Consider the following 112,972-nt stretch of genomic DNA (forward strand, 5'->3'; position numbering starts at 1 on the left):
AACTTTAACGATTGAAAAAAGTTTGTCATAGAGCCCATCGATCACCCAGTCATTAATAGTGATTGGACGCCCTCCAAAGTTGCACTTAGCCTGCGGTTCGAGTCGCAAAACAACGGACCTGTAACGGGCTCCTACAGTTCCGTCACCGCAATCCATTCCGGATAACGGCGGAATTTCCATTACAAAGTGCGCGGGTCATTACCACCGAAACCGCCAAGCGAGGCTGTCATGTCAGAGCGAGTCTTGATCGATGGGTTCTCCCGGCGCGTGGACTATCTGCGGATGTCTGTCACCGATCGTTGCGACTTCCGTTGCGTGTATTGCATGGCCGAAGACATGCAGTTCCTGCCACGCCAACGGATCCTGACCCTGGAAGAAATCTACCAGGTCGCCGAAAGCTTCGTGGCCCTGGGCACCCGCAAAATCCGCCTGACCGGCGGCGAGCCGTTGATTCGTCCGGGTGTGGTGCAACTGTGCGAACGAATCGCTGCCCTGCCCGGCTTGCGCGAGTTGTGCATGACCACCAATGGTTCGCAGTTGAGCAAACTGGCCAAGCCGTTGTTCGACGCCGGGGTCAAACGACTCAACATCAGCCTCGACTGCCTGGACCCGCAACGCTTTCGCGAACTGACGCGCACCGGCGATCTGGCGCAAGTCATAAAAGGCATCGACGCTGCCAACGCCGCCGGGTTTCGCAACACCAAGCTCAATTGTGTGGTGATGAAGGGCCGCAACGATCACGAGATCAACGATCTGGTGAGCTTCGCCATCGACCGCCAGCTCGACATTTCATTCATCGAAGAAATGCCCTTGGGCACCATTCATGAGCACAGCCGCGCGGAATCGTTTTATTCCAGCGCCCAGGTACGTGAACGAATAGCCGAGCGCTACACTTTGATTGACTCCGCCGAGTCGACCCAGGGCCCTTCCCGCTACTGGCGTCTGGCCGAAGCGCCACAGATTCGCCTGGGGTTCATTTCCCCCCACAGCCACAACTTTTGCGGCACCTGCAACCGGGTGCGGCTGACCGTGGAAGGCCGGCTGCTGCTGTGCCTGGGCAACGAACATTCGGTCGACCTCAAGGCCGTATTGCGCGCCCATCCCGGTCAGCCCGAACGCTTGGAAAAAGCCATTATCGAGGCGATGAAGCTCAAGCCTTATCGGCACAATTTCGAAGTGAACGATGATGTTCAGGTGGTTCGCTTCATGAACATGACGGGCGGCTGAAAACCATGATCGTGAGACCCAAACCCAATCTGATCGGCGTCCTGACTTCACTCAAGGGTTCGATCGCCAAACGTATTGCCTGGCGCAGCCTGATGGTGACCGTGCTCGCCTCGGCCATCGTGCTGATCGAGACCCTGCACCCCAGTTATTTCTCCAAGGTCAGTGCAACGCCGTTCACCCTGCTGGGCTTGTCGTTGTCGATCTTCATGAGCTTTCGCAACAACGCCTGCTATGACCGCTGGTATGAAGCACGCAAGGCGTGGGGTGATGTGATCGTGGACATTCGGTCGATGATTCGCGAAACCCAGATCATCAAGGACGCCGGCGAACGCTCAAAAATCCTCAGTAACCTCTGCGGCTTCGCCCATGCGCTGAACGCGAAACTGCGCTCGGAAAACGAACTGGCGGCCAGTGGCGACTGGCTCGACCCGATGCCGAGGAACAATACTCCCGACCTGAGTGGGCAAATTCTGCTGCAGGTCGGCCAACAGTGTTCGACGCTCAGCGAATCGGGCGCGATCAATGAATGGCGCTATACGCTCATGGCCAATCATCTGACCCGCCTGACCCAGGCCCAGGCCGTTTGCGAACGTATCAAACACACGCCGCTGCCGTTTCCCTACACCCTGTTGCTGCACAGGACCATTTACCTGTTCTGCATCTTGCTGCCCTTCGCCATGGCCGAACCGTTGGGCTGGCTGACACCGATTTTCACCGCCATTGTCAGCTACACGTTTTTCGGGCTGGACGCGATTGGCGATGAACTGGAAGACCCGTTCGGTCGCGACGAAAATGACCTGCCCACCGATGCCCTGGTGCGCATTATCGAACGTGAAGTGCTGTCGGCGCTGGGGGCGACGCAGCTTCCTCCGGTGCTGGAGCCCGTTGATTACGTACTTGAGTGATCGAGACGTTCATCCCTCAGCCAACGGTGAGGGATGGTTGACGTGCTCTAGAACAATTCGCTGAAAGGGATAAACCGCACCGGGTCACCGACCTTTAGCGTGCAACCTTCTGCAATCTCCGCCAGTCCGTCCGCCCAGGAAGCACCGAGCAACACGCCGGAACTCTGGTTCGGATAAAGCACAGCCCGGCCTGCTTGCAGTTTGACCCGCAGGTATTCCCGGCGGCTTCCGGCCTTGGGCCAATCGAAACCGGCGCTGACCGGAAAGTTCAAGGGCGTGACCTCTTCGACACCTTGAATCCGCAGCAGATAAGCCCGGGCCAACAGCCCGAACGTCACCAGCGCCGAGGTCGGATTGCCTGGCAGACCGATCACCGGCACCGTACCAAAATGGCCGACGGTCAGTGGCTTGCCCGGCTTGATCGACAGCTTCCACAACAACGGTCTGCCGCATTCGCGCAGCACTTGCCCAAGGCAGTCGGCATCACCCGCAGACACGCCACCGGTGGTCAGAATCAAGTCGGCCGCGTGTTGCAACTGTTCAAGCTTGAGCCGTGTCTGCCGTGGCTGGTCAGGCAAAATCCCGCCATCGATGACCTCGCAGCCCAATGCGCTCAACCAATGGCTCAACAGCGTCCGGTTGCTGTTGTAAATGCCGCCGGGCTTCAGTGGCGTGCCCGGCTCGACCAGTTCGTCGCCGGTAGAAAGCAACGCGACCCGTGGCCGGCGCACCACATCGACCTGCGTCAATCCCTGAGCCGCAGCCACCGCCAATTCGAACGGTCCCAGCCGTGTGCCCGCAACCAACAAAACCTCGCCCGCGCGATTTTCCTGGCCTTGCGGGCGGATGTTCTGGCCCGCCGTCAGTGGCTGCTTGAAGCGTATCTGCCCGTCCGCCAGGACGTCGACGTTCTCTTGCATCTCGACGCAATTGGCGCCCTGCGGCACAGGTGCCCCGGTGAAGATCCGCGCGCAGGTTCCCGGCCGCAAGGCGTCGGGGGCGCGGCCGGCAAAAACTTGTTGCGACACGGCCAGCGGTTGCCCGTTCCAGTCATGAACACTCAGCGCATAACCGTCCATGGCACTGTTGGGCCACGGCGGAAGGTCCAGGGTCGCCACCAGGTCATTGGCCAGCACGCGTTGCCGGGCCGCATTCAACGGGACCGGCTCGCTGTCATGCAGGTGTTGCGCCTCGGCCATCGCCAGCAGTTTGGCGATGGCTTCCTCTACCGGCATCAATGCTGAAGAACTCATCCCCGTGGCCCGCACGCCTGCACCGCTTTGAGATGCGGCACAAAGTTGCACGGTCTGTGACGGGCATCCAACTGCTCGGCGAGGATGCCTTCCCACGCGGTTCGACAGGCGCCGGTCGAACCTGGCAGGCAGCACACCAGCGTACCGTTGGCTAACCCGGCCAATGCCCGGCTCTGTACCGTAGACGTGCCGATGTCGAGAATGGAGATCGCCCGGAACAGCTCACCAAAACCGTCAATCTGTTTGTCCAGCAAACACGCCACGGCCTCGGGCGTATTGTCGCGGCCGGTGAAGCCGGTGCCGCCGGTAATCAGCACCACTTGAATGTCTTCGTCAGCGATCCAGTTCGCCACCTGGGCGCGGATTTTGTACAGGTCGTCCTTCAACAAGTTGCGTTCACTGAGGGTGTGGCCGGCTTCCAGCAATCGACTGACCAGCAATTGCCCGGAGGTGTCGTTGGCATATTCACGGGTATCGCTAACGGTCAGCACGGCAATATTCAACGGTACAAATAACGCATCCGATTTCACGCTCATATCTTTCTCCGGCAGGTATTAATTAAATAACCTTCAGAGACTAAAGCCCTTGAATAATCACTGTCTAATCACTCTAACCAACCAACTTATCGACCCCCTCTATCACCCATTTTTACTATTAAATCTTGCAGTGATAGAGCCCGCCGATGACTCATTAAATATTACTGATTGGACTGAAAAGAGAGGCAGTGAGATCGTCTGTTCATAACGTTAAATGCCAAGCCTGTGCCCTTCGCACCTACGCTAATACTGACAGCCCATTCCCTCTCGGCAGGTGCCATCGTGGACATCAAACAACTCAAGTTTCTGATCGCACTGGAGCAGACCCGTCACTTCGGTCAAGCCGCCGCGCGTTGCCACATCACCCAGCCCACCCTGTCCATGCGCCTGCGTAATCTGGAGGATGAACTGGATCTGGTGCTGGTCACCCGAGGCCAGCGCTTCGAAGGCTTCACCCAGGCTGGCGAGCGCGTACTGGCGTGGGCCAGAACCCTGCTGGCGGCCCATGACGGGTTGTTCGCCGAAGCGGCCGCCTGCCGTGGCCAACTGGTCGGCAACCTGCGCATGGGCCTGGTCCCGCTCAGCAGTTTCAATCCGGTCAGCTACATCAAGGGCCTTTCCCACAGCTTTCCCGAGCTCAAGTTCAGCCTGAACTCGATGAGCTCGGACCAGATCATCGAAGGCCTGGGCAACAACCAACTGGACCTGGGTGTCTGCTACCTGGATCACGTGAATCCCAATTACTTCGAGTTTTTCGAAATCGGCGAGACCCGTGTCGGTCTGCTCTACGACACCCGTCACTTCCATTTCGAAGGCACTGAAATGAGCTGGGAAGACGCCGCCGAACTGCCGCTGGGGATGATCAGCAATGGCATGCACTACCGAAAATCCATCGACCTGAGTTTCCGCAGTCGCGGGCTCAACCCGCAGCCGATCCTGGAAAGTGATTCGACGTATCAGTTGCTCCAGGCGATTCACGAAGGCTTCTGCTGCTCGATCATGCCGCTGGACAGCGGACTGGAGGAGCCGATCGAACACCTGGCGTTCATCAATCTGCCGGATGCCAGCGTTCTCGCGCCGCTGGGCTTGGTCATGCGTAAAACCGAACCGCGCTCGGCCATCGCCGAGAAATGTTTTGCCGAGGCCCGATTGTTATTCAACGCAACAAACTGATATTTATCAGCCGTCCGACAAACAACGTGTGGACATGATGATCGATAGCGCCAATCACGGAATCGGAACAAGCGATTGGACGCAATAATTGAACATCCGTAGCCTGAACTTAATCCAGTGCTGCGGGGTTTAATCATGTTGTGCCAAGTTGAACAATCCAATGAACTAACGGATGTGAATGCACCGGCGCCACAACCGCTGCACGTGACGTTCAGAGAATACGATAAGGCCGCTGCCCGTTCAGAAGCGGCGCTGGCGTCCGAGATTGCCTTGGCCATTACTTACAACGGGCTGAGCCAGGCGGTGATGATGGTCTCGCCCGGCAACCTCGAGGATTTCATCCGCGGTTTCAGCGTCAGCAACGACATTGTTGAAGACCTGAGCGAAATCTACGACGTGCGTCTCACGCATTTCGATCAGGCCTGCCAGGCCGATGTGCAGATATCCAGTCGCGCGTTCTGGGCACTGAAAAATCATCGCCGGCAAATGACCGGCACCAGTGGTTGCGGCTTGTGTGGTGTCGAGGCACTGGAACAGGCGCTGCCGCAACTGGACATTCTGCAGCCCGTTCCGCTCCCCGCCGCAGCGCACTTCAACGGCATACGCGAGCGCATCGAACAGGCTCAGCAAATGGCGCGCAGCAGTGGCGCGCTGCATGCGGCGTTGTATTTCGACGCTTACGGCAATGCGGTTGTGTGCAGGGAAGACATCGGCCGCCACAACGCCCTGGATAAATTGATCGGCGCGCTGCAACAGGCACGGATCGATACGCGCGTCGGCTTCACCGTCGTGACCAGCCGCTGCAGCCTGGAGCTGATTCACAAAGCCGTACGGGCGAAGCTCGGCACGCTGGTCAGCCTGTCGGCACCCACTGCATTGACGGTGCAGTGGGCCATCCGGCACCGCCTCAATCTGATTCACGTCCCCCATCGCAACGCGCCACGCATCTACAGCCCGGTTTAACGGGGCATTTCAATCTGGAGGACACGCAATGATTCTCATCAGTTACTTCGCCCGCTATCGCGAGCAGTTGAACCTTGGCGGTGAAAAGCTGCTGCTGGATGCCTCGCTCAACACTGTCGAAGACATCCGCCAACGGCTGGTAGCGCGTGGCGGTGTCTGGGCAGATATTTTCAGTGAGAGCAACCTGATGTGCGCGGTGAACCAGGACCTGTGTCGACTGGATCAGACCGTCGAAGACTTTGACGAGATCGCGTTTTTTCCACCCGTCACTGGCGGCTAAGCATTGTGCGTGGTGTTCAGGCCTACGCCTGAACCACCTCGATCCCCAGTTTCCGATAATCCCCGACATCGCCCGACGCCACATGGCGCTCGGTGATCAACGTATGGATACGGTTGCACGGCGCGACCACAAACGGCTCGACCGCGCCCAGTTTGTCCGCCGTGGTGACGGCGATCACCTGCGAAGCACTGTCGAGCAGCGCCTGTTTCACCGGCACCTCATCGAAGTGCAACGAGCTGATGCCAACTTGCGGATGAATCGCGCAAACCCCGGTGAACAGCACATCCGCCTTGATACCCTGCAACAAGCGCAGGGTCTCGTGTCCGCTGACTGACATCGTCGCGAGGTTGAGTTGCCCGCCTGCCAGAATCACCTTGATGCCTTTGTATTCGGCCAGGGTGATGGCGGTCATCGGCGAGGTCGTGATGGCGGTGATGGAAATGTCCGAAGGCAACGAACGCGCGATCTGCAGCGTGGTGGTGCCGGAATCGAACATCACGATCTGGCCATTCTCCACGCGACTGGCGGCGAGTTGCGCGAGGTGGGTTTTCACCTCATCGGTTTCGCTGACCCGCGTGAAGTAATCCTTGCCCGTGTCCTTGGGCCGAGGCAGCGCGCCGCCGTGCACGCGTTGCACCAGACCAGCCGTGGCCAACTCCGACAGGTCGCGGCGGATGGTGTCTTCCGAAACGGCGAAATGCTGACTCAACTCGGAGGCCATGACCTTGCCGTCACGTTCGAGGATCAGCAGGATTTTCTGCCGGCGCAGATGCGGGAGTTCGGCGGCCGAGTGATGATCGTGCATGTTTATGCCTGAGTTTGCGGGTTTGTGCGAGATTAGCCAAACCTTCGTGCAAACACAATCGATGCAAGGCTCAGGGGGCCCCATCGCCGGCAAGCCGGCTCCTACAGGATTGCGGTGAAGCGTCAGTTGATCGCGATTTGGGCCACATGGCCTGAGGTCACCAGCGCCTTCAGCGAGGTGTCGAACTGTTTCAGTGCATTCACTTGCAATGCGGTTTGCTGGTCGATCTGCGCGGCGATCTCCGGCGCGGCTTTGCCATGCACCCAGACCGAAGGCATTTGTTGTGCGCGCGAGCCCTCGGCCTTGCCGATGTATTGCAGGTTCGAGTCGTAGAATTTGGCCATGAACCGCGCTTCAACCTGGTTATTGCGCTTGGACACCAGGCGGCTGTAGGTGTCGAGCATCACCACCACGTCCGGGTGCGCCTGCACCAGCGCATCGAGGTTGTCGTAGACCGTCACCGAGGCAAACTCTTTCTGCAACGACCCCATCAGCCAGTTGATCGCCCGTTTCGGATCGGAGCTGTCGACGAAGGCGCTGCTGATGCGTGAATCCAGTTCAGGGTTCTTCGCGCCGTTCAGCGCGACCGAGTGGTACTGCTCAAGGTATTCGAGGGTGCTGACAGTGTTTTCGCTGTAGAGCACGCCCACTGATTGCGCGTGTTGCAACGTCGCGGCGCTGTCGGCGACCGGCGGGAAGTGGCAGGACTGTTCGGCGGCGTAAGCCGGCACGGTGGCGGCAATGCTGCCGGTCAGGACAGCGACAAGGGCCAGCAGGGTAGAGATTCTCATCGCGCAGGTTCCTTCGGTGGCGAATTCGGTATGTGGCTATCCTCCTCCCTTGGCGAAAAAACAGAACTTGCGATTCTTGATGATGGTTATTGATCAAACGAATGGTTGCGGCAAAAGGGATCGTTACCCCCTAGCCTCATGCCCCCGGCCGATCAGCAACCGGCGCATGCTGCGCCATCAACTCGACCACCCAATCAATAAACACGCGCAGCTTCAGGCTGATGTGCCGGTTCGGCGGGAAGGCCACATACAAGGGCATCGTCTCGAGACTCCAGTCCTCGAACAGCGGTACCAATTCACCGCGAGCCTCGTAGTCCCGGGACATGTATTTGGGCAGCCAAAGCACACCGAGCCCGGCGAGGCCCGCCGCAAGAAATGCGTTGCCATCATCGACGGCCAGCACATATCGTCCTTTGACCTGCACACGCTCACGTTCGTTGTACATCGCGTAGGGCACCGGTTTGCCGGTGCGCGCCCACAAAAAGCCGACGACTCGATGATCCGAATCCTCCAGCTCTTGCGGATGCAAAGGCACGCCGACGCGAGCCAGATAGCTCGGTGCTGCAAACACCCCAAGCGGCAGGTCAGCGACTCGCCGGGCCATCAGCGACTGGTCCATCAGCTCGCCGCCGCGCACCACGCAATCGACGTTTTCATCGATGATGTCGACGATGCGATCGCTGACGCCCATGTCGATCTGGATGTCCGGGTATCGCGCATAAAACGCAGGCAATGCCGGCACCAGAATCATCCTCGCCAGCGGGCTCGGCACATCCACGCGCAGCCGGCCTCTGGGCAACGTCGACGCACCGGACAGGCTGGTTTCGGCATCGTCCATGTCGGCCAGCAGCCGCAACACCCGCTCGTAATAGACGGCGCCATCAGCCGTGACGTTGACCTTGCGCGTGGTGCGGTTGAGCAACTTGACGCGCAACCGGGCCTCCAGTTGCTGCACCAGTTGGGTCACGGTGGTCTTGCTCATGTGCAGGGTTTCGGCCGCCTTGGTGAAACTGCCCGCCTCCACCACCCGCGCGAATGCCTGCATTGCATCAAAACGGTCCATTGCAGCCCCAGGTATCGATAGGATTGTTTGGATATCACAAACAGTGCTGGCCAAGGTTGCTCGTTTATCGCCCCGATGCAAGTCCTTACAGTCCCTTCATCGTTCACACAGAGCCCTTGATGGAGGCCTTTCATGACGCAGCGCGATGTTGTTTTCCCAGCCAAACGCCAGGCGCTATATGAGCGCAATCGCTACTCGCCGGCTATTCGCTCCAACGGCTTTTTATTCGTCTCGGGGCAAGTCGGCAGCGCTGAGGATGGATCGCCCGAACCGGATCTGGAGAAACAGGTGCGGCTCGCATTCACCAATTTGAACGCGATCCTCGTGGCGGCCGGTTGCACCTTCGACGATGTGATTGATGTCACCGTGTTCATCGTCGACCCCGAATCGACCTTCGAAACCATCTGGAAGATCGTGCCGGAGTTCTGGGGTAATGCACCGCACCCGACGTTGACCGGAGTCGGCGTAACGTGGCTGTATGGCTTTCAATTCGAGATCAAGGTGATTGCCAGGCTTCCAGACACCGCCGAGGAATGAACTGACGCCTGCACAGGGGATGAACGCGTTTTCCGTTCGGCGTTAGAATCGGAAAATGTTCAGCCCACACTTTTGAGGATGACCCAGGCATGTCCACACCCGACATTTCCCTGCAAGACACCGCGGCGCCGGAAGGCGTTTGTTATGGCTGTGGCAGCCGCAACCCGCATGGGCTGCACGTCAAGAGCTACTGGCATGAAGACGGCGAGCATGTCATCGCCGAGCACCTGCCCGACGCCAGGTATTGCGGCTGGCCGGATCTGGTCTACGGCGGTTTGATCGCGATGTTGGTGGATTGCCATTCCAACTGGACCGCCATGGCCTATCACTACCGGGCGGAAAACCGCGACGCCGCCAGCCTTCCGCGCATCAATTGCGTCACGGGCAACCTCGGCATCAAGTTCATCAAGCCGACGCCGATGGGTGTCCCGCTGACCCTGCGGGCGAAAGTCGAAGGTGATGTCGGGCGCAAGACTCGGGTCATCTGCGAGATCTACGCCGGGGACGTGCTCACGGCGGTGGGCGACTCCACTTTTGTTCGCGTGGACACCGCTCAATTGGCCGACGTCGCGCATAACCGATAAGTCGCCGCGTGATAACGTGCGCGCATCCTCTTTTGGAAGCGCACGCCCATGTCCATCGCCGACAATCTTCTCGCGTTTACCTTCGCGGCCACGTTGCTGACACTAACGCCTGGCCTCGATACCGCATTGATCCTGAGAACCGCAACGGTGGAAGGTCGACAACAGGCCTTCCGCGCGGCATTGGGCATCAATGCTGGCTGCTTTCTGTGGGGCGCTGCGGTCGCTTTTGGTCTGGGCGCGTTGATTGCGGTCTCGGAACTGGCCTTCAACGTCCTGAAATACTGCGGCGCCGCTTACCTGGCGTGGCTGGGCCTGAACATGCTGTTGCGCCCGCGCCGCTCGCTGTCGCCCCTGGAAACGGACGCAAAACCAACGGCCAACTGGTTTCTGAAAGGCATGATGGGGAATGTGCTCAATCCGAAAATCGGCATTTTTTACGTCTCTTTTCTCCCACAGTTCATTCCCCAGGGCCACTCGCTGATTGCCTGGACTTTTGGCCTGGTCAGCATTCACGTGGTGCTCGGTTTGATCTGGTCGTTGACGTTGATTCGCGCTACACAACCACTCGCCCTGGTGCTGCGGCGTGAAAAAGTCATCAAGTGGATGGACCGCACGACGGGCATGATCTTTGTTCTGTTTGCAGCGCGGTTGGCGTTCAGCAAGCGGTGAGCAGCGCTCCTACAGTTTTGTGTTTCCCGGGATTGTGTGAAGAACCCAAAAAAATGCCCGCCTCTTGCGAAGCGGGCATTTCATTCACGGGTTATGCGTCGTCTTCAGTGCGGCCTGCGTTAGAAACTCGCTTTGACCGACACCATAAAGTTGCGTGGATCACCGTAGTAGTTACCGAAGGTCTCGGTACCGATGGTGGCGTAGTAGCGCTTGTCGAACAGGTTGTTACCGTTGAGCGCAACCGACCAGGTGTCGTCGATGCGGTAACCGATGCGGCCGTTCCAGACCGCATAACCTGACTGGCTGATTTTTTCGCCACTGGAAGGTGAAACCCGGAAGTTATCGCTTTGCGCGTTGACGCCGGCACCGATCGTGAATCGCTCAAGCGACCCGCTCAGGGCGTAATCGCCCCACATGCGCAGCACATGCCGAGGCACATAACTGTTGAACGCTGCGCCGTTCAGGCTGGTGTCGATATCGTCGAGGGTTTTGGTCTGGGTATAGGTGTAACCCGCCAGCACTTGCAGGCGCTCAATGACTTCACCGCTGATCTCGGCCTCGAATCCCTGGGCGCGAACCTTGCCGGCATTGACGTAGCAATAACCATCGGATGAAGGGCAGGATGAGTTGTAGTCCGTCTGCGCCTGATCTTTCTGGATAGTGCGGAACAGGTTGAAGGAACTGTTCAGGCGACCGTCGAACCAGGCGCCCTTGATCCCCAGCTCATAGCTCTGGCCCACGAGCGGCTTGAGCGCCGAACCATCTTCCGAGCGGAAATTGCCTTGCGGGGTAAAGATATCCGAGTAGCTGGCATAGGCCGTCAGGTTCTCGTTCAGGTCCAGCAGCACACCGGCAAACGGCGTCACCTGCCCGGTCTCGGTAGCGCTGGAATGTTCCGAGGTGCCTGTGTTGATGAAGTCGGAGTCGGTTTCAGAGTAGTACCAGCTCACCCGACTGCCGACGACGAATGTCAGCGGATCAGCCAGTTTCAACCGCAGTGTCGAGTAAATGCCCTTTTGTTTGGTCACCGAATTGACTGGCCCGCCGCGAGACGAGTTGTCGATAAAGTAACTGTCATCCGGCTCCGGAATATGTTTGTCGGGGTTGAACACATTCTGGCGTTGCTTCAGAAACGCCACCGAGTAGAAGTCGTCCTTTTTCGAACGGCTGGCGTTGGCGCCCACGATCAATTCATGTTGCTGGCCGAACGCGTTGAACTTGCCATCCACGTACGCATCAAGGCCGTAATCGACTTGATCGTAATCGTACATGCTGCCCAGCATGCCGGTGGTATTGGTGCCAGGCGTCACGGCGCCGGAAGCGAATGCGTACTTGATGTCCTGGGTGTTTTTTGTATAAACACTGGCGACCTTCAAGCTCCAGTCATCATTGATCCGGTGATTCAAATCACTGAAAACGGTGGTGCGCTGGCTGCGCCACGTGTTCCACGAAGGATCGAGGCAGGTCGAGCGGCTGAGTTTCAAATCGCTGCGGTCCCGGTAACGCGGCAGGCCACCCCAGCAAGGGTTGGCGTCCACATCTTCATAGGCAACGCCCAGGCCGAGTGTCGTGTCGGGGCTCACATCAGCGTCGAGCGCGCCGTAATACACCTGATCCTTGCGACTGGCGTCATCTACCGAATAATGCCGACTCTGCTCGGCGACAACGGCCCGTCCGCGCAGGGTGCCGGATTCGTTGAGCGGGCCACCGGTGTCAACCTGTCCGCGATAGTTGTCCCAGCTGCCACCGGAGAGCGTGATGTCGGTGTGCGGGGCCGTCTGGCCGCGTTTGCGCACGAAGTTCACCCCGCCGGCGGTGCCACCTGAACCTTTCATCATCCCGGCTGCGCCGCGAAGGATTTCGACACGGTCGTAGTACGCCATGTCACCGCTGAAACTGTCGGCCTGAACATAGAGGCTGCCCATGTCCAGAGGGACGCCGTCGTACTGATACTGGCCCGACATGCGGAACCCGCGCGAGTAGAAATACTTGCCGCCCATGGTCGAGTCGTAGACGGTGATGCCCGGGGTCTTTTCCATGACCTGGTCGATGGTGTTCAGGTTCTGGTCATCGAGCATCTTGCGCGTCATCACCGTGACCGACTGCGGCGTTTCCCTGAGTGAGTGCTCACCCTTGCCGATAGTCACCGCCCCCGTGGTGTACGAGCCGCTGTTTTCGGTGGTCGCGCCGAGCATTTGCCCATTGATGTTGGTCGCACCCAGTTCCAGGGCCGAGCCGGCAGCCGGGGCTGGTCGCAGGACATATGTACCGTTGGCCTGGGGTTCGGCTTGCAGACCACTTCCACCCAGAATCCGCGCAAACCCTTCGCTAATCCCGAACGCACCGTTGAGGCCCGGGGATTTCAACCCTTCGAGTTGTCGCGCATCAAAGGAAATGGCGGCACCCGCCGCACTGGCGAATTGGCTGAGCACTTCGGTCAGGCCGCCGCCGGGAATGTTGAACGTTTTCACCGGGTTCTGCTGTTGCACCGGCACCTGTGCCGCAAGCGTTGCCGTGGACCAGACGCCCGCCGTCGTTGCCGCCAATAGCCCGACCGTCACTGCGGTCGCCAGACGATCAGACTTGTACACCCGAGACATGCTTACCCTCCCCCAAAAACAATCAATAAAAACTCACTGAGGGATGAGCCGAACGATGTGTATGAAAAGTGCAAAGGCCGGAAAATTATTTTCAGTTCTATCGCGAGCAAGCCCACATTCAGAGCAAATCACCACGCGACACGTCGACCCAATAGCGGCTGAACCGGGTGATCCGCAGCGAGAAACCACTCTCCAGCGCAGCCAGCGCCAGGTCGGTGTTATCAATGGGAAAAGCGCCGGACACTTTCAATTGGGCAATACGCGGATCACAGCGCAGCACACCTGTGCGATAGCGCGAAAGGTCAGCCAGCAACTCGGCCAAGGGACGATTGATGGCAATGATGCTGCCCGTTTGCCAGGCGCCGACGGCTGCGTCGTTGCGCCGTACCGCCCCCAACGAGTGACCATCAAAGTCCAGGGACTGGCCGGCCTCCAGACGCACCGTCGAGCCACCGCCAGCCGAACGAACCTCTACGGCCTTCTCGATCACCGCCACCCCGCCGCCCTGCTCAAGGGACCGGACGATAAAACGCGTCCCGAGCGCCAGCACCTCGGCATGACGGGTGAGCACCTTGAAGGGTCGCTGCAAGGGATCGACAGCGGTCGTCACAAGGATCTCGCCACGCAACAGTTCGAGCACACGTTGACGACCGTCAAAACGAAGGTTGACCGAGGTGTCGGTATTGAGCAGCAACGAACTGCCATCTGCCAACCGGAACTCACGACGCTCACCCACGGCGGTGCGAAAATCGGCGAACAGGTTCTGCGAGGTTTCACTGCGCCAGCCCAGCCAGCCCAGCGAACTGGCGGAGGCAAGCACCAGCACACTGCGCAACACCTGACGCCGGGATCGATCAGCACCACGCAACGCTGGCGATGCCAGGGCACCCGGCACACTGGCCATCTGCTCGCCGACGTCCGCCATGCGTTGCCAGGCTTGTCGATGAGCAGGGTCGGCGACCAGCCAGTCGTTCCAGGCAGCCAGGTCCGAATCGGTGGCGACACCCGACCGAAGTCGCGCGTACCACTGGGCGGCAACGCTGATTGCCTTCAACTCAGCGGGCGAAAGGCTCATGCCAGTTGCAACTGAATCTGCATCAGGCAGCAATGCTCCATGGCTTTGGCCATGTAGTTGTTAACCGTGCGAGAGCTGATATTCAAGCGCTCGGCAATCTGCGGGTAGGTCAAACCGTCGAACTGAGACAGGATGAACGTCTGTTTGACCTTCGTCCCCAATCCTTGCAGCAAGCGGTCGATCTCCATCAGGGCTTGCAACAGGATCGCCTGTTCCTCCAACGAAGGCTGCTGCCATTCGGGCATGGCTGCCAAGGCTTCCAGATAGGACTGTTCCAATGACCGCCTGCGGAACAGATCGATCAGCAACCCCTTGGCGATCATCGACAGGTAAGGTCGCGGCTCGCGAATATCGAGTGCGTTACGCGCCTTGATGACCCGGACGAAGGTGTCCTGCGTCAGGTCTGCCGCATCGAACGCATTGCCCAGGCGCTTGCGCAGCCAGCCATTGAGCCAACCGTGATGGTCGCAATACAGATCATTGACGGCGCTACGCAGGGATAAATCGTTGGCGGACATGACGATGGAATAATTCGCGAGTGATAATGACTCGCATTGTCATGTGTGCAATGGGTGATTTGCAATAGCCACATTGGCTGACAGGCGCGACGCCAGGCAGATGCATCAAGCCCATCAATAAATACATGCAGGCGGCTATCAGGATATTTCTGAAGTCGCATGATCAATGTCGCTGACGCTTACCCCTGCATCACACGGATGAAAATCGCTTGCGATAATCGCTCGGCCCCACTCCGAGGCGTCGCATAAATGCCCTTCTGAACCCGTCCGTATTGGCATAGCCGACGGTATCGGCCAAGCGCTTGAGTGATACGTCCGAGCCTTCGATTAGCCGCCTGGCCGCATCAATGCGCGCCAGCTCGACAAATTCGGCCGGGGTCGAATTCGCTTCGGATTTAAAGGTACGGGCGAAGTTGCGCTCGCTCATCCCGGCGCGGGCAGCCAGGGTGGGTACGCTCAAGTCAGCCTTCAGGTGCTCCAAAACATAATCCTGCACGTCTCTGATTACGCTGCGCTCTGCGGTTTGCGCTGCCAGTTGCGCGCTGAACTGCGACTGTCCGCCAGGCCGCTTGAAGAACATCACCATTTCACGGGCAACGCTCAGCGCCAGTTCTCTGCCGTGATCCTCTTCGACCAGCGCCAGGGCCAGGTCCATGCCGGCCGTGACACCCGCCGAGGTGTAGATGTTGCCGTCCTTGATGAAGATGCTGTCGGGTTCGACCTGCGTTTGCGGGTGCTCCTTGGCGAGTTTTGCACTGGAATTCCAGTGAGTGGTAACTCGGCGTCCGTCCAGCAGGCCAGCGGCGGCGAGCAAGAAAGCACCGCTGCAGACCGAGCCGATACGGCGTACGGATTTCGCCTGTCGGCGCAGCCATTCTTGCAGTGCGGGGTCGAGCGCAATTTCATCGATGTGTGGGCTTCCGGCCACGAGCAACGTATCGATCTTGCCTTTATAGGTATCGAAGGTCTCGTCGATGCCCAGCTTCAATCCGCTTGAACCTTTGATCATCCCCTTGTCGGTACCGATGACTTCCACCCGATAGGCGCGCGGATTGCCGAGCTGCTTTGCCGCTTCAGCAAAGACGTCGGCCGGGCCGATGACGTCCAGAAGCTGCACGCGGGGGAACGCCAGGAGGGTTATGCGCATGATGTCTGTCCTCGTCGAATCATTGGCTGAATACGTCGTTATGTGACTATTTCAGCCATGGCCTTTTTGGCTGAAAATAGCTCCAACAGCAAATTCAGTCAAACGGGAGACCGCCATGAACACTGCATACACTTCCTCCGTCGCAGCTGCACAATCGGTATCAAGCAGTAAGACGTCGATCAAAAACCTGCCCATCAACCTGTTCGGTTCCGTCATGGGTCTGGCTGGCCTGGGACTGGCCTGGCGTTTGAGTGGCCAATATTTCGGCGTCGGCGGCGCATTGGGTGAAGCGATTGGCGCACTGGCCGGCCTGGTATTCGTGCTGCTGACCCTGGGTTACCTGAGCAAATGGGTGAAACACCCTGAAGCAGTAAAGGCCGAGTTCAACCATCCGATTGCCAGCAACTTTTTTGGCACCGTCACCATTGCCCTGTTGCTGCTTTCGGCAGTCGCTGCGCCCCACAGCCAGTGGCTCGCAGAGGCTCTGTGGATACTGGGCAGCGCGCTGACGGTGTTGCTCGCAGGCCTGGTGGTTTCGCGTCTGCTGTCGGGCAATCAGGATTCGGGGAATGCCGTGCCTGCCTGGCTGATCCCTGGTGTTGCCACCCTCGACATCGCGGTAACCGGTGCGCACATGCCCATGGTTTGGGCTGCGGAGTTCAACCTGTTTGCCCTCGCCGTGGGTGCGGTGCTGGCATTGGTTTTCTTCACCCGGATCTTTTCGCGACTGGTGCATGAGGCCGCTTTGGCCAAAGGCATGGTGCCTTCGTTGATGGTCCTGATTGCACCCTTTGAGGTAGGTTTCCTGGCGTACACCAACGTGTTCGGCGAAATCGACCGGTTTGCCAGTGTGTTGTTCTACTTCGGCCTGTTCCTGTTCGTGGTGCTGAGCTTCAAAGTGTTCCGTCGCGATGTGCCCTTTGCCCCTTCGTGGTGGGCTATCAGCTTTCCCATCGCGGCCCTGAGTAATGCGGCGCTGAAATATGCACATGCCCAGGACAACGCTCTGCTGATGGTCATCGCTGCGGCGATCCTGCTGTTTCTCACTATGGCACTGGCCGTGCTGTTGGTGAAAACCCTGATCAGCCTGTTCAGCGGCAAACTGTTGGCCAACTGACGTTTTACCTCCCTTTGGCGAGCCTTCACCGGCTCGCTTCTTTTTTTGCCCCTACAGGTTTCATCGAATGACACACAGCACTTCGTGGTTAATGCTGATCGTTGCCGGACTTCTGGAAATCGCCTTTGCGGTCGGTTTGAAATCTGCAAACGGCTTTGAACGGCCCGCCGTGTTGGCCGGTACCGTCATCGTGTTGGCCGGCAGTTTGTGCCTGTTGACGATGGCGTTGCGCGTTCTGCCAGTCGGTACCGCCTATGCAGTCTGGACCGGCATCGGCGCCGCCGGCACAGCCATTGTCGGCATGTACTGGTTGGGTGATGGGGTTTCACTCTGGCGATTGGTCTGGATCGGATTGATCCTGCTGAGTGTCGCGGGGCTACGCTGGGCAGCTTGAACGAGCAAGGACTTCAGAATGTCTTTTGGGCTCAAGCAAGAGAGGAGTTCGGGGATTTCAGGGGCAGACCACATCTAGAAAATGTGGTCTGCCCCTAATGACCCTACACAGATCAGCCGTTGGTGCGATCGGTCGCCTTGGCTTTGCTTTCGGCAACAGCGGCTTCAGCCTTCTGTTTCTGTGCAACCTGGAAGGCTTCCATCGAGACTTTCCGGGCCGACTCCATGCGTGTGAAGGTCCGATCACCGCCACCTGTGGCCATAGCCAGAGTGGAAGCGGTCAGAGCGGCGGCGACGAAAAGAACTTTCATGGATTTCATTTGGGTATCCTCAAGTAAGAGTTTATTAATAGATAACAGTGGTAGTTGTTTGCTAAAGCATTACTTGCTTATTCAACCTGGCTTTAGCATTAAGCCAGGGCGGCATTTTGTTGCGTCCAGGTGCCTTGCTCCATACGCCCGTCGGTATCTCTGCTTTTTGCCCAGGCGGTGAGCATTACCATCATTGCGAATCCACCGACGATGAGAACCGGATAGGCTGCCAGCAACTCGATCAGCGAGTATTTCCAGGCCAGCGGACGACCAACACCCAACATGGCGGCATAGAACCACGACACACCAGAGAGCGCACCCGAGAACAGCGCCAGCATGCGAAGGCTGAAGGAAAGTTCAAGTAACGAACCGGCTTTTTTCAGCGCCGGCAATACAGCGCTATGCAACAGGAAGCCGTTAAAGGTCAGCAGTACAACGATCCCGATTTTTGCTTGCAACTTTGGATTCTGAAAATACTCCATCCCCTTGCCGGCATAATCGATCCCGATAATGCCAATGCCCGTAATCCAAAGGGCTACAAGTGCAAGTACGACGGTTTTTTGAAGGCTTTCCATATGTGCGTCATCATGGTGACCCGACACGTCCCCCTTCAGGAGTTGCTTGACCATTGCAACGTCACTGGTCAAGACAAGACCGATTGCAACACAGCAGGCGATAAGATGGAAATATACAACGCCCAAACGAAAATATTCCACGGCGGACGAAGAAATCATACTAAGTTCCATGGTTACCTCTTGACTTCAATAGTGAATCAACATAGTTCTCGGCACAGACTGATTGGAGTTTGCCGTTGCTGATTGTAATTAGGATCCAACAATTATTATTAAATAATCTCACAGCGTTACGCTGCCAGGATAATAGTGATTTTCGCGAATGAACTTTTAATCATCCGTACTTAGTGCATATGAGGTTTAACTTCCGCTTCTGGGGTCGGCGAGATCCAGAACCCTATCGGCGAGCGGATCAGGCAATGCTGGTGGGATTTGCCGGGCTTGCGCCCCATTCGAGGAAACGGATCTTGTGAACCTCACCCAGGCTGTCTTCATAGACCAGGGTTACCGGTACCACGCCTGTCTTGTTGGATGTATCAGTGCGCTGCAATACCCGCTTCACATCGATTTCCATACCGTAGTGGTAATCGACGGCTGAGACATGCGCGCCGGGTTCTTGCAGGCCGTTCTGGTCGAAGACAGTTGGCGCGAGACTGGAAATCACGGCACTGACAATTGTGGCCATGTTCATAAGGCTATACCTCCACTGAAGTTCTCTTAACGAGGACTTAATGTGACACGTGATCAAAGTGAAGTTCACTTCACCGCGACGAACGCGCCGATCTGAGTCGCCTGTAGTGGCTTCAGGCCCCTAGCAATTCCCCGCGCTTGACGCCTTACGACCATTCGTCCATTAAACGCCGTATTTGTTGGGCCAAACGGCATTTTTGAGTGAGGTCATAACATGTTATGACGGATTTTCGAGCAAGATTTCACGTGCTGGCTGTGACGGCACATGGACCGAAAACGTCTGCGAGCCAGGGTGAGAAATATCGGGTATTGGCCGATTTCTGCCGTCCATGACTGGCCGAAATCGGCCAGTTTCCGCCGTTCGAGCGTCCAGGTTCAGTACTTGATATCCCGGGCTTTTTGACGTCCTTCCTGCTTCGTTTGTCGCTTGTCTTGTCGGCAACCGGGATTGCTCTGGGCATCGGCTGCTCGACAATCCTGTTTCGTCTCACGCGCACCCTGGCGCGTCTCCTGCCTGACATCGCGCGCGGAACGACGCGTCTCGGCTCGTTCGGTGGCCGCCCAAGCTGCCCCGTTCGCCACCAGAAGAAAAATCATCGCTACCCAACCAAACGTCCTGTGCTTTCTCATAATCTGATCTCCAGGAACTCGATGTCGGAATTTAAGTACAGCTGATTTCCAGACGTCCCGCAGGCTGAGGAACTGCCATTCATCCAAGCGATATCCATTGCTCGAGTCCAAGGGGGCAGCTGGTGAGCATCATTAATGATGATGGTTTGTATGATTTTCACTGAGCCATTGATGACGGTATCTGGCCGAATGCAGTCGCTCGTGAACGGCAACAATCGGCCAGAAGCGGGCGCTGGCTACCAACACTAGCAACGACCCAGCAGCGTTTCGATGGTTCACTCAGCGCAGAAGGGATCTGCTTAAAGTTTTCCGCAGGTAGCTTGCTGACGAAGGGCACAAATGCTTGAACTGAGCTGTCTGGGTAATTGCGACAGGCGCCTTACCCCTATCAAGCAGTTCGTACCCATTTGCCGTGAAAAAATTAACAGCACTTTGGGTCAGCAAATGCAGTCGAGCTGCGCCTCGGGAGACCGCGTATTGTTCCAATTCCGACAACACCGCCGTACCCAGTCCCGCACCGCGATGTTTCTCGCAAACGACCATAGAGCGCAGTAGGAGATCGGGGCCCGAGCCCTCCAACCCACCATAAGCAACCAATTCCCCATCCACGTCGAATCGGTAGAACTGCCGCCCGGGATCGCTCACATCATCGTAGGGTAATCCAGCTTGACTCAAAGACGCACGGAGCTGATTCAAACCGCTCGCTCCTACTTTAATCATCTGCATCGTCAGTGCTCTTACTAGGCTCTCTGATCTCAATGCTAGCACGCTCAATCTTTATCCCCGATCAATCGAGAACGGCACTGGAATTCGTCTGCTTCGGGTCGTTTTCTGCCTTTCGCCACCAGCAGCTATGGGTCGAATGTTGTCTGTTGCGAAGGACGCAACCGACCCAAAGCAGCCTCTGACTACCGACCGCTGTCGGTCGATTGAAAGTCATTGTTTAACCGGTTCCGTTTTGCACATTACCGCAAACTCGTAGCCGTTGGTAAACACGCACTATAGTGTGCTGTTTTCGAAATAACTTACCCACGCACCTTCGCCTCCATCACATCGTGTGCTCACCGGATCTTGCTCAAGATTTCCTCTCCCTCTGCGTTCCAAACGTACCGGGGCGGTCGCGCTTCGGGTGATCAAGCGCCAGTTCGGTTATCTGAAGGTACGCTATCGTGGAGTGATGAAGAACACCGCTCAGTTGGCCACTCTGTTCGCCGTGTCCAACCTGTGGATGGCTGATGGGTATGGGTGAGTTGCGCGTGTAGCGCATAGAAATGGGCTGAAAAGCCCGAGAATAGGATGCTTTCGCGATAACTTGGCGCTGAACGTCATGGAACTTTCAACTCGTGGCAGGTACCTTGCAAGTTGATCTGAGCTTCCGTAAAGAAAGGTTGAGGAGTGTCGCTAATGGCTGATTTTGCGTGGTTCTTGTTGGGTTTTATACCGGCACTAGCATTCGCGACCCACTCATTTGTCGATCACAGAAAGGCCACAGGAAAGCCTATAGGTGAAGCATTCATATTTTTTAATAAGGCGCTGGCCGTTCTGGTTGTACTAGAGCTTATTTTCTTCGTCTGGATGTTTATCGCTAGATCCTAATATTAAGGTACTCATAATACATGTCGCATGCTGATTTCCAGTATTAGTGCAGTATTCGATACTCCGATATCCCTATCATGCTGTTTCAAAATAACTTACCCACGTACCTGAGCGTCCATTACATCGTGTGTTCGCCGGTGCGTAATTTTCAGGGCGCTCACCAAGAATTCTCCAAGGTAGGAATGGCACCTGAAGTCTAGTGCACGTATGGAGAGAATTATTTCGCGAACATCACACTAGCGCGAAGCCGTGGACCCTTTGTTCATCCGTGATTTAACGGTATGTTGGAGCCCTCAACACAAGGACGACCCATGGCCATCCACGCTCCCACTCCCACCCAAAAACATTTGGCAGTGTTGATCGACGCCGACAATGCCCCCGCAGCAATTGTTGAAGGTTTGTTCGAAGAGATCGCCAAGTATGGCGTCGCCAACGTCAAGCGGATCTATGGCGACTGGACTGGTCCTCAGTTGGGTGGATGGAAAAAGGTGCTACTCGACCATTCGATTCAGCCCATCCAACAGTTCGCGTATACCAAAGGTAAGAACGCAACAGACAGCGCCTTGATCATCGACGCAATGGACCTGCTGTACACCCGACGCTTCAACGGCTTCTGCCTGGTTTCGAGCGACAGTGACTTCACACGCCTCGCTTCGCGGCTACGTGAAGAAGGTTTGACCGTCTACGGGTTTGGTGAAGAAAAAACCCCAAGACCGTTTGTGTCAGCCTGCGACAAGTTCATCTATACCGAATTGCTGCGCAGTGAAGTGCTTGTTGCTTCGAGCAATGGGCATGATCGACCCGATCCCGAGTCATCCGCCGCAATCCAGGCCGTCAAAGTCGCCAGTACCCTAGAGGTAAAGAAGCTACCCAAGGCACCCGTAAGTTTCATTGCAAAGATCTTGGATGACATTGCCGACGAGGACGGCTGGGCTCACTTGGGTGCGCTGGGCGCCAACATCAGCAAATTGAGACCTGAATTCGATCCCCGCACCCATGGTTATAAAAAACTCAGTGAGTTGATCAAGGGGTATCCGGATATTTTTGAACTGCAAATGAGAGGAACGTCGGGAGTGAGCGGTTCAATACTCTATGCCCGGCACCGACAGCCAAGCTCGTAGCACCTGCCACCAACGTCCGCTTTTGGCCGAAAGCGGAGAAAAATTATGCCGCATAATGAAGATGTCAGATCTTTTTTATAGTTGAAAAAAACGGGCGCCTTCAGCGCCCGTTTTCATTCACTCCTTCGTCTGCGCCCGCAATCGCCGACCAATAACATCCATTAAATCACAGCCATCGCGCAACGGAATGGCCAGCAGTTTGGAGAAGTCCGACAACACCACCGTGTCGCAACCAATCTCGGCGCGAAAGGCAATGTTCTCCAGCACCTGAGTAACCGCGCGAATTCGGTAGTCAGCGGCGGCTTGTAGTACGTCGAGTGGGGCTTCGGTGTCGATGAGCAGCGAGGCCGGAACCAGGTCGATTCCGGTGAGGGGCATGTATCTTTCCATAGGTGAGATCTCGTTCAGTTAGAGGAGACCGCCAACAGATCGTCGCCAAACGAATAGGGTGGCAGTTGCGCGCAGGTTGGCGAACCGGGAACGAGTAACCGGCAGACCCGAAGGTCTCCCGCGCGCAACCGCCATAGTACAACGGTTTTGCGGATGCGATGACGCCTGCAAATGAGCAGGCAGCCCTCGCACTCGTATATCAGGTCGCCAAACCTGATCGCCATTTTGGGCAACGGGTAGGACTATAGGCTTCATCAGAACGGCGGGAAAGGTGACGCATTCCCAGGTTTGTGTAGGAATTTTTATAGCGTCCTAGGACCTTTACGCCCCTTCCGTGGGCGACTGCTATCGACTGAAGCGCTCATTCCAGGTCCTCTCGATTTCCCCCACGCAAATGACGCCTTTTTCCTGCCAGGGGTTATAGATGCCCTCTCCGCCCCTGACATTGCATAGGTATAGGGGGTATGCCTATCATGCGCAATACATAGGTAGGGGGGTATCCCATGGGCCATATTGCAGCAAACAAAGGCGATCTTCTCAAACGCGTAAAACGTATCGCCGGGCAAATCCAAGCCGTTGAACGGGCATTGGAATCGGATCTCGATTGTGCCAAAACACTGCATCTTGTTGCCGCTACCCGCGGAGCCATCAACGGTTTGATGGAGGAAATCATCGAGGACCACGCGCGGGAGCATGTCGCGAACCCTGCTCTCAGCGAAGAGGAGCGTAACAAGGGCGTCGAAGAACTTCTTGAGGCCATTCGCCGTTACTCCAAGTGAACGCAGGTACACACTCATGAGCAGCTCCAACATCAACTACACACACGACCACATGTTCCTTGGCTCAGCGCACGACGAAAATGCCAAGCGTACGCTTTGGGTTGTGATACTGACCGTTGTGATGATGGTCGGCGAGATCACCGCCGGGTATATGACGGGCTCGATGGCGTTGCTGGCCGATGGCTTTCACATGGCAACCCATGCCGGCGCATTGGGCATCGCGGCGGCCGCTTATGGATACGCAAAACGCCACGCTTTCAGCCAGCGCTACAGTTTCGGCACCGGAAAGGTTGGAGACTTGGGCGGGTTCGCCTCGGCGCTGATTCTCGGTATGGTCTCCCTGGGAATTGGCGTCGAGTCCGTCATACGTCTCTTGCAGCCAACGGAAGTTCAGTTCGGCACCGCTACGCTCATCGCGATTGCCGGCTTGATCGTCAACATTGTCAGTGCTCTGCTGCTGGGTCACGGGCATAGTCATGTGCACGATCATGACCATGCCCATCATGGGAACGACAACAACCTGAAATCGGCCTACGTCCACGTCATCGCGGACGCGCTGACTTCGGTTCTGGCCATTGCTGCACTGCTCGCCGGCCGGTATCTCGGTTGGGTGTGGCTGGACCCGGTCATGGGCATTGTCGGCGCTATCGTTATCGCGCGCTGGGCATGGATCTTGATGGGGGTCACCGCAGGTGTACTGCTGGATCAGACAGACGCACACGTTGCCGAGGAAATCCGTGAACTGGTTGAGAAACCTGGGGATGCCACCATCACTGACTTGCACGTCTGGCGAGTTGGACCACAAGCTCATGCGGCCATCGTCAGCGTCCTTGGTGAAGCCACTGCGAACGCCGACAGCATTCGTGAACGTCTGAAGCCGGTTCATGAAGTCAGCCATCTGACGGTCGAGTTTCGACCGGCCTGATTCAGCGCCTCCCCTCCACTGCCTCCAAAGGAAACCGTAATGCCCCCAGGGAAACGTGAACTGGCGCGGATCGAACGCCGATTGATTGCCACGCTCACTGATGCGTGCGAAACAGCAAAAGGTGAAATCAAGGGTTTTACCTGGCTCACCCACATCACTGACCTGAACGCATTGGCTGAAACCCTGAAGGTGATCTGGGTGTTCGAAACCCTCGCTGACAAAAAGCTCGCCCAGGTTAATGCGAAGACACGCATCTTTGAGCTGACGGCCATCGCCTTGAATGAGGCCAACATCGATCTGAGCCCATCAGACCTCAATGTCCGCTTTGACTCCGAGGAAGAATGCCAGCGCACTCACGGTGGCAATTGGCAGAAGCGCCTGGCCAAGGGTTATTGACGATGGCTAAAGAAATCGAAAACCCCTGCATCTCGGTTTGCCAACTGAGTGGCGACCTGTGTGTGAGTTGTGGACGGAGCAAGGAAGACATCAGAAAGTGGAAACGCATGAAGCGGCCTGAAAAAATGGCCGCTGTGCAAAGGGCGAATGTGCGCTTGAAAGGGTTGAAGAAAGCGCAGGGATAGTCGCTTGAGCTGGATGCCCGCAATTGGGATTTAAGGGACTGACCACATTTAGAAAATGTGGTCTGTCCCCTAATAACCCCATATCGTGGTCTGTTCCCAATTGTTCCTTACACACTACTAGACTGATAGGCCGCCAGAAATTGAATCCCGCTCTCACCATCAACCCGAAAGATGGCTCTATCCAAATAGCAATTGCTGGATGCAACTTTGTCATCGACAGTACATTTACCTCCGATACCACAGCGGCACCACTCGCGCAGCTCTACCGATCCGAACAGGTTCACAAAAACGGGTACGTGTGGCGTACGTATCAGGGAATCAGCATTGAAGGCGTATCGGGTGGTTTGGCGCTTTCCTTCCATTCTGGTCGACTGACTGAAGTCCATATTGGCGCGCCTGTGCCAACCACAGGAACCGAAACCGGCTGGCCTACGAGAGAATCAATTGAACTAGAAGTCAACTTTCTAAAAAACTCATTCAGGCGACAGCTTTCACGCTCATTCCAGACCGACCTGGAAAGGTTTTCATGGGGAAGCGCTTGGGCCAAATTTGATGAGAAAGGATTCTTGGCTAGCGCTGGAATAAGCTATACACCGATATCACATACCTCAGCACTACCGTCCACATAGGCATCGGCTCTCGGATTTTTATGTTGATTTTAGGCTGATGTCGACTCCTATCAGTTGAATCCACAGCCATATACGGACGCTCGCGGCTTAGCTCAGATCTTACGTATACAGTAATATCCCTCTGCACCGCCCAAGCTATGGAGTCGGGCTTGTAGCCATGAAGGGATCAAGTGAATCTACAACTTGAAATTGAGAGGATTTTTGGGGGCGAAGCATTTGCCAGGCCACTTTTCTATTCCTATCCAGGAGGTTTGCGTTTTGAGCTCTCTGAAACTGGTGGAGTGATTGAGCAATTTCTAACAGCACTACGAAAATCAACAAAGATCTGCAGCGATATCTTCCTTAATGACGCGACGCTTGTTGCTTGTCTGCGCATTCATTCTGGCAGCAACCGATTTGCTCATCGGCCCGTGATTCACGCTCTTCGATCTGCCGGTATTAACATACCCACGGAATGCTCAGTCTGGAGTGAGGAGATAGATCTGGAGGAATGGTTTTGCGAAAGTGAACCGGAGTATTGGATCAACATCGCATTTCAAGCGCCTGTGACTCTGCTTCAAGCATTTCTTTGGTGTGCTTTGGCTAAGGATTTTGCCGCAATTCAGCCTAAACCCGACTGCGCTTTATACCTCTTCAATTTGAAGAAGCACGTCATGGTTTTCCCCTACGACGACAGAGGTATGGATGTGGTTGGCCCCAACAAAGACCTGCTTTCACAGCTTTATCGTCAGCATCATACATACCTGCTGGATTACGACCGACACAAGATGGACACCACATTCGCAGGGCCTGCGCGCTAGCCTCATTGCTTACATTGGTGCTGAAACCGTGCCCACAGCCCAGGATTTCAGGGGCAGACCACATTTAGAAAATGTGGTCTGCCCCCTAATAACCCATGGCTTCATGGCGCCGAACACAATCGGCCCGCTACCTTTCACAAACTAGCCATCGAAACCGAAGTGAGAGCCTATGGGTTTTCGTACTCTGGACTAACGTTGGTCATAGCGACCTCCGGTCAGGTCGTGATTTACAGGCGTCGCCGCTGAATGAGAAGCGCGATGACTCGATCACTGCTTTCGGTCAGTGCATCAACCGGAGGCTTTTAACGCTGATTGGAGTGTGAGCAGGTAAAAAGCGCCGCTGGTCGATGGCGATTTGGACAAGAACGACTGGAGCTAACCTCTCAATGTCTGGATAATGGCCATATGCCTCCACCCGCATGGCCCATAGATAAGGACATCCATTCAGTGAAGCTGCCGTCCCCCATTTTGCTCCTCGCTTGCGCTCTGCTCCTGCCCACCGTCGCCCAAGCCAACGATGCAGCGTTGACCGAAACGCTCAAGGCACTCACCCACTGCGACGCCAACTTCTTCGCCAGCCTGAACACACACCGCGATGCCTGGGGCGCGATTGCGCCTATTGAACAGCGAAAAGATGCGGCGTGGATAGCCGTCAAAAACCGTGGCAGCAACCCGGAAAATTCGGTGCCTCTGCGCGGTACGCCGATTGTTGCCGGTATGAAACTGCTGTCCTATGTCGACGAAAGCAGCGACCTCGGCCAACTGGGTCACTACTATTACTGGGGCTTCATTGTTGAAGGCGGCGTAGACGAAGTGGCCAGGCGCCTCGCGCCGCTGATGGAACAACCGGGGCAACTGCAGAATATTGGCTCGTCTTATGTGCGCAGTGAACTCAAGGTCGGTGATCAATGGCGACTCATCCAGCCGCAGCCAGGCACGGCGCCGGGTAGCAAGCGTGTGGAACGCATCTTGATCGTCGAGGCGGAAGGCAAACAGGGCACTCAGTCGCGGGTCAATTGTTCCCTGCAAGGCGCCGTTGACGGTGCGATGCTCGCCCAACTGCGCCCGGACATCACGCCGGCTGATTATCCTCAGCCACAACCGGATACGAGCATTGCCGGCGTCGCCGTACCGGAGGGCGTGCTCAAGAGCCTCGACTCGCCGCTGCTCAAACCGAAATTCAAAACGTTGAGCTACACCTATGCCACCCGAACCGGCGATGCGATCAAGGATCGTCCGGTGACGGTTGAGTACACCGCAGACGGCGCTTTGCTGAAGAAGAATGAGATCTACAACGAAGCCTTCCACGTCGAGCGTCTCACCCAGGCGGGCCTGATTCAGTTGAAGTCGAAAATGAACGGCATAGGCGATGGACGTGTGTTGCTCACCCGCGAACTTGAGGTCAAGGCCCCGACGAGCTGGAGCCCCGGCGAGACGTTGAGCACTCGTCTGGTCATGGAAGAAGTGCCTGCTCGGCCAACCGACAAACCCATGAAGCAGTCGACGACTTGCACCGTGGGTCAGCGCTTTCCTGCCCGGCAAGTATTCACCTCGCTGACAGGTGACGCCATCGCGCTGGAGTGCGACCAGGGCACCAGTAAAACTTCCGCCGCCTTTATCGAGGATTTGGGGGTTTCCCTGACACTGGAGTCGACGTCGAAAAATACGAAGAGCGTTTACACGTTCACAGCAGTGAATGTTGTGCGTTGAGCAGTCATCGAGACTGAACTGTCTGCCAGACCCGGACAGGACAAATAGCATTGTTTTTTTGCGCAACAATAGGATCTATTGATGAGAAAGTTCGTCCTTCCATTTGTTATCGCACTGCTGTGCCTGCACGGTTGTGCGGAAATGCCCGCGTACTCCAACGTCGATCCCGCCACGGCGGATGACGAGTCGCGTTATACCGTGGTCGAGACAGATACTTATGCGGACAGGGCCCAGCGTCACTTCGCCGATCTCCAGCCGGACCTGAACATCATAAGGATCAACGACAACAAAGTCGGCAACATCCCGTTCTCTACGTACTACTACAAGAACGACTCCCCGCAGCGCGCGGTGTTGAAGCCTGGCACCTACACCATCCAATTGGAATACCAGTTGCCCCGCTACTTCCTGTTTGCGGACCTGAAGTTCGAGGGCAAACCTGGCCAGAAAATAATGGCGCGCTCAAGGTATGTGGGTCTCAATCGGCTTGAAGTGTGGCTGGAGGATGCAGTCACTGGCGAGGTAGTGAGCACCCGCGTGCACTGACGGCCCACGTCCGTAGCACCAGCGTCGCTGCCCAGAAAATCGTTCAGCGGGTGTTTCGTTGTCTAGTGTTTTTCGAGGGCGGCTGTTTTCTCCTGCTCTCGCGATTGCTTGACTCGTAGAGTGTTGAAAGAAGAGATTTGCAAAAAATATTCGTCATTTACATGTACCTTCCAGCAGCAAAGGACGCTTGATGAGAACCCCGCTACTCGCCCTTACCCTCGCAGCTCTATTGAGCGCATGCGCCATCCCTTACGAAACCCCGGAAGCCCGCGCCAATATTGAACGCGATCTGAAGCTCAGAGCAGACGAAATCGTCACTATCACCGAAACCAACTGGTGTTTATCTGCCTATGGTGATTTGCAAGTGTGCAGACCCAAGCAAGGCCTGGGTGTGCTGACCAAGAGCAAGCTAGTACTGGCCTTCTATAAGGGCGGCATCTACCAGCAAGCTGAAGTCATCAACGCCAGCGATGTGCAGTGTGCCCACCTGCAAAGTGGCAGAGCCGCAGCCGATACCTTCTACCTATTCAGTGAACGTTGGGCCGCCATGCTGGCGCCAATTACCGTGGGAGGTGCCTTGGCCCTCGACAAGAAAGCCCAGTTCCTGAGCGTGCTAGTGCCGCCAAACACTGAGAGCTTCACGGCTGGGCAAGGAAATTTTATTCAGGTCACCGATCGCAAGAATTACTCGGCGGTGGCGGTTCCAGGTACCAAAACCTATGTAGGATCCAGCGAGAGTATTTACCAGATTTTTAATCCGTGTACGCAGGGAATGAATCGCTCAGCCGGATCCTAAGTCCTGACCTGACCTGACCTTTCGAGCGAAACAGTCCCAGCAGCAATTGCAGCGCAAGAATCCAATGCAGGCCCGATGCGCCGGGCCTGTCGAGAGCCGACAGTTACAGACGCAATGAAAAAGAAGGACTGCATTGGGTCGATATCTGCCTTTCACAACAGGCAACAAACGGCCAGACCATCAGCCGCGACTTGTGCAACAAAGCCTTACCCACTGAAAAATCACCGCAGATTAAAAATCAATTTGCCTGCCGCCGATTTGAGTTTCCGTATCACTCTGACCGGCAACCTTAGCCGAAGCGCTAATTGCATTTTGATTCGCCCAATCACGAAGTTTTGTAAACTCGTCTTTACGCATTTTGCTCATTGGTACTAAACGCGAAATAGTAGTTTCAAAATCAACCATAGTCAGGTCGCTTACATCACCGGAGCCATTCATCCGCCGTGAGAACGCTTCAATCAGCGAGTCCCCAACCCAAGCTTCGATTTCAGCACCAGAAAGCACAATGTCTTTACCAAAATTCGACTCGCCTCCTAGAGCAGCCAATCGATCCAAATCAAATTTTTCTGGGTCACGTTTCAATTTCTTCAGATGTATTTCAAGAATCTTCTTTCTTTCTAATGTCGACGGGAAGTCAACGAAAAATATTTCGTCGAATCGCCCCTTTCTCAACAACTCCGGAGGTAAGCTGTTGATGTTGTTAGCGGTGGCAAACACAAAAACAGGCGCCGTTTTTTCTTGCATCCAAGTCAACAGTGTGCCGAATACGCGTGTAGCCGTGCCACCATCAGATGCTCCTCCGGAAGAGCCGGAAAGTCCTTTTTCAATTTCATCGATCCATAGGATGCAGGGCGAAATAGCTTCGGCAGTACGTAGTGCGGAACGAATATTGGATTCTGAAGAGCCAACCACCCCTTGGAAGATTTTCCCCATGTCCAAGCGCAACAAGGGCATGTTCCAAGACGACGATACGCATTTCGCCGTTAGAGACTTACCGCAACCAGGAACTCCAGTTAAGAGCAAACCCTTCGGGGTTCCGACACCGAACTCCTGAGCAATCTGCCCAAAACACTGGCTACGCAAATGGAGCCACTTCTTAAGAGTTGCCAGCCCTCCAACATCCTCGAGATTTACCTTTGAGTCGATGTATTCCAAGATACCTGTTTTCCGTATAATTTGTCTTTTTTCGGAAAGCAGATCTTTTACGGTATTTTCATTTACACTAAGACTGGATACCAATGAACGAGACAAGCTATTGTCAATTTCTAATCCCGTGAGGCCCAAAGCGGCATCAATGAGTTTATCTTTGGTTTCGCTAGAAAGATCAATCTTAACGCTGCTGTTGCCTTGCCAGGAATTAACAAAGTTATTTATCTGAGCCTTAACTTCATCTCTTGATGGCAAAGGAAAATCAATCAACGTGATTTCCTTTTGAAGATCATTGGCAATTTCAAAGCTGGGCGCCACGATAATGCAATTGCTTCGATATCCACGTGAGCGGATATTTATGGCTAAATCTCGAAGTCGACGACGATAGACAGGATTTGAGCTTGAGGAAAGGTAGTTATGAGCATCACAAAAAACAAAAATATTTTTGCTGCCCTCCTCCTTCGCCTTTTCTTCGCAAAAGTCCAAGGCCATTTTCAAATCAAAGGTTTTATCCCCAGCCACGACGCCATTTATCTGGACTCCTAGCGTCGAGTTCCAAACGAACAAACGATGGCCAAGCGCCTTGGCGATTTCAGAAACTTCATTGAGTGCACGCTCTTCCTCGAAAGTTTCAATGACCAAAATCGCATAACGCGCTTTGAGGTAATCTGTTATCTGCTTGGTACGGCTCATGCCTATTATCCCTGCGCTTGAACTGAGTTATACATGCATCGGAAGACCGGTTTTGGTAACGCCAGATTTTGAAACAACAAACTCGACAACTCTTCTAGCACGGAAAAAGTCAATGTCGACTCTGTCGCTGGTTTTGATAATCTGCTTGTGCTGATAGGGATGTTTCGCGTTATGCCGATACCGACCAGCCAGCGTCAAGTCTACGGCTTTAACAACACGAATCATGGCTTCATTCTGGAATATCTCTTTTGGCGTATAGCCTGTATAAAGTATCCAGTTTTTCTCGCCATTGACGGCATGTATTAATTGCTCCAAGGCTGGTGCCTGGTCGAGCGGCTCCCCCCCAGAGAGGGTAACCCCAGCGATGTCCAGCGCATTTATCTTCTGTGCCAATTCATAAACAGGCATCAGCGTACTCGCTTCGCGAGCGTGGGTCTTCTGATTGAAGCACCCCTTACAATTCAGCGCACAACCCTGCACCCATAATGTCAAGCGCAACCCGGGGCCGTTAACGCTGCTCAACTCCATATGGTGTACATTGATTTCCATTTAGAAATTCGCACTGAGAATTTGAAGGGTTTGCTCTTCATGGACTACGGTATATTCCGGCTTCCACTCAGTCATAAGTTCCGCAGTAGGGCTAGAAAGTAGAGATTCAAGTTCTTCAGTAAGTTTTGTGCAAATATCGCCTTTCACGCCATGCACTTCCTCCGTAATTTCATCGCCCGTAAAGGTGACATGAATGCTGTATTCGTAGTTAGGTCCGAATTCGACCTCGAACCCTTGAAGAGTTTCTTTCACTCTTGCTGGAACACCTGATGCGTCTATGCGCTTGATGGTTTCATCGATGGCTACGCTGATGTACGCTTTCTGAAAGCTTAAAGCCAAATCAGCCATTATCGCTTCGTCGTCGGACGAAATAGTTCCCCGTTCGATGAGGAGTTTGTAGGAGCCCTCCTCAATTTGGCAAACAAATAGATTGAATTTATCAGCCGTTTGGCCACAAACAGCCCTAAATTGCTGCTTGCCCATATAGCCTATTTTGCTCAATACCTTTTTACTGAAGTCGCTGGCAAATACGGAAACCAGACCAGTCGTTGGGCTTAGGCCCATCTTGCCGAACGCTTTGGCAATGGCTTCTTCATTAACATAAGAAAATTCAAACTTTGTACAATGAGACATTGTTAAAGCTCCAGCCTGCGACCGGAAACAACTTCTTCGGCGTTCTGGATAGCAATTATTACGTCAGGGGCTACCTCAATGTTGCGCATAGGCGCCGTGGATGCAAGCGCAGCCTCAGGCGCAACAATTTCTGAAACCGATGTTGGAGTTCCAGAGTTGACAACTACCCGACGTCTTTGTGCTGTCTGTGATGCACCACTACCACAAAGAAGACTTGCATCAATCGCTTCCAGCAGCCTTCTTATTACCAGAATGGGATTTGATGTGAGCTTTTCATATAGCCCAATGCGCAACAAAGCATCGGCTCCATCATTGAATTGCAATTTAACGAAGTAATTTTGATTTTCATCGCCAGCGATCCCAATGCGCGAGACCTGATTCAGATCCCGCGACAGCTTTCTCCAAAGATACCCATCAAACGACGCTACAATGAATTTTGTCGCTGTTGCGGCAAAAGCATTGCTACCAACTTCAACCTCGTCAGCATCAAAATTCTGGTAGCTGACCAGAATTTTCTCCCCCACAGGAAATCCCAGAGCGGTTGCCAAATATTCATTTGTCGAAAAATCGATATCTGCGTGAAATTTTAAGCTTTTTGACAGAACATAAAGGCTAAAGATGCCTACTAATCCATAGCCTATTGCTCTCAGCGCGTCTTCCGGTGCAAGAGCCACAAAAACTGCGAAAATAAAAACAATGATTCCGTAACCGTAATTTATGGCCGTCTTTGTACTGAGCTTTTTATTTCTATAAGCCTGAAATGTTTTGCCGGGAATATACTTTTTTGAAGGTGCAAATAGCAGGAGGCACACACCAAAAAAAATCAGACCAATAAGCCCCATTGCAGCCTGGCGCTTTTGCCCATTTTGCAACCCTTCAAGAAACATCCACGCACCGGTAACGATGAAAACAGGTAAGCATGCCAGTATTGCAAGTCCCGTTTTCTTACCTTTGGTGGCCATCATCATTTTCCACATCGGGATAGTCTTTATCATTCACAAACCTTCTAGAGTTGGTGCAGAAGCGCGTAGTGAGGGGCTGACTGTAGAACTACTCATTGATCTATGCTACATGACAATCTTTGCTTTATCACGCGCTAGGGATGGTCTGAAGTAGCCATACGTTTCGGGCTAACTTCGACCACTGCCGATTTTGAAAGTGGCGAGTCGATCCAAAACGCTCAGATCACTCACTCATTTCTGGTTTTTCAGCCGCAGCGAGCACCTCGCAGCGGCCATTCCCCGTATTACAGGCGCACCTCTCCTGCGTTGCTCTATAAATGTCGGCGGGCCATCCACAGATTTCCGATTTTGTAGTGGCCTGGGTTGTTGCAGTTACACATGCAGCAAGCACGAACGATTAAACACAATATTTCAAGGTAATTACCTTACGCTCAATACCTAACGCTTTGGCATCATCAATAGAGAGCATCACGGGTAGTTGGCTCCGCTACAGATCGTAACTGCTGTGTACATTACACTCGAGCGGTAGCTCCGGCAAGGCGCCAAGCACTCGTTTGCGAATGCCAAGATCGGACTTCAAAAAACGCCTCCAGTTATTGAAACTGAACGGGGAACACTATCGGCATAGTTGTTGCGACACAAATCAGCTAACCCTGAAAAAGGCTATCAGTGCTAAAGCGCCCTGCGGAAACGATGATTCGGCAAGAACCCCTGTTTCGATTATCGTTTCCAGGTCTTACTTCAACCCGAAGTTACACTTCAGTTCGACGATGCGGGCCCACGATGCTGGTGGGCCTCCGGAGTGGTTGGCCGGCCACAGCCGTTAGCTGCCCTCTGCGAAGGGAAGCTTCGGGTCGTTTTCTGCCCTTCGTGACAGGCAGCAATCGGCCAGAAGCGTTCGGTGGACGGAGCGATAGAAAATGAGTAGCTATGCTTGGTCTACTGCCGGAACTGATTGAGCAGATTGGGCTTTCCGTCCATGGTGTATAAGCCCCTTCAGCGGTTACCCGACTATCACAATGCCCGGCCTGGTCAGGGATAGACGACAGAGCAAGGAATGTTATCCATCAAGCCTGTGAAGGCGTTATCACCCCAACTTGGGGTCTTAGGCCCAAAGAGTAGTCCGCCATGACCGTAGTCGATCGCCTCAGGTATTTGCGTGTCGTTCTAGTTTTGGCTGGCCTCGCGTGCCTTGCTCTCTACCCACTTATGTTGTTCTGGCCGTCCGGCTGGGCCTGGCACGTCGGTCACTCGGACTACCCGATGATGATCGTTGGCATCTACGCCACACTTGGCGTGTTCTTGATCCTGGCCGCACGTGATCCATTAGCCAATCTGAGCCTGATCTGGTTCACCGTGTGGTCTAGCGCCATACACGGAGGAATCATGGCCGTCCAGGCGGTCACCCAGCCGGGGCAAATGGGGCACTTGGCAGGTGACGTGCCAGCGCTCTTCATCGTGGCGGTTGCCTTGGCCATCTTGACGCCCCGTTCGTAATTGGCCGCCGAATGGGTACGCCCTCACGTTTTGGGAATTGTCGGGTTGTCGATTTTCGCCTGGCTGTTATCGAATATGCAGTCGATTCACCGATATTCCTTGGTCAAGCTACCTGCGGAGGATCTTGCGCGCTATATGCGATTGAAAAACTGCCTGCAGAGAATCACATTGCGCAGCAAGGGCCAGCTAACCCAACTCGCCAGCAGACCACCGATGACTCCCACCAATGGCGCTCCGAGATAATTCAACCGGCTTTTACTTTCCACGCTTACCCTCATCACTACACGCTAAAACAGAAATATCTGATTTCAAGGTAATCTTCGATGCCGCACTTGGAGCCTTCACTTTTCAAACACTGAACAACGATGTCCGAAAACTGGAGCAAAAATGCTGTCTGGATTAGTACGCTTTTGGCAGTGCCACTCGCGCATCATGTTGCCCACTTTCGGCTAGCGCATTTGCCACGAAGCCATCTTTTACGCGACGACTTATAAAATCCTGAATGTACGCAGCTGCGATGCTCCGAGCCTTCGGAACAGCCATCGCCTGGCGAATTTGGGTGAAGTTGTCTGCCAGCACCCTTACTCCCTGAGCTGACGTTGCAAACCGCTCCAATGGCTGTCGCACTCCCGCTGCGGCCTCCAATCCCTGCTCATAAAACAGATCAATAGCGCTCGCTGAGGTCTCCCCTCTGACGAGCTCAGCTCTCTGAAGAGTGCGTGTGAGATACAAGTCATACGCGGCACCACGACCTACAGAAATCCTGTGACCTTGCGCATCCAGGTCAGATGCACTTTGGTAAGGGCTTTGCTCACGAACGAGGTAGGTGCCGTCGATACTCACATAAGGTTCTGAAAAGGCGATCTTCTCCGCGCGTACTGGTTCAATAGCTAGGAACGCCAAGTCCCACTGCCCGTCCTCCAAGGCAGCAAACACCTTCCCAGCGGCATCGTATGCAGCCAGCTTGACCGCGACACCCAACTCCTGTGCCAATGCATTTGCCAACGCAACAGATACACCTCCTAAAGTGCCGGTGGCTTCATCGCGCTGGGCCAGGACTGGATTACCTAGATTGATGGCTACCCGCAGTTCGCCATAAGGGGCCAAATCGCGACGCACAGCTGCAATATCAGAACTCATAACTGCTCACCTCTTTCAATCTCTGGAGACGGCTCGCCATCAGTTTGCTGACGACGCTTCACGAGCATGCCCACAATCAAGACCAACATCGCACCGACCACACCAGCTGCGTAGTGCGACCGTGACGGGAGGCTTGGCAAGCTGATGTCACCGACAGCCATGCTTCCGGCGATCCAGCCAAGCAATGCCGCCCCGAGTGTGATGATCAATGGAAACCGATCCATAAAATGGAGCACCAGCTTGCTGCCCCAGATGATGATTGGAATGCTGATGACGATGCCAAAGATCACCAGCTCCAGGCTTCCTTTAGATGCTCCCGCGACCGCAACAACGTTATCCAGGCTCATGACAGCATCAGCGACAATGATTGTCTTGATCGCCCCCCACAGCCGAGGACTGGCTGCAAGGTTGTCATGCGCATCCTCCTTCTCTGGAACGAGCATTTTGATACCAATCCAGAGAAGCAGTGCTGCCCCGATGAACTTTAGGTACGGCAATTCCAACAATTGCAGTGCAAAGAAAATCATCACAATGCGGAGCACTATGGCTCCCAGCGCGCCACCAAGAATGGCGCGATTACGCTGAGCTTCCGGGAGCTTGCGGCATGCCAATGCAATGACAACTGCGTTGTCGCCCCCGAGCAAGATGTCGATGGCGATGATTTGCGCCACTGCCAGCCAGAACGTTGGCGAGTTGAGTAGTTCGATCAAAGTAAGCATTCCAGGTCTCTGCGAATCAGGCGGTCAGGTCGTTTTGAAAGTCATACAAACAGGGCTGCCGGTTTTAATCACATGGCCATTTTCAGTGAGTCCACCTGAATGTCTGTCAACGTCAAATGCGACATTGAATCAGGTGTGCTCATGCCGAGCGTCGCTCGGCATGACACTGGCAAATCAAACCACTTCGGGGATGCGTACCCAGCCTTCCATCAGTCGACGAGCACTGCGGCTCATGACTGCTTTTTCGACTGTCCAGGCCCCCTCTACAAAGGCGGTTTTCGCACCAACAGCGACGCTGCCAGCGGTGTGTCCCATGCGTACCTGACGATCTCTGACGTCGCCGACGATGCGATTGACCAACGTGCCATCAAGTGCTGCTGCAACTGCGACAGCAACAGCGCCGGTGCCAGTGATTGCATGGTGAAGCTTGCCCATCGAGAGAATCCGGGCAATCACGTCGATGTCACCTGGCTCTACCTGTTTGCCACCCGCTGCCTTGTAGGCTTGAGGTTTAGCAACCATGCATAGCTTCGGAGTATGAGGACGCAATCGCGTTGCTTCTTCCGCACTCTCGGCCAAGCCCATGGCCACCGTGCAATGGGCGCGAATGATTTCAAGCCGTGCAAGCAACTGCGCATCACCGTTAACCTGGTCTTGAGTTTCGGTGCCTTTCAGGCCCACCTTATCCGCGTCTACGAATATGGTCGGGTTGCCAGCATTCAGCAGTGTCACTGCAAGATTACCGACGCCCGGAATGTCCAATTCGTCGATGGCATTTCCGGTTGGCAGAATGCTGCCATCTGAACCACCGGGATTGAGGAATTCCAAGACAACTTCGGCAGCAGGAAAAGCTACGCCATCGAGTACGAAATCACCCTCTTCCTGAACCTCACCATCACGCATTGGCACGTGGGCGATGATTCGCTTCTGGATGTTGGCTTGCCAGATGCGGACAACTGCCATGCCATCGCGAGGTGCATCCACCAAGCCTTCGGAAATCGCGTAAGGGCCAACCGCCGAGCTCAGATTTCCGCAGTTACCTGACCAATCGATTACAGGGGTCTCAATCGCCGGCGCACCAAACAGGTAATCCACATCACAGTCATCACGGGTGGATTTACCGATGATCACAACCTTGCTGGTACTGGAGGTGGCGCCGCCCATCCCATCGATCTGCTTGCCATACACATCCGGACTGCCAATCACACGAAGCAGGATCGCATCACGCTCCGCACCTGCTGGTGGCAGATTCTCGCCAAGAAAGAACACGCCTTTGCTGGAACCGCCACGCATGTAAACGGCAGGAATACGTCTTTGGGTCATTTTTTTACTCCAACGAATCAGCGGTGCATCAGTTAACGGATGCGTTCTTCATGCTTTCGATCAGAAGCTGTGGCAGCAAACCACCGCTGCGGAAGTAGCGGACGTCTTCGAAGGTATCCAGACGACTCACGACCGTGACGCGCTCTTTCTCACCACTCTCACGCTCGATCACCAGCGTGATTTTTGCGCCCGGCTGGAAGTCTGCGGTGATGCCTTCAACGCTGAATGTTTCACGTCCATTCAGGCCCAGACTCTGACGAGAAACACCGTCCTCAAACTGCAACGGAAGAATGCCGAGGCCAGCCAGGTTGGTGCGGTGAATACGCTCGAAGCTTTCGGCCACGACCACACGAACACCCAACAGACGGGGGCCTTTTGCAGCCCAGTCGCGCGAGGATCCACTTCCGTACTCCTTACCGGCGACAACGATCAGCGACTGCTTACGTTGTGCGTAGATCTCGGCGGCCTGGAAAATCGTGGTGACCTCTTTCTCGGGCAGAAGCAACGTCCACGGGCCCTCACGGCCATCTTCAAGCAGTTCGTTTTTCAAACGAGGGCTTGCGAAGGTCGCACGCTGCGCCGCTTCATGGTTGCCACGACGCGTACCGTAGGAGTTGAAGTCTGGTACTGCGATGCCGTGCGATTGCAGGTACTGGCCCGCATCGCTTTCTGGAAGAATCGCGCCAGATGGTGAGATGTGGTCGGTGGTGATGTTGTCCGAGAGCATGGCCAACACACGCATGTTGCTGAGGTCTTTGGCTGTGTCTGTCGCAGTCACCGCGTCGCTCCAATATGGAGGTTTGCGGATGTAGGTGCTGCTTTCTTGCCAGGCATATTGGTCTCTGACGCCCGCGCGCAGATCGCTGGCGATCAAGCCTGCTTCACGCGGAACATCCTCGTAGGCCTTGTCGAACAGATCGGCAGTCAAATTATCAGCTTCGATTTGCGTCAGCTCCTCATCGCTCGGCCACAACTCGTGTAGGTAGACCGGTACGCCCTTGTCGTCGAGACCCAATGCGTCCTTTTCCGGGTCAATCAAGTAGGTGCCGGCAATCGCATAAGCGACGATCAACGGTGGCGACATGATGAAAACTTCGCGCGCCAGTGGGTGGACTCGGCCTTCAAAGTTACGGTTGCCTGAAGTCGCAGCCACAGTCTCCAACTTGCGAGCACGAATTTCGTCTTCGATTTCGGTGCTGAGCAACGGGCCGGACATACCGTTGCAGGTGGTGCAGCCATAGCCAACCAGGTTGAAACCTAAAGCGTCCAGATCTTCATTCAGGCCAGACCGCTCAAGATAGTCCGATACCACCATGGAGCCAGGAGCGAACGAAGTTTTCACCCAGGGGGCTCTCTTCAGTCCACGCTTTCGTGCGTTACGCGCAACCAGCCCCGCAGCGATTACTCCCCTTGGGTTGGAGGTGTTGGTGCAACTGGTAATGGCAGCGAGAACTATCGAGCCATTGTCCAGACCGGCAGGAAGATTGGTGGCAGGCGCCTTTTGTCCCAATACGATGCGTTGGTGTGGCTGCTTAGGCCCGGCTATCGAGCGTGCAACAGTGCTGAGATTGAGTGTTACCACACGGTTGTATTCAGCCTCGGCAAGACTGTCATGCCAGAGACCTTGTGCCCGCGCATACGCTTCCGTCAGTCCCGAAATCTGACCGCCACGCCCCGTCATACGCAAGTAATGCAGCGTCCGGTCATCAATTGCGAACATTGCTGCTGTTGCACCGAATTCCGGCGCCATGTTCGACAAGGTTCCACGGTCTGCCAGTGATAGCTGGGGCACGCCCGGGCCAAAGAACTCGAGGAAGGAACCGATCACACCTGCATTACGAAGTTGTTCAGTCAACGCCAGTGCAATATCGGTCGCGAGGTAGCCTTGAGGCAATGTGCCTTCCAGACGCACGCCAACGATTTCCGGCAGGCGCAGCATCAGTGATTTGCCCAGCATCGCGGCTTCGGCCTCAATGCCGCCAACACCCCAGCCCAACACACCAATGGCGTTGATCATAGTGGTGTGGCTATCAGTACCTACCAACGTATCCGGGAAAGCCCACAGCTCGTCATCACGGCGCTGAGTACCCACAACGGTGGTCAGACGCTCGAGGTTGATCTGGTGAAGGATGCCTTTGCCCGAGGGAATGATGGAGAGATTGCTGAAAGCCTTGTTACACCAGTCCAGAAACTGGAAACGCTCCGCATTGCGTTCACGTTCGATAGCCTCGTTATCAGCAAGAGCACTGGCATCGCCCCAACGTTCGACGTTGAGCGAGTGATCCACAACGAGATGGGTTGGGGTCACCGGGTTCACCAAGCGCGGATTACCACCTTTCTCCGCGACGGCATCTCTCAAACCAGCGAGGTCTACGAGTGCTGGCGTACCCAGCAGATCCTGCAGCACAACCCGGGCCGGGCGGAACGGGATGTCGAATTCTTTGGAACGGGCACATATCACTTTAAGTGCGGCTTCAGGATCGCCCTCACCACGCAAAACGTTCTCGGCAAGAACTCGCAGGCTATAGGGCAGCTTGGCGTAGTCACCGCCCAGGTCAGTCACAACCCCCCGAATATCACTTACACGGTACTCGATGCCGTTGGCGGAAACGGTTCGACCCTTTGACTTAGGCATTGGCTAATCCTCACAGGCTGTACGGGCAATGTTTTTGTGAGAGCCATATTGCACTTTGTCACGATATAGATCAATGTTGATTTGTCCGAGTCATCTCAAACCCGAGATCGGACGTACCCCAACCAACGATTTCTACTGTGCACAGTCGCTCCTTTGACGCAGCGCCCGGTTGGGTACGGTAGAAAAAATAAACATAAGAAAGTCGAGGCTCACCATGATCAAGCTCACATGCCCCAGCTCCATCCTCACTCCCCTTTTTTTCGAGCCAGCCTCGACTTGATAACCATGGATCTGGAACAGCCACGCGGCTGACGAGAGCCACATACGTCTAATAAAAGTGGGAGTACGACCGTGTTAACAATCCTTGGTTTTTCAATGGTCATTTGTTTCATGTACCTGATCATGACAAAGCGCCTATCGGCGCTTATTGCGCTGATCCTGATACCTATCGTTTTCGCTTTGATCGGGGGCCATTACGCGGGCCTCGGCGGCATGATGCTCGACGGTGTCAAAACCCTCGCACCAACGGGCGTGATGTTGACGTTTTCGATTCTTTACTTCGGCATCATGATCGACGCGGGGCTCTTTGACGGGCTCGTGCGCTTCATCTTGAAGCTGGTGAAAGGAGACCCGCTGAAGGTTCTGGTGGGCACTGCCGTGCTGACGATGCTGGTATCCCTGGACGGCGACAGTTCAACCACTTACATGATCGCCTGTGCAGCGTTTCTGCCGCTTTACCAGCGATTGGGTATGAACGTGCTGGGTATGGTCTGCGTAGTGAATATCGCCAGCGGCATCATGAACATTTCACCCTGGGGTGGGCCAACAGCGCGCGCCGCTGCCGCCCTGCATGTCGATGCGCTTGAGATATTCCTACCGATGATTCCTGCCATGCTGATGGGGGCGGCCTGCCTCATATTTACGGCCATTGTGCTGGGTCGCAAAGAGCGTGCCGCGCTCGGAGTGCTTCATCTCGAAGACTTTCACCATGGATCGATGGCTTTGGGGAATGGATCGGCAGAAGAGTGTGACGTGCATCGCCGTCCGAAAATGTTCTGGCCAAATCTGATTCTCACACTCGCCTTGATCGCTTGCCTTGTCGCGGGGGCCATGCCAATCCAGGTGCTTTTCATGGTCGGTTTCGCACTGGCAATCATGATCAACTACCCAAGTATCGAACACCAAAAGGAACGTATCGCCTCCCATGCGTCGAATGTGCTGGCCGTCACCGCGCTGATCTTTGCCGCCGGGATATTCACAGGCATCCTGTCTGGAACCGGCATGGTGGATGCGATGGCCAAAAGTTTGCTCACTGTCATTCCACACAGCTTCGGCCCGTTCCTGGCCGTATTCACAGCATTGGTCAGCATGCCGTTCACATTCTTCATGTCCAATGATGCGTTTTACTTCGGCATTCTGCCCGTGATCGCACAGACAGCCGTTCAGTATGGAATCACGCCTCTTGAAATTGCCCGCGCCTCAGTGGTCGGCCAACCTGTCCATCTGCTGAGCCCGCTGGTACCGTCCCTGTACCTGTTGGTCGCATTGGCAAAAGTCGATCTGGGTGACCACCAGCGCTTCGCTCTCAAGTGGGCAATTTTTGCCAGCTTCGGCCTGCTCGCTGGTGGCCTGTTGTTCGGGGCGTTCCCCTTCTACCAGGTTCGATAAAACAGGCGCTCGGAGCAACACAAACCTCGGCAGAGGCAAAAAAATGGTCTCTGCCGTTAAGCTTACCGACACGCTAGAATGGCGATTCCATGGTCAGCTCTATTTGGTTCTCGATCCAATGCCTCTAAGTCCTCTGCAAGCACGCATTGCGCGTGACATTGTTTCTCACGTGCGTCGTGAACGCTTCGATATAGGGCATCACCTGGTCGAGTCACAGCTGGCGGCAACGCTTAACGTTTCACGTACTCCAATCAAGTTTGCCATGGGCCATTTGGTCGAAAAGGGCATGCTCACATACGACCGAAATCGAGGCTTTTTTCTAGCCCGCTCCAGCGACGATCTAGTAGACCTCGCCTCGGAAGTCATGGAGAGCAGTGACGATCCGCTCTACCTGAAGTTTGCCGAATTACGTCTCAGCCGACAGCTTCCCGAGCTGTTTACCGAGATTGAGTTCATGCGTCGGTTTGATGTGTCTCGGGCAGCACTGAGAGCGGTTCTCTCACGCATCCAGCAGGAAGGATGGATTGAACAACGCGCGGGTCAAGGATGGCGGCTTCTGCCCATGATCGATTCAGTGGAGGCGTATGAAGAAAGCTATTCATTCCGCGCAACCATCGAGCCCTCTGGCCTGCTCTCACCCACATTTCAAATAGATCGTGAAACGCTTGCTACCTGTCGCAAACAACAGGAGTTCATTGCCAACGGTGGTTACCTGACTATGACTCCTCAGGAGCTGTTTGAGGCGAACTCACTGTTTCACGAGACACTGGCGGCGTGCTCCGGCAATCGCTTCCTGCATCAAACCGTCCGCCGTCTCGACCAATTGCGTCGACTGGTAGAATACCGTCAAGCCAGCACACGAGCCCCACGCAAAGGCCAGGCGGAAGAGCATCTCGCGATCCTCGACTGCCTGGAACGAGGGGATCGGCTGGCAGCAGCAGACCAGATGCGCAGACACCTGGAGCAGGCCCGACGTAAAAAAGTAGATCCTTCTCTGTTCGAATAACCCCCCGCTCTCCTCACTTCATGCCAAGTGCGACCTCACAGGTCGCGCTCACTTACCCCTTCCTGACTTTTGCCAAACGATAGCCTCTAGCTAATCGTTGGCTTCATGCACACATCCCAAAAACACAGATTGTCCTATATCATTACAAAGATCATTTCTAATTTAACCAGAGCGGGTACTGGCTAACGTGTCCGCTTGAACACAACCTCACTATCCGGTGCATCGACCAAGGACAGCCAGACGGCTTTTATCAGGGGGCTTGGGAGCCAATAACAAGAGACATGAAAAGCGAACGGTATACACTGCTCCGCTTGGTTCCTCATCGAAAAACGAGTCGGTCGGGAGCAGTCAAGGTGTAGTAAATTTTAATGTTCGGGAGCAAGCATGAGCGGATTCAACGATTATCGTCTCCCTTCTCTCGATGCCCTATTGGCATTCGAGGCCGCAGCACAGATGGAGTCTTTTGATCGAGCCGCTGAGTCATTATCGGTTACCAGCAGCGCGCTCAGAAAGCGCATATCGGGCTTAGAGCAGCTTCTCGGTGTACTACTGTTTAATCGCCTCGGTGGTACCGTGACACTCACCGCTCAGGGCCAAGCCTATCTTGAACAGATCACGCCGATACTAGAACAGTTGGTCGCAATCCCAATGCATAGCCGCCTGACCCAGCGAAAGCAGCGGCTCACCATCTGCTGTCCACCGACCTTCGCTCGCCAGATTCTAATTCCTCGTCTTCCAGAGCACAGCGCGGCGCACCCAAACATAGATCTGCAAATTCAACTCTCGGCGCCTCTGGTACGCAGCATCGGCGGTACATGGGATATCAATATCAGTGGCGATAGCGCCAAGGTAGAACCAGAGCACCGACTGCTGGACGAGCAACTGCAGCCCCTGGCAGCACCAGACTTGCTTACCAGATTCGGCTCGCTGCATTTGCTTGACGATATTTCCCGGCTCCCCCTGCTACGCTCACCGCTGGAGCCTTGGCGTCCTTGGTTTAATGAGGCCCAGCTGGATCTGCCAGAACCTCATGTGGGCCCGGTGTTGCTCGACCTGGGCATGATGTTGGAAACAGCAGCGAACGGCCAAGGGGTGGTACTTGCTCGGCCATCGCTGGCTCGGTCGTGGTTGGCTGATGGCAGGTTGGTACCCTTAGGCAAGATTCGTAGCAAACCATCTTTTCACTATGAAGTGAGCGTACTTCAACCTTCGGTAGCGGCCGATGCGTTCGTAGCCTGGCTCAAGCAAATTTGTTGCGAGGCGGTATCCAGCGCCCAGATGCAATTGGAGCACTCGCTCTAACGGAAAAAAACGCCTTGATGACGCGCATTTTTTTCCCCGCTCACTCGCTCCATAACCGCTAGCATCCCCATCAATGTTTTTGGGGAGTGGCCGTATGACCATCATTACTTGCGTAGAAGATCTTCGCCTGTTAGCTCAGCGGCGTGTGCCGAGAATGTTCTATGACTATGTCGACACGGGCTCCTGGACTGAGAGCACTTATCAAGAAAACGAAAGTGACTTTGCGCGGATCAAGTTCCGTCAGCGGGTAGCGCGCAACATCGAAAACCGCTCACTGGAAGCCAAGATGCTTGGAATCGACATGGCAATGCCAGTCGCTATCGCCCCGACCGGGCTCGCTGGCATGATGCACGCCGACGGTGAAATTCTTGCGGCTCGGGCTGCAGCATCGGCGGGCATTCGCTACACCTTATCGACCGTCAGCATTTGCTCGCTGGAGGATATTGCTGATGAGGTGGGATCCCCTTTCTGGTTCCAGTTGTACATCATGCGTGACCGTGACTTTATCGGCCGCTTGATTGATAGAGCAAAAGCCGCAGGTTGTGATGCACTGGTGCTTACTCTTGATCTGCAACTCAGCGGCCAGAGGCACAAAGACCTGAAAAACGGTCTGAGCACCCCTCCTCGGCCAACCCCTGCAAATATCCTGAACATGCTGAGCAAACCCCGCTGGATCAAAGGAATGCTCGGCACCCGCCGACACCACTTCGGCAACATCATGGGGCACGTCAAAGGCGTCGATGACCTGAGCCAGCTTGCTGAGTGGACGTATGATCAATTCGACCCGAGCCTATGCTGGGACGATATTGCCTGGGTCAAGCAGCGCTGGGGTGGAAAACTAGTATTGAAAGGCATTCTGGATGTAGAGGATGCGCGAATGGCAGTCAAGGTCGGTGCCGATGCACTCATCGTGAGTAATCATGGCGGACGTCAACTCGATGGTGCACCTTCGAGCATCAAGATGCTGCCGGCCATTGTTGACGCAGTAGGCAACCAGGTCGAAGTCTGGCTCGATAGCGGTATCCGCAGCGGACAGGACGTGATCAAGGCACTGGCTCTTGGCGCCAAAGGCACTCTAATCGGTAGAGCCCACCTATACGGCCTTGGTGCATCTGGGGAAAAGGGTGTTCGGCAAACACTGGAGATCATTGCCAAAGAGATGGATCTTACAATGGCACTTTGTGGCTATACCGACATCAGCCAAATCAATCACAACATTCTGTTGCCTGGTAGCTACCCGACGCCATAACGAACCCATCAAAATTGCTTTTTTGTATAGTTATGGTGAAAACTTTTTCACCCATTTTTACAGCACTGGTTAATTCTCCGAATTTTCAACTGAAGCGACTTTAGATTAATCCTCAGTATTTCTCTAAAGAGCATCAAAATTATTTCAACTATGAAACTCAGCGCAACCACCTAATCAATTTCAAGAATATAAGCCCATAGTTAATTTTAAGAAGTGATTTAGACATACGAAAAACAGACTCCCAGGGAAGTAATCTTAACAGCAAACGGAATATTAGTTTCTGGAGTACCGCGCACATCAAATGGGTTGGTACTCAGAAAAACAAAAATAATAAACACTCGAGGACAATGCCCTTCCTTTTTATAGGCAAGCATTGCTACGTCCTATTCCTGCCCGCGAAAACCCCACTCTACAAAGGAGTCACGTAATGAGAAAAACTTCACTTATTGGTGCCATGGCACTGTCTCTGATATCACCATTGATTGCCATGGCCGATGGCACGCCCCCTTTGCGCATAGGTATCGAGGCAGCTTACCCGCCCTTCGCCTACAAGACTTCGGAAGGCAAGATAACCGGCTTCGACTACGACATAGGGAACGCCCTATGCGAAGAAATGAAGGTCAAGTGCCAATGGATAGAGCAAGAGTTCGACGGTCTTATTCCTGCCCTTAAAGTCCGTAAGTTCGATGCCGTGCTGTCATCGATAAGCATCACTGAAGAACGTCTCAAGTCGGTGGACTTCACTGATAAATATTACAATACCCCGGCTCGCCTAGCGATGAAAGAAGGTGCCGTGATCAACGATCCATTGACTGATCTGAAAGGTAAGAAAGTCGGTGTGCAACGTGCGTCAACCTTTGATCGCTACGCAAGCCAGGTCCTGGTTCCTGCCGGTGTGGAAGTGGTGCGTTACAGCTCGCAGAACGAGGTCTTTTTAGACTTGGCCGCAGGACGTTTAGACGCCACTCTGGCGGATGCGGTGAACATCGATAATGGCTTTCTGAAGACCGACGCCGGCAAAGGCTTCGCTTTGGCAGGTCCGGCCTTCACTGACAAGAATTACTTCGGTGAGGGTAAAGGTATTGCTGTGCGCAAGGGAGATAAGGTCTTGGCTGAAAAGATCTCCACAGCCATTGCAGCCATCCGGACTAATGGCAAGTATAAAGTAGTCCAGGATAGATACTTCCAGTTCGACGTCTTTGGCGACTAATTACTTCCCCTTGGTAATGGCGCAACTCTCAACTTAGTGATTGCGCCACTTTTTCGTTGAATTGGCAGCGCCCGATATCTCAGAGCGCGTTTTAAGGACTTGAATCATGCTTAATGGCTACGGTTCGACCATACTCGATGGTGCCTGGCTTACGCTGTTATTGGCCCTATCTTCCATATTGCTGGCGATCACTCTTGGCCTGATTGGCGCAGCGCTTCGGTTGTCGCGAATCAAGTGGATGGCGCTTTTGGGTGAAGGCTACGCCACCATCGTGCGAGGCATCCCTGACCTGGTGCTGATTCTATTGGTTTTTTACGGTGGCCAGCAGGTCGTGAACCTCGCAGCGTCGATGGTCGGCCACGAGAACTACATTGATCTCGACCCGTTCTGGTCTGGCGTGTTCACCCTGGGATTAATCTTCGGCGCCTACTTGTCCGAAACCTTCCGCGGTGCCTTTATGGCCATTGCAAAAGGACAGAGCGAGGCAGGAGTTGCCTATGGTATGAGCGACTCTCAGGTTTTTTTCCGTGTATTAGTACCGCAGATGATTCGCTTGGCCATTCCTGGTTTTACCAACAACTGGCTGGTGCTGACCAAGGCTACGGCGCTTATCTCCGTGGTCGGCCTGCAGGACATGATGTTCAAGGCAAAGAGCGCCGCAGATTCGACACACGAACCCTTCACTTTCTATCTGGCAGCGGCAGCGCTTTACCTGGTGCTGACCAGCGTTTCATTGCTGGCACTGCGTGTTTTGGAAAAACGCTACTCCGCGGGTATCAAGGCGGTTGAACTATGATCTTCGACTACAGCGTTATTCTGGAGAACCTACCGCTTTATCTTGCAGGCATGCTGGTAACCCTCAAACTACTCGTGATCTCCCTGACCTTGGGTCTGGTGTCGGCAGTACCGCTGGCACTGATGCGGGTGTCCAGAAACCCGTTGGTAAACCTGCCGGCGTGGCTCTATACCTACGTAATCCGTGGCACACCGATGCTGGTACAACTATTCCTGATCTACTACGGCCTGGCGCAGTTCGAGGCATTACGCGCAAGCGCGCTTTGGCCTTACCTCTCCAACGCCACCTTTTGCGCCTGTATAGCCTTTGCCATAAACACCAGTGCCTACACCGCTGAGATCCTTGCTGGCAGTTTGAAAGCTACACCTCACGGCGAGATAGAGGCGGCAAAAGCTGTCGGCATGTCGCGTGCCAAGCTGTATCGCCGGATCTTGTTACCTTCGGCCCTGCGCCGGGCGCTGCCGCAATACAGCAACGAAGTGATCATGATGCTGCACACCACTTGCCTGGCGTCGATTGTCACACTGATCGACATTACCGGTGCCGCACGCACGGTGAGTTCGCAGTATTACCTGCCGTTTGAGGCCTTCATCACAGCAGGCTTGCTCTACCTTGGCCTGACCCTAATCTTGGTGCGCCTGTTCAAGCACGCCGAGCGCCATTGGCTAGCGTACCTCGCCCCGCGCAAGCACTAGGGAGTGGTGCCAAGCACGCTCAATTCATTACGCGCCTAACCCCCCGCTTCTTCGCGCTGCCTGAACGATGGCTGGCCAAGGTCAGTCGTGAAGCCACCCATCAGGAGCGCGTTCCGAGCGACATGGCCACAGGAGATCGAAACCATGTACAAACTAGAAGTCCAAGACCTGCACAAACGCTACGGTACTCACGAAGTGCTCAAGGGCGTGTCCCTGACCGCCAAGGCTGGTGATGTTATTAGCATCATCGGTTCAAGCGGTTCCGGCAAAAGCACCTTTTTGCGCTGCATCAATATGCTGGAGCAACCTTACGGCGGAAAGATCCTGCTCAACGGCGAAGAGCTGAAGCTAACGCCAAGCAAAGACGGAGCGCTTAGAGCCGCTGACCCCAAACAATTGCAGCGTATGCGCTCGCGCCTGGCAATGGTGTTCCAGCACTTCAACCTCTGGTCACACATGAGTGCCATGGAAAACGTCATGGAAGCTCCCGTACACGTGCTCGGTTTTTCCAAAAGTGAGGCTCGCGACAGGGCCGAACACTACCTGAACAAGGTCGGAGTGGCACACAGGAAAGATGCTTATCCAGGACATATGTCTGGTGGCGAACAGCAACGCGTGGCCATTGCCCGCGCTCTTGCTATGGAGCCGGAAGTGATGCTGTTTGACGAGCCCACGTCGGCGCTAGACCCAGAGCTCGTTGGTGAAGTACTTAAGGTAATGCAAGACCTTGCGCAGGAGGGACGCACTATGGTGGTGGTGACCCACGAAATGGGCTTTGCTCGTGAGGTTTCTAACCATCTGACCTTTTTGCATAAGGGACTGGTAGAAGAGAGCGGTTGCCCTAAGGAAGTGTTGGCAAATCCAGAATCCGAACGGCTCCAGCAATTCCTTTTTGGAAGCTTGAAGTAGTCGGCCGCTTGCATCTCCGTCGTAGAGCGCCTTGGATTGCCTTCCCTACACACTAGCTTTCTAGCTGACAGGCCCAATAACGCCGAGCGAACCACCACGTAATCATTTCCAAAGCACTTTCATGACTTAGACCGTTGCTGTAGTGGTCATTTAGAAACAAAGTAGATCTATCGAAGGCTGAATGCACATGCATTCGGCCAACGTCAAATTATTAGAAACCGTATGTAATCCTCGATGATCAATGACGCCAGAAATGCACGGATTATCGCCTGATTGCATCGGTAATTTGACTGACTGCAAAGGGTCGATTGCTGCCTGTCGCGGAGGGCAGCAATCGGCCATGAGCGGCCACTCGAACACATCACCTGATCGGCTGTTTTGCAGGACGAAGCAGTCACCGATGTTCCGCTGCCAACATTGACCTGAATTGAGAAGTGATCTCTGAAGATAGCCCGGCAGCTTCGAACACTGCGCAGGTGAAGCTAACGGGTGCAGGGCCTGGAGCAGTTATAATGCGGTCTGCAACCACAGCCACTGCACTGCATCGATAAAGCGTGCGCCCCTCATAACCTACGGCATTCTGCTGTAAGAAGTCAGCGCTGTTCGATGTATGAGGAACCGTGTCGAGAAGCCCGGCCCTCGCAAGTGCCAGCGTTCCCCCACAGATACCGGCAATTGTCGCTCCACTTGAACGACTAGCATGAAGAAACTCTCGAATATCCGGTGCTTCTGCACGCTCCCAGACCATTCCTCCAATGACGACAACAACGTCCGGTTTCCAGTCCAGACATTGTTGCAAGCTGCTATCGACAGTTACAGCCAATCCACCCTGCGAGAGGAACTGCCCCGTAGCAGAAGCGAAAAACCTGACGTCGATCCCGTAAAACGGAGACGCAGTTCCAGCAATGAAAGCATATTCCCAGTCCGCAAAACCGGGTGTCAGTATCAATCCCACGCGTGCCATCAGTCAGAATCCTCCATGAATGCCAATAACATATGGCGACAACACACATACATCAAGGGCTGCTATGGGTCGTTTGCTGCCCCTCGCGATAGGTCGTTATCAACCATTTGATGTGCCTACACCTTTGAGGGATATCCGCCCGGCTAACGTCCGTACAAACCCGGAAACCGTACTCAAGCCAGCAACTCACTAATCCACCGCGCCTGCCGGGCGACATCCTGCACCTTCTCCTCAGGCACAGCCTGCCGCGCGCGGGCGAACTGGGTGAGGGTCTGTTGCTTGTGACGCAGGATGCGCTGCCATTTGACCAGGAACGCCGGGGTGCGTGCCTGCATCTGCAGCGGGCCGAAGTACAGTTCTTCGGCGGTGTACGTCACTGGTCCGGCGCGCTCGGCGACGATGATTTCGTAGTCGAAACGGTTTTCGCGCAGCACTTCCTCGCAGAGGATGCGGTAGCCATTTTCCATCAGCCATTGGCGCAGTGGCTGCTCGCCGCCATTGGGCTGCAGGATCAGGCGTTCCTGGCCGCTCAGGTGCGCCTTGCCGCTGTCGAGGATGTCGCGGATCGTCTCGCCGCCCATGCCGCAGAGGCTGATCGCGGTGATCCCGTCGCCCGGTTCGATTGCCGCCAGGCCATCGGCCAGGCGCACGGTGATGTGCTGGTCCAGACCGTTTTCGCGCACGGTGCGTTCGGCCGAGTGGAACGGTGTCAATGCCACCTCGCCCGCCACCGCCGATGCGATGGCGCCACGGCGCATCAACGCCACCGGCAAGTAGGCATGATCCGAGCCGATATCGGCCAGGCGCGCACCGGCTGGCATATGCGCAGCCACGCGCTCCAGGCGCATGGACAATGTCTGTTCGTTCAACTGCAGGTCCTTTTCACCACGGATGTCCGGCACCGTTGGCATAAGTGCGGGCCGCACATGATGCTTGGTGAGGGTGGCAGGGTAAAGCGCCGGCGCGGGTTGTGTGATGAACTGCCTGTCGTCTTGCCTTCGGGTAGACAGGCTTGAACGGTTGAGTCGCCCTACTCCCGATCTTTCGTCGTACGGATGAGGTTGCCCCGTAACTTCACGATTGCCTGCTGCAATTGCACGAAGTCGTCGGCATCCAGACCGGTTTGCGGGAAGCCGTCTTCGGAGAGACCTTCACGCAATTTTCGCCCCTCTTTTGTGAGGCTGATCCGCACCTGGCGTTCGTCTTCCGGGTCGCGCTGGCGTAGCACATACCCCATGGCTTCCAACTTCTTCAGGATCGGAGTGAGGGTGTTGGATTCCAGGAACAGTTTTTCGCCGAGGCTGCCAACGGTCTGGTTGTCTTCCTCCCACAGCGCCACGAGGGTGATGTATTGCGTGTAGGTGAGTCCGAGCCGTTCGAGCATTGGCTTGTAAGCCTTGCCGAAGGCGAGGTTGGAGGAATAGACCGCAAAACACAGGAAGTCGGAAAGTTTCAGGTCGAGGGCGGATGTCTTTTCAGTGGGTTTCATGAGCATTCTCCGGGCCAAAGACAAATGGATCGCAAGGCCCGACTATACATCGCATGCGATGGTGTCGGAAGTGCTCGTTCCTCTGATGTTCGTTATCCAAGTGCAGCAGGCCGGTGACGGTCGACGCACGGCTCACCAGGGAGTCGTGCGTCGACGGACACTGCCGCCGTCAGCATCAAGTCTTCATGCTTTGGGCTTTTCACTTACCTCAGCGACTTGAACCCGGCTTTTTATATCGACTCACGACGTCTGAACATTCAAATACACATCAATGTTGCCGCGCGTGGCCTTCGAGTACGGGCAAATTTGATCCGCCGCATGTGCAACAGCGCAAGCGACCTCATAAGGCAGGCCTGGCAGGTTGACGTTGAACCCGGCCTGCAGGAAGTAAGCATTCCCGGTTTGCCCCAGATCAATCTCGATGTCGACGGACACGTCGGCCGGAATAGCCACCTTCAACTCTTTGGCCGCAAGGCCAAGCGCTGCGATGTAGCAAGCCGACCATGCGCCGGCAAACAACTGCTCGGCCGTCGGGTGCGGCTGGGTGGCGGCAAATACGTGGGCCGGTTTGGCGCTCCCCGGCGTTGAGAGTTCGATGTCGAGGTTGCCGTTGTGCCCGCGCGAATTGTTGCCGGAGCTGCTCAGGGTGGTGTGAGTCTTGCCGGTAGCCAAGACTTTTTCGATTTTGCTCATCAGTGATTCCTTGAGTTTTTTATTAAAGTCAAATAGCACAAAAGATACGTAACTATATGACTTGGCTCATTTTATAGACGAGATCAGAGCGCCGGGAATGACGGAAAAACCGATCACCTTCGGCTTTTCCGACCACCTTGCTGCCCTTCGCCAGTTGAGATGAAGCCCATCACCGCTCGTCGCCAAGTCGCGACAGGATCTTTGACATCAAGGGGTTTTTGCTTGAATATTAATACATCGCATACGATCTAATCGATAGCGATAACAAGCCACTACATCCCTTGCCGTTTGGAGAATCCGCCATGAACACCGCAAGCAGCCGCACAATCTCTATCTCTCACGCTGCCCATGGCCACAACGGCAACAACTGGATCACTGCTGCATGAAACTGATCCAGCTTCGGGCGTTCTGCTCAGTGGTCGACATGGGCAGTTTTCGTTCGGCGGCGCGAACGCTGGAAGCGGCTCAAAGCACCTTGACCGAGTCGATTCAAAGTCTGGAAAGAGAACTGGGGGCCATCTTGTTGGTGCGCTCCAATCAAGGCATCAGCCTGACCCTGGCCGGCAAGGTTTTCCTGACCAGGGCACGCTCGATCATTCTGGATTGTGATCGCGCAGTACAGGACGTCCGACAATGCAACGGTGCGCCCGAAGGTCAGATCGCATTGGGTGTCACGACGGAGCCCTTGGCTGCGTGCCTGATGCCGGTCTTCAACAGTTTTACCCGCCGATTTCCAAACGTGCAGTTGCACGTCGCCGGTGGCCAGACGAAGAAGTTGATCGAAATGATTCGCGCGGGCCGGCTCGACTTTGTGATGTGTCCACTGAGTGCCGACGTTTGCGATATCGACTTGCAGATTGAGCGGCTTTACCGCTCGAAAGCCAGCGTCATTGCGCGCAAGGGGCATCCCCTGGCGGAGGCTCGCTCAGTGCGCGACCTCGCCGACTGCCAGTGGATCAGCGTCCGCCCGGCGGGGATTGCCGGTAGCGCGGAGAAGCAACTGATCGAGCTGTTCAAAGCCCAAGGCTTGCCGCCCCCGAAGATCGCGATCACGACCGAGTCGCTGCTGGAAATGCTGCACATCATCTCCGAGACAGACTACCTGACCATTGAGCCCGGCATGCTTGCCGGCATGAAGCTGTTTTCCTCGTCGCTGACCAGCATTTCGATTCGCGAGCCGCTGGAGTCGTGCGAGGTGTGCCTGATCAGCCGTCGAGTGTCACCCTTCACCCAAGTGACACAAGAACTGACCAGCATGCTGATTTCGTACTCACGCTTGCGTCACCGAGCCAAGGGGTGAGGCTCGAGTCGTCATTCACGCGCGTCCATTACCGTCACCAGAATCCTGATCGCTCACGCCTGAAAGTGGTCCCCATGCGAAGTTCTCAGTATCCTGCGCAACACTGAAAACGCGTGACACAAGGAAGTCCCCATGTTTATCCATCGCAGTTGCATCACCTTGCTGGCGAGTCTGATGCCGTCGCTGTGCATGGCGAGTTCGTTTTCCATAGATTCTCGCTCCGAGAGTCTCTACCAACAGGCTGTCCCGTATCTGCAGCAAGCCAATAGCAAGCTTGAAGCGGTGCCTTCCAATTTTCCCACGGCGAGTGCCGAGGAGAAGCAGCGCTCAATGGCGCTGGTCGACGAAGCGGGAGTGTTGCTCAGGCCTGCGATCACATTGCTGGAGCAAGCCGCAGCGCTTGAGCATCCGGTAGCGCAGTATCGTCTGGCGTTGATCTACGTGATGCTCCATCCGAGCGACGTGATAAAGGAGAAGGCTTGCCCCTTGTTCGAACAAAGTCTGGTACATGGCTTTGCTCCAGCGGCACTCGAGATTTCGTCCTGGTGTGTGGCGTTCACGGACACCGTCCAATACCAGACAGCGCTGCAGGCGATCGAGGCCAGCATGCCCCTCTATGAGAAATACTTTCCGCAGCCGGTTGTAAAGCTTGAGTGTCGACGCGAAGAGCCCGTGGGCATGGCAATGCAATGGGGCAGCAGCCGTGATTATCAAGCGGAGATTTACCGGCTGCAGGGTGACAGTAACCGCGCGCAGCGCTGGGAGTTTTACCAGAAAGCGCTCGATATCAATGACTGCTACAGGGTGAAACGGCGCATGGCGAGTCGTACCTGACCTGCGCCCCCTGAACTGAAGGGCGGTGAATGGTGAAACGAAACCGGTGACGGCTATAACCGCCGTCTACCGGTTCAACCTCTCAAGCCAGCCGATTACAGATCGGTGATTTCCTTGTGGCGCGGTACCAGCAGTTTCATCACGCTCCACGCCACCAGGTAGGCCACCGCACAGATGGCGAACATGATCATGTAGCCGGTATGAATATCGTTGATCGATTTGTAGTAGTCGAACACCCAACCACCAAGCTTCGTCATCGCAACACCGCCCATGCCGCCGGCCAAACCGCCAATGCCGACCACTGACGCGATGGATTTTTGCGGGAACATGTCAGACACGGTGGTGAAGATGTTGCACGACCACGCCTGATGCGCCGACGCCCCGATGCCGATCAATATCACCGGTACCCAAAAGCTGATGTAACCCAGTGGCTGAGCCAGCAACACCAGCAGCGGGAAGAAGGCGATGACCAGCATGGCTTTCATCCGGCCGTCATACGGCGCATCGCCACGTGCCATGAAATAGCTCGGGAACCAGCCGCCGCCGATGCTGCCGACCATGGTCATGCTGTACAGCACGGCCAAAGGCAACACGATGGCCGCGCCCTTCATGCCGTACTGCGCCGACAGGTAGGTTGGCAGCCAGAACAGGAAGAACCACCACACACCGTCGGTCATGAATTTACCGAAGGCGAACGCCCAGGTCTGACGGCAGGTCAGCAACTTGAACCACGAGACTTTTTTCTCCGCAACGCCCGGTGCCGGGGTGGCAATCACCTGCGCATCGCTGCGAATGAAGGCCAGTTCCTCAGCCGAGAGGCGTTTTTGATTTTCAGGTTTTTCGTACAGCGCAATCCACACGGCCACCCAGACAAAGCCCAGCATGCCGATCACGATGAACGCCGCTTCCCAACCCCACAGAGCGGCAATCAGCGGCACGCAGATCGGCGCCAGGATCGCGCCCACGTTGGCGCCGGAGTTGAAGATACCGGTGGCGAAGGAGCGTTCCTTCTTCGGGAAGTATTCGGCCGTGGCCTTGATCGCGATCGGGAAGTTACCCGCCTCGCCTATCGCCAGCACGGCGCGGGACAGCATGAAACCGGCGATCGAGACCGGGATCACCGCAAGGCCGAACGCACTGCTCACCGCCGCGATGCCCTCGCCCATCGGCACTGAAAAGGCATGCATCATGGCGCCGGTCGACCAGACAGCGATCGCGATGATGTAGGCCTTCTTGGTGCCGATCTTGTCGACGAAACGGCCGGCAAACAGCATGGATATCGCGTACACAAACTGGAAAACGGAAGCGATGTTGGCGTAGTCGCTGTTGCTCCAGCCAAATTGCGTCGACAGATCCGGCGCCAACAGGCTGAGCACCTGGCGGTCGAGGTAGTTGACGGTGGTGGCGAAGAACAACAGTGCACAGATCGTCCAGCGATATTTGCCGACGGACTGGCCGACACGTTGCGCATTGATGGGCTCGTTCAGATTCATGGCATCACTTTATTATTGGATTGTGGTGATGATCTCTCGGTTTCAAGCGAGATCAATTCTTACGCGCAGCGAACTGCTCTGTGGCTATCGTCAGACGAGTAGCACGTGCAATCGGGAGGTTGCTACAGATAACGGGGATGACTGAGCGCCTGGGCAGGCAATCAGGACCGGACCACAAGAAGCGGTATGCGGGAAGGCTGGAAAGCGGATTGAGTTCATGATGGGACCCGGTTTTTGTTTTTAGGGGTGTAACATCGTATGTCGTCGTACAACTGCGCCTTTTATAACGATTCCCCTACCCGGCTGTCAATCCGGAAAATGGCCGTTCGTCTCGACAGACAACCCGCCGAACGGCAAAGGCTGTGCCGCCCTTGAAGAGATTAGTGGTCCGGGTGTGACCGTGGGTATTTGAAAATCATATAGTCGTACGACAACGCATATCGTGACGAACACTTGAATGGTAGGAGCGAGCCTGCTCGCGATGGTCGTGAACGAAAACGCGTGTTATCTGGATAAACGCGGTGTTCTGAAGTCCATCGTCGGAACGCCGCCCGGAGCCGGCTCGCTCCTACAAGTATTGAGGGTGCTTATTTGACCAGCCGTTTTTCCTTCGACGGCCTGTACCCGAAATACGAGCTGTAGCACTTGCTGAAATGACTCGGTGACACAAAACCACAGGCCACCAGCACATCCACCTGGGACAGTTCCGTGTGTTGCAGCAGGCGCCGCGCTTCGGTAATCCGCAATTCCATGTAATAGCGTTGAGGCGTGGTGCCGAGTTGCTCCTTGAACAAACGCTCAAGCTGGCGGCGAGAACGGCCGGCGTAGACAGCCAACTGCTCCAGCTCCAGAGGCTCTTCGAGGTTGGCGTCCATCAGCTTCACCACCTCGCGCAAGGGTGCGCTCACGCAGACATTTTCCGTCGGTTTGATCCGCCGGTAACGCGACTCTTCGAACGCGAGGATGTCCTCGATCCCTTCGACAAGAGCCTTGTCGTGCAAGCTCTTGATCCAGTCCAGCGCCATGTGGAACGCGCCCGAAGGACTGGACGCCGTGAGCCGGTCCCGATCAATGACAAAAGGCTCGCTGGTGACATGCGCCGCTTTCGCCACTTCCGCGAGCGCGGGGCGATGTTCGGGATGAATCGCGCAGCGATAGCCGTCGAGCAAGCCGGCACTCCCGAGGAACCAGGCGCCATTCCACAATCCGGCCAGGCTCACGCCATGGTCGGCGGCCGCTCTCAACAGACTGGTCAACTCGTCAGAGGCCTTCAGCTCGGTCCTGTAGCCACCACAAATGACCAACAGATCGAGGTCGTGCACGACGGAGCAATCAATGCGCGCATCCGGCCGGATGACCAGCCCCAGATCGCTGATGACCTCCCCGTCGTGCAAGCCGAACGTGCGCGACGAGAACAGTTTTGGCCGTAGCAGATTCGCCGTGATGATCGTATCCAGTGCCTGCGTAAATGCCGGCAGCGAAAAATGTTCGAGCAGCAAAAAGCCTGTCCGTGTCAGTTGAACAGGCTCGTCGGGGTTGTCGTTCAGATAGCGAAGATTTTTCCCCTTCATGCCTCCGCTAAATTGGCGTCGTTCGATCAAAGTTTTAGGCACTCGGTTACGGCGTAGATAAAACCTAATGCTACCTGCTGACGCTCAAAACACCCTAGCGCCATTTACACCTCTTCACGCCAACTGAAAGCCATGACGAAGCGGGTCCTTGTCATCGACAAAAATGGTGTTGTGCCCGGTAATCTGCGCCCAGCCACCGATGCTGGGGCGAATGCCGTCGAATGGGCCGACTCTCTCCGCAGACTCGACTTTGCCTTCGAAAATCGTGCCGATCAGGCTCTCATTACGGAACGTCTCGCCCACGCGCAACCGGCCCTTCCCCACCAGTTGCGCCATCCGCGCCGACGTCCCGGTGCCGCCGGGAGAGCGGTCAATCGCTTTGTCGCCGTAGAACACCGCACTGCGGCCATCGGCGGCGGTGCCGTGTTCGTCGTCGCACCAGATGACATGGTGAACGCCACTGATCCGGCTGTTTTCGGGATGCACGGGATCACACACGCCTGCTAATGCCGAGCGAAGTTTCTGACTCAGGCTGACGATGTCTGCGGTCGTCATCCCCGTCAGGCCGGCCCAACTTTCTTGCGGTTCAACCACTGCATAGAAATTGCCGCCATAGGCAATGTCGACGGTGAAGGTTCCAACGCCCGGCACCTCGACCACCACGTCGGCGCTGTGCAGGTAGCTGGCCACGTTGAACAGTCGGATCGAGTCCACGTATTCGCCGCTCATGACGTAATCGACATCGACGCGCCCGGCCGGTGTTTCGATGGCCAGCCGGCCCGGTTCGCGCGGCGTGACCAACCCCTCTTCAATCACCACGGTGGACAAGCCGATCGTACCCGCCCCGCACATTGGCAGGCAGCCGCTGACTTCGATGAACAACGCGCCAAAATCACAATCGTCGCGGTTCGACGGGTAGATGATCACGCCGGACATGATGTCGTGCCCACGGGGTTCGAACATCAGCGCGGTGCGAACCCAGTCATGGTCGCGCACGAAAATCTCACGGCGTTCGGCCATCGAAACGGACGGCAGCAGAGGCCCGCCGCCGGTCACGACCCGCACCGGGTTCCCGCACGCATGGGAGTCGACACAAAAAAAACTACGTCTCATTCTGAAGGTCTCTCAAAGAAGTGCGCGTGGGGAGTGACGCTGCAACGCGCCGCGTGTCAGCCGGTCCAGCAACAGAGCCACCGCGACGATCGCCAGACCGGCACGCAGCCCCAGGCCCATCTCCATTCTGGAGAGACCTCGCGTCACTTCGGCACCGAGTCCACCGGCACCAACCAGGCCCGCCAACACCACCATCGCCAGGGACATGAGAATGCATTGGTTGAGCCCGACCAACAGCGTCGGCGCGGCGGTCGGCAGTTCGATCTTGAACAGAATGTCCCGGGGTGAAGCGCCGGACGCCTGGCCCAGTTCCAGCAGGTCTTTCGGCAACTGTTTGAACGCCAGGGTGGTCAGCCTGAGCATCGGCGGAATGCCGTAGACGATGGTCGCGATAATCGCCGGCACTCGCCCGAGGCTGAACAGCATCACGGCGGGAATCAGGTAAACCCACGGTGGCACGGTTTGCATGATGTTGAGGATCGGCAGGAAGGCTTCATCCACGCGTTTTACCCGTGCCGCCAATACACCGAGCGGAAAGGCGATGGCCACCGAGATCAACACCGCCACCGAGACCAGCGCGATGGTTTGCATGGAGGCCGCCCAAAGGCCGGCGAACAGGCAAAACGCCAACATCAAGGCGGCAAACACCGCGACGCGTTTGTTGGCGAAAAAGAACGCGCCGACCACGACGATGGCGATGAACAGATAAGGATGCGGCGCCAGCAACGCGGACTCCACCGCGCCCAGCACCGCCTCGATGACTTGGCTGATGCCTTTGAACACACCGTGCAGATTGGCGTTCAGCCAATCGACTGCGGGCGCCAGGAATTCGCCTGGGGAAAATTGCAGTTCTGAGGCACTCATTGGCTTTCTCCCATCCGCGAGCGGGCAGCGTGCTGCGCCAACCGGTCCAGAATCATGGTCAGAATGACGATGGCGATGGCCGCGTTGATCGACTTGGCGATATCCAGTGTGCGAACGGCGCCGTAGATCGATTCACCCAACCCGCCGGAGCCGACGATGCCGGCGATAACCACCATGCCGAACGCCATCATCAAGCTCTGGTTCACCCCGGCCATGATGCTGGGCTTGGCGAACGGCAGGCGAATCTTGAAAAACATTTGCCAGCCGGTGACACCACTGGCATCGCCCAGCTCGATGAACTCTCGCGGGGTCATCCGAATCCCCAGGGATGTCAGGCGTATCGCCGGCGGCACGGCCACGATAAAAGTCGCCAGCAGTGCGGTGGCCGGGCCGTAGCCCAGCAGCGCGATGGCCGGCAACAGGTAGATGTAGGGCGGCATGGTCTGGATCAGGTCCAGCACCGGATCGACCACGCGATCAACCGACGGTGCGAGACCGGCCAGCACGCCCAATGGAATCGCGACCACCAGCGCCAGTACGGTGGCCGTCAGCACCAGCGCAAGCGTGCTGACCGTCTCTGGCCACAAGCCGATCACGTCGCAGAACACCAGCGCGAGGCCCGCGAGAATCGCGAACCGGGCGCCCACCACCCGCCATCCGATCAGGGCGATGGCCAGCGCGACGAGGTAATACGGCGGATAGGCAATGCACCAAAGCACACTTTTATAAACGCCCGTCAGCAGTGCATTGACGCCGTCGAACAAAAACTCGCCATGGTCCGAGAGCCATTCCAGGCTCGAGTCGATGGTCGCGTCGAATTGATCGGAAAAGTCCGGAATGCTCATGTCGATGCCTCCAGAACGGTGTCGGTTGTTGAGGCCGAGAATTCATTCGGAATGCCCTGAACGCCGCGAAGCAGATCGCGCGGCGTAATGATGCCCACCACCACGCCGTTGTCGATGACTGCCAGCGCGTCGCGCTCGGACTTCATCGTCAATCCGATCAGTTCGTTGATGTCTGCGCCCAGCGAAGTCTTGCTCAGCCTGGAAATGTCGCATCCCGGGTTTGCGACCTTGAAAGGCTCGACCGGCGTCATGACCGAGTGAGCCTTGACCAGGTGGAGCCGGGAAATACCTGCCACAAACTCCGCGACATAATCGTCCGCCGGGTTAAGCACGATTTCCTCGGCGGTGCCGACCTGGATGATCACGCCATCCTTCATGATTGCGATGCGATCACCGATGCGGATGGCCTCGTCCAGGTCGTGAGTGATGAAAACCGCGGACTTGCCAAGCTCCTTGGTCAGCTGTCGAAACTCGTCCTGCAACTGCCGGCGAATCAATGGATCAAGCGCACTGAACGGTTCATCCATCAAAATCACTTCAGGGTCGGCGGTAATCGCACGGGCCAGGCCGACACGTTGCTGCATGCCGCCAGACAACTCCGTGGGGTAACGCGATGACCATTCGCTCAGCCCCACTTTGGCCAGTGCCTGCTCGGCCACTTTGTACCGCTCAGCCTTGCCGACGCCCTGCACTTCCAGACCGAATGCCGTGTTCTCCAGCACCGTTCGATTGGGCAACAACGCCACACTCTGGAAGACCATGCCGATGTGACGCGCCCTCACCTCTCGAAGCTGCGCCGGTGTCAGGGAAGACAGGTCCTTGCCTTTGACCAGCACTTTGCCTGAGCTCGGTGTGATCAGTTTGTTGAGGAGCCTGATCAAGGTGGATTTGCCACTGCCGGACAAGCCCATGATGCAGAAGATTTCGCCTCTTCGAACCTGGAGGCTGACGTCGGAGACCCCGACCACACAGCCGTAGTTTTGCAGGATCTGAGTCTTGGTCAGCCCTTGCTGAGTGACAGCGTTCATCGCTGCCGGTGCGGCTTTCCCGAAGATTTTCCAGACTGACTGGCAATCTATCAGCACTTCGTTAGTGTCTATTTTGGCCGTTGTCATTTTCGTAACCCGTGAACCAGTTTTCTGGTTTCTCTAATGAATCAAAGGGCGGCAGTGGCGTAAGGCATCAGCAATCAGTTCTTGATATTTTCCCAGCGCTTTAGCAGCTCGCTGTGGCTATCGGTCCAGCCCTTGATGGCCTGTTCCATGGTCTTGCCATCTTTGACTTCGGCGTTCATCGCGGTGATGTCGGCGATTGGCACGTACACGCTCGCCATCAGTTCACGCGCACGCGGATTGCTTTCAGCGAAGCCTTTGTGGCCGATCCAGTAGTAGCCTTGCAGCGGCGGGAAGATGCCTTTTGGATCTTTCAGGAATTTGAGATCGAATTTCTTGGTCATCCAGGACGGATCCCAAACGGTGACGACCACCGGCTCTTTACGGTCGACTGCCGATTTCAACGCCGCCGTCATTGCCGTGGTACTGCCTTCCACCAGTTTCAGCTTGAGGTCATAGGCCTTAACCACATTGGTCGCATCGTTCATCAGGCCGGAACCCGGTTCGATACCGATGATCTTGCCGCCCAGTTTTTCCGAATTGGCGTTCAACTGGTCGATGGAATCGATGTCGACATAACTCGGTACCGCAAGCCCTTGGTAGAGGCCAAACGAAACCGGCGAGAGTTTCTCGATTTTGTTCTTGTTTTTGTTCCAGTAATCGTTTGCCGCGTAGTCCGTTTGCGACGCCAGCACTTGAACATCACCTTTGCTTAATGCCGCATAAGCGATGCCCCACTCGGAAAACTCCACAACTTTTACGGTATAACCAGAGTCTTCAAGCACTTTCTTGGTAATACCCGTAATTGGCGTCAAGTCCTCCCACGTCATAGTACCCATGGTGATATTTTTTTCTTCGGCGTGAACTGGCAAACACATAACGCCGGCCACAGCGACAGCGCAGACTGCCTTCCAAATCTTTTTCATGGCGTGCTCCGATCTACGGTTAAAACTAGAGATTAGGCCTTTATGAAATAAAAGCCGGTGGTTTGAAACTATTCAGCCTTCTCGCCCTGCTCTGAGCGCCTGCCAGCGAATAACCGAGTTGACACCCAACATCGTCAATATCTTTGGTGGAAGCCGGCTAGGCCCTGGCAGTTGACTGAAACTTTGCAAAACCTGTGAATGGTGACCGCTGGCCAACTCGGCAGCCATCACGCCTGCCAATGTGCTTTTAACCGTGCCCAGTCCGTTTTCGCAGCAAGCGGAATAGAGGTTTTCCTCGATTTCGCCAAAGGCGGGAGCGCTGTTGCGACTCAGGCAAAGCCGCCCTGCCCAGCTGAATTCCAGCGGCGTTGATTTCAACTCCGGGAAACGTGCATCCAGAGAGTGCCGTTGTTCTTCGGCCACCGCTGCAACACGCATGGGGGTGACTTGAATACTCGGGTCGTAGGTAAACTTGGTGCGGATAACAATCCGCGAAAGTCCGTTCGAAGTTATCTTGCGAACTGTCGCGCCCATCGGGTCCGCTGGCAATAAGGCCCAACGATCTTTACCGGTAACCGGCCTTGAAAACTCATCATGACTATAAGCAGCCGTCATTGAGGCGTAAGTAAAGACATGCAGCAACCGGCCTTGAAAGTGACCGAAGTCTTCAATATGGCCATTGACCGCAAGAATGACTTTAGGCGCACTAACGGAACCACGATGAGACTTCGCCTTCCAGCCAATTCCCGCCCGGGACAATTCCACAATCGGTGAACGCTCATACAGTTCAATTTGCCGATCAAGTCCGTTTGCAAGATCCCGAATATATTGCGCTGGCTGAATCATCACCGCACCAGGCGTATACAGCCCGTTGTGGTAATAAGTGGAACCGGTGATGTCCCGCATCTGCGCGGCGTCCAGCACTTCAAACCGCTCGCCAATGCCTTTTAACGATTTGGCATAGTTGTCATTGAGTTTCATCCCCCGCTCGGTGGCGGCGGCGTTGATCTTGCCGGAAGGGTCGAACGTCTGCGCAGACATGCCATATTCACGAGCAGCGTCGGCGGCAAACGCAATGGCAAAACGGTTCTGGGCAATTTCCAATGCCGTTGCCGACTCACCGCCCACCGAATACTCCCCGGATGAAAGGCTGTGCGGCACATCGATCATGAACCCCGAGTTCCTGCCCGCCGGCCCCTTGGCGATTTCATGGGCATCCACCACCGCGATGCGGCAGCCCGGATGCAGTTGAGCCAGCCTGCGAGCCGCAGACAACCCGGCAAAACCCGCACCGATGATCAGCCAGTCCGCCGTCACGTTGCCATCAAGCAGGCGAACAGGCGCAGTGCGTACGGAAATTGCCTCCCAACCTGAAACCCCGGTGTCTACCGGAAGGCGCTTGATGGTATGGGTGCTCATTTTTCGTTCTCTTCATCCGACCGATCAGACACATCGATCCAGATGGTTTTGATTTCGGTGTATTGATCGTGGGCAAAAATCGATTTGTCCCGACCGCCGAACCCGGACTCCTTGTAGCCGCCGAACGGCGTGGAAGCATCGCCCTCGCCGAAGCAGTTCACGGTGACGATCCCGGCGCGAATCTCCCTCGCCAACTTGATGGCACGACGCAGGCTGCCGGTGTAAACCGAGGCGGCCAGGCCGTATACCGTGTCATTGGCGAGGGCAATGGCTTCAGAAATCGAGCTGAACGTGGTGACCGACAGAATCGGACCGAAGATCTCTTCCTGGAACAACCGACTCTCTGGCGCAACACCGTCAATCACGGTCGGCTCGACGAACGCACCGTCTTCGGTACCACCGCCGTACACAACATCAAGTTTGCCGACGCTGGCATGCTCAAGGTACGACTTCACTTTCGCGAAATGTTCGGGGCTGACCAGTGCGCCGACGCGGTTTTGCGGGTCGAGTGGATCGCCCATTTTCCATTCGCGAATGTAGGCGCCCATGCGTTCCAGCAGTTCATCCTTCACAGACGCGTGGACGATCAGCCGCGAGGTTGCGGAGCAGTTTTCGCCCATGTTCCAGAACGCGCCGTTGACGACGTGCTGAGCGACGAGGTCGAGGTTTTGCGCATCGTCCATCACCACGGCCGGGTTTTTCCCGCCGCACTCGAGAACGATGCGTTTCAGGTTCGAATCGGCTGCGTAATGCAGGAAACGGCGGCCGGTCGCGGTGGAGCCGGTGAAGCTCACCATGTCGACGTCGTGATGCAGGCCGATCGGCTCGCCGACCTCTTTCCCGGTGCCGGTGACAATGTTGAGCACACCGGCGGGGACGCCCGCCTCGAACGCGAGTTGCGCCACACGCAACGTCGTCAGCGTGGTCTGCTCGGCGGGTTTGACGATCACCGAACAGCCTGCGGCGAGTGCCGGGCCGATTTTCCAGGCCAGCATCAGCAGCGGGAAGTTCCAGGGCAGCACGCAGCCCACCACCCCGATAGGCTCACGCACGACCATGGTCAGCGCGTCACTGCCCACAGGGGCGGTGTTGTCATAAATCTTGTCGATCAACTCGGCGTGCCAGCGCAGCGTATTAATGGTGTCCGGCACATCGACCAACTGGCACTCGCTGACTGGCTTGCCGCTGTCGAGGCTCTCAAGGACCGCCAGTTCGTGGCTATGCCGTTCAAGCAAATCGGCAAACTTCAACAGCACGGTTTTGCGCTCTTTTGGAGAAATGGATCTCCAGCGGCCATCCTCAAACGCTTCCTTGGCGTTGCTGACCGCGAGATCGACATCTGCCGACGCGCAAGCGGCGACGTCTGCCAGAAACTCACCGGTCGCCGGATTGTTCGTGGCGAAGGTTTTGCCCGAGATCGCGGGTTTGAACGCACCGTTGATGAAGGCATTGCAGGGGAACGAAATGTCTTTGGCGATGGCGGCGTATTCGGCCTTGGTCAGGAGATCACCCATGGCTGGCTCCTGATGTGATGCGTGCAACGTCGCGCTTCACATTGGCAATGATGGTTTGCAGGCTTTGCTTTTCTTCCAGGTCGAGAGGTTGCAGCGGCAAGCGCACGTCCCCTACTTTCAGGCCGGCCAGTTCACAACCGTATTTGATCGACTGCACAAACTTGCCGCCGTCCAGGGCGTTCATCAGCGGCATCATCGCCGACATGATCCGGCGGCCCTTGTCGAAGTCCTTTTCGAGCACACAGGCTTCATAAAGCGCCACGTGTTCGGTTGGCAGGAAGTTGGAACCGGCACACACCCAGCTTCGGGCGCCCCAGGCAAAAAACTCCAGCGCCTGATCATCCCAACCGCAGGACAGCGCGATGTTCGGGAACTCACGGGCCAGCAGATGAACGCGGCCCATGTCGCCGGAGCTTTCCTTGATGGCAACTACATTTTTGGAGGCGCTTACACGGGTGAGGTAATCCTCGTCCATCGAAACGGACATGCGGCCGGGGTAGTTGTAAAGCATGATCGGCAAGTCTGCAGCGCGATCGATGGTCAGCGCGTGGATTGCGTTTTCCTGGGACGTCGGCAGCGCGTACGGCGGGCTGGTGACGAGAATGGCGTCCGCTTTGATCGCTTTGGCATCCTTGGCGTATTGCACCGAATCTTCGGTACGAATGGCCCCGGTGCTGACGATCAACTGGACCCGGTTGCCGATGACATCCTTGGCATAAGCGGCAAGCTCGGTACGCTCTTCCGAGGTCTGCGCATAATATTCGCCGGTCGAGCCGCCGATGATAATGCCGTGCACTTTCGCCTCGATCAGCGACTCCAATACTTCGGAGTACACGCTCCAGTCTATTTCCCCATCCGGTTTATGAGGTGTCACTGCGGGGGTGTAGATGCCTTCAAATTTCAAGATGATTTCTCCGGAAATGAATTGCGTGGAAGATCAACGAGCGCGTCCGCCTTGATGCCTTGGGGCGCGATAAAAATCTCCATGTTTTCCCGGGACAGTTCCCAGTGTTCAAACACGAGATCGACTACTGCGGATTCATCGCGGCGTTCAATCGCCTCGATAAACAAATCGTGGTGCCCCGCCGACAGCTCAAGACGCTCTTCCATGTCCTCGTTTTGAGGCCGAAAAAAGGTATTGCCGATACGGGAGTGATCAATCAGCAATCTTTCCAGGCTGGGCTGGAGGTATTGATTGCCGGCCATTTCGCCCATGATCGCGTGGAAGCGGTTGTTCTCGACGACCATGGCCAGCGCATCCCTTGAGGTAGTGGCGATGCGGAACCGATGCTGCGTGTCCTTCAAGTCGACCAGTTGGCGCGGCTTGTAGTTTTGAACGGCCAGACGGCCAACGGCTGCGTAAATCATCGGTGCGACGAGGAAGAAATTGCGCAGGGTCGAGTGATTCATTGGAATCACCCGGGCACCGCGGTTTTCCCGAATGTCGACATAACCTTCACCGGCCAGGCGTCGGAATACTTCCCGGACCGGCGTGCGGGACAAGCCATATCGCTCGCTGAGAATGACCTCATCCAGCGCTTCGTCAGGGTCCAGTTCCATCGTCAGGATTTGACGTTTCAGATCTTCGTAAAGACTGGTTTTGCCGTTTTTCACAACGACCTCCAAGGGCAGTTTTGCGGTCAGGTGCGGCTGACTGATGAGTCGAGACTCGCACGGGTTTTTGGGTCGGTCAATAGATTGTATTTCTTGTGTATACATAGAAAACACAGGAAAAACACAACGAAATTTCGAGTAATTTCTTTTTAATTCATTTAGTTATGCGTTCACCTCAAAAATGAACTAGTCGGTTACAGAAAAGAAACACGTCGTTTTTGGAATGCTTATTTCTAGATCATTCCATCATAAAGCTTATTGCCAAGCGCACTTTGCCAGCAGCCCGGTTGACCCGTAGCGACATGGCGCAAGGCGTTTGCGACACGACTTTGCGAGCACTTCCCGGCGAGCAACGGAACAAGCGATAGTGTGTCGCCGGTTGAGCGGCTCCGTTCTCCTTCAGGATCGACCAAGATGGGCAGTGAAGAAACCAGTAAGAAGGTCAAGGGTTACCGCCGACTGATACCGTCCATGACGGCCTTGATGGAATTCGAGGCCGTTGCGCGGTTGAGCAGCTTCACGCTGGCGGCGCAAGAATTGGGCGTGACCCAGGCGGCCGTCAGCAAGCAGGTCAAATACCTGGAGGAAACCCTCGGCACCCGTCTGTTTCATCGACTGCACCGGGCGATCAAACTGACCAGCGAAGGCTACGTGCTGTATTCGGTGGTCGCCGAATCCATGCAGCGCATGGCGAATGTGTTCGACAAGATTTCCGAGGGGATTCCCGAGCAGGAACTGGTGCTCGCCTGCACCGCCGCGTTTTCACACCTGCGCATCCTGCCCCGGCTGGCTGCATTGCGCCTGTCGCAACCCAAGCTGCAATTGCGCCTGATCACCCAAGTCCACAATCCGGACGTGCACCGACAGGACGTCGACATCGCCGTGCGCTTCGGCAATGGAAAATGGGAGGACGGCACCGCGATATTCCTGTTTGACGAAGAAGTGTTCCCGGTGTGTTCCCCCGCCTGGCTGACCACGCACCCTGCCCCGCTGTCGGTCAACGACTTCCTGCACATTGACCTGATCGATTCGGACACCACGCTCGAAGGCTGGATGACATGGAACAGCTGGTTCAAGGAGCTGGGCGAGAGTCGTCCCAAGGTGAATTACTGCCTGCGCTGCAGCAGTTACAACGACACAGTGCAGGCCGCGTTGCAGGGCTATGGCGTCGCGCTGGGCTGGAACCGTTTGTTGCGTCCGCTATTGCTGAGCGGCGAACTGGTGCGGATTACTGACTATGCGGTGAAACCGAAAGATGCCTATTACCTGATTGTTCCGAACGGCCGGGAAATAACCCCGCTGGTGCACGCCATCGTCGATTGGCTGCGGGATGAGTCGCTACTTTCACACTAAGGTCAGTTGTCGATTCTTCGCATAACTTTTAGCTATGCGAGGGTGAAATTAAAGCGCATTGACGCAAATCCGGACCATTTTGATACTTGCCTCACCGTCACTTGCTGACGATTCAACATCGCCCCCGTGAGGCAACAGATGACAACTACCGTCGCGAAATCCCAACAAGAACTGATGACTGCACGCACCCCAGGCCATGGCATGCATGGCGAGTTGTTCGGGCGTCAGGATATTTTCGACAGCGACGTCGATATCTTTTTCACCCGGCACTGGATTCTGGTCGGCGTGACGGCGGACATCCCGGAGCCTGGGGATGTTTCGACCATAGACATCGGCAAGTCCTCGATCATTCTCGTGCGCGATGACGACGAGCAGGTGCAGGCGTTTCGCAACGTTTGCCGCCATCGCGGGGCGCGCCTGAAGCAGGCCGGCAAATCAACGGTGGGCATGCTCGTGTGCCCGTATCACCAGTGGACCTACGACCTTGATGGCAGCCTCAAGCACGCCGCTCACATGGGCAAGGATTTCGATCCGACCTGCAAAAGCCTGACTCGTGTTCATACGAAAGTGGTCGGCACTCATGTGTTTGTTTGCCTGGGTGACCAACCACCGGAAGACATCGCCTACCTGGAGCAAACCATGGCCCCCCGGCTGGCACCCTACAACCTCACGTATTCGAAAATAGCTTATGAAGCAGAGATCATTGAAGACGGTAACTGGAAGTTGGTCATCGAAAACAATCGCGAGTGTTATCACTGCTCTGCGACGCACCCTGAATTAACCGCTTCATTCCTCCCGGAGGATTTTGGGTTCTGCGCTGAAGGTCTGAGTGAGGAATCGCTGCAAGCGCTGGATGAATATGAAGAACGCAATGCGGCGGCCAAACGCAGTTGGGAACGTGACGGTTTTATCTGCGACGCAGTGGAGCACCTGGACACAGATGCGGTAACCCAGTTCCGCACGCAGCGGCTGGTCATTGCCGGCAATGGCGAATCGCAAACGCTCGACACTCGGGTGGCCTGCACGCGGCTGTTTGGTGACTTGACCCGCCGCGATCTCGGCGACGTGCACCTGTGGACTCATAACTCCTGGACGCATGTGATGAGCGATCACGCCGTCATTTCGTACATCATCCCGCTCGCGCCCGACAAGACGTTGGTGCGCACCAAATGGCTGGTCCATGCCGACGCCATCGAGGGCGTGGATTACGACATCGAGAAACTGACCGAGGTCTGGAAAGCCACCAACCAGCAGGACGCAAACCTTGTTGCGATCACCCACAGCGGTACGCAAGATCCCGGTTACTCGCCTGGCCCCTTCTCGGCATTTACCGAATCCTACGTGGATCAATTCTCTCGCTGGTACGCCGCGCGGCTTGCCGCACAGGGAGTGTGAGCAATGACCATGACCCTCCTTGAAAAGCCGCCGGGTACAGCGAGCGCCGTGTCTGCACCGAACGTATTCACCCATCCGGACACGTGGGCCACCTACGGTGCGCAGTGGAACAGTGGCGAGCAAAAAGCGCTGCACTGTTGCGCCGTACGCGACGAAACCCACGACGTAAAAACCTTTACCTTTCGAAGTGCGGATTTCAGCGTCATCAGTTTTGAGCCAGGGCAGTTCATTACGGTATCGCCGACCATCTCGGGGCAACGCGTGTCGCGCTGCTACACGTTGTCATCGTCGCCCACCCGCCCCTTTGCGCTGTCGATCACGGTCAAGCGTGTTCCCGGCGGGACCGTATCGAACTGGCTGCACGATCACTTGCGCGAAGGCGACAGGCTGCTTGCCTCCGGCCCTGCGGGCAGCTTCACACCGATAGGCCGTCCAGCCGACAAGCTGCTTTATCTATCGGCGGGCTCCGGCGTGACACCGCTGATGTCCATGACCCGTGCGGGTTTCGACCTGGCAGCCCGACTGGATATCGTCTTTGTGCACAGTGCTCGAACCCCCGACGATATTATTTTCCATGAAGAACTGACACGGATGCAGGCCAGCATGCCGGGACTTCGTGTCGTGAATATCTGCGAAGGACACGGCGACAGCACGGATTGGGCTGGGCCGATTGGCCGCCTGGATCTGGCCTTGCTCAGCGAACAGGTGCCGGACTTCAAGGAGCGGGAAGTGTTCACTTGTGGGCCGCAAGGTTACATGGGCGCGGTCAAGTCGCTACTCAAACAGGGAAACTTTGATTTCCAGCACTATCACCAGGAAAGCTTCGATATCACGGCGCTGGATGAGGCCCCTCTGATCGAAACGGCCTGCGTGCTCGATCAGCCGGAGAGCCTGTTTACGATCACGCTGTCCCGCTCCGGTAAAACCTTCAGCATGCCGGGCAACCAGACCGTGCTGACCGCAGCGAAGAAGGCCGGCGCCATCATCCCCTCCTCTTGCAGCCAAGGGGTCTGCGGCACCTGTAAAACGGCGGTGCTGCAAGGCACGGTGGCGATGAACCACAACGGCGGCATCCGCCAGCGTGAAATCGACAAGGGATTGCGCCTGCTGTGCTGCAGTAAGCCAACGTCAGACCTGGTCATCGATTTGTAGGGTCCATCAGAACCTTTCAATGTGGTCTACGCTCCAGCCTTGGGTACCTTGTTCTGCCCCGGGCGACGTGCGTTTTCGGCACGGTGGTTTGCAGCGGATGCGGTACGCAACTCTCCACGCATCCTTCCGGGAAAACCACATGATCCGAACCCTGCTGACTGCTTCTTTGCTGCTTGCACTAACCCTGCCCGCCCATGCCGGCGTCACGCCATTCCCCACTTCCGTCCGCACCCAGGACATCGCCGTGGAAGGCGCGAAGATCCACGTGCGCGTCGGCGGCAAAGGGCCTGCCGTGGTGCTGTTGCATGGCTTCGGCGACACCGGCGACATGTGGGCGCCTCTTGCTGCCGACCTGGCCAAGGATCACACGGTCGTGGTGCCGGACCTGCGCGGCATGGGTTTGTCGTCGATCCCGGACGGCGGCTACGACAAGAAGACGCAAGCGGGCGACATACGCGCGGTACTCGCAGCGTTGAAAATCGAACATTCCGTGGTCATCGGCCATGACATCGGCACCATGGTCGCCTTCGCCTACGCCTCGCGTTACCCGCAGCAAACCGATCGCCTGGTGGTCATGGATGCGCCCGTACCGGGCATTCCGCCGTGGAACGACATCGTGCGTTCACCGATGCTGTGGCACTTCGATTTTGGCGGCCCGGATGCCGAGCGCCTGGTGGCCGGTCGTGAGCGTATCTACCTCGACCGCTTCTGGAACGAGTTCGCCGGCGACCCGACCAAAGTGGACGAAGCCACCCGCCAGCATTACGCCAAACTCTACGCCCGCCCCGGCGCGATGCACGCGGCGTTCGCGCAGTTCCGCAGCATTCGCCAGGACGCCGTGGACAACGAAGCATCGATGAAGACACGCCTGACCATGCCCGTACTGGCCGTCGGCGGGGAAAAATCCTTTGGCAACAACGAAGCCATCGTCATGCGCAACGCCGCGGACAATGTCACGGAAGTGGTGATTCCAGGGGCAGGACATTGGTTGATGGAAGAGGCGCCTACGCAGACTATTCGGGCGATTCGCGACTTTTTGCAGTGACCGTCTGTGGCAGGGCAAAAACTGTCTACGGATCGTTGTCGAAGCCTGCCGCCCTGCCTGTTCGACGGGCACTCGCTCGACACTGCATCTACCCACCACTTAAAGTGCTGCCCCCTCAACAATGGATTGCCACCAAAAATGACTGAGACCTTCCAGGGCAGTTGCCTTTGCGGCGCCATCCAATACAAACTCCTGTCACGCCCCAAAGCTGTTTCGCACTGCCATTGCAGCCAATGCCGCAAAAGCCATGGCGCTGCATTTGCGAGCTACGGAAGTGTCTTGCGGGGCGACTTTGATCTGGTACAGGGTAACGACGACATCCGCTCTTACCCTTCCTCTGAATCTGTCGAGCGCCAGTTTTGCGCTCGCTGCGGCTCGTCGCTCTTCTGGTCAAATAACCAGGGCGAATACTCCGACTGGATCTCCATAGCCCTCGGTACGCTGGACACGCCCTTTACTTGCGATAAACAGAAGCATGTCGAGGTGACGTCCAAGGCTGTATGGCATGACATTCAGGATCACTGGCCGCAGTCCCGATAATCGCTTTGTGGCTCGAGAATGCTCATCCACCCCTGCATCATGCCGCTCGCTCCCCTTTCCCGTGGCACTCGTGCCAAAAGTGCAGAGCCTGCTACCACGCATCAGGTATTTACACTGCCAGCCCCAGGGGAGAAGCCTATCGAAATGGAAGTCATCTCATGTTTGAACGTAGCAAACTGGTTCCAGAGTTAATGGTCACCGACCTTGGTAACAGCCTGGATTTTTGGGTGTATTGCCTTGGCTTCGAAGTAGCGTATCAACGCCCGGAAGATGGATTCGCTTACCTCGACTTGAACGGTGCGCAGGTAATGCTCGAGCAGATTGATCCGGACGCAGGCCAATGGCTTACGGCCCCCCTGACGAAGCCATTTGGAAGAGGAATCAACCTGCAGATCGACGTTGCCGCTGTCGCACCCATCACCCAAAAACTTGACCAAGCCGGATTTCCACTCTATCGAGCATGCAAAGACACCTGGTATCGGGCTGATAACGTAGAAGTAGGCCAGCGCGAATTCATCGTCCAGGATCCCGATGGTTATCTCGTCAGATTGGTTGAGCGGTTGGGTGAGCGGTTGGGTGAGCGGCCGGCGGCCAAAAGCTGACCTTGCAGGTCAGCTGCCTGACGACCAGTTTTCCACTGCTATGCTGATAAGACCTGTTTCTGCACTGGGGACGAGTAGCATGGCAGCACAAGGCAAGCATTCCCCATTCACGCTCAAGGCTATGGCCTGCTGGGCTGGGATTTTCCTTGTCGCTTGGGCTGTCATAAAGCTGCTCGACACTCACCTAGACCTGAGATTGTTGGCAGATAGCACGAGCTGGCCGCAACGTTTTTCGGATTGGCTTTCGCTGGAAACGCCAATGCCGAATTGGTCGCTGCTGATGATAATCGCGATTTTAATCAGCACTCTGTCTGCAGCGATTTACTACGCCCGCAACACTGATGGAGCTTACGACGAGCTACATGAGATAGAGCGAAAAGTATACAAAATGAACAACCCTCAGTTCCCACGACTGACAGATAACCAAACGCTATTAATGGAAGCTTTGGCCTATCATGCAAATTTCAGGAAAGTTGCAAACCTGAACTCAATTTGCAAACTTGTCTCACTCAGCACAGCAGAAGTTGAAGCCGATCTAAAGCAACTTCAAGACAAACGCCTTATCAAACAAAAAGTGACACGGGGCACGTTTGGCGCCACCACTTTTGAACTTACCTTGGCAGGCAAGGATTATGCGTTAGAGCGTTTTCAGCTAACGTAGTACAGACAAAGTGGAGGTAGGCTGGAGGTGCTTTTTTGAGCAACATAATTCGCCCATCGGGCGAAACCATTCATCTTTTTTACAAGATTATGTGGCCCAAATGGGAAATGCCCAAGGATGCGATCCTTAGTCTACTGGACCGTCGCTTTCCGGCTAGAACCAAACATACAGCTACTTCCAGACGCCACTTTGTAGACCACAGGTTTACAGACGTTGGTAGCGCCGTTCGAAATCACTGGCCAACTGTTCAAGCGTGACGCTTCCCAAGCGATCTATAAGCAGTGCCTGCGCCGCATCAAACGCTTCGGTCAGCGCAGCATTCACCGCTTGCTCCACCAGGCATTCTGGATGGTCGGTCGACAGACCGATGGCGAAAAGCGAGGACGAGCCCAAGGCCTGATGGATGTTCAACAGTGTTATATCCGCTAACGGTTTCGCCAGCGTCCACCCCCCACGGTGCCCCTTTTCCGAGCGCACATACCCCCCGTCCTTGAGCAGCGCCATGGTCCGCCGGACCACCACCGGGTTGGTACCGAGCATCTGCGCGATGGTATCGGACGTGGCGGGCTGTTCGTGGCGAGCCATGTGGATCAGCACGTGCAGCATGCGGGACAAGCGAGTGTCATTTCTCATGGATGGCGGTTTCCTGAAGTTGCGTGTGCCGAGTATCGCTCGACACAGCATAAGTTACGAGACTGTTGACACCCCGACATCACGTAACTTACGTTGTATCTAGAGTTTTCGAGCAGGTCGAAGACCCAGGGAGACTGATTAATGGTTTATGACGTGATCATCGTTGGCGGCAGCTATTCCGGTATTTCCGCAGGCTTGCAACTGGCACGGGCGCGCCGAAAGGTGTTGGTGATCGATGCAGGTCAGCGCCGTAATCGGTTTGCTCACAATTCACATGGATTTCTTGGGCAGGACGGTCGTGATCCCGGCACGATAGCCAGCGAGGCACGTGCCCAGTTGCTGGCCTATCCAACAGTCGAGTGGCTTTCGCAACCCGCCGTCCATGCAAAGACGGGCGATGGTGGATTTGTGATAACAGCCGCGAACGGGGAGCAATTCGCAGCGAGGCGTCTGATCCTGGCCACAGGGGTGGTGGATGAGTTGCCTGCGATTCCCGGGCTGTCAGAGCGCTGGGGGCAGCGAGTGTTTCATTGTCCGTATTGCCATGGATATGAACTGTACGGCGGGCAGATTGGAGTTTTGGCGGCGTCGCCAGTTGCCATCCACCAATCGCTGATGTTGCCGGACTGGGGGCCAACGACACTCTTCCTCAACGAGGTATTCGAGCCTGATGCCGAGCAGTTGGCGAAGCTGGCCAGGCGTGGGGTTGCGGTGGAGCGCGAACCTGTCTTGTCGGTTGGCGGGGAACAAGCCGATGTGACACTGGCCAGCGGTCGTGTGATCAAATTTGCAGGGCTGTTCACTCAGCCTCTCACGCGTATGGGCAGCCCACTGGCAGCGCTGCTTGGTTGCGAGTTTGAAGCCGGGCCGACGGGAGAGTTCATCAAGGTCGATGCGATGCGCGAAACCAGTGTACCCGGCGTGTTTGCCTGCGGGGATGCAGCAATAGCCGCAGGCAATGTGGCAGTCGCAGTGGGTGACGGCGCACGCACGGGCGGCGCGGCACACCAGTCGCTGATCTTTCGCTGAATACGGGTAGCAAGCGGATGAAGCGCGCCCGTCGCCCTCCGTTCTCAAGCCGATTGCCTGCGCCAGGTGCCGGGTGATGTGCCGAACTGGCGTTTGAATGCGCGACTGAACGCGGCTTCGGATTCGTAGCCCACTGCAAAGCCGATTTGCGCCACATTGCCGCGACCTTCGCGCAGGTGTTGAGCCGCCACGTGCATGCGCCAGAGCGTCAGGTATTGCATCGGTGGCTGGCCGACCAATGCCGTGAATCGCTCCGCGAAAACCGAGCGCGACATGCCCACTTCAAGCGCCAGGGCTTCTGCCGTCCAGCCCTCGGTTGGGCGAGCATGAAGCAGCGCCAATGCGCGCCCGATATGCGGATCCCGCAAACCCGCCAGCCACCCGCGCCGCTCAGCGGGAAGGCTCGCGACATACTGGCTGACGGCTTCGACGAAGAGCAATTCCGATAGCTTGGCGATGACCGTTGTCGAGCCGACGCGCCCCGCCGCGATCTCACTGACAGCAAATCGGAATGAGCTTTCAATCCAGGCTCCCGAAGCCGTCGCGCGCACGTCCAGTTTCAATAAGGATGGCAGCGACGAGAGCAACGGACTGAAAGGGGTTTCAGTGCCGAGGAACCCACACAATAACTGCGTGACCTCGCCGCCTCCGCCGCACTTGATACGTGAAATACCACCGACTTCCGGCGGCTGAATAACGTCGCGCGCCGACATGGGAGCAACGCTCAGGTCGCTGCCAAACTTATGAACGTCATTGCGCGGAAGCAGAATGAGTTCGCCTGCCCGCACGTCGAGGGGGGCTTCACCGTCGATTTTCAATTGCATGTGCCCCGCAGCGACAAAATGCGACGCAATGACATGTCGAGGGGCCGCCAGGAACGGTTTGCAATCGTCCGCAGAGATTTTTCCGCTGAGGCACCAGGGCGCAGTGAATTCCGCCTCGAGGAAGACTCCTCCAGAGAGCCGAATGACACGCAAGACATCAGAAAGCGCATCCAGCAATTGCCAGCCCTCCTTTCCGGAGTCCGGAGCATGTAATCAGGCGCACCGGTCATTCTGCACCTGAACGGCGAGGCCTAGATTAGCACCAACGCGGACTCAGTGATCGGGACGCCCCCCAGAGGTTTCACCCAGGGTCACTGGTTCCGACGTTAACCGTAATGGCCCCCTTCCAGTTCGACCAGGAAGCAGGAGATCGATATGAACACCGTCGCAACCTTACCCGACGCAGATTCGGGCAACGCCGCCCGTTATGCTCAACTCGTCAGGTCCTCGAAAAAAGCCGAATGGCAGATCGATCGCGATTTGCTGCAGGACCGCAGTTTCGACTTCTCGCGCAAATTCTTGCCCGACGGACTCTCGCGGATCGACCGCCTGACCTTTCTCACCCTGGAAGAAGCGCGCCTGCTCAGCCAGATTCAGGGCCGAACCTATGCGTATATCTTTGGCCTGGTCGAGCGTTTCATCAGTGCCAAAATGCTCGATCAAGGTCGGGCCCATGTCTTTGACGATCAACTCGCGCTTGAAGCGCTGGTGCGATTTTCCAATGACGAGATCAAGCATCAGGAGCTGTTCCGGCGCATAGAAACGATGATGGATGCGCAATTGCCGGCGGGATATCGCCAAGTGGCCGATCCGAACGATGTGGCGCGTGCGGTACTGGCGGCCAGCACCTGGTCGGTGCTGGCGCTGACCTGTCATATCGAGCTGTTTGTTCAAACGCATTACGCAAAAAGCATCGCCCCGCGCGAGGAGTTGTGCCCGCTCTTCAAGGATGTCTTCAAGTTTCACTGGAAGGATGAAAGCCGGCACGTCGTGCTCGATGAGCTGGAATGGAAAGCGGAGCATGCGAAACTTTCGCCAGTCGAGCGCGACCAGGCAGTGAACGATCTGATTGCGCTGGTGGCAGCCGTCGATGCAATCCTGCAGGCGCAATCGGCATCCGATGCCAACTACTTCATTCGCAATGTTCCACGCTCGTTCAGTGTTGACGAGACCGCGCAAATCAATGCCTCCGTGCTGGGCGCCTACCGCTGGCAGTACATTATCTCGGGCGTGCAGCATCCACACTTTGGCCAACTGCTTGCGCGCATGACAACACCCGCACAGATGTCCAGGATTCAGACCGCACTGGCTCCCATCATGAGCAACTGATCTACAGGGTGCGGCCGACCTCGCGTCGGCCGCGCGGATGTGCAATGACGTGCTGGATTGAGGATGGCAGCCATGACGATACCGATGTGGATGTTGCTGGGGTTCGCGACCTGGACTTTGCTGCTGTTGATGGCAACCGTCGGGGTGTATCGCTGGGTCAGAATCCTGTTCTCGAATGTTCCGATTGCCTCTTTCCGAAGCGATCAGCCCGATGGCGAAGATTGGTATCGGCGCGGAACACGAGCGCATGCGAACTGTGTGGAAAACCTGCCCGTCTTTGGCGCCATTGTGTTCGTGATTTCAGCCCTTGGTATCAACACACCCGCCGTTGACAACTTGTCCATGCTCGTCCTGATCGCTCGTGTGTGCCAGTCTCTGGTTCACGTATCTCATGTGCAGACAAACAGGTTCGTGGCGGTTCGGTTTACCTTCTTTTGCGTTCAGTTGGTCTGTTTCCTTGCGCTCATTGTGATAGCGGCGAGTTACGGCGTATGAGTAAGGGATGAAGTGTTTACTTGCCGCAAACGTCGAGGGTAATGCGTTGCCGCTCTCGGCAAGCATGCGGCACGACCCCATCTCAGCGACGCTGTTCGGCTCGCAAACAAACCCCATGTAACCCCTTCTGATCCTGAGGGTGACGTCGTTATCATGGACGCCGGTTCGACAGGAGAAATGCAATGGAACTGAAGTTCAGTCACGTCGATGTACTGGTCACGAATCTTGAAGAAGCCTGTGCTTACTACGCACAAACACTGAAGGCCAGGATCTCTAAAACCCTCGTCTGGGAACGCGGTGGCCTGCACGTGCGCTACGCGATTGCGTTGATCGGTCAGGAGCGTTTCATGCTGGTTCAACCGTTGGCGGGGAACCTGAAGGAGCTCCTCGATTCTTCGGGTGAAGGCATGATTTATCGCCACTGCTACTCCACGCCGGACATCGAGAAGGCCTATGACGAATTGATCGCCACGGGTGTTCAGCCAGAAGACGAAAACGGCAAACCCCTCGCCCGCGAGAACCTGCAATCCCCGTCCGGGGCCCGCATTATCTGGCTGCCCAAGCGCTTCGGGCACTTCTCCATCGAGATATTGGAAGACAAGGCGCTGGAAGCATTTATCGAGGAGGCGTTTGCCTGAAATCTGGTCTCGGGATTCGGAAGTTGACCACAGCGCTCCGGCCATCTGCCTCAATAATTTTTTGCCAAGCCCTCAGCAGCGGAGATGTATCCCGTCCTCCTGAAAACAGATCAGAAGGTGTAAACCTTATTCAGGACGGGACAACTCTCGAATTAAAGCCCCCCGCCAGCGCCTTTTTTGTAGTTCAGTGCCCCGCAACCGCAGGCCGGCCAGCCGCACGCGGTCCCGATTTGAAGCCGTGAGCCCGAGCCCCCCAGACAATCGCAAAACCCACTCCCACCAACACCATCATTGCCCAGGGAAAAGAGGCGATACCCCATCTATCCAGCAACACGCCGCCCACTACCCCACTCCCCGCAATCGCACTGTTCCAGGCCACCACATTCAGCGACAACGCCACATCGGCCCCATCTCCCGCCGCGTCTGCCAGCGCCGTTTGCAACAACGTCGCCGCCCCGCCGAAGCTCAACCCCCAAACCGCCACGCCGATGTAGATCACTTCAGGCACGCTCCCCAAAAATCCAAGCACAACGCAAACCGCCGCAAACGTCGCCAGGCTCACCAACACTGTCTTGCGCAACAACGGCTCAACCAATTTGGCAGTCAGCCAGATCCCCGCCAACGCCGCAGTGCCAAACACCAACAACACTAAATCCACGCGATCCCCCAACCCCGCCGGCACCACGAACGGTGCGATGTAGGTGTAGAGAATGTTGTGGGCCAGCATCCAGCAGATCACCACCGCCAGCACGGGGCGCACGCCCGGAGTGGTCAGAACGGTGCGCAGCGACAGGCGCTGGTGCTCGGCTTGGGAGGGGTAGTCCGGGACTTTCACCAGCACCCAGGCAATCAGCACCAGGGTCAGGGCCGACATGATGCCGAAGGTCGTGCGCCAACCCACGAGGCCGCCCAGCCAGGTGCCGAGGGGTACACCCAGGGACAGGGCAATCGGTGTGCCGACCATGGCCAGCGCCAGCGCCTTGCCCTGTTGATGGGGCGCGACCATGCGTCGGGCGTAACCGGCCAGCAGGCTCCAGGCCAGCCCCGCCGCGACGCCGGCGAAGAAGCGCGCCACCAGGGTCGCTCCGTAGTGGGATGACAGCGCGGTGATGGAGTTGAACAGCAGGAAACCGACGATGGTCAGCAGCAGTACATTGCGGCGGCGCCAGCCACGGGTGGCGATGGTCATGGGGATCACCGCCAGAACCGAACCCAGCGCGTAAGCGGTGACCATCTGCCCGGCCATGGAGGGGGAAATCGCCAGTCCTTCGCTGATCAGGGGCAATAGGCCGGCGGGCAATGTTTCGGTGACGATGCAGATGAAGCCGGTCATGGCCAGTGCAAGCAAGGCGCCAATGGGTAGGCGCTCGGGCGCCACCGATAAGGTAATTGAGGGTGTCACGGTAGATTCCTTGAGTGAGGATTTTCGACTTAAATACTGATCGATACAAATGTTGAAGGCTGCCAGCACTCGTTGTCAACGACTTATGTATCGACTAGTATTTATCTCGTAATCCTCAGGAGCCTTGAAATGGCGCAAATGGGCCGCCCCCGAACCTTTGACCGCGACCAAGCCGTGGAACAGGCCATGCACCTGTTTTGGCAACACGGCTACGACGCGACCTCCCTCGCTCAGTTGAAAGCCGGATTGGGCGGCGGAATTTCCGCACCGAGTTTTTATGCGGCATTCGGTTCCAAGGAAGCGTTGTTTGACGAGTGTGTGCAGCGTTATCTGGCGACTTTCGCTCAAGTCACCGAATGCCTGTGGGACGGGAGCCTGCCTCCACGCCAGGCTATCGAAACCGCGCTGCGCCAATCGGCGCGCATGCAATGCGAAGAAGGTCATCCCAAAGGCTGCATGGTGGCCCTCGGCGTGATGAGCGCGCCCAGCCCGGAGAGTGCGCGGGTGGTCGATGCATTGACCCATTCACGCACCCGCACTCGTGCGGGGATTTTGGCGTGTGTCGAGCGGGGTATCAGTACAGGTCAATTGCCGGGCAATGTTCACGCGCCCGCGATGGCTACGGTGTTCGACAGTTTCCTGCAGGGTATTTCCATCCTCGCTCGGGATAACACGTCGCATGAGGTAATTGATGCGGCCATCACCCAGATACTGCTGACTTGGGACATTACGGCCTCTTCCGCTCCGCCAGCTATCGCAATGGCCAACAGGGACTGATTGATTTAACCCGTGAGGCCATGGCGTGAATCCGGCGCAACTGCGTAATTGTCAAAGGCCCGTCCAGGGCCGGGTTATCGGATAGCCGGGAACTCTTCGACGCTGTCAGGCCAGGCAGATAGAACCTCAAAGCCATCGTCAGTGACCGCCACCATGTGCTCCCACTGGGCTGAAAGGGAGTGATCCTTGGTGACAACGGTCCAGCCGTCCGCCAGGGTTTTCACATGACGCTTACCCGCATTCAGCATCGGCTCAATGGTGAAAATCATGCCCGCTTTCAACTGCAATCCCTGGCCGGGGTAGCCGTAATGGAGGATCTGCGGTTCATCGTGATAGACCTTGCCAATACCGTGACCGCAGTATTCGCGCACAACACTGAATCCATCCCTTTCGGCGACCGACTGAATGGCATAACCGATATCGCCCAGCGTGGCGCCGGGGCGAACGACTCGAATACCGGCGCACAGCGCTTCGTAGGTGGTCTTGACCAAATGCCGAGCCTGCGGACTGGGTTCACCCACGTAATACATTCGACTGGTGTCGCCATACCAACCGTCCTTTTTGACAGCGACGTCGATATTCACAATGTCGCCATCCTTCAGGACAGTGGCCGAAGGCAGGCCATGGCAGACCACCTGATTGACGGACGTCAGCACGGTTTTCGGGTAGCCGAGATACCCGATATTCCCCGCAATGGCCTTTTGCACATTGACGATGTAATCGTGACAGCGCTGATCGAGCTCGTCGGTGGTGACACCCGCTTTCACATAAGGCCCAATCATGGCCAGCACCTCGGCCGCCAGCGTTGCAGCGGCACGCGAGCTGGCGATGTCTGCCCGGGTATTAATGCGCACGTTCGCCCTCATTTTCTGGCACCGATGGCTGCATGAACCTGTGGGCCTTGCGAACTTTCTTCGAGGGCGCAGAGCTTCTTCAAATCAAGACCACCTTGCAGTTCTGCACGAATCAACATGCGGCAAATGTCGCTGTGATCCAGGTCGGGGTGTAATTCGGCAAGCATCCCGATACGCATCCAGTGCTCGGCCTGAGCGTTGATCGAGCGACTCAACGCATCGCTCGCGACGCGCAGATGCTCATGCATGTCTTCAGAAATTTTTACGATGCCCATCAGCTTCACTATATGAAATGGATATGGAACGTATATTAGTCGGTTTGGGCGCTAAATCAAATGCACGTTATGGCAATGAGGAAGGAATACTGATGGATCTGATCGATCCGCCTGCAAAGGTAGTAATGATTTGGGCGAATGAGTCAGCCCTACGGACTCTGCAGCGGCCTCGTTCTCAAAGACCGCATTCCAGCAACGCCCCATGCCAGGCAATGAATTGACAGTCAGACAGCATTTGACCACCCCATATGGAAAACCGTATATTCGATTAACCATATGTACCAAGAGAAGTCACCATGCGCGTTCTGTTCATGTGCACCGCCAATAGCTGCCGCAGCATCCTCTCCGAAGCGATGTTCAATCATCTCGCGCCGCAAGGTTTTCAGGCAGTCAGTGCCGGCAGCTTCCCCAAGGGCCAGGTTCTGCCGCGCAGTCTTGTGACGCTGCAAGAAGCCGGCATCGCGATTGACGGGTTGAGCAGTAAAGGCAACGACGCCTTCGAAGCCAACCCACCGGACATTGTCATCACCGTCTGTGACAAGGCTGCCGGCGAGGCGTGCCCGGTTTACTTCGGCCCGGCGCTGAAAGCCCATTGGGGATTGGAAGATCCGTCCGAGGTGAAGGGCGACGAAGCGGTCGTGACCGCAGCCTTCCACTCAACCCTGGCGCGCATCGAAACACGCTGCCGGGCCTTCCTCGCCCTGCCCTTCGGCGAACTTGACCGGGATGCGTTGAAGCGCGAACTCGATCGCATCAGCACCCTGTAACCGGAGCCCTCATGTCCCACGAACTGCCCAATCTAGACGCCTCCCTGATTCAATCCATTGCCGGTGACGACATCCCGCACAAGCCGCGAATCCTGCTGTTGTACGGGTCGACTCGACCGCGCTCATTCAGTCGTCTGCTGATCGAGGAAGCCGCCCGATTGCTCGAACATTTCGGTGCAGAAACGCGAATCTTCAATCCATCCGGTCTTCCTCTGCCGGACGATGCACCGACCGATCACCCGAAAGTCCAGGAACTGCTTGAACTGATGCAATGGTCGGAAGGACAGGTCTGGTGTTCGCCTGAACGTCACGGCTCGATGTCGGCCGTGTTCAAGGCGCAAATAGACTGGGTGCCGCTCGCGCTAGGCGCCATTCGCCCGACCCAGGGCAAAACCCTCGCGGTCATGCAAGTCAGTGGTGGCTCTCAGTCGTTTAACGTGGTGAATCAACTGCGCGTGCTGGGGCGCTGGATGCGGATGTTCACCATCCCCAACCAGTCTTCCGTGCCGAAGGCTTATCTGGAATTCGACGAAGACAACCGCATGAAACCGTCCGCGCTTTATGACCGGGTGGTGGACGTCATGGAGGAGCTGGTGAAGTTCACCCTGTTGCTGCGCGAGCGCCCGGACCTGGTTGACCGTTACTCGGAACGCAAGGAGTCGGCGGAGGAACTGACCCGGCGGGTGAATCAGCGGTCGATTTGAATCTCAAGCATGAGCGCTTGAATGCCTCATTTTGACAGTGACGAACATTTTGACGCGGTCGTGAATTTCCTGGAGAGCATGTCGAAAAGGTTCATGCCGTTCACTGCTCGCCGGATCCTCAAAATTCCACGTCATCACTTCGTCAGAGATCGGCATCTTGCCCGCCTCTTCCGATGATTTGTCACACAGCGTGATGACATAGTCGAACTGCTGGCCTTCAAACTCGCTGATTGATTTGCTGCGCAAGCCGGTTGCGTCGACGCCGATATGTTCCAGCGACTCAAGCGTTCGCGGGTCGACTTCACTGGCTACCAGCCCCGCGCTGAAGGCTTCAAAGTGTTCGGAGTCGATATGTTTGAGGAGCGATTCCGCCATCAATGAACGAATGTCATTTTTAGCGCAGACGAACAGCACCCGGGATTTTTCGGTCATGAGCAACGCCCCCTCTTTCAAGACAGTGAACGGAACATCGGTTGCTGTTATTAGAGCAGTGATTGCGCCGAAGGGAAGTCCTGACCGATGGGAAGCATATGAAATGCAGTACGGATTGAAGAATTGTCACGAGGCTGTCATTTATCTTAAGTAATACTGACTTCAACCCGTTGCGGGCTCTTTCAATGGCTGCCATTTTTGGCAGCTTTTTTTTGCCTGCCGCTTTTGCCGCCTCAAACATCAATTAGTCCCCGCCGATCCTGCCCCCCCCAGCGCTTTATAGATCGCAACAAATAAACACCGATGTGGCGAGATAGAGGAAACCCTATCTCGCCACACCGGTGTTGTCGTAGTCGGCAGCCCCCACTATCAGCCCTGCGCTTTGCTCATTTTGGTGAACAGCTCGGTTGGCACTTTCTTGCCGTTGGAGGTGTACTGGTTGGTGCGGAATTTGTAGACCTCGCCTTCGGAAAGAAAACCGTCGTTGTTGGTGTCCATCGCCTTGAACTCTTCAGCACCCTTTGGGGCCACGGTCAGCAATTCTTTCAGGGAAACGCGGCCGTCGTGGTCGGTGTCGGTACGGGCGAAGGAAGCGTCGCCGCATTTGCCTTCACCGCATTTGCCTTCACCGGCCTTGGTGACTTTGGCGCCGGTTTCGCTGGCGCCGCACTTGCCTTCGCCACACTTGCCTTCACTGGTCTTTTCCGCCGCGGCGAGTTGGTAGCCTTGAGGCAGTGCGTCAGCGGCGAAGGCGGACGAAGCGAGGTTCATGCAGCCGACCAGTGAAACAGCGATCAGGCCAATACGGGATTTGTTCGAAAGACGGGACATGGTTATTTCTCCGGATACTGTGTGCGGTGAGGCCGCTCAGGGTCATGCCGCCAGGGCGATAAGCCGTGGTGCGAGGTGCGTTTGCTTTCTCGCTAAGGCCAGGCTATTTGACTGCAACCGTGTATCCCGGATGTATCCGGATCGAGGGGCATTTGTACGCCAGCATCTTTACAGCGGGTCTGGATACACAGCGATACATTTGGCCCACTGTTTTTTATCCTGGCGGCCTCGAAGCCCCCTGAACAAATCGACATCAAACCTATCCCTGAGCAATTCCAACACGATCGTAGTCGGGGCCCCGCCGCAGAAGATGTCCGGGCCAGACTCGCTCATCCTGCAGCCCTGCCATACTGTTCATCATGGCCAGTGCAACCTTCCGCTTCTACGAGGAGCTCAACGATTTCCTGCCGGCCGAACGGCGGCGGCAGTCATTCACCTGCAAGTGCGCGCGAGGGGCGACGGTCAAGCACATGATCGAGGCGCTCGGGATACCGCACACGGAGGTCGAACTGGTGTTGCTCAACGGCGAGTCGGTGGGTTTCGAGCGGGTGATCTTCGATGATGACCGGTTGGCGGTGTATCCCAAGTTCGAAACGCTGGACATCAGCCCGCTGTTAAAGGTTCGTGCTCAACCTTTACGGGTGCTGCGCTTCGTCGCGGATGCGCACCTGGGCGGGCTGGCCAACCTGCTGCGCATGAGCGGCTTCGACACCCTCTACGACAATGGCTTCGAGGATGGCGAGATCGCTGAGATCGCTGCGCAGCAAGGACGTATCGTGCTCACCCGTGACCGCGAACTGCTCAAGCGGCGGATCATCAGCCACGGCTGTTACGTGCATGCCCTGAAACCGTCGCTGCAGCTGCGCGAATTGTACGAGCGCCTCGACCTGGCGCGTAGCGCGCGGCCATTCAGCCTGTGCCTTCATTGCAACCTGCCGCTGCACGAGATCAGCCCGGAACTGGCCCGGCCGCAGGTGCCGCCACGCGTTGGCGCCCTCTATTCGCACTTTCTGCGCTGCGACGCCTGCCAACGGGTTTACTGGGAGGGTTCGCACTGGCGCAGCATGTGTGCACTGCTGGCACCTCTGCTGGACCGATAGCCGAACGCATCGACAGGGAAGAGATTGCGAGGACCGTTTACTCGGGAACTCCGGTCACCGCATGCACTACGCGCAAGGAGATCGGACCGATACGCCTGCGTTGTGTCACGAAAGTAGATTGCATCCATCTCCATACCTGTCCCGCTCGTGGCTTGCACCGGTGTACGGAGGTTAACCATTGGTCGAGAAAAACTCAGGGCAGAAGTCCTCCCCTTAACTACTGATCTAGTATCAACGCAAGTTTCGGCAGGAGATTCTCATGTCGTTGGCTGAAGAACAAAAACCGCAGCGTCGCAAAGAAGCCCGGCTGTTTGTCTTTCTTGTCGTCTGCCTTTTTCCGCTGCTGTCGGTCGCGATAGTGGGCGGCTATGGCTTCCTCATCTGGTTTTTCCAAATGCTCTACGGCCCGCCCGGACCACCTAACTGATAGTTCTCTTTCAGAGCCTGTTGGAGTCAGCGCATGGACGAAACTCTGCATATAGCCAGCCTGGTGGTACTTGCCCGACCTGAACTATTCGACGCCGTCAAAGCCAACTTGCGTCTATTGGACGGCCTGGAATTACATCACGAAAGTGCCGCCGGAAAACTGGTGGTCGTGCTTGAGGCCAGCCACGAAAATCAGATCCTGCAACGTATCGAGCAAATCAACAATCTGCCGGGTGTGCTCAACGCCGCGTTGATCTATCACGAACTCCTAGAGCCCACAGGAGACACCGAATGAGCATGTCCCGCCGAGAGTTCGTCAAGGCCCAGGCCGCGGCCATCGCAGCCGCCGCCGCTGGCCTGCCGATTGCCACGTCCGCCAGTAACCTGATTACCGAGGCGGACATGGTCACCCTGGACTGGAACAATGCGCCCTGCCGTTTCTGCGGCACCGGATGCAGCGTGATGGTCGCGACCCGCGACAACCGGGTGGTCGCCACCCATGGCGACGTCAAGGCCGAGGTCAATCGCGGACTCAACTGCGTGAAGGGCTATTTTCTCTCCAAAATCATGTACGGCGTGGACCGCCTGACCCAGCCTCTGCTGCGCATGACCAACGGCCAGTTCGACAAACAGGGCGAATTCCAGCCGATCAGCTGGGACCAGGCCTTCGACATTATGGAAGAAAAGTTCAAGCAAGCCCTGAAGAGCAAAGGCCCGGAATCGATCGGCATGTTCGGTTCCGGGCAATGGACGGTTTGGGAAGGTTACGCGGCCAACAAATTGATGAAAGCCGGTTTTCGCAGCAACAACATCGACCCCAATGCCCGCCATTGCATGGCCTCGGCGGTGATGGGTTTCATGCGCACTTTTGGCGCGGATGAACCGATGGGCTGCTACGACGACATCGAAGCCACCGACGCCTTTGTGCTGTGGGGCTCGAACATGGCTGAGATGCACCCGATTCTATGGAGCCGGGTCACCGACCGGCGCCTGAGCCAGCCGCACGTGAAAGTCGCGGTGCTGTCGACCTTCGAACATCGCAGCTTCGAACTGGCCGATATTCCCATGGTATTCACGCCGCAATCCGACCTGCTGATCCTCAATTACATTGCCAACCACATCATTGAAAACGGTAAGGTCGATAAGGATTTCATCAGCAAGCACACGCGCTTCGCCAAAGGCGCCGACGACATCGGCTATGGCTTGCGTCCTGACGACCCACGGGAAAAACAGGCAAAGAATGCCGACAAGGCCAATACCTGGACCGACATGTCCTTCGAACAGTTCGCCGCGTTCGTCAAACCCTACACCCTGGAACGTACCGCGAAAGAGTCCGGTGTTGCCCCGGAACACCTCAAGGCCCTGGCTGAACTTTATGCGGACCCCGAACGCAAGGTCGTGTCGTTCTGGACCATGGGTTTCAACCAACACACACGCGGGGTGTGGGCCAACAACCTGATCTATAACATCCACCTGCTCACCGGCAAGATCAGCGAGCCGGGCAACAGCCCATTCTCGTTGACCGGCCAGCCGTCAGCCTGTGGCACTGCGCGGGAGGTCGGCACCTTCTCCCACCGCTTGCCCGCCGACATGGTAGTGACCAACCCCAAGCACCGCGCCACCGCAGAACAGATCTGGAAACTGCCGGCCGGCACCATCCAGGAGAAAGTCGGTTTTCACGCGGTGCAACAGAGCCGCATGCTCAAGGACGGCATCCTCAACGTGTATTGGACCCAGGCCAGCAACAACATGCACGCCGGGCCGAACATCATGCAGGAAGTCTTGCCAGGCTGGCGCAACCCGGAAAACTTCGTCATCGTCTCGGACGTCTACCCCACCGTTTCCGCCCAGGCCGCCGACCTGATCCTGCCCAGCGCCATGTGGGTGGAAAAGGAAGGCGCCTTTGGCAATGCCGAACGTCGCACGCAGTTCTGGCATCAATTGGTCACCGCACCGGGAGACGCCAAATCGGACTTGTGGCAGCTGATGGAGTTTTCCAAACGCTTCACCACCGACGAAACCTGGCCCGCCGAGTTGCTAGCCAAATCGCCGCAATACAAAGGCAAAACCCTGTTCGAGGTTCTATTCAGGAACGGTCAGGTCGACCAGTTTCCCGTCGAGCAAATCGAGGCCGGCTACAAGAACGACGAAGCCAAGGCCTTTGGTTTCTATGCGCAAAAAGGCTTGTTCGAAGAGTACGCCCGGTTCGGTCGTGGCCATGGACATGACCTGGCACCCTTCGACCTTTACCACAGCGAACGTGGCCTGCGCTGGCCGGTGGTCGACGGCAAGGAGACCCGCTGGCGTTATCGCGAGGGCCTCGATCCTTACGTGGAGGCCGGCAGCGAAGTGCAGTTCTATGGCTACCCGGACAAGAAGGCGATCATCTTCGCCCTGCCCTACGAGCCACCGGCCGAAATCCCGGATGCTGACTACCCGTTCTGGCTAAGCACCGGCCGGGTTCTCGAACACTGGCATACGGGCAGCATGACCCAGCGAGTCGAGGAGTTGTACAGAGCGGTGCCGGACGCCCTGGTGTACATGCATCCGGAGGACGCCAAGGCCTTGAAGGCACGGCGTGGCAGCGAAGTGAAGCTGATCAGCCGCCGCGGTGAAATCCGCGCGCGCATCGAAACCCGCGGGCGCAACAAACCACCCCGCGGCCTGGTGTTCGTACCGTTTTTCGATGCCAACAAGTTGATCAACAAGGTCACGCTCGACGCCACCGACCCGATCTCCAAGCAGACCGACTACAAGAAATGCGCCATCCGCATCGAGTTGATCAGCGCGGCTTGAGGAGAACCGTCATGACTTTTCGAATCCTGCCCCTGGTCCTGCTTGCCGCAATGGGCGTGGTGCTTGCCGCCGAGGTCGATTACCCGCTGGATGCGCCCGGCCCCGACGGTCGCCGCCCCGGCGGCACCCTCACCCGGAGCATGCCCGCGCCACCGATTGCCAACGATGAAAACAAGGACCTGAAGCGCGAGCGCAACTATCCTGACCAGCCGCCGACCATTCCCCACAGCATTCGCGGCTACCAGATCGACAAGAACGGCAACAAATGCCTGACGTGCCACAGCCGGGCCAATAGCGCGCGCACCCAGGCGACGATGATCAGCATCACCCACTACATGGACCGCGACGGTCAGGCGCTGGCGGCGGTCTCGCCCCGGCGCTACTTCTGCACTCAGTGCCACGTGCCGCAAAAAGAGGTACTGCCGCTGGTGGGCAACACCTTTGAAACCATCGACAAAATCCTGCAAGACGATGCCAACGCTGCGCAAAAACCTTGAGGAGGCGCCATGAAAGCACTGTTCGCCCTGCTTAAGGATTATTGGGGCATCCTCTGTCGACCCAGCGTTTACTTCAGCCTGGGGTTTCTGACACTGGGCGGCTTTATCGCCGGGATCATTTTCTGGGGCGGTTTCAACACGGCGCTGGAGCTGACCAACACCGAGAAGTTCTGCATTTCCTGCCACGAGATGCGCGACAACGTCTATGTCGAGTTGCAGGACACCATTCACTACACCAACCGTTCCGGTGTGCGCGCCAGTTGCCCGGACTGCCACGTTCCCCATGAGTGGACGCACAAGATCGCGCGCAAGATGCAGGCATCGAAGGAAGTCTGGGGCAAGCTGTTCGGCACCATCGACACCCGCGACAAATTCCTCACCTTGCGCCGTGAACTGGCAGAACATGAATGGGCCAGGCTCAAGGCCAACGACTCGCGCGAATGTCGCAACTGCCACAACTTTGAGTTCATGGACTTTACCCGCCAGGGCAAACGCGCTGCGGCCATGCACTCCACCGCATTGGCCAAGGGCGAGGCCACTTGCATCGACTGCCACAAGGGCATTGCGCACAAGTTGCCCGATATGAGTGGAGTGAAAGGATGGTGATGCATCCGAACTATCCGACCGGCCGCCCCACACCGTCAGCGTAGGGCGACAGATCTCACACCGGTATCAGTTCGTGGTTACCACTTTTTTGCCGCCACTGTCCCACCCTCCTCCCAACGCCTTATAGATCGCGACGATGCCCCGGTACTGATCAGTCTCACCCAACGCCTGCGCATCCTCGGCGTTCAGGCGTTCACGCTGCGCATCGAGCAAAACCAGATAATCCACCGTGCCTTCCTTGTACTGGATCGCCGCCAGGTCTGCAGCCGCTCGGCTGGACTCACTTTGCCGGATCAACGACAGCAGCCGCTGCTGGCGTTTGCCGTAGTCGCTGAAGGCGTTTTCCGACTCTTCCAGCGCCAGCAGCACTTGCTGTTCGTAGGTGGCCAAGGCGCCTTCGGCATTCGCGTCGGCGCCCCGGATGCGCGCTCGCACACTGCCCAGGTCAAAAGCTGCCCAGGTAATACTCGGTCCCAATCCCCAGGCTCTGGCGGCACTGGAACCAATCTGCGATCCACGGCCAGCGGTGAAACCGAGGAAGCCGCTCAAGCTCACTCTCGGGAACAGGTCGGCGGTGGCCACGCCGATTTCCGCCGTGGAGGACGCCAGCCTGCGCTCAGCGGCGAGCACATCGGGACGCCGGCGCAGCAGCTCGGCGGGATCACCGATCGGCAATGCTTTGGCGATGGCGGGCAACTGCGCAGGACTCAACGACACGCTCAACGTATCCGGGCGTTCACCCAACAGCGTGGCGATGCGGTTTTTCTGCCGCACCTGTTCCGCTTGCAGTTGCGGAACCGTCGCCTCGACAGCCGCCAAACGTGCGTCGGCACGCACCACGTCAAGCTCATTGCCCACGCCGGCATCGCGCAGGCTGACCGTCACGCTGCGCGAATCCTGCTGATTCTTCAGGTTGGCCAGGGCAATTTTTTCCCGCAACTGCGCGCCGCGCAATTGGCCGTAGGCATCCACCAGCTCGGCGATCATTGTCACGCGAAGCTGATACAAGTCTGCGGCGGCAGCGTCTTCCTGGGCGCTGCTGGATTCCAGTTGACGCTGGATCCGGCCGAACAGATCGACTTCCCAAGCCATGTCGAGGCCCAGGTCGTAGCGTTCGATATTGACGCGGCTTTCGGTCAGGCCAGGCACTTGCGACTTGCCATGCTGGCTGCTGACGCGGCTGGTGACGACCGGCAAATTGTCATTGCTGACGTCATCACGAATCGCCCGGGCGGCTTTCCAGCGGGCAAACGCGACGCGCAAGTCGCGGTTGCCCTCCAGGGATTTGCTCACCAACTGATTGAGCGTGGGGTCATCAAACTGTTGCCACCACACCGTTTCAAATCGCGATTGATCGTAGGCACTGCCTTGGGCAGACACGACGTTGGCGGGCGCGGTGTCAGGCGTTTTGTAGTCGGGACCTACCGTGCAGGCGCCGAGCGCGACGACCAGAAGGCTGGGTAAAAAAAGCTTCAAGGTGTTCATGAATGTGCCTCCTGATTGAGCGCGTTTGCCTGATGTGCCTTGGTGACCTTGTGCGCGTTTTTGCGCTCGATGTAGCGACGAATCAGCACGAAGAACACGGGCGTCAGCAGCAACCCGAAGAAGGTCACGCCGAGCATTCCGGAGAACACCGCGACACCCATCGCACGGCGCATTTCCGAGCCGGCACCCGTGGACGTCACCAGCGGAATCACCCCCATGATGAACGCGAAGGACGTCATCAGAATCGGTCGCAGACGCATGCGGCAAGCGTCCAGCACTGCATCCAGCGGCGACATGCCCTGGTCCTGTTTATCCTTGGCGAACTCGACGATCAGGATCGCGTTCTTGCAGGCCAGGCCGACCAGTACGATCAGGCCGATCTGGGTGAAGATGTTGTTGTCGCCCTTGGAAATGATCACCCCGGCAATCGCCGACAGCAGGGTCATCGGCACAATCAGGATCACCGCCAATGGCAGGCTCCAGCTTTCATACAGCGCCGCCAGCACCAGGAACGCCAACAGCACGCAGAGCGGGAACACCAGAAGCGCCGTGTTGCCCGACAGGATTTGCTGGTAGGTCAGGTCGGTCCACTCGTACGTCATGCCGTTGGGCAACTCTTCCTTGAGCAACTTTTCAATCGCGGCTTGTGCCTGTCCGGAGCTGTAGCCGGGGGCGGCGCTGCCGTTGATTTCTGCGGTGAGGAAACCGTTGTAGTGCGAGACCCGGTCAGGGCCTGACGTCGGGCTGACCTTGACGAACGTGGCCAGCGGAATCATTTCGCCGCGATCATTGCGCACCTTCAACTGACCGATCTGTTCAGGCTCCTGGCGGAACTGCTGCTCGGCCTGCACGTTGACCTGATAGGTCCGGCCAAAACGGTTGAAGTCGTTGGCGTACAGCGAGCCCAGGTAGACCTGCAAGGTGTCGAAAATATCGTTGATCTTCACCCCGTGAGTCTTGGCTTTTTCCCGGTCAATGGCGGCTTCGACCTGCGGCACGTTGACGGTGTAACTGGTGAACAGGTTGGCCAGCTCCGGCGTGCTACGGCTCTTGGCGATGATGTTCATCGTCTCTTTGTACAACTCGTCGTAGCCCAGGTTGCCACGGTCTTCGATCTGCAGACGGAAGCCGCCAATCGTGCCCAGGCCTTGTACGGGAGGTGGCGGGAACACGGCGATGTAGGCGTCCTGAATGCCGCCGAACTTGCCATTGAGCGAGGCGGAAATCGCCTTGGCAGACAGGCTCGGGTCTTTACGCTCTTCAAACGAACTCAAGCCGATGAACGCAATACCGGCGTTCGGGCTGTTGGTGAAACCGTTGATTGAAAGGCCCGGGAATGCCACGGCACTGTCGAAACCCGGCTCGTTCATGGCGATGGTGCTCATGCGACGGATCACCGATTCGGTGCGGTCGAGACTCGCGGCATCCGGCAGTTGCGCGAAAGTCACCAGGTACTTTTTGTCCTGGGTCGGCACGAAGCCGGTCGGCGTGGTGCTGAAACCCATCCAGGTCATGGCGATCAGACCGGCGTACACCAACAACGCCACGCTGCTGCCACGAATGACTTTGGCCACGGCAACCATGTAGCCGTGACTGGCCTTTTCGAAGAAACGGTTGAACGGTTTGAACAGCCAGCCACCGAGCAAACGATCCAGCACTCTGGAGAACCGGTCTTTCGGTGCGCCATGAGCCTTGAGCAACACCGCTGCCAACGCCGGTGACAAGGTCAGGGAGTTGAACGCCGAGATCACCGTGGAGATCGCGATGGTCAACGCGAACTGCTTATAGAACTGCCCTGTCAGCCCGGAGATGAATGCGGCTGGCACGAATACCGCGCACAGCACCAGCGCCGTGGCGATGATCGGCCCGGTCACTTCGCCCATGGCTTTCTTGGTCGCTTCGACCGGCTCCAGTCCGGATTCAATGTTTCGTTCGACGTTCTCCACCACCACAATGGCATCGTCGACCACGATCCCGATGGCGAGTACCAGGCCGAACAGCGACAGCGCGTTGAGCGAAAATCCGAGTAGGTGCATCACGGCAAACGTACCGATCAGCGACACAGGCACGGCCACCAATGGAATGATCGACGCGCGCCAGGTTTGCAGGAACAGGATGACGACCAGCACCACGAGAATCAGTGCTTCAAACAGCGTGTGCACCACCGCCTCAATCGAACTGCGGACGAAAATCGTCGGGTCGTAGACGATCTCGTAATCCATACCTTCCGGGAAGTTTTTCTTCAGCTCGGCCATCTTCGCCCGCACCTGGTCGGAGACGTCGATGGCGTTGGAACCCGGCCGCTGGAAGATCGGCATCGCCACCGCTTCCTGGTTGTTGAGCAAGGCGCGCAAGGCGTACTGGTTGGAACCCAGTTCGATCCGGGCAATGTCCCTCAGGCGCGTGATTTCGCCGTTCGGACCACTGCGCACGATCACGTTTTCAAACTCTTCTTCGCTGACCAACCGCCCTTGCGAGTTGATCGACATCTGGAAGCTGGTGGCATTCGGCGCCGGCGGCGAACCCAGTTGCCCAGCGGCGACTTGACGGTTCTGTTCACGCACCGCAGTGACCACATCAGTGGCAGTCAGATTGCGCGAGGCGGTTTTGTCCGGATCGAGCCAGATACGCAGCGAGTAATCGCCAATGCCGAACATCTTCACATCGCCGATCCCTTCCAAACGTGACAGCTCGTCCTTGACGTTGAGGATCGCGTAGTTGGACAGGTAGAGCATGTCGTAGCGTTTGTCCGGCGACACCAAGTGCACCAGCAACGTCAGCTCGGGGGACGCCTTGTCGACGGTGATACCGATACGCGTCACTTCCTCGGGCAGCTTGGGCTCGGTACGGGTCACGCGGTTCTGGACCTGGACCTGGGCGTTGTCCAGGTCGGTGCCCAACGCGAAGGTCACCGTAAGGGTAAGCCGGCCATCAGCCGTGGATTGCGAGGACATGTACAGCATGTTCTCGACGCCGGTAATGGCTTGCTCCAAAGGGGCTGCCACGGTTTCGCCGATGACTTTCGGGTTGGCGCCCGGGTAGTTGGCGTGAACGACGACGGTCGGTGGAACCACTTCCGGATATTCACTGATCGGCAACTGGAACAGCGAGATCGCGCCGGCGATCAGGATCAGCAGCGACAGCACCGCCGCGAAGATCGGCCGCGTGATAAAGAACTGGGAGAACTTCATGTCGGTGCTCCTTATCCGCGAGGTGCAGCGGCAGAATCCGCTTTCACCAGGGCAGGTGATTTAACGGCAGCCGGCTGATTGGAGGCTTCGATGGCCTGGCGCTGGCGAGCCAGTGTGGCGACGGTTTCCGGGCTGGCCATCGGCGCATCCTGCGGGTCGATCACCGCGCCGGGCCGCACGCGCTGCAGGCCGTTGATGACGATGCGATCGTCTTTCTGCAAGCCGCTGCGCACGATGCGCAAGCCTTCAAGCTTCGGCCCCAGATCGACGCTGCGATAAACCGCTTTGTTGTCCTGATCGACCACCAGCACGAATTTTTTGCCAAGGTCGGTGCCCACCGCTTCGTCCTTGATCAACAGGCCGGGATAGGCGGCGCTGCCCACCAGTTTCAACCGGGCATACAGGCCGGGGGTGTACTGGCCGTCCGTGTTGTCGAACACCGCGCGACCACGGATGGTGCCGGTTTTCGGATTGACCTGGTTGTCGACGAAGTTCATCTGCCCGAGGTGGCTGTTGCCCTCCTCGTTCGACAGGCCCATGTACACCGGCGTGGCTTGACCGCGCTGACCCTGGCGGGAAAGCAGGCTGTACTTGAGGAACATGCGCTCGTCCGCATCGAAATAGGCGTAGACCTTGTCCGTGGAGACCACGCTGGTCAGCGCGGTGGTGTCGGCGGTCACGATGTTGCCGGCGGTGATTTCCGCACGGCTGACGCGGCCGGTGATCGGCGCGGTAACGCGGGTGAAGCTGAGGTTCAAACGCGCCAGATCCAACTGCGCCTGAATGGCATCGACACCGGCCCTGGCTTCTTGCGCCGTGGTCGTGCGGGTGTCGGCGAGCTCTGCGGAGATCGCGTTGCTGCTTAATAGACGTTGGCCGCGCTGCGCTTCGTTGCCGGTGCGGACCAAGGTGGCGCGTGCCTGTTGCAGCTGCGCCTCGATGCGATGCACCTCATGTTCGAACGGCCGTGGATCAATCTGGAACAGCAAGTCGCCCTTCTTCACCAGCGCGCCATCGGTAAAGGCCACGCGTTCAATCTGGCCCGACACCCGTGGACGAACCTCGACGGTTTCCGGTGCTTCCAGGCGAGCGGTGACTTCATCCCACTCGGTAATGGGCTGCTCGAGCACTTTGGCGACGGTGACGTGCGGCGCCCCCGGAGCCTGTGCGGCACTGGGTGTACGTTCACACGCGGCAAGCATCAGCAGCGCCAACGCAGCCAGGGGATAACGCAAAGGTTTGAGTGACTGTTCCATGGGGTGTGTCCGCCAGACGGTTTGGGATTTTGCGGATTCTCGGCCTCGCGCGAGGTCACGACGAATCGAACGGAGTGAAGTTGGCTATCATCATTAATGATAGCCGTCATGTTTAAGGACAAAAAAAGGGGCGACCCGGTTAACCCCTCTTGTGAGCGATTGCCGAACACACGCAATCCAGCGCCGGCCCCAGCGTCTGCGCCGCACTCAATGCCCGTGGAGTGGGCACCATTCGGCGACCGATGCGCTCGAACAAAGGGTCGTTGAACAACTTGCGCAAACGCACCAGCGCCGCGCTGATGGCGGGCTGGCCCAGCGACAGTTTCTCAGCGGTGCGGGTGAGGTTTCGCTCCTGAATCAGCGTGTCGAATACCACCAGCAGATTCAGATCGATACTGTGCAGATCATTACGTTTCATGGGGCAGGTCCACGTAGAGATTTTGACTTGAGCCACAGGCGGGGAATCCGCCAGACTTGAGTCGATACCGGAAAAGCCATTGCAGCGACTTTATATGACGCGCATCATCAATACCAGCCTCTCAGCACAGCTTTTCCCAAGCGATGCCGACCTGGCGACAGGAGCAGTCTCATGAAAGTCACGAAAGACCAGGCCGCCGCGAACAAAGAGGCGATCCTCACGGCCGCGTCCCGGCTGTATCGGGAAAAGGGAATCGACGGCATCGGCATTGGTGAACTGTCCCGTTCCGTGGGCCTGACCCATGGCGGCTTTTACGGACAGTTTCCGGGCGGCAAGGAGCAGTTGGCTTCAGAAGCCGTCACCCGCACGTTCGAGTCCAATATCCAGGACTGGCGGGACGCCAAATCCATTCCCGAGCTCATCAAGGGTTACCTGACGCAAGGGCACCTGGATAACTGGACCGAGGGCTGCCCTATCCCGGCATTGGGCGCTGATGTTGCCCGCGCCGGCGGGACCGTCAGCAACTCCTTCACCAAAGGCGTCGAGCGTTTGATCGAAACGTTGATGGCACTGGTCGAGGGGGAAAGTCACGAGGAGAAATACCAGGAATCGCTGCGCATCCTGTCATCGATAGCCGGGGCGATGTTGATTGCCAGGGCGTTGGACAACCCGGAGTTGTCCGGGCAGTTCCTGCAATCGGTGATCAATGCCTGGCCTGCTGTTCCAGAGAAAGAAGAGCAGGCAGGCGTTCCGGACTGACGCCCTACTCTTCACTCAACGAGCACATGCTCCAACACCACCTCCAGCGGGTGACGCAGTTGCTTGCTGGCCAGGCGCTTGACCTGGCTGCGGCACGAATACCCCGTCGCCAGTGCTTCACCCGCCTTGTCCAGCTTGCCCGCCCATGACTGCTCGAAGATAGTCCGCGAGGTCTCCTGGTTACGCGCTTCATGGCCGTAGGTGCCCGACATGCCGCAACAGCCGGTTGCCTCGGTCACCAGCTTCAGCCCAAGCCTGGCAAACACGGTTTCCCATTGCGAGGTGCTGGCCGGGACGTTGGTCTTCTCGGTGCAGTGCGCCATCAAACGGAACGTCTGATCAGCGTGACGGGACCTTTCAGGCAACACATCAACCAGCCACTCCTGGGGCAGTAAGACTTTCGGGCAGCCGTCGAGGCCCGGCACTTTCTGATATTCCTGGCGATAGACCAGCGTCATCGCCGGGTCCAGGCCAACCAACGGCACGCCACAGTCGGCCAGGGCCTTGAGCTGATTGGCGTTGCGGATCGCCGCTTTGGCGAATGCACCGAGGAAACCCTGCACGTGCAAAGGCTTGCCGTTGGCACTGTAGGGCGCCAGAAACACGCGGTAGCCCAACTGATGCGCCAACTGGATATAGCTCGCCAACAGCGGCGTTTCAAAGTAGCGGGTGAAGGCGTCCTGCACCAACACCACGCTTCGCTCACGTTGCGCGGCAGTCAGTTCGCGCAGGGCGGGCACGCTGGCGACAGCGACTTTGCAGCGGGTCAACGTGTTCTGCAGGTCGAAGCGGTGGATCAGCGGACTGTCGAGCATGCCGACGTGTCGCTCCAGCAAACGACTCACCCAATTCGAACCCATCACCGCGTTGTACAGGCCCGGCGCGTAGGCCATGTAGGGAATGGTGAACTCCAGCGAGCCGATCAGATAATCGCGCATCGGGCGTTGATAGCGACCGTGATACAGCTCGAGAAAACGCGAGCGGAATTCCGGGACATTGACCTTGACCGGGCATTGTCCCGCGCAGGATTTACAGGCCAGGCAGCCTGCCATGGCGTCGTACACCTCATGGGAGAAATCCGCCTCGCCGCGCGAGCGCGCCAGGTTGTTGCGCAGTCGCGTCGGCAACCCGCTCAACCACGTCAACTTGCCCCGGGCCGCTTGCAACACATCAATATTGGCCGCGCCTTGCAGACGCAACCACTCGCGAATCAATGACGCCCTGCCCTTCGGCGAATGCTGGCGTTCCCGGGTGGCTTTCCACGAGGGGCACATCGCATCGTTGGGGTCATAGTTGTAGCAAGCGCCGTTGCCGTTGCAGTGCACGGCGCTACCGAAACTCTGCCAAACGCGTTCATCGATTTGTCGATCCAGATCACCGCGCAGCGTCACTTCGTTAACCTTGAGCAAGCCTTGGGCTGCATCCGGCGGGGTGCAGATCTTGCCGGGGTTGAGCTGATTGTGCGGGTCGAACGCGCCCTTGAGCGATTGCAGCGCCGGGTACAGTTCGCCAAAAAAATCGGGGACATATTCCGAGCGCAAACCCTTGCCGTGCTCGCCCCACAACAGCCCGCCATAACGCCGGGTCAGCTCGGCCACGGCATCGGAAATCGGCTTGACCAGCGCGGCCTGCTTCGGGTCTTTCATGTCCAGCGCCGGACGCACATGCAACACGCCGGCATCGACGTGACCGAACATGCCGTAGGCCAGGCCATGGCTGTCGAGCAATGCGCGGAACTCGGTGATGTAGTCGGCCAGTTTCTCAGGCGGTACGGCGGTGTCTTCAACAAACGGCTGCGGGCGGACTTCGCCTTCGACGTTGCCCAATAGCCCGACGGAGCGCTTACGCATGGTGTAGACACGGGTCACCGCTTCAGCACCTTCGGCCAGCGTGTGGCCCAGCCGTTCGATCGTCGTATCGGCCTGCAAATGCGTCACAAACGACGCCACGCGAGCGTTCACCTCCGACAGGTCTTCGCCGCTGAATTCAACCAGGTTGATACCCAGCGTCGGGCGCTCGGCATCCGTCGGGAAATACTCGGCGACGCTGTGCCAGACGATGTCTTTCATCGCCAGCAGCAACACTTTGGAGTCCACGGTTTCGATGGACAGCGGCTTGTGTGCCAGCAATGCATTGGCATCGCGCAGCGCATCCATGAAGCTGCTGTAGCGCACGTTCACCAGCACCGAATACTTGGGAATCGGCAGCACGTTGAGCTTGGCTTCGACGAGGTAACTCAACGAACCTTCCGCACCGCACAGCACGCTATTGAGGTTGAAACGCCCCTGCTCGTCGCGCAGGTGCGCCAGGTCGTAACCGGTCAGGCAGCGATTGAGTTTGGGGAACACCGCCTCGATCAGCTCGGCCTGGGTTTCCTGGATCTGCCGTGCGGTGCGGTACACCTCGCCGATACGGCCGGGTTGCGCACATGCAGCTTCCAGCTGTGCGTCGGACAGCGGCTGGCTGTGCAGGCGCTCACCGCCGAGCAGTACGCTGTGCAGCTCCAGCACGTGATCGCGGGTCTTGCCGTAGGTGCAACTGCCCTGGCCGCTGGCGTCCGTGTTGATCATGCCGCCAACGGTGGCCCGGTTGGACGTCGACAGCTCTGGGGCGAAAAACAATCCATGAGGTTTGAGCGCGGCATTGAGCTGGTCTTTGACCACGCCCGCCTGCACCCGCACCCAACGTTCGGCGACGTTGATTTCGAGGATGGTGTTCATGTGTCGCGACAGGTCAACCACGATGCCGTCGGTCAACGACTGGCCGTTGGTGCCGGTGCCGCCGCCACGTGGGGTCAGCTTGATCTGGCGAAAGCGCGGTTCGGCCATCAATGTTGCGATGCGCACGATGTCGTCTGCATCCAGTGGGAACACCGCCGCTTGCGGCAGACGCTGGTAAATCGAGTTATCGGTCGCCAGCACGGTGCGGGTGGCGTAGTCGGCACTGAGCTGACCGCGGAAACCGGCGGCACGCAAGGCCTGGAGGAATTCCGGGTACTGTGCGGCGGGTGCAGCGGTAGGCAACTGGGCGATCATCGCTGGAAAATCTCTTGTAGGTCTAATCACGGAAATCAAAATACTTGTCGCCTGAGCATTAATAGGTCAGCCTCAGGTCGTCGGCTAAGCCAATGATCCTGTAGGTTTTGGTGCCGGACAAACGGATAATCCTGCCGCTATCGATGACTTTTACGAATGAATTACCGCCATCTCACCCCGTCCATGTCCTTGCTGTTGGCTTTTGAAGCCGCCGCCCGGCATGAAAGCTATACCCGCGCCGCGCTGGAGCTGTCACTGACCCAAAGCGCCGTCAGCAGGCAAGTCCAGGCGCTGGAGCAGCAACTGGGCCTGACGCTGTTTCGTCGCGAAGGTCGGCAGGTGCAATTGACCGACGTCGGTCGTCTTTACCAGCGGGAAATGAGCGACGCGCTCGGGCGCATCCGCAGCGCTACATTGCAGGCGCTGGCTTATCAGTCAGGCAGCGGCACCTTGCGCCTGGCCACATTGCCCACGTTCGGTTCGAAGTGGTTGTTGCCGCGCCTTCATGACTTCTACAAAACCCATCCCGGCATGCTGGTGCACATCAACTCCCGGATCGAAGCCATCGACTTCGAAACCAGTGGCATCGATGCCGCGATCGTCGTCGGCACGGCCGACTCGCCGGGCCTGATCAGCCATCGCCTGCACACAGAAGAGTTGATGGTGATCATTTCTCCAGAAGCGGCCGAGGCCCATGACGCCTGGACCCCGGAACGCATCGGCGGACAGACGCTGCTCAACGTCGCGAACAACGCCAACGTCTGGGGTGAGTGGTTCAGCCACCACGGCCTGCCCCATCGAATGATGCGGCTGGGGCCGAGTTTCGAACTCACTTCACACCTGATCCAGGCCGTGAGAGCGGGCATTGGTATCGGTCTGGTGCCGCGCATCCTGGTGACCGACGAGCTGGCCAACGGCGAGCTGATCAGCCTGGACCAACCCTTCGCCAGCCAGCGCAGTTACTACCTGACCTATCCACCGCGCAACGAAAGGCTGCCGTCGCTGATCGCGTTCCGTACCTGGTTGCTGGCGCAGATATGACGACGTCCGCCGATGCACCGCGTCGTCTGCATCGCCAGCAAGCCGGCTCCTACAGTGCAGCGGCGCACACAAGACCCAGCCTCACCCCAATCCTGTAGGAGCCGGCTTGCCGGCGATCCGGGCAACCCGGTGTGCCAGACAAACCGCCATCGCTGGCAAGCCAGCTCCTACAAGGCAGGCGTCGCTCACCCGATCAATGAACACCCCAATCCCGTAGGAGCCGGCTTGCTGGCGATCCGGGCAACCCGGTGTGCCAGACAAACCGCCATCGCTGGCAAGCCAGCTCCTACAAGGTATGCGTCGTTCACCCGATCAATGAACACCCCAATCCTGTAGGAGCCGGCTTGCTGGCGATCCGGGCAACGCGGTGCATCAGGCAAACCTACCGCTCAAGAAACGAGTACCCGAAACTCACCACCTTGGCGTCTTCCCCATAGCCGCCCAGGAACGAAACACCCACCGGCAAATTGCCCTTGATGGTGCCCGCAGGAACCGTGATCTCGGGGAACCCGGTCGCGGAGGCAATGTACGAAGACGCATAGGTATCACCGGCCTTGCAGACGTAACTGTCATCCGTCACGCCATGAACCACCGACGCCGGGCAATTGATGGTCGCGAAAAACAGGCTGTCCACTTTGTTCTTCTGCATGATGCCCATCAGTTGCGCACGCAATTGCGGAATCTTTCTGGAGAGGATCGAGATGTACAACGGCGAATCGGTGCTATTGGTTTTCGATAGCGCTTCCAGCCCGGCCAGGCGCGCCGGGTTCATTCCGTGCGGACCATTTTCGGCCTGATTTTTCCTGGCAAGCCCCAGAAACCCTTCCAGCGTCCGCGGTTGGTTGGCACCGAGGGTTGCCAGGTAGCGTTCGAATTGCGGCTTGAATTCGCTCTCTCCCACCGGCCCCAGCACATCGCTCCAAAGCGTTTCAAAGCCCTTTGGCAGGTCAATGGCAACGACATGAGCCCCCCGCTTGGCAAGCGTTTCCTGAGCGGCCGTGAAAACCGCATCCACCTCAGGGTTTGCGCCTTTGAAGTTTGTGATGACCCCGATGGTCTTGCCTTTCAGTGAGGTACGGTCCAGTGCTTGCTCAAACTGTATGCGGTCTGAAGCCACGTCGAGAGTCGCGGAATCGCTGTTGTCCTGGCCCTTGATCGCATCCAGCACGATTGCCTGATCCACCACACTGCGGGTGATCACTCCACCGGTATCGAACGCGAGCGACAGCGGAATGATGCCGCTGCGACTGATCAGCCCGAGCGAAGGTCGAAAGCCCACGGTACCGGTGACGCTGGCCGGCGCCCGGATCGACCCGCTGGTATCCGACCCCAACGCAAAAGGCGCAAATTTCGCCGCCACCGCCGCAGCCGAGCCGCTGCTGGAGCCAGACGCATCGCGCTTGGTGTTGTTGGGATTCAGCGTCTGCCCGCCAAACGAGCTGTAGCCAAACCAGCCAAAGGATGCAGCCAGTTCGGACATGTTGGCTTTACCGAGAAGAATCGCTTGCCCGTCGATCAGCTTCTTGACGGTGAATGCATCCTGGTTCGGCAGAGAGGAACGCAACACATAAGAACCACCAGAGGTGACCATGCCGCGGGTATCAAAGTTGTCCTTCGCGACAAAGGGAATACCGGCCAGAGGCGCATATTGAGCAGTGGGATTTTTGGCTCGTTGGGCATCCCATTTCCGCGCCTGTTCGATCGCCGTTTCATTGATCGTCACCAGCGCGTTGATGTTTTGGCCCTGGTGATTGTTGGCGCGAATGTTATCCAGGTAATGCCTGACCAGTTGCTCGGAAGTGATCGTCCCGTTGTTCAACGCCTGCCGCATATCGGCGAGCGTCATGTGGTCGATGGCGACATCGGCCTGAGCACTTGCCGCAAACATCACGAATGACCATGCCACGAACTTTTTAATCGACTGCATTAATGATTCTCCAGGCGAACGCGTCCCCTGTAGGGCCCGCAGCAAGCCGGCTCCTACAGTTAATGTGTGTGATGCATGAATTAGAGCAACTTGCTGTGCTGCAGGAATTCCTTGGACACGCTCTCGATCGACTCACGGCCTACGTCGACCCGGGAGTTGAGGCCGGCAATGGTTTCGTCGTCCAGTTTGGAAGAGAGCGCATTGAGCAATTCGCCGATCTTCGGATTCTCTTTGAAGACTTCAGTACGAATCACCGGCGTCAGCGCATAGCTTGGGAAAAAGCCTTTATCGTCCTTCAGCACAACAAAGCCAAAGGCTGGAATCCGCCCGTCAGTCGACAGCACCAACGCCACATTCACCTGGCCATCCCGAAGCGCCTGATAGGTCAGCCCACCGTCCATGCGCACGACGTTCTTGCGTTCGAACTCAAAGTCGTAGGTCTTTTGAAGAGGCTGCAAGCCATCGGGCCGCGAAAAGAACTCAGCGTTGGAGGCGAATTTATAGACTTTGCCTGCTCCGATGTTTTTTGCCAGGTCGCTGATCGAGACGATGCCATCCTTATCGGCCTCGTCCTTACGCATGGCAAATGCGTAAGTGTTGTTGGCTTTTGACGGGTTCAACCACGTGATGCCCTTCTCTGCATCAAGGGTGCTGATCTTCTTATACGTTTCCTCGGCACTCAGCTTGTCCATGACTTTGTTGTAAGTGATCAGCGAAGTGCCGGTGTATTCCCAATACACATCGACCTGACCGTTCTCTTGTGCCGCGCGTAATACCGACGAACCCAAATCCGGACGCTTATCGACGTTGTAGCCATTGGCGCGCAACAATTGCGTGGTCATTTCCGCCACCAGCTGCTGTTCGGTGAACTTCTTGCCGCCGACCACTATCGTGCTGTTGGCAGAAGCACTGCCCACGACACCTGAAACAAGACTCAGCGTACAGATCAGACTGACTAGCATTCGATGAATCATGGTGCACCTCGTATTATTGGTTTTTATCGATGGTTTTCTAATTCATTCACGCCCGGCCAACCTCAAGCCCCGCGACACGGCAACGTTCTGGATCAAACCGCACGACAGGTCGACCGCAATCGCCAACAGCGCGGTTGACGCGGCCCCGGCCAACATCATTCCGAAGTCGTTCAGGTCGATGCCAGTAAAGATCAACTCGCCCAGCCCTCCTCCGCCGACCAGAAAGGCCAGCGGCGCGGTACCGACGTTGATGGCGAGCGCCGTGCGGATGCCGGCGAAAATCACGTTCATCGCATTCGGGATTTCGACTTTCCACAGGGTTTGCGCAGGCGTCATGCCCATGGCCTCGGCCGCCTCCACCAAGTGCTGCGGCACCGCGCGCAACCCTTCATAGGTGTTGACCGCCACCGGCAACAACGTCGCGACAAACAAGCCGATGATGGCCGCGCCACTGCCTACGCCGATGAAGCTCATGGCCAACGCCAGCAGTGCGAGCTTGGGAATCGCCTGCCCGACATTGAGGAACTGCATGCTGGCCATGGCGTAGCGCTGGTTCGCGGGACGGCTCATCCAGACGCCGAGTGGCAGCGCTACGGCCAGCGCCAAGGCGCCACTGATGGCCACGATCTGCAGATGCTGAACCGTGAGGTAGCTGATATCGCCCCAGTAAAACTGAAGCCCTTGCCAAAATCTGATCATCAAGTCAGACATCGTCAGTGCACCGCCGGAGTAATGTTGTCGACAAGCCTTGCCAGGATGTCGGTCTGATGGACGTAGCCGATAAAGCGCCCGTCGCTGTCGTTGCACAGCGCCCAGTCCTGGCCGCGCCCCAGTAGCTGCGAAAGCACCTGGCGCAGGTCATCTCCGGGTTTCACCACCAGTTGCGAGCGTGTGGAGATGGCGCTGTTGCCGCCCACGATCTGCATCTGTTCCCTTGGCGGGATCTTGCTGGCGACATCCGCCGCCCGCAGCAGACGCAGGCGCTTCATGATCCGGTCGCCGCCCATGAAATTCGCCACGAACTCGCTGTTGGGCCGGGCCAACAGGTCATCCGAGCTGCCGAACTGCTCGATCTTGCCGTTGTGGAACAGCGCGACACAGTCCGCCATCTTCACGGCTTCGTCGATGTCGTGACTGACAAAGAGCACGGTCTTCCCGACCTGGCGCTGGATGCGCATGAACTCGTCCTGGATCACATCCCGGTTGATCGGGTCGATCGCACCAAACGGTTCGTCCATCAACATCACCGGCGGGTCCGCGGCCAAGGCGCGGGCAACCCCGACGCGCTGCTGTTGGCCACCCGAGAGTTCACACGGGTAGCGCTTGAGGAATTTCGACGGATCCAGCGCGACCACTTCCAGTAATTCCGCCGCTCGCTTGCGGCTTTTGTTCTTGTCCCAACCCAACAGATTGGGGACGACGCAAATGTTTTCCTCGACGGTCATGTTCGGGAACAGACCGACTTGCTGAATCACGTAGCCGATGGATCGCTTGAGCGTGACGCTGTCCAGTTCGGCCGTATCGCGACCACCGATTCTGATGGTGCCCGACGTGGGCGTGATCAGGCGGTTGATCATCTTCAGCGTCGTGGTTTTGCCACAACCCGACGGCCCGAGCAGTACGCAGATCTGTCCCTCTTCAACGTTGAACGAGACATCTTCTACGGCGGTGATTGAGCCAAATTTTTTGTTCAGGTTTTCGATCTGGATCACGTCGTCGCTTCCTTCATTCGGCCAGTGGCCACTTTGTTCTTGTTCAGGCCTTTCGGCGTCAGGAGGCGCTGCAAGGCGTACAGGGCATAGTCAGCCGCAATGGCAATGACGCTGATGACGATGGCGCCGGCCAGCAGCTGCCGGGTATCCGATTGGGCGATGCCGCGAATGATCAGGCTGCCCAGACCACCAGCGCCGATGTAGGCGGCGATGGCGGCGATCCCGATATTGATGACCGTAGCCATCCTGACGCCGGCCATGATCAGAGGGACCGCAATCGGCAGCTCGACCTTGCGCAGCCGTTGCCAGGTGGACATGCCCATCCCGATTGCCGCTTCGCGCAAGGCAGGATCGATATTGGAGATCGCGGTGGTGGTGTTGCGGATGATGGGCAACTGCGAATACAGAAACAGCGCAATGACCGCCGGTACAACGCCGATCCCATAGCCAATCAGGGACAAGACCGGAATCATCAGCCCGAACAGCGCGGCAGAAGGAATAGTCATCAGCACAGCGGCGAAGGCCAGGACCCACCGGCGGGTTCTGGGGTGCTGGGATATCGCGATCCCGACAGGCACGCCGGTCAGAATCGCCAGCCCCACCGCTACCGCCACGATGAGCAGGTGCTGTCCGAGGAGCAGGCTGATCAGCCCGCCGTTTTCCAGAATGAAACTCAAGGTTTCCATGGTTGATAGGCCTTCTTTACGTCATTGTTGTTTTTGCCGGCTGAGCATCTGGAAGTGGACGCCGGATTTGTAAGGAACCTTACCGCGCTCACGAACGGAGCCTGCGCTTTGAGTTCGACGATTTCTATCAAAAAACCGACGTCACGAGACCCGACCGCGTGCGGTGCGATGTGAAGGATCGAGTCATGAAGAAAGCATACAGGATCGCCAAATCACCCAGGCCCGCCAGTGCGCACCTGCTGTCGGGCCAAGTCATTAGCTAGCTATTGGGTTTTGCGGGGAGGATTGCTCGGTGGGGGTTGGCGAGGGATTGACGCCAATTTACCAAGGGCTGAAATCAGGAATGGGCATCATCAAATTTCCGCCGCTCTTCACCCGGCGTGCATCCCCACACGCGACGGTAGGCGGCCCCCAGATGCGAGGCAGAAACGAAGCCGCAGCTGTAGGCAATGGACGCAATGGGCTGGGTGCTTTCACGCAGCAATCGGCGTGCTTCGTTGAGCCTGAGCTCCAGATAGAATTTTTTCGGGGTCATCCCGAAGTGCTGGTGCCACAAGCGCTCCAGCTGACGATGGGACAGATTGCACCGGTCGGCGATCTCTTCGATGCCGACAATGTTTTCCAGGTTGTCCTCCATGGCGGCAATGGCCGCCGTGAGCCGTCGATCGTGAATCCCGAATCGCCACTGGATCGACATCCGCTGATGTTCTTCCGGCGCCCGTATCCGCGCGTGCAGGAATTGCTCGGCGATGCTCGCGGCCAGCGGGTTACCGAAGTCCAGCGCGATCTGCGCCAGCATGAGGTCGATGGCCGCCGTTCCCCCGGCGCAGGTCCAGCGATTTCCATGGTTGACGTACAGTTCTTTGGTGACTTCGATGGTGGGAAACTCTTCGGCAAACTGACCGATCGACTCCCAGTGCAGCGTGCACCGCTTCCCTTCCAGCAGCCCGGCACGGGCAAGAATGAACGTACCGGTACTCAGTGCGCCAACGGTGACGCCACGGGACGCAGCGCGCTGTAGAAAGCGCAGCATTTTCGGCGGTTTCTGATGTTCGATGTCCAGGCTCGCCAGGACAAAAACGCGATCGACCTCGGGCGCTTGATCAATCGGCACGGTCTGGATTTCGATACCACTGCTGGAACTGACCGGCCCGCCGGACTCCGTGAGCAGGGTCCACTCATACAGCGTTTTCCCGGAAAGCCGGTTCGCCGCCCGCAGCGGCTCGCTGGCGCCAGCCAATGCCATCATGGAAAACTGAGGGAGTATGAGCAGGCCGATTCGCTTGGTTGTGTAACCGTTCACTGGCGTCGCTGCTTCAATGGGGCTTGTCATCGCCAGATCCTTGTCATGAGTGGGTCCAGCCGTTCAGACATCACGGCTCAGGCCAGCCCGAGGGAGTGGCTTTGGACACGCTATGTTAGGGCCTTGGGACACATTCAGCCAGATCGATTCCTCGCAACGACGAACGCTGCGGGACCTCATTGCAAGGTCCCGCAGGAGAGTGGCGAGCGGATCAGCTGCGGGCGCGGATCGCCTCGTCGATGCTCTGGATCATCGACTTGAAAACAGGGCTGTCGACCTGATTCTGCTGGCCATGCTGCATGTGCGGGATGATCAGCGCACCCGCACCTGCATCACCCGGGTAGTGCCGGTGCAAACGCTCGGATTCCGACGGCATGTGCAGGGTGTTCTCGGCGCCGTGGATGATCAGCGCTGGCGGGAAGCCTTTTGCCCCCTCGATGGACTGCTCCGGGTCATACGCCACATAGGACTTGTAGGATTTTGCCGTCACATGCGTGCAGCCAGGCCAACGGTCGGCGCCGCCCGCTTCGGTGTAGCCGCCCAGTTGCTGATCAACGTAGGCCTGGGTTTCAGGATCGAGCGGGTAATAACCCAGACGAGTCGATTCGGTCCCGGTATCAAACGGCGGGATCGGCGCGTCATCCGCCAATTGCTGGATCGCAGCGTCGGCGGCGGCTTTGTCGGTGCGCAAGGCTTGCAACTTGCTGATGTTGGTGTAGCTCATCGGCACCCAAAACCGGATCTGCTCGCCACCCGCTGCGGCGAGTTCAGCCACCGCGCCGAGGCTCGCAGTCGAGCCCATCGCCCAGGACGCCACGACTGGCATCTCGCCAAAATTGTCTCGTGCCCAGGCTACGGCGCCGAGGACTTCATCCTTCTGGTCTTCCAGGCTGACATCGGTGATCTCGATGCCTGCGGCCTTAATCGTGTTGCGGATGTATTTGTTGGAAAAGAAACCCGCCACGTCATACGTCATGACTCGATAGCCCCGGGCCGCCAGGGCACGGCCGAACAGCTGACCGTACATGGTGACGCCGCCGGTGAAGCCGGAGTTGAAGATGACGGGTGGAAGTGCCGCGTCGATTTGTTCTGGCTGAAAGACCGTGCCTTTGAGGCTCAGGGTTTCATCGCCGTACTGAACGGCAAAGTTGATTTCTTGGGTAATGATGTTCGTCATCGCTGGGTATCTCGAAGTGTGAGTGTGGGCGTAGATCAACTAACCAACTGGCCAGAAGCTCCTCGAAGAAGTTGGCCAACGGGAATTCGGGTTTCTGTAGAAACAAGCTGCGCAACGGCATCGACGAAATCGAAAGCGCTGGGCAAATCAAACAGCTCGGAATACGCCACACCGTTGTTGTCGGTTCCCACATGAGGGGCGTCGGTGGCTTCCAGGAGAATCTTGTCGGCGCCGAGGGCGCCGACTATTTGCGTGACGAAACGTGCGGTTTCCACGGGAGAGACCGAGGTGCGATAGCCCGGCCCCTTGAACCACACGTTGCCTCGCCTTCCCGCCTCGGCAAGTAGCGCAAGGTAAGCCGGCTCCGTGGCGCCGCGCTCGCTGTGGCAGCTGCCCAGATGATCGATGATGACGCGCACATCGTCAGGGATCTGGCGCAATACGCGCAGATTGGTCTCGGCCTCTTTCGCATAAATGTGCAGGTGCTGGTGCGGTAACAGACGCGCATAAAACGCCGACCATTGCTCATCACTGAAGCGCGTATCGGAAACCGTTTCAGGCCTGGCATCGTGCAGAACGATTCGCGCGCCGATAACCTGCGGGTGCGAAAGGCGTTCTTTGGTGGCGTAAGCGGGTTCGGCCTTGATCGTCCCGACCAACCTGACGTCCTCATAGCGCGAAGGATTCGCAGCCTGGAGACTCTTCAGTTCATCAAACGAAGCAAACACGTTTTCTGAATCCGGCAGGATACTTAGATGGACATTGTTAATGACTGTCGGAACCACTCCGGCATCAATCAGCTTGTCCAGATAAGTCGTCAGCGGATGCGGTTCAGGCAAGGTGTAAGGCAGCGAGCCAGCCACCCGACGAAGATCATCCGACGTGTAAAAGTGAACGTGACTATCAATTCTTTTGTTCGACGGCAGCATGATTATTGTTTCCTGCTTTTGTGCGAAAACAATAATCGTCGTCAGCGCTTCGTCGCTCCCGTCAACCCGACGTGTAGTATCAAAATTTCGCCATTTGTGATTTGACGGGTACGGAGGACTCTGGAAACAGCGCCTGGACCGGGATGACCGGATTTGCTCTCGGTGCTACCGATTGCGCTTGAAGGCAGCGGCGCTGCTGCATTGCGGGCGGAAATTGAACAACATGAAAAAAAACTTCGACCAACTGATGGTCTTACTGTCGGTTTGGGGGATGGCGAAAATTTGTTGTCCTGAGCTTGCTGCCAAATCGAAAGGTTAGCAGGCCCTCTTCCTCGAACTTCAGTTCCGATTTTCGGTAGAGCGCACCCAACGAACCGTTTTTTGCTTCGCGCACATCACTCCAGCAACGAGACCAGGCGCGGTTCTAAAGCAGTCTCGAATACCTCCAGCAACGCCAGCGTCACCGGCAGTTTGAAGCGCCTGCGCCCCGCACTGCCCGGATTGAGATAAAGCACTTCACCGCGCCATTCGATGCACGGCTTGTGCGAATGGCCGGTGATCACCAGTTTGACCGTCGCATCAAGCACGGCCGGGACATCGGCAATGTCATGCACCAGCAACGCCTCCCACCCGTTGAGGTCGAAACGCAGGCAATCTGCAAGATCCTTTGCCCAGGGAGCGTCAAGATCATTGTTCCCGCGCACGACATTCAATGGAGCGATTGCCCCCAGCTGCTCAAGGATTTCGGAGCTACCGATGTCGCCCGCGTGGATGATCCGCTCACACCCCTCCAAAGCCGCAAGGGCCTCAGGGCGAAGCAATCCATGGGTATCGGAAATCACGCCAACCTTCATACAAAGCTCCCGACCAGGCTCAAGCAGTGGAGCATCACAGACTAAACCAACGGCTGATGACTGGTCACACAATGTATGCCGCCACCCCCAGCGGAAATTGCGTCGATGTTCAGCTGCACCACCTCTCGATCCGGATAGAGCCCGGACAACAGATCAAAGGCTTTTGCATCTGCCGCCTTGTCACCAAACTCCGGCGCAATCACCGCGTCGTTGATCACGAAGTAGTTGATATAGCCGGCTGCAAAGTCCGGGTTGTTGCGGTTGAACCTGCTCTTTCGTGGATTGAGCGGCGGCGACACAGTATGGACTTGCAGCTTGCGGCCATCGGCATCCGTGGCATTTTTCAGAATTTCCAGATGAGCCCGCGTGACCTTGTAATCGTATGACTCGGGGTCGTTGTCGAGGTTGGCGATTACCACGCCGGGCTTGACGAAACGCGCGTAGAAATCGACATGCGCATCGGTGATGTCCTTGCCCTTGATGCCCGGCAGCCAAATGATTTTGCGCAGGCCCAAGCGGGCTTTCAGTTCTTCCTCGACCTCGGCCTTGCTCCAGTCAGGGTTGCGATTTTTATTGATCCAGCTGCTCTCGGTCATGATCCCGGTGCCGTGACCATCCACTTCGATACCGCCGCCCTCGCCCACCAGTTCGCTGCGCAGGTAACGCGCATCCGTGGCGTCGGCCACCTGTGCTGCCAGTTGCGCATCTTCGGCGTGCTGCTGTTTGTTGCCCCAGCCGTTGAAATTGAAATCCACGGCGCCAAGTACGCCCTTGTCATCAATGACGAAGTTGGCGCCGATGTCGCGCATCCAGATGTCGTCGAGTTCGGTGACGACGTAGGTGATGTTGCTCTTGCCGCAATGCTCTTCGGCCAGGCTCCGCTCGTGCTCGCGACAGAAAACGGTAACCGGTTCATGGCGGGCGATGGTGTGCGCAATCAGGCCAATGGCCGCTTGCACGTCGGCGGTGAAATCCTCCCAGATCGCCTCTTGTGCACCAAAAGCAATGAAGGCTTGCTCGTGGCGATCGCCCTCATCCGGCATGCGCCAACCGACTTGGGTGGCTGCGTGCGCGGACAAAGGCGTCAGGCCAAATCCGATGGAGGCAACCGCCCCCATCCCCGCCACGACCGAAACCTGCTTGATGAACTCGCGACGCGTCGACATGTATTGATCCTTGGAAAGTGAACTCATTTTGCGGTGGCCGTCTTGAACTTGGTCCAGGTGCGCATCCGCGCGCGCATATCGGATTGTGGGATGTCCTTGCCCGGAATCAGCCGCGCATAGGTGGCTTCATCAAGATAGATGTCCGGGTTGTTGCGCATTGTCGCATCGACGCTCGGCCGCGCCTTGGCGTTGGAGGTCGGGTAGCCGGTGAAGTTACTGATGTCGGCCATGTTCTGTGGTTGCATGACGAAGTTGATGAACGCATAAGCGTACTCCGGATGTTTCGCATCGACCGGAATCG

The 112,972-nt window shown here is 56.9% G+C and carries 113 protein-coding genes and 1 pseudogene (1 of these 114 cut by a window edge); 53 read left to right on the forward strand and 61 right to left on the reverse strand.

The features are described 5' to 3' along the window. The first annotated feature begins 228 nt into the window (after positions 1-228). Positions 229-1,227 carry a GTP 3',8-cyclase MoaA gene (gene moaA, locus ACM6IO_RS14620; RefSeq protein WP_414911730.1) on the forward strand — a complete coding sequence of 333 codons (999 nt, stop codon included), beginning with the start codon at positions 229-231 and terminating at the stop codon, positions 1,225-1,227. A gap of 5 nt (positions 1,228-1,232) precedes the next feature. Next, the gene (locus ACM6IO_RS14625) at positions 1,233-2,132 is read left to right on the forward strand and encodes a bestrophin family protein (protein ID WP_414911731.1); all 900 of its coding nucleotides are present in this window, start codon (positions 1,233-1,235) and stop codon (positions 2,130-2,132) included. A 47-nt stretch (positions 2,133-2,179) separates the two neighbouring features. On the opposite strand, the gene glp is transcribed toward ACM6IO_RS14625, so the two are convergent. Together glp and moaB are read right to left on the reverse strand one after the other, a co-directional pair. Then, positions 2,180-3,385 (reverse strand): gephyrin-like molybdotransferase Glp, encoded by a 1,206-nt coding sequence (glp, locus tag ACM6IO_RS14630; RefSeq protein WP_414911732.1) that lies wholly within the window; start codon positions 3,383-3,385, stop codon positions 2,180-2,182. Beyond that, positions 3,382-3,921: a molybdenum cofactor biosynthesis protein B gene (gene moaB, locus ACM6IO_RS14635; protein WP_414911733.1), complete on the reverse strand. Its 540-nt coding sequence runs from the start codon at positions 3,919-3,921 to the stop codon at positions 3,382-3,384. The genes glp and moaB overlap by 4 nt, the downstream gene beginning before the upstream one ends. Positions 3,922-4,203: 282 nt before the next feature. Between moaB and ACM6IO_RS14640 the strand changes: the two genes are divergently transcribed. The 3 genes from ACM6IO_RS14640 (at position 4,204) to moaD (ending at position 6,337) form a co-directional block, all read left to right on the forward strand. Continuing rightward, positions 4,204-5,094: a LysR family transcriptional regulator gene (locus ACM6IO_RS14640; protein ID WP_414911734.1), complete on the forward strand. Its 891-nt coding sequence runs from the start codon at positions 4,204-4,206 to the stop codon at positions 5,092-5,094. 135 nt (positions 5,095-5,229) lie between these two features. After that, positions 5,230-6,057 (forward strand): formate dehydrogenase accessory sulfurtransferase FdhD, encoded by an 828-nt coding sequence (fdhD, locus tag ACM6IO_RS14645; protein ID WP_414911735.1) that lies wholly within the window; start codon positions 5,230-5,232, stop codon positions 6,055-6,057. A 28-nt stretch (positions 6,058-6,085) separates the two neighbouring features. Further along, positions 6,086-6,337, forward strand: a complete 252-nt coding sequence (gene moaD / locus ACM6IO_RS14650) for a molybdopterin converting factor subunit 1 (RefSeq protein ID WP_192415962.1) — start codon at positions 6,086-6,088, stop codon at positions 6,335-6,337. A gap of 22 nt (positions 6,338-6,359) precedes the next feature. Here the strand turns inward: moaD and ACM6IO_RS14655 are convergent, their stop codons facing one another. From ACM6IO_RS14655 to ACM6IO_RS14665, 3 genes are all read right to left on the reverse strand, one after another. Continuing rightward, positions 6,360-7,142, reverse strand: coding sequence for a DeoR/GlpR family DNA-binding transcription regulator (locus ACM6IO_RS14655; protein ID WP_008044193.1), 783 nt, complete (start codon positions 7,140-7,142; stop codon positions 6,360-6,362). A gap of 122 nt (positions 7,143-7,264) precedes the next feature. Further along, complete coding sequence (locus tag ACM6IO_RS14660) at positions 7,265-7,933, reverse strand: ATPase (RefSeq protein ID WP_414911736.1); 669 nt, start codon at positions 7,931-7,933, stop codon at positions 7,265-7,267. Between the two features lie 136 nt (positions 7,934-8,069). After that, positions 8,070-8,996: a LysR family transcriptional regulator gene (locus ACM6IO_RS14665; protein WP_008024114.1), complete on the reverse strand. Its 927-nt coding sequence runs from the start codon at positions 8,994-8,996 to the stop codon at positions 8,070-8,072. 132 nt (positions 8,997-9,128) lie between these two features. On the opposite strand from ACM6IO_RS14665, the gene ACM6IO_RS14670 reads away from it, so the two are divergent. From ACM6IO_RS14670 to ACM6IO_RS14680, 3 genes are all read left to right on the forward strand, one after another. Continuing rightward, on the forward strand, positions 9,129-9,533 hold the full coding sequence (locus tag ACM6IO_RS14670; RefSeq protein WP_008024112.1) for a RidA family protein: 405 nt from the start codon (positions 9,129-9,131) through the stop codon (positions 9,531-9,533). 89 nt (positions 9,534-9,622) lie between these two features. After that, positions 9,623-10,117: a PaaI family thioesterase gene (locus ACM6IO_RS14675; protein WP_414911737.1), complete on the forward strand. Its 495-nt coding sequence runs from the start codon at positions 9,623-9,625 to the stop codon at positions 10,115-10,117. 48 nt (positions 10,118-10,165) lie between these two features. Then, positions 10,166-10,786 (forward strand): LysE family translocator, encoded by a 621-nt coding sequence (locus ACM6IO_RS14680; protein WP_008024109.1) that lies wholly within the window; start codon positions 10,166-10,168, stop codon positions 10,784-10,786. Between the two features lie 119 nt (positions 10,787-10,905). On the opposite strand, the gene ACM6IO_RS14685 is transcribed toward ACM6IO_RS14680, so the two are convergent. The 4 genes from ACM6IO_RS14685 to ACM6IO_RS14700 form a co-directional block, all read right to left on the reverse strand. After that, positions 10,906-13,386 (reverse strand): TonB-dependent siderophore receptor, encoded by a 2,481-nt coding sequence (locus ACM6IO_RS14685; RefSeq protein ID WP_414911738.1) that lies wholly within the window; start codon positions 13,384-13,386, stop codon positions 10,906-10,908. A 118-nt stretch (positions 13,387-13,504) separates the two neighbouring features. Beyond that, positions 13,505-14,461: a FecR domain-containing protein gene (locus tag ACM6IO_RS14690; RefSeq protein WP_280161423.1), complete on the reverse strand. Its 957-nt coding sequence runs from the start codon at positions 14,459-14,461 to the stop codon at positions 13,505-13,507. Next, positions 14,458-14,979, reverse strand: coding sequence for a sigma-70 family RNA polymerase sigma factor (locus ACM6IO_RS14695; RefSeq protein ID WP_192415941.1), 522 nt, complete (start codon positions 14,977-14,979; stop codon positions 14,458-14,460). The genes ACM6IO_RS14690 and ACM6IO_RS14695 overlap by 4 nt, the downstream gene beginning before the upstream one ends. A gap of 190 nt (positions 14,980-15,169) precedes the next feature. Then, positions 15,170-16,126 (reverse strand): GlxA family transcriptional regulator, encoded by a 957-nt coding sequence (locus ACM6IO_RS14700; RefSeq protein WP_192229319.1) that lies wholly within the window; start codon positions 16,124-16,126, stop codon positions 15,170-15,172. Positions 16,127-16,241: 115 nt separating this feature from the next. On the opposite strand from ACM6IO_RS14700, the gene ACM6IO_RS14705 reads away from it, so the two are divergent. Together ACM6IO_RS14705 and ACM6IO_RS14710 are read left to right on the forward strand one after the other, a co-directional pair. Beyond that, positions 16,242-17,243: an SLAC1 anion channel family protein gene (locus ACM6IO_RS14705; protein ID WP_414911739.1), complete on the forward strand. Its 1,002-nt coding sequence runs from the start codon at positions 16,242-16,244 to the stop codon at positions 17,241-17,243. 67 nt (positions 17,244-17,310) lie between these two features. After that, complete coding sequence (locus ACM6IO_RS14710) at positions 17,311-17,637, forward strand: DMT family transporter (protein ID WP_192229321.1); 327 nt, start codon at positions 17,311-17,313, stop codon at positions 17,635-17,637. A gap of 112 nt (positions 17,638-17,749) precedes the next feature. On the opposite strand, the gene ACM6IO_RS14715 is transcribed toward ACM6IO_RS14710, so the two are convergent. The 5 genes from ACM6IO_RS14715 to arsN2 all read right to left on the reverse strand — a co-directional run bounded on the left by ACM6IO_RS14715 (position 17,750) and on the right by arsN2 (position 20,565). Then, entirely contained in the window at positions 17,750-17,956 is a 207-nt protein-coding gene (locus ACM6IO_RS14715) for a co-regulatory protein PtrA N-terminal domain-containing protein (protein WP_008033360.1), read from the reverse strand. 89 nt (positions 17,957-18,045) lie between these two features. Beyond that, on the reverse strand, positions 18,046-18,693 hold the full coding sequence (locus ACM6IO_RS14720) for a hypothetical protein (protein ID WP_223435657.1): 648 nt from the start codon (positions 18,691-18,693) through the stop codon (positions 18,046-18,048). Between the two features lie 238 nt (positions 18,694-18,931). Further along, the gene (locus ACM6IO_RS14725) at positions 18,932-19,210 is read right to left on the reverse strand and encodes a DUF2790 domain-containing protein (protein ID WP_008033362.1); all 279 of its coding nucleotides are present in this window, start codon (positions 19,208-19,210) and stop codon (positions 18,932-18,934) included. A gap of 374 nt (positions 19,211-19,584) precedes the next feature. After that, positions 19,585-19,926 carry a hypothetical protein gene (locus tag ACM6IO_RS14730; protein ID WP_223435654.1) on the reverse strand — a complete coding sequence of 114 codons (342 nt, stop codon included), beginning with the start codon at positions 19,924-19,926 and terminating at the stop codon, positions 19,585-19,587. Between the two features lie 192 nt (positions 19,927-20,118). Next, positions 20,119-20,565: an arsenic resistance N-acetyltransferase ArsN2 gene (gene arsN2, locus ACM6IO_RS14735; RefSeq protein WP_192229323.1), complete on the reverse strand. Its 447-nt coding sequence runs from the start codon at positions 20,563-20,565 to the stop codon at positions 20,119-20,121. A 400-nt stretch (positions 20,566-20,965) separates the two neighbouring features. Between arsN2 and ACM6IO_RS14740 the strand changes: the two are divergent. Both ACM6IO_RS14740 and ACM6IO_RS14745 read left to right on the forward strand, forming a co-directional pair. Further along, positions 20,966-21,088, forward strand: a pseudogene (locus ACM6IO_RS14740) (IS5/IS1182 family transposase); the annotation flags it as partial. 658 nt (positions 21,089-21,746) lie between these two features. After that, positions 21,747-22,556 (forward strand): NYN domain-containing protein, encoded by an 810-nt coding sequence (locus tag ACM6IO_RS14745; protein WP_192229325.1) that lies wholly within the window; start codon positions 21,747-21,749, stop codon positions 22,554-22,556. 117 nt (positions 22,557-22,673) lie between these two features. On the opposite strand, the gene ACM6IO_RS14750 is transcribed toward ACM6IO_RS14745, so the two are convergent. Then, on the reverse strand, positions 22,674-22,946 hold the full coding sequence (locus tag ACM6IO_RS14750) for a hypothetical protein (protein WP_008030842.1): 273 nt from the start codon (positions 22,944-22,946) through the stop codon (positions 22,674-22,676). 503 nt (positions 22,947-23,449) lie between these two features. Between ACM6IO_RS14750 and ACM6IO_RS14755 the strand changes: the two genes are divergently transcribed. The 8 genes from ACM6IO_RS14755 to ACM6IO_RS14790 all read left to right on the forward strand — a co-directional run bounded on the left by ACM6IO_RS14755 (position 23,450) and on the right by ACM6IO_RS14790 (position 29,709). After that, positions 23,450-23,725 carry a metal/formaldehyde-sensitive transcriptional repressor gene (locus tag ACM6IO_RS14755; protein WP_008033367.1) on the forward strand — a complete coding sequence of 92 codons (276 nt, stop codon included), beginning with the start codon at positions 23,450-23,452 and terminating at the stop codon, positions 23,723-23,725. A gap of 16 nt (positions 23,726-23,741) precedes the next feature. Beyond that, entirely contained in the window at positions 23,742-24,650 is a 909-nt protein-coding gene (dmeF, locus tag ACM6IO_RS14760; RefSeq protein ID WP_414911740.1) for a CDF family Co(II)/Ni(II) efflux transporter DmeF, read from the forward strand. Between the two features lie 39 nt (positions 24,651-24,689). After that, positions 24,690-25,046, forward strand: coding sequence for a hypothetical protein (locus ACM6IO_RS14765; protein ID WP_008044185.1), 357 nt, complete (start codon positions 24,690-24,692; stop codon positions 25,044-25,046). Between the two features lie 2 nt (positions 25,047-25,048). Then, the gene (locus ACM6IO_RS14770) at positions 25,049-25,231 is read left to right on the forward strand and encodes a DUF1289 domain-containing protein (RefSeq protein ID WP_008033373.1); all 183 of its coding nucleotides are present in this window, start codon (positions 25,049-25,051) and stop codon (positions 25,229-25,231) included. 799 nt (positions 25,232-26,030) lie between these two features. Beyond that, positions 26,031-26,660 carry a DUF3885 domain-containing protein gene (locus tag ACM6IO_RS14775; RefSeq protein WP_223435645.1) on the forward strand — a complete coding sequence of 210 codons (630 nt, stop codon included), beginning with the start codon at positions 26,031-26,033 and terminating at the stop codon, positions 26,658-26,660. Between the two features lie 447 nt (positions 26,661-27,107). After that, positions 27,108-28,370 (forward strand): hypothetical protein, encoded by a 1,263-nt coding sequence (locus tag ACM6IO_RS14780; RefSeq protein ID WP_414911741.1) that lies wholly within the window; start codon positions 27,108-27,110, stop codon positions 28,368-28,370. Positions 28,371-28,451: 81 nt separating this feature from the next. Further along, positions 28,452-28,913, forward strand: a complete 462-nt coding sequence (locus ACM6IO_RS14785; protein WP_192229330.1) for a hypothetical protein — start codon at positions 28,452-28,454, stop codon at positions 28,911-28,913. Between the two features lie 190 nt (positions 28,914-29,103). After that, positions 29,104-29,709 (forward strand): hypothetical protein, encoded by a 606-nt coding sequence (locus ACM6IO_RS14790; RefSeq protein ID WP_414911742.1) that lies wholly within the window; start codon positions 29,104-29,106, stop codon positions 29,707-29,709. 231 nt (positions 29,710-29,940) lie between these two features. On the opposite strand, the gene ACM6IO_RS14795 is transcribed toward ACM6IO_RS14790, so the two are convergent. From ACM6IO_RS14795 to ACM6IO_RS14810, 4 genes are read right to left on the reverse strand one after another with little or no spacing between them, the layout of a single operon-like run. Next, entirely contained in the window at positions 29,941-31,551 is a 1,611-nt protein-coding gene (locus tag ACM6IO_RS14795; protein WP_414911743.1) for an AAA family ATPase, read from the reverse strand. Between the two features lie 27 nt (positions 31,552-31,578). Continuing rightward, positions 31,579-32,100, reverse strand: a complete 522-nt coding sequence (locus ACM6IO_RS14800; RefSeq protein ID WP_414911744.1) for a 4Fe-4S single cluster domain-containing protein — start codon at positions 32,098-32,100, stop codon at positions 31,579-31,581. Next, complete coding sequence (locus ACM6IO_RS14805) at positions 32,101-32,733, reverse strand: DUF2997 domain-containing protein (RefSeq protein WP_414911745.1); 633 nt, start codon at positions 32,731-32,733, stop codon at positions 32,101-32,103. A 2-nt stretch (positions 32,734-32,735) separates the two neighbouring features. After that, positions 32,736-33,728 carry a hypothetical protein gene (locus ACM6IO_RS14810; RefSeq protein WP_414911746.1) on the reverse strand — a complete coding sequence of 331 codons (993 nt, stop codon included), beginning with the start codon at positions 33,726-33,728 and terminating at the stop codon, positions 32,736-32,738. Positions 33,729-34,823: 1,095 nt separating this feature from the next. Between ACM6IO_RS14810 and ACM6IO_RS14815 the strand changes: the two genes are divergently transcribed. Then, positions 34,824-35,192, forward strand: coding sequence for a DUF6632 domain-containing protein (locus tag ACM6IO_RS14815; RefSeq protein WP_192229334.1), 369 nt, complete (start codon positions 34,824-34,826; stop codon positions 35,190-35,192). A gap of 399 nt (positions 35,193-35,591) precedes the next feature. On the opposite strand, the gene ACM6IO_RS14820 is transcribed toward ACM6IO_RS14815, so the two are convergent. The 4 genes from ACM6IO_RS14820 to ACM6IO_RS14835 all read right to left on the reverse strand — a co-directional run bounded on the left by ACM6IO_RS14820 (position 35,592) and on the right by ACM6IO_RS14835 (position 41,009). After that, complete coding sequence (locus ACM6IO_RS14820) at positions 35,592-36,332, reverse strand: transporter substrate-binding domain-containing protein (RefSeq protein ID WP_414911747.1); 741 nt, start codon at positions 36,330-36,332, stop codon at positions 35,592-35,594. Further along, on the reverse strand, positions 36,329-37,042 hold the full coding sequence (locus ACM6IO_RS14825) for a TerC family protein (protein WP_414911785.1): 714 nt from the start codon (positions 37,040-37,042) through the stop codon (positions 36,329-36,331). The genes ACM6IO_RS14820 and ACM6IO_RS14825 overlap by 4 nt, the downstream gene beginning before the upstream one ends. A 183-nt stretch (positions 37,043-37,225) precedes the next feature. Further along, positions 37,226-38,374, reverse strand: a complete 1,149-nt coding sequence (gene prpF, locus ACM6IO_RS14830; protein ID WP_192229336.1) for a 2-methylaconitate cis-trans isomerase PrpF — start codon at positions 38,372-38,374, stop codon at positions 37,226-37,228. 28 nt (positions 38,375-38,402) lie between these two features. Further along, positions 38,403-41,009 carry an aconitate hydratase gene (locus tag ACM6IO_RS14835; protein ID WP_414911748.1) on the reverse strand — a complete coding sequence of 869 codons (2,607 nt, stop codon included), beginning with the start codon at positions 41,007-41,009 and terminating at the stop codon, positions 38,403-38,405. Positions 41,010-41,360: 351 nt separating this feature from the next. Here ACM6IO_RS14835 and ACM6IO_RS14840 point away from each other — a divergent pair, with 351 nt between their 5' ends. From ACM6IO_RS14840 to ACM6IO_RS14875, 8 genes are all read left to right on the forward strand, one after another. Next, positions 41,361-42,677 carry a CitMHS family transporter gene (locus ACM6IO_RS14840; RefSeq protein WP_192496250.1) on the forward strand — a complete coding sequence of 439 codons (1,317 nt, stop codon included), beginning with the start codon at positions 41,361-41,363 and terminating at the stop codon, positions 42,675-42,677. A 43-nt stretch (positions 42,678-42,720) separates the two neighbouring features. Beyond that, on the forward strand, positions 42,721-43,683 hold the full coding sequence (locus ACM6IO_RS14845) for a GntR family transcriptional regulator (protein ID WP_225610015.1): 963 nt from the start codon (positions 42,721-42,723) through the stop codon (positions 43,681-43,683). A 384-nt stretch (positions 43,684-44,067) separates the two neighbouring features. After that, a complete protein-coding gene (locus ACM6IO_RS14850; RefSeq protein ID WP_414911749.1) occupies positions 44,068-44,985 on the forward strand; it encodes a LysR substrate-binding domain-containing protein in 918 nt (305 codons plus the stop codon). 94 nt (positions 44,986-45,079) lie between these two features. Then, complete coding sequence (locus tag ACM6IO_RS14855) at positions 45,080-46,234, forward strand: alpha-hydroxy acid oxidase (RefSeq protein ID WP_192228226.1); 1,155 nt, start codon at positions 45,080-45,082, stop codon at positions 46,232-46,234. Between the two features lie 427 nt (positions 46,235-46,661). After that, positions 46,662-47,444 (forward strand): ABC transporter substrate-binding protein, encoded by a 783-nt coding sequence (locus ACM6IO_RS14860; protein ID WP_192228227.1) that lies wholly within the window; start codon positions 46,662-46,664, stop codon positions 47,442-47,444. 106 nt (positions 47,445-47,550) lie between these two features. Next, complete coding sequence (locus tag ACM6IO_RS14865; RefSeq protein WP_414911750.1) at positions 47,551-48,240, forward strand: ABC transporter permease; 690 nt, start codon at positions 47,551-47,553, stop codon at positions 48,238-48,240. Further along, positions 48,237-48,935 carry an ABC transporter permease gene (locus ACM6IO_RS14870; RefSeq protein WP_192228229.1) on the forward strand — a complete coding sequence of 233 codons (699 nt, stop codon included), beginning with the start codon at positions 48,237-48,239 and terminating at the stop codon, positions 48,933-48,935. Before ACM6IO_RS14865 ends, ACM6IO_RS14870 begins: the two co-directional genes overlap by 4 nt. Positions 48,936-49,079: 144 nt before the next feature. After that, positions 49,080-49,844, forward strand: a complete 765-nt coding sequence (locus ACM6IO_RS14875; RefSeq protein WP_192228230.1) for an ABC transporter ATP-binding protein — start codon at positions 49,080-49,082, stop codon at positions 49,842-49,844. Between the two features lie 394 nt (positions 49,845-50,238). Here ACM6IO_RS14875 and ACM6IO_RS14880 read toward each other — a convergent pair whose 3' ends face one another. From ACM6IO_RS14880 to ACM6IO_RS14895, 4 genes are all read right to left on the reverse strand, one after another. After that, positions 50,239-50,808: a DJ-1/PfpI family protein gene (locus ACM6IO_RS14880; RefSeq protein WP_207286548.1), complete on the reverse strand. Its 570-nt coding sequence runs from the start codon at positions 50,806-50,808 to the stop codon at positions 50,239-50,241. A gap of 173 nt (positions 50,809-50,981) precedes the next feature. Next, a complete protein-coding gene (locus ACM6IO_RS14885) occupies positions 50,982-51,677 on the reverse strand; it encodes a tRNA (adenine(22)-N(1))-methyltransferase (protein WP_318652974.1) in 696 nt (231 codons plus the stop codon). 161 nt (positions 51,678-51,838) lie between these two features. Next, positions 51,839-52,297 (reverse strand): MarR family winged helix-turn-helix transcriptional regulator, encoded by a 459-nt coding sequence (locus ACM6IO_RS14890; protein WP_008033385.1) that lies wholly within the window; start codon positions 52,295-52,297, stop codon positions 51,839-51,841. Between the two features lie 240 nt (positions 52,298-52,537). Then, positions 52,538-52,990 carry an Ohr family peroxiredoxin gene (locus tag ACM6IO_RS14895; RefSeq protein ID WP_192228233.1) on the reverse strand — a complete coding sequence of 151 codons (453 nt, stop codon included), beginning with the start codon at positions 52,988-52,990 and terminating at the stop codon, positions 52,538-52,540. Positions 52,991-53,372: 382 nt separating this feature from the next. On the opposite strand from ACM6IO_RS14895, the gene ACM6IO_RS14900 reads away from it, so the two are divergent. Next, positions 53,373-54,290 (forward strand): LysR substrate-binding domain-containing protein, encoded by a 918-nt coding sequence (locus ACM6IO_RS14900; RefSeq protein ID WP_192228234.1) that lies wholly within the window; start codon positions 53,373-53,375, stop codon positions 54,288-54,290. 132 nt (positions 54,291-54,422) lie between these two features. After that, positions 54,423-55,124 (forward strand): hypothetical protein, encoded by a 702-nt coding sequence (locus ACM6IO_RS14905; protein ID WP_192228235.1) that lies wholly within the window; start codon positions 54,423-54,425, stop codon positions 55,122-55,124. A gap of 95 nt (positions 55,125-55,219) precedes the next feature. Here the strand turns inward: ACM6IO_RS14905 and ACM6IO_RS14910 are convergent, their stop codons facing one another. The 11 genes from ACM6IO_RS14910 to ACM6IO_RS14960 form a co-directional block, all read right to left on the reverse strand. Continuing rightward, on the reverse strand, positions 55,220-56,617 hold the full coding sequence (locus ACM6IO_RS14910; RefSeq protein ID WP_414911751.1) for an MFS transporter: 1,398 nt from the start codon (positions 56,615-56,617) through the stop codon (positions 55,220-55,222). Positions 56,618-57,204: 587 nt separating this feature from the next. Continuing rightward, positions 57,205-58,188, reverse strand: a complete 984-nt coding sequence (locus ACM6IO_RS14915; RefSeq protein ID WP_008038798.1) for a GlxA family transcriptional regulator — start codon at positions 58,186-58,188, stop codon at positions 57,205-57,207. A gap of 114 nt (positions 58,189-58,302) precedes the next feature. Next, positions 58,303-59,301 carry a 4-hydroxyproline epimerase gene (locus ACM6IO_RS14920; RefSeq protein ID WP_223553196.1) on the reverse strand — a complete coding sequence of 333 codons (999 nt, stop codon included), beginning with the start codon at positions 59,299-59,301 and terminating at the stop codon, positions 58,303-58,305. A 12-nt stretch (positions 59,302-59,313) separates the two neighbouring features. Further along, a complete protein-coding gene (locus ACM6IO_RS14925) occupies positions 59,314-60,165 on the reverse strand; it encodes an ABC transporter permease (RefSeq protein ID WP_008033394.1) in 852 nt (283 codons plus the stop codon). After that, positions 60,162-61,010, reverse strand: a complete 849-nt coding sequence (locus ACM6IO_RS14930; RefSeq protein WP_008038802.1) for an ABC transporter permease — start codon at positions 61,008-61,010, stop codon at positions 60,162-60,164. Before ACM6IO_RS14930 ends, ACM6IO_RS14925 begins: the two co-directional genes overlap by 4 nt. Continuing rightward, the gene (locus ACM6IO_RS14935; protein ID WP_008033396.1) at positions 61,007-62,125 is read right to left on the reverse strand and encodes a quaternary amine ABC transporter ATP-binding protein; all 1,119 of its coding nucleotides are present in this window, start codon (positions 62,123-62,125) and stop codon (positions 61,007-61,009) included. Before ACM6IO_RS14935 ends, ACM6IO_RS14930 begins: the two co-directional genes overlap by 4 nt. A 74-nt stretch (positions 62,126-62,199) precedes the next feature. Further along, positions 62,200-63,048: a glycine betaine ABC transporter substrate-binding protein gene (locus ACM6IO_RS14940; protein WP_008038804.1), complete on the reverse strand. Its 849-nt coding sequence runs from the start codon at positions 63,046-63,048 to the stop codon at positions 62,200-62,202. 72 nt (positions 63,049-63,120) lie between these two features. Beyond that, positions 63,121-64,467, reverse strand: a complete 1,347-nt coding sequence (locus ACM6IO_RS14945; protein WP_223416286.1) for an NAD(P)/FAD-dependent oxidoreductase — start codon at positions 64,465-64,467, stop codon at positions 63,121-63,123. After that, positions 64,464-65,981, reverse strand: a complete 1,518-nt coding sequence (locus ACM6IO_RS14950) for an aldehyde dehydrogenase (protein WP_414911752.1) — start codon at positions 65,979-65,981, stop codon at positions 64,464-64,466. Before ACM6IO_RS14950 ends, ACM6IO_RS14945 begins: the two co-directional genes overlap by 4 nt. Continuing rightward, the gene (locus ACM6IO_RS14955; RefSeq protein ID WP_192228242.1) at positions 65,974-66,885 is read right to left on the reverse strand and encodes a dihydrodipicolinate synthase family protein; all 912 of its coding nucleotides are present in this window, start codon (positions 66,883-66,885) and stop codon (positions 65,974-65,976) included. Before ACM6IO_RS14955 ends, ACM6IO_RS14950 begins: the two co-directional genes overlap by 8 nt. Continuing rightward, the gene (locus tag ACM6IO_RS14960; RefSeq protein ID WP_008033405.1) at positions 66,882-67,595 is read right to left on the reverse strand and encodes a GntR family transcriptional regulator; all 714 of its coding nucleotides are present in this window, start codon (positions 67,593-67,595) and stop codon (positions 66,882-66,884) included. The genes ACM6IO_RS14955 and ACM6IO_RS14960 overlap by 4 nt, the downstream gene beginning before the upstream one ends. A gap of 414 nt (positions 67,596-68,009) precedes the next feature. Between ACM6IO_RS14960 and ACM6IO_RS14965 the strand changes: the two genes are divergently transcribed. The 7 genes from ACM6IO_RS14965 to ACM6IO_RS14995 all read left to right on the forward strand — a co-directional run bounded on the left by ACM6IO_RS14965 (position 68,010) and on the right by ACM6IO_RS14995 (position 74,343). After that, positions 68,010-68,948: a LysR substrate-binding domain-containing protein gene (locus tag ACM6IO_RS14965; RefSeq protein ID WP_192228243.1), complete on the forward strand. Its 939-nt coding sequence runs from the start codon at positions 68,010-68,012 to the stop codon at positions 68,946-68,948. A 138-nt stretch (positions 68,949-69,086) separates the two neighbouring features. Beyond that, positions 69,087-70,343, forward strand: a complete 1,257-nt coding sequence (locus ACM6IO_RS14970) for an aromatic ring-hydroxylating oxygenase subunit alpha (RefSeq protein WP_414911753.1) — start codon at positions 69,087-69,089, stop codon at positions 70,341-70,343. Positions 70,344-70,346: 3 nt separating this feature from the next. After that, positions 70,347-71,495, forward strand: coding sequence for a 2Fe-2S iron-sulfur cluster-binding protein (locus ACM6IO_RS14975; protein ID WP_414911754.1), 1,149 nt, complete (start codon positions 70,347-70,349; stop codon positions 71,493-71,495). 139 nt (positions 71,496-71,634) lie between these two features. Then, positions 71,635-72,540: an alpha/beta fold hydrolase gene (locus ACM6IO_RS14980; protein WP_414911755.1), complete on the forward strand. Its 906-nt coding sequence runs from the start codon at positions 71,635-71,637 to the stop codon at positions 72,538-72,540. Positions 72,541-72,678: 138 nt separating this feature from the next. After that, a complete protein-coding gene (locus ACM6IO_RS14985; protein ID WP_192228246.1) occupies positions 72,679-73,080 on the forward strand; it encodes a GFA family protein in 402 nt (133 codons plus the stop codon). A gap of 158 nt (positions 73,081-73,238) precedes the next feature. Beyond that, entirely contained in the window at positions 73,239-73,682 is a 444-nt protein-coding gene (locus tag ACM6IO_RS14990) for a bleomycin resistance protein (protein WP_414911756.1), read from the forward strand. Positions 73,683-73,761: 79 nt separating this feature from the next. Continuing rightward, complete coding sequence (locus ACM6IO_RS14995) at positions 73,762-74,343, forward strand: hypothetical protein (protein ID WP_192228249.1); 582 nt, start codon at positions 73,762-73,764, stop codon at positions 74,341-74,343. Between the two features lie 204 nt (positions 74,344-74,547). Here ACM6IO_RS14995 and ACM6IO_RS15000 read toward each other — a convergent pair whose 3' ends face one another. Then, positions 74,548-74,976, reverse strand: coding sequence for an Rrf2 family transcriptional regulator (locus tag ACM6IO_RS15000; RefSeq protein WP_008038831.1), 429 nt, complete (start codon positions 74,974-74,976; stop codon positions 74,548-74,550). 141 nt (positions 74,977-75,117) lie between these two features. Here ACM6IO_RS15000 and ACM6IO_RS15005 point away from each other — a divergent pair, with 141 nt between their 5' ends. Beyond that, positions 75,118-76,005, forward strand: coding sequence for an NAD(P)/FAD-dependent oxidoreductase (locus ACM6IO_RS15005; RefSeq protein WP_414911757.1), 888 nt, complete (start codon positions 75,118-75,120; stop codon positions 76,003-76,005). A gap of 44 nt (positions 76,006-76,049) precedes the next feature. On the opposite strand, the gene ACM6IO_RS15010 is transcribed toward ACM6IO_RS15005, so the two are convergent. Next, a complete protein-coding gene (locus ACM6IO_RS15010) occupies positions 76,050-77,006 on the reverse strand; it encodes an AraC family transcriptional regulator (protein ID WP_192228251.1) in 957 nt (318 codons plus the stop codon). Positions 77,007-77,204: 198 nt separating this feature from the next. On the opposite strand from ACM6IO_RS15010, the gene ACM6IO_RS15015 reads away from it, so the two are divergent. The 3 genes from ACM6IO_RS15015 (at position 77,205) to ACM6IO_RS15025 (ending at position 79,291) form a co-directional block, all read left to right on the forward strand. Then, positions 77,205-78,158, forward strand: a complete 954-nt coding sequence (locus tag ACM6IO_RS15015; RefSeq protein WP_414911758.1) for a diiron oxygenase — start codon at positions 77,205-77,207, stop codon at positions 78,156-78,158. Positions 78,159-78,230: 72 nt separating this feature from the next. Beyond that, positions 78,231-78,653, forward strand: a complete 423-nt coding sequence (locus tag ACM6IO_RS15020; RefSeq protein WP_414911759.1) for an MAPEG family protein — start codon at positions 78,231-78,233, stop codon at positions 78,651-78,653. Positions 78,654-78,835: 182 nt separating this feature from the next. Next, complete coding sequence (locus ACM6IO_RS15025) at positions 78,836-79,291, forward strand: VOC family protein (RefSeq protein ID WP_226299551.1); 456 nt, start codon at positions 78,836-78,838, stop codon at positions 79,289-79,291. Positions 79,292-79,475: 184 nt separating this feature from the next. Here ACM6IO_RS15025 and ACM6IO_RS15030 read toward each other — a convergent pair whose 3' ends face one another. After that, a complete protein-coding gene (locus ACM6IO_RS15030; RefSeq protein WP_008038838.1) occupies positions 79,476-80,693 on the reverse strand; it encodes an MFS transporter in 1,218 nt (405 codons plus the stop codon). Between the two features lie 129 nt (positions 80,694-80,822). On the opposite strand from ACM6IO_RS15030, the gene ACM6IO_RS15035 reads away from it, so the two are divergent. Then, complete coding sequence (locus ACM6IO_RS15035) at positions 80,823-81,470, forward strand: TetR/AcrR family transcriptional regulator (RefSeq protein ID WP_008038840.1); 648 nt, start codon at positions 80,823-80,825, stop codon at positions 81,468-81,470. A gap of 74 nt (positions 81,471-81,544) precedes the next feature. Here ACM6IO_RS15035 and map read toward each other — a convergent pair whose 3' ends face one another. Next, a complete protein-coding gene (gene map / locus ACM6IO_RS15040; protein WP_207284485.1) occupies positions 81,545-82,336 on the reverse strand; it encodes a type I methionyl aminopeptidase in 792 nt (263 codons plus the stop codon). After that, complete coding sequence (locus tag ACM6IO_RS15045) at positions 82,333-82,599, reverse strand: ParD-like family protein (RefSeq protein ID WP_008038842.1); 267 nt, start codon at positions 82,597-82,599, stop codon at positions 82,333-82,335. The genes map and ACM6IO_RS15045 overlap by 4 nt, the downstream gene beginning before the upstream one ends. A 296-nt stretch (positions 82,600-82,895) precedes the next feature. Here ACM6IO_RS15045 and ACM6IO_RS15050 point away from each other — a divergent pair, with 296 nt between their 5' ends. Next, positions 82,896-83,366: an arsenate reductase ArsC gene (locus ACM6IO_RS15050; protein WP_008033448.1), complete on the forward strand. Its 471-nt coding sequence runs from the start codon at positions 82,896-82,898 to the stop codon at positions 83,364-83,366. Between the two features lie 11 nt (positions 83,367-83,377). After that, on the forward strand, positions 83,378-84,070 hold the full coding sequence (gene arsH, locus ACM6IO_RS15055) for an arsenical resistance protein ArsH (protein WP_008038847.1): 693 nt from the start codon (positions 83,378-83,380) through the stop codon (positions 84,068-84,070). Between the two features lie 3 nt (positions 84,071-84,073). On the opposite strand, the gene ACM6IO_RS15060 is transcribed toward arsH, so the two are convergent. Both ACM6IO_RS15060 and ACM6IO_RS15065 read right to left on the reverse strand, forming a co-directional pair. Beyond that, entirely contained in the window at positions 84,074-84,502 is a 429-nt protein-coding gene (locus tag ACM6IO_RS15060; protein ID WP_414911760.1) for an arsenate reductase ArsC, read from the reverse strand. Between the two features lie 369 nt (positions 84,503-84,871). After that, complete coding sequence (locus ACM6IO_RS15065) at positions 84,872-85,333, reverse strand: hypothetical protein (protein ID WP_414911761.1); 462 nt, start codon at positions 85,331-85,333, stop codon at positions 84,872-84,874. A 359-nt stretch (positions 85,334-85,692) separates the two neighbouring features. Here ACM6IO_RS15065 and ACM6IO_RS15070 point away from each other — a divergent pair, with 359 nt between their 5' ends. The 6 genes from ACM6IO_RS15070 (at position 85,693) to ACM6IO_RS15095 (ending at position 90,758) form a co-directional block, all read left to right on the forward strand. Further along, a complete protein-coding gene (locus tag ACM6IO_RS15070; protein ID WP_223481198.1) occupies positions 85,693-86,433 on the forward strand; it encodes a Mut7-C ubiquitin/RNAse domain-containing protein in 741 nt (246 codons plus the stop codon). Between the two features lie 259 nt (positions 86,434-86,692). Beyond that, positions 86,693-86,860 (forward strand): periplasmic nitrate reductase, NapE protein, encoded by a 168-nt coding sequence (napE, locus tag ACM6IO_RS15075; RefSeq protein ID WP_008038857.1) that lies wholly within the window; start codon positions 86,693-86,695, stop codon positions 86,858-86,860. 33 nt (positions 86,861-86,893) lie between these two features. After that, the gene (locus ACM6IO_RS15080; RefSeq protein ID WP_008038861.1) at positions 86,894-87,154 is read left to right on the forward strand and encodes a chaperone NapD; all 261 of its coding nucleotides are present in this window, start codon (positions 86,894-86,896) and stop codon (positions 87,152-87,154) included. Continuing rightward, positions 87,151-89,655 (forward strand): nitrate reductase catalytic subunit NapA, encoded by a 2,505-nt coding sequence (gene napA, locus ACM6IO_RS15085; RefSeq protein WP_414911762.1) that lies wholly within the window; start codon positions 87,151-87,153, stop codon positions 89,653-89,655. The genes ACM6IO_RS15080 and napA overlap by 4 nt, the downstream gene beginning before the upstream one ends. Positions 89,656-89,666: 11 nt before the next feature. Then, positions 89,667-90,152 carry a nitrate reductase cytochrome c-type subunit gene (locus ACM6IO_RS15090; RefSeq protein ID WP_414911763.1) on the forward strand — a complete coding sequence of 162 codons (486 nt, stop codon included), beginning with the start codon at positions 89,667-89,669 and terminating at the stop codon, positions 90,150-90,152. Between the two features lie 9 nt (positions 90,153-90,161). Beyond that, the gene (locus ACM6IO_RS15095; RefSeq protein ID WP_008038883.1) at positions 90,162-90,758 is read left to right on the forward strand and encodes a cytochrome c3 family protein; all 597 of its coding nucleotides are present in this window, start codon (positions 90,162-90,164) and stop codon (positions 90,756-90,758) included. A gap of 66 nt (positions 90,759-90,824) precedes the next feature. On the opposite strand, the gene ACM6IO_RS15100 is transcribed toward ACM6IO_RS15095, so the two are convergent. The 4 genes from ACM6IO_RS15100 to ACM6IO_RS15115 form a co-directional block, all read right to left on the reverse strand. Further along, positions 90,825-92,243 (reverse strand): efflux transporter outer membrane subunit, encoded by a 1,419-nt coding sequence (locus ACM6IO_RS15100; RefSeq protein ID WP_414911764.1) that lies wholly within the window; start codon positions 92,241-92,243, stop codon positions 90,825-90,827. Continuing rightward, positions 92,240-95,434: an efflux RND transporter permease subunit gene (locus tag ACM6IO_RS15105; RefSeq protein WP_414911765.1), complete on the reverse strand. Its 3,195-nt coding sequence runs from the start codon at positions 95,432-95,434 to the stop codon at positions 92,240-92,242. Before ACM6IO_RS15105 ends, ACM6IO_RS15100 begins: the two co-directional genes overlap by 4 nt. 11 nt (positions 95,435-95,445) lie before the next feature. Then, complete coding sequence (gene mexE / locus ACM6IO_RS15110; protein WP_414911766.1) at positions 95,446-96,690, reverse strand: multidrug efflux RND transporter periplasmic adaptor subunit MexE; 1,245 nt, start codon at positions 96,688-96,690, stop codon at positions 95,446-95,448. Between the two features lie 139 nt (positions 96,691-96,829). Continuing rightward, positions 96,830-97,108 carry a LysR family transcriptional regulator gene (locus tag ACM6IO_RS15115; RefSeq protein ID WP_008038901.1) on the reverse strand — a complete coding sequence of 93 codons (279 nt, stop codon included), beginning with the start codon at positions 97,106-97,108 and terminating at the stop codon, positions 96,830-96,832. Between the two features lie 171 nt (positions 97,109-97,279). Between ACM6IO_RS15115 and ACM6IO_RS15120 the strand changes: the two genes are divergently transcribed. Beyond that, positions 97,280-97,867: a TetR/AcrR family transcriptional regulator gene (locus tag ACM6IO_RS15120; RefSeq protein ID WP_414911767.1), complete on the forward strand. Its 588-nt coding sequence runs from the start codon at positions 97,280-97,282 to the stop codon at positions 97,865-97,867. A gap of 11 nt (positions 97,868-97,878) precedes the next feature. On the opposite strand, the gene ACM6IO_RS15125 is transcribed toward ACM6IO_RS15120, so the two are convergent. Then, on the reverse strand, positions 97,879-100,902 hold the full coding sequence (locus tag ACM6IO_RS15125; RefSeq protein ID WP_414911768.1) for an FAD-binding and (Fe-S)-binding domain-containing protein: 3,024 nt from the start codon (positions 100,900-100,902) through the stop codon (positions 97,879-97,881). Positions 100,903-101,058: 156 nt separating this feature from the next. Here ACM6IO_RS15125 and ACM6IO_RS15130 point away from each other — a divergent pair, with 156 nt between their 5' ends. Continuing rightward, on the forward strand, positions 101,059-101,943 hold the full coding sequence (locus ACM6IO_RS15130) for a LysR substrate-binding domain-containing protein (protein ID WP_192228267.1): 885 nt from the start codon (positions 101,059-101,061) through the stop codon (positions 101,941-101,943). 382 nt (positions 101,944-102,325) lie between these two features. Here the strand turns inward: ACM6IO_RS15130 and ACM6IO_RS15135 are convergent, their stop codons facing one another. From ACM6IO_RS15135 to ACM6IO_RS15185, 11 genes are all read right to left on the reverse strand, one after another. Further along, the gene (locus tag ACM6IO_RS15135; protein ID WP_414911769.1) at positions 102,326-103,870 is read right to left on the reverse strand and encodes an amidase family protein; all 1,545 of its coding nucleotides are present in this window, start codon (positions 103,868-103,870) and stop codon (positions 102,326-102,328) included. 80 nt (positions 103,871-103,950) lie between these two features. Beyond that, positions 103,951-104,832 (reverse strand): glycine betaine ABC transporter substrate-binding protein, encoded by an 882-nt coding sequence (locus ACM6IO_RS15140; RefSeq protein WP_223553166.1) that lies wholly within the window; start codon positions 104,830-104,832, stop codon positions 103,951-103,953. Positions 104,833-104,886: 54 nt separating this feature from the next. Continuing rightward, positions 104,887-105,543, reverse strand: a complete 657-nt coding sequence (locus ACM6IO_RS15145) for an ABC transporter permease (protein ID WP_223553164.1) — start codon at positions 105,541-105,543, stop codon at positions 104,887-104,889. A gap of 14 nt (positions 105,544-105,557) precedes the next feature. After that, positions 105,558-106,556: an ABC transporter ATP-binding protein gene (locus tag ACM6IO_RS15150; protein WP_192228270.1), complete on the reverse strand. Its 999-nt coding sequence runs from the start codon at positions 106,554-106,556 to the stop codon at positions 105,558-105,560. After that, positions 106,553-107,242, reverse strand: coding sequence for an ABC transporter permease (locus tag ACM6IO_RS15155; RefSeq protein WP_192228271.1), 690 nt, complete (start codon positions 107,240-107,242; stop codon positions 106,553-106,555). Before ACM6IO_RS15155 ends, ACM6IO_RS15150 begins: the two co-directional genes overlap by 4 nt. A gap of 337 nt (positions 107,243-107,579) precedes the next feature. Continuing rightward, entirely contained in the window at positions 107,580-108,575 is a 996-nt protein-coding gene (locus ACM6IO_RS15160) for a GlxA family transcriptional regulator (RefSeq protein WP_008038932.1), read from the reverse strand. A gap of 181 nt (positions 108,576-108,756) precedes the next feature. Then, positions 108,757-109,722, reverse strand: coding sequence for an alpha/beta fold hydrolase (locus tag ACM6IO_RS15165; RefSeq protein ID WP_008038933.1), 966 nt, complete (start codon positions 109,720-109,722; stop codon positions 108,757-108,759). A gap of 35 nt (positions 109,723-109,757) precedes the next feature. After that, positions 109,758-110,651: an amidohydrolase family protein gene (locus ACM6IO_RS15170; protein ID WP_414911770.1), complete on the reverse strand. Its 894-nt coding sequence runs from the start codon at positions 110,649-110,651 to the stop codon at positions 109,758-109,760. A gap of 395 nt (positions 110,652-111,046) precedes the next feature. Beyond that, positions 111,047-111,505 (reverse strand): metallophosphoesterase family protein, encoded by a 459-nt coding sequence (locus ACM6IO_RS15175; protein WP_414911771.1) that lies wholly within the window; start codon positions 111,503-111,505, stop codon positions 111,047-111,049. A 41-nt stretch (positions 111,506-111,546) separates the two neighbouring features. Next, entirely contained in the window at positions 111,547-112,671 is a 1,125-nt protein-coding gene (locus ACM6IO_RS15180) for an agmatine deiminase family protein (protein ID WP_414911772.1), read from the reverse strand. A 23-nt stretch (positions 112,672-112,694) separates the two neighbouring features. Then, on the reverse strand, positions 112,695-112,972 hold the end of the coding sequence (locus ACM6IO_RS15185; RefSeq protein ID WP_414911773.1) for an extracellular solute-binding protein. Its footprint extends 820 nt past the window's final position; the window shows 278 of its 1,098 coding nt (coding positions 821-1,098); its start codon lies off the right edge, out of view — the gene reads right to left on this strand; the stop codon is at positions 112,695-112,697.

Source organism: Pseudomonas sp. IT-P44, from assembly GCF_949768225.1.
GTDB lineage: Bacteria > Pseudomonadota > Gammaproteobacteria > Pseudomonadales > Pseudomonadaceae > Aquipseudomonas > Aquipseudomonas migulae.

What these genes read in the sequence shown, in the direction of transcription:
- moaA (WP_414911730.1), top strand. Translation starts at nt 229, where the DNA reads ATGTCAGAGCGAGTCTTGATCGATGGGTTCTCCCGGCGCGTGGACTAT.
- ACM6IO_RS14625 (WP_414911731.1), top strand. Translation starts at nt 1,233, where the DNA reads ATGATCGTGAGACCCAAACCCAATCTGATCGGCGTCCTGACTTCACTC.
- glp (WP_414911732.1), bottom strand. Translation starts at nt 3,385, where the DNA reads ATGAGTTCTTCAGCATTGATGCCGGTAGAGGAAGCCATCGCCAAACTG.
- moaB (WP_414911733.1), bottom strand. Translation starts at nt 3,921, where the DNA reads ATGAGCGTGAAATCGGATGCGTTATTTGTACCGTTGAATATTGCCGTG.
- fdhD (WP_414911735.1), top strand. Translation starts at nt 5,230, where the DNA reads ATGTTGTGCCAAGTTGAACAATCCAATGAACTAACGGATGTGAATGCA.
- moaD (WP_192415962.1), top strand. Translation starts at nt 6,086, where the DNA reads ATGATTCTCATCAGTTACTTCGCCCGCTATCGCGAGCAGTTGAACCTT.
- ACM6IO_RS14655 (WP_008044193.1), bottom strand. Translation starts at nt 7,142, where the DNA reads ATGCACGATCATCACTCGGCCGCCGAACTCCCGCATCTGCGCCGGCAG.
- ACM6IO_RS14660 (WP_414911736.1), bottom strand. Translation starts at nt 7,933, where the DNA reads ATGAGAATCTCTACCCTGCTGGCCCTTGTCGCTGTCCTGACCGGCAGC.
- ACM6IO_RS14665 (WP_008024114.1), bottom strand. Translation starts at nt 8,996, where the DNA reads ATGGACCGTTTTGATGCAATGCAGGCATTCGCGCGGGTGGTGGAGGCG.
- ACM6IO_RS14670 (WP_008024112.1), top strand. Translation starts at nt 9,129, where the DNA reads ATGACGCAGCGCGATGTTGTTTTCCCAGCCAAACGCCAGGCGCTATAT.
- ACM6IO_RS14675 (WP_414911737.1), top strand. Translation starts at nt 9,623, where the DNA reads ATGTCCACACCCGACATTTCCCTGCAAGACACCGCGGCGCCGGAAGGC.
- ACM6IO_RS14680 (WP_008024109.1), top strand. Translation starts at nt 10,166, where the DNA reads ATGTCCATCGCCGACAATCTTCTCGCGTTTACCTTCGCGGCCACGTTG.
- ACM6IO_RS14685 (WP_414911738.1), bottom strand. Translation starts at nt 13,386, where the DNA reads ATGTCTCGGGTGTACAAGTCTGATCGTCTGGCGACCGCAGTGACGGTC.
- ACM6IO_RS14690 (WP_280161423.1), bottom strand. Translation starts at nt 14,461, where the DNA reads ATGAGCCTTTCGCCCGCTGAGTTGAAGGCAATCAGCGTTGCCGCCCAG.
- ACM6IO_RS14695 (WP_192415941.1), bottom strand. Translation starts at nt 14,979, where the DNA reads ATGTCCGCCAACGATTTATCCCTGCGTAGCGCCGTCAATGATCTGTAT.
- ACM6IO_RS14700 (WP_192229319.1), bottom strand. Translation starts at nt 16,126, where the DNA reads ATGCGCATAACCCTCCTGGCGTTCCCCCGCGTGCAGCTTCTGGACGTC.
- ACM6IO_RS14705 (WP_414911739.1), top strand. Translation starts at nt 16,242, where the DNA reads ATGAACACTGCATACACTTCCTCCGTCGCAGCTGCACAATCGGTATCA.
- ACM6IO_RS14710 (WP_192229321.1), top strand. Translation starts at nt 17,311, where the DNA reads ATGACACACAGCACTTCGTGGTTAATGCTGATCGTTGCCGGACTTCTG.
- ACM6IO_RS14715 (WP_008033360.1), bottom strand. Translation starts at nt 17,956, where the DNA reads ATGAAATCCATGAAAGTTCTTTTCGTCGCCGCCGCTCTGACCGCTTCC.
- ACM6IO_RS14720 (WP_223435657.1), bottom strand. Translation starts at nt 18,693, where the DNA reads ATGGAACTTAGTATGATTTCTTCGTCCGCCGTGGAATATTTTCGTTTG.
- ACM6IO_RS14725 (WP_008033362.1), bottom strand. Translation starts at nt 19,210, where the DNA reads ATGAACATGGCCACAATTGTCAGTGCCGTGATTTCCAGTCTCGCGCCA.
- arsN2 (WP_192229323.1), bottom strand. Translation starts at nt 20,565, where the DNA reads ATGCAGATGATTAAAGTAGGAGCGAGCGGTTTGAATCAGCTCCGTGCG.
- ACM6IO_RS14745 (WP_192229325.1), top strand. Translation starts at nt 21,747, where the DNA reads ATGGCCATCCACGCTCCCACTCCCACCCAAAAACATTTGGCAGTGTTG.
- ACM6IO_RS14750 (WP_008030842.1), bottom strand. Translation starts at nt 22,946, where the DNA reads ATGGAAAGATACATGCCCCTCACCGGAATCGACCTGGTTCCGGCCTCG.
- ACM6IO_RS14755 (WP_008033367.1), top strand. Translation starts at nt 23,450, where the DNA reads ATGGGCCATATTGCAGCAAACAAAGGCGATCTTCTCAAACGCGTAAAA.
- dmeF (WP_414911740.1), top strand. Translation starts at nt 23,742, where the DNA reads ATGAGCAGCTCCAACATCAACTACACACACGACCACATGTTCCTTGGC.
- ACM6IO_RS14765 (WP_008044185.1), top strand. Translation starts at nt 24,690, where the DNA reads ATGCCCCCAGGGAAACGTGAACTGGCGCGGATCGAACGCCGATTGATT.
- ACM6IO_RS14770 (WP_008033373.1), top strand. Translation starts at nt 25,049, where the DNA reads ATGGCTAAAGAAATCGAAAACCCCTGCATCTCGGTTTGCCAACTGAGT.
- ACM6IO_RS14785 (WP_192229330.1), top strand. Translation starts at nt 28,452, where the DNA reads ATGAGAAAGTTCGTCCTTCCATTTGTTATCGCACTGCTGTGCCTGCAC.
- ACM6IO_RS14790 (WP_414911742.1), top strand. Translation starts at nt 29,104, where the DNA reads ATGAGAACCCCGCTACTCGCCCTTACCCTCGCAGCTCTATTGAGCGCA.
- ACM6IO_RS14795 (WP_414911743.1), bottom strand. Translation starts at nt 31,551, where the DNA reads ATGAGCCGTACCAAGCAGATAACAGATTACCTCAAAGCGCGTTATGCG.
- ACM6IO_RS14800 (WP_414911744.1), bottom strand. Translation starts at nt 32,100, where the DNA reads ATGGAAATCAATGTACACCATATGGAGTTGAGCAGCGTTAACGGCCCC.
- ACM6IO_RS14805 (WP_414911745.1), bottom strand. Translation starts at nt 32,733, where the DNA reads ATGTCTCATTGTACAAAGTTTGAATTTTCTTATGTTAATGAAGAAGCC.
- ACM6IO_RS14810 (WP_414911746.1), bottom strand. Translation starts at nt 33,728, where the DNA reads ATGATAAAGACTATCCCGATGTGGAAAATGATGATGGCCACCAAAGGT.
- ACM6IO_RS14815 (WP_192229334.1), top strand. Translation starts at nt 34,824, where the DNA reads ATGACCGTAGTCGATCGCCTCAGGTATTTGCGTGTCGTTCTAGTTTTG.
- ACM6IO_RS14820 (WP_414911747.1), bottom strand. Translation starts at nt 36,332, where the DNA reads ATGAGTTCTGATATTGCAGCTGTGCGTCGCGATTTGGCCCCTTATGGC.
- prpF (WP_192229336.1), bottom strand. Translation starts at nt 38,374, where the DNA reads ATGACCCAAAGACGTATTCCTGCCGTTTACATGCGTGGCGGTTCCAGC.
- ACM6IO_RS14835 (WP_414911748.1), bottom strand. Translation starts at nt 41,009, where the DNA reads ATGCCTAAGTCAAAGGGTCGAACCGTTTCCGCCAACGGCATCGAGTAC.
- ACM6IO_RS14845 (WP_225610015.1), top strand. Translation starts at nt 42,721, where the DNA reads ATGGTCTCTGCCGTTAAGCTTACCGACACGCTAGAATGGCGATTCCAT.
- ACM6IO_RS14850 (WP_414911749.1), top strand. Translation starts at nt 44,068, where the DNA reads ATGAGCGGATTCAACGATTATCGTCTCCCTTCTCTCGATGCCCTATTG.
- ACM6IO_RS14855 (WP_192228226.1), top strand. Translation starts at nt 45,080, where the DNA reads ATGACCATCATTACTTGCGTAGAAGATCTTCGCCTGTTAGCTCAGCGG.
- ACM6IO_RS14860 (WP_192228227.1), top strand. Translation starts at nt 46,662, where the DNA reads ATGAGAAAAACTTCACTTATTGGTGCCATGGCACTGTCTCTGATATCA.
- ACM6IO_RS14865 (WP_414911750.1), top strand. Translation starts at nt 47,551, where the DNA reads ATGCTTAATGGCTACGGTTCGACCATACTCGATGGTGCCTGGCTTACG.
- ACM6IO_RS14870 (WP_192228229.1), top strand. Translation starts at nt 48,237, where the DNA reads ATGATCTTCGACTACAGCGTTATTCTGGAGAACCTACCGCTTTATCTT.
- ACM6IO_RS14875 (WP_192228230.1), top strand. Translation starts at nt 49,080, where the DNA reads ATGTACAAACTAGAAGTCCAAGACCTGCACAAACGCTACGGTACTCAC.
- ACM6IO_RS14880 (WP_207286548.1), bottom strand. Translation starts at nt 50,808, where the DNA reads ATGGCACGCGTGGGATTGATACTGACACCCGGTTTTGCGGACTGGGAA.
- ACM6IO_RS14890 (WP_008033385.1), bottom strand. Translation starts at nt 52,297, where the DNA reads ATGAAACCCACTGAAAAGACATCCGCCCTCGACCTGAAACTTTCCGAC.
- ACM6IO_RS14895 (WP_192228233.1), bottom strand. Translation starts at nt 52,990, where the DNA reads ATGAGCAAAATCGAAAAAGTCTTGGCTACCGGCAAGACTCACACCACC.
- ACM6IO_RS14900 (WP_192228234.1), top strand. Translation starts at nt 53,373, where the DNA reads ATGAAACTGATCCAGCTTCGGGCGTTCTGCTCAGTGGTCGACATGGGC.
- ACM6IO_RS14905 (WP_192228235.1), top strand. Translation starts at nt 54,423, where the DNA reads ATGTTTATCCATCGCAGTTGCATCACCTTGCTGGCGAGTCTGATGCCG.
- ACM6IO_RS14910 (WP_414911751.1), bottom strand. Translation starts at nt 56,617, where the DNA reads ATGAATCTGAACGAGCCCATCAATGCGCAACGTGTCGGCCAGTCCGTC.
- ACM6IO_RS14915 (WP_008038798.1), bottom strand. Translation starts at nt 58,188, where the DNA reads ATGAAGGGGAAAAATCTTCGCTATCTGAACGACAACCCCGACGAGCCT.
- ACM6IO_RS14920 (WP_223553196.1), bottom strand. Translation starts at nt 59,301, where the DNA reads ATGAGACGTAGTTTTTTTTGTGTCGACTCCCATGCGTGCGGGAACCCG.
- ACM6IO_RS14925 (WP_008033394.1), bottom strand. Translation starts at nt 60,165, where the DNA reads ATGAGTGCCTCAGAACTGCAATTTTCCCCAGGCGAATTCCTGGCGCCC.
- ACM6IO_RS14930 (WP_008038802.1), bottom strand. Translation starts at nt 61,010, where the DNA reads ATGAGCATTCCGGACTTTTCCGATCAATTCGACGCGACCATCGACTCG.
- ACM6IO_RS14935 (WP_008033396.1), bottom strand. Translation starts at nt 62,125, where the DNA reads ATGACAACGGCCAAAATAGACACTAACGAAGTGCTGATAGATTGCCAG.
- ACM6IO_RS14940 (WP_008038804.1), bottom strand. Translation starts at nt 63,048, where the DNA reads ATGAAAAAGATTTGGAAGGCAGTCTGCGCTGTCGCTGTGGCCGGCGTT.
- ACM6IO_RS14945 (WP_223416286.1), bottom strand. Translation starts at nt 64,467, where the DNA reads ATGAGCACCCATACCATCAAGCGCCTTCCGGTAGACACCGGGGTTTCA.
- ACM6IO_RS14950 (WP_414911752.1), bottom strand. Translation starts at nt 65,981, where the DNA reads ATGGGTGATCTCCTGACCAAGGCCGAATACGCCGCCATCGCCAAAGAC.
- ACM6IO_RS14965 (WP_192228243.1), top strand. Translation starts at nt 68,010, where the DNA reads ATGGGCAGTGAAGAAACCAGTAAGAAGGTCAAGGGTTACCGCCGACTG.
- ACM6IO_RS14970 (WP_414911753.1), top strand. Translation starts at nt 69,087, where the DNA reads ATGACAACTACCGTCGCGAAATCCCAACAAGAACTGATGACTGCACGC.
- ACM6IO_RS14975 (WP_414911754.1), top strand. Translation starts at nt 70,347, where the DNA reads ATGACCATGACCCTCCTTGAAAAGCCGCCGGGTACAGCGAGCGCCGTG.
- ACM6IO_RS14980 (WP_414911755.1), top strand. Translation starts at nt 71,635, where the DNA reads ATGATCCGAACCCTGCTGACTGCTTCTTTGCTGCTTGCACTAACCCTG.
- ACM6IO_RS14985 (WP_192228246.1), top strand. Translation starts at nt 72,679, where the DNA reads ATGACTGAGACCTTCCAGGGCAGTTGCCTTTGCGGCGCCATCCAATAC.
- ACM6IO_RS14990 (WP_414911756.1), top strand. Translation starts at nt 73,239, where the DNA reads ATGTTTGAACGTAGCAAACTGGTTCCAGAGTTAATGGTCACCGACCTT.
- ACM6IO_RS14995 (WP_192228249.1), top strand. Translation starts at nt 73,762, where the DNA reads ATGGCAGCACAAGGCAAGCATTCCCCATTCACGCTCAAGGCTATGGCC.
- ACM6IO_RS15000 (WP_008038831.1), bottom strand. Translation starts at nt 74,976, where the DNA reads ATGAGAAATGACACTCGCTTGTCCCGCATGCTGCACGTGCTGATCCAC.
- ACM6IO_RS15005 (WP_414911757.1), top strand. Translation starts at nt 75,118, where the DNA reads ATGGTTTATGACGTGATCATCGTTGGCGGCAGCTATTCCGGTATTTCC.
- ACM6IO_RS15015 (WP_414911758.1), top strand. Translation starts at nt 77,205, where the DNA reads ATGAACACCGTCGCAACCTTACCCGACGCAGATTCGGGCAACGCCGCC.
- ACM6IO_RS15020 (WP_414911759.1), top strand. Translation starts at nt 78,231, where the DNA reads ATGACGATACCGATGTGGATGTTGCTGGGGTTCGCGACCTGGACTTTG.
- ACM6IO_RS15025 (WP_226299551.1), top strand. Translation starts at nt 78,836, where the DNA reads ATGGAACTGAAGTTCAGTCACGTCGATGTACTGGTCACGAATCTTGAA.
- ACM6IO_RS15035 (WP_008038840.1), top strand. Translation starts at nt 80,823, where the DNA reads ATGGCGCAAATGGGCCGCCCCCGAACCTTTGACCGCGACCAAGCCGTG.
- map (WP_207284485.1), bottom strand. Translation starts at nt 82,336, where the DNA reads ATGAGGGCGAACGTGCGCATTAATACCCGGGCAGACATCGCCAGCTCG.
- ACM6IO_RS15045 (WP_008038842.1), bottom strand. Translation starts at nt 82,599, where the DNA reads ATGGGCATCGTAAAAATTTCTGAAGACATGCATGAGCATCTGCGCGTC.
- ACM6IO_RS15050 (WP_008033448.1), top strand. Translation starts at nt 82,896, where the DNA reads ATGCGCGTTCTGTTCATGTGCACCGCCAATAGCTGCCGCAGCATCCTC.
- arsH (WP_008038847.1), top strand. Translation starts at nt 83,378, where the DNA reads ATGTCCCACGAACTGCCCAATCTAGACGCCTCCCTGATTCAATCCATT.
- ACM6IO_RS15060 (WP_414911760.1), bottom strand. Translation starts at nt 84,502, where the DNA reads ATGACCGAAAAATCCCGGGTGCTGTTCGTCTGCGCTAAAAATGACATT.
- ACM6IO_RS15065 (WP_414911761.1), bottom strand. Translation starts at nt 85,333, where the DNA reads ATGTCCCGTCTTTCGAACAAATCCCGTATTGGCCTGATCGCTGTTTCA.
- ACM6IO_RS15070 (WP_223481198.1), top strand. Translation starts at nt 85,693, where the DNA reads ATGGCCAGTGCAACCTTCCGCTTCTACGAGGAGCTCAACGATTTCCTG.
- napE (WP_008038857.1), top strand. Translation starts at nt 86,693, where the DNA reads ATGTCGTTGGCTGAAGAACAAAAACCGCAGCGTCGCAAAGAAGCCCGG.
- ACM6IO_RS15080 (WP_008038861.1), top strand. Translation starts at nt 86,894, where the DNA reads ATGGACGAAACTCTGCATATAGCCAGCCTGGTGGTACTTGCCCGACCT.
- napA (WP_414911762.1), top strand. Translation starts at nt 87,151, where the DNA reads ATGAGCATGTCCCGCCGAGAGTTCGTCAAGGCCCAGGCCGCGGCCATC.
- ACM6IO_RS15090 (WP_414911763.1), top strand. Translation starts at nt 89,667, where the DNA reads ATGACTTTTCGAATCCTGCCCCTGGTCCTGCTTGCCGCAATGGGCGTG.
- ACM6IO_RS15095 (WP_008038883.1), top strand. Translation starts at nt 90,162, where the DNA reads ATGAAAGCACTGTTCGCCCTGCTTAAGGATTATTGGGGCATCCTCTGT.
- ACM6IO_RS15100 (WP_414911764.1), bottom strand. Translation starts at nt 92,243, where the DNA reads ATGAACACCTTGAAGCTTTTTTTACCCAGCCTTCTGGTCGTCGCGCTC.
- ACM6IO_RS15105 (WP_414911765.1), bottom strand. Translation starts at nt 95,434, where the DNA reads ATGAAGTTCTCCCAGTTCTTTATCACGCGGCCGATCTTCGCGGCGGTG.
- mexE (WP_414911766.1), bottom strand. Translation starts at nt 96,690, where the DNA reads ATGGAACAGTCACTCAAACCTTTGCGTTATCCCCTGGCTGCGTTGGCG.
- ACM6IO_RS15115 (WP_008038901.1), bottom strand. Translation starts at nt 97,108, where the DNA reads ATGAAACGTAATGATCTGCACAGTATCGATCTGAATCTGCTGGTGGTA.
- ACM6IO_RS15120 (WP_414911767.1), top strand. Translation starts at nt 97,280, where the DNA reads ATGAAAGTCACGAAAGACCAGGCCGCCGCGAACAAAGAGGCGATCCTC.
- ACM6IO_RS15125 (WP_414911768.1), bottom strand. Translation starts at nt 100,902, where the DNA reads ATGATCGCCCAGTTGCCTACCGCTGCACCCGCCGCACAGTACCCGGAA.
- ACM6IO_RS15130 (WP_192228267.1), top strand. Translation starts at nt 101,059, where the DNA reads ATGAATTACCGCCATCTCACCCCGTCCATGTCCTTGCTGTTGGCTTTT.
- ACM6IO_RS15135 (WP_414911769.1), bottom strand. Translation starts at nt 103,870, where the DNA reads ATGCAGTCGATTAAAAAGTTCGTGGCATGGTCATTCGTGATGTTTGCG.
- ACM6IO_RS15140 (WP_223553166.1), bottom strand. Translation starts at nt 104,832, where the DNA reads ATGCTAGTCAGTCTGATCTGTACGCTGAGTCTTGTTTCAGGTGTCGTG.
- ACM6IO_RS15145 (WP_223553164.1), bottom strand. Translation starts at nt 105,543, where the DNA reads ATGATCAGATTTTGGCAAGGGCTTCAGTTTTACTGGGGCGATATCAGC.
- ACM6IO_RS15155 (WP_192228271.1), bottom strand. Translation starts at nt 107,242, where the DNA reads ATGGAAACCTTGAGTTTCATTCTGGAAAACGGCGGGCTGATCAGCCTG.
- ACM6IO_RS15160 (WP_008038932.1), bottom strand. Translation starts at nt 108,575, where the DNA reads ATGACAAGCCCCATTGAAGCAGCGACGCCAGTGAACGGTTACACAACC.
- ACM6IO_RS15165 (WP_008038933.1), bottom strand. Translation starts at nt 109,722, where the DNA reads ATGACGAACATCATTACCCAAGAAATCAACTTTGCCGTTCAGTACGGC.
- ACM6IO_RS15170 (WP_414911770.1), bottom strand. Translation starts at nt 110,651, where the DNA reads ATGCTGCCGTCGAACAAAAGAATTGATAGTCACGTTCACTTTTACACG.
- ACM6IO_RS15175 (WP_414911771.1), bottom strand. Translation starts at nt 111,505, where the DNA reads ATGAAGGTTGGCGTGATTTCCGATACCCATGGATTGCTTCGCCCTGAG.
- ACM6IO_RS15180 (WP_414911772.1), bottom strand. Translation starts at nt 112,671, where the DNA reads ATGTCGACGCGTCGCGAGTTCATCAAGCAGGTTTCGGTCGTGGCGGGG.